This is a genomic window from Planctobacterium marinum, from assembly GCF_020687805.1.
GTDB lineage: Bacteria > Pseudomonadota > Gammaproteobacteria > Enterobacterales > Alteromonadaceae > Planctobacterium > Planctobacterium marinum.
In genome coordinates this window covers 1-115,343 of record NZ_JAJEWQ010000010.1, presented here as the reverse complement: position 1 = coordinate 115,343, position 115,343 = coordinate 1, and the positions used below count along the sequence as shown (strand labels likewise).

91 protein-coding genes and 2 tRNA genes (1 of these 93 running past the window's edge) are annotated in these 115,343 nt (G+C 45.8%); 30 read left to right on the top strand and 63 right to left on the bottom strand.

What is annotated here, in order from left to right; genetic code table 11:
* The 3 genes from fusA to rpsL form a co-directional block, all read right to left on the bottom strand.
* Positions 1-919, bottom strand: the 5' end (the start) of a protein-coding gene (gene fusA, locus LJ740_RS22260; RefSeq protein WP_229531341.1) for an elongation factor G. It extends 1,184 nt beyond the left edge of the window; the window shows 919 of its 2,103 coding nt (coding positions 1-919); it begins with the start codon at positions 917-919; its stop codon lies beyond the left edge, outside the window.
* A 242-nt stretch (positions 920-1,161) separates the two neighbouring features.
* Positions 1,162-1,632, bottom strand: a complete 471-nt coding sequence (gene rpsG, locus LJ740_RS22255; RefSeq protein WP_229531340.1) for a 30S ribosomal protein S7 — start codon at positions 1,630-1,632, stop codon at positions 1,162-1,164.
* Between the two features lie 73 nt (positions 1,633-1,705).
* Positions 1,706-2,080 (bottom strand): 30S ribosomal protein S12, encoded by a 375-nt coding sequence (gene rpsL / locus LJ740_RS22250; RefSeq protein WP_229531339.1) that lies wholly within the window; start codon positions 2,078-2,080, stop codon positions 1,706-1,708.
* A 324-nt stretch (positions 2,081-2,404) separates the two neighbouring features.
* Here rpsL and LJ740_RS22245 point away from each other — a divergent pair, with 324 nt between their 5' ends.
* The gene (locus LJ740_RS22245; RefSeq protein ID WP_229531338.1) at positions 2,405-3,142 is read left to right on the top strand and encodes a tellurite resistance TerB family protein; all 738 of its coding nucleotides are present in this window, start codon (positions 2,405-2,407) and stop codon (positions 3,140-3,142) included.
* A gap of 66 nt (positions 3,143-3,208) precedes the next feature.
* Here LJ740_RS22245 and rpoC read toward each other — a convergent pair whose 3' ends face one another.
* The 9 genes from rpoC to LJ740_RS22200 all read right to left on the bottom strand — a co-directional run bounded on the left by rpoC (position 3,209) and on the right by LJ740_RS22200 (position 15,658).
* A complete protein-coding gene (rpoC, locus tag LJ740_RS22240) occupies positions 3,209-7,393 on the bottom strand; it encodes a DNA-directed RNA polymerase subunit beta' (RefSeq protein ID WP_229531337.1) in 4,185 nt (1,394 codons plus the stop codon).
* A gap of 91 nt (positions 7,394-7,484) precedes the next feature.
* Positions 7,485-11,513 (bottom strand): DNA-directed RNA polymerase subunit beta, encoded by a 4,029-nt coding sequence (gene rpoB / locus LJ740_RS22235; RefSeq protein WP_229531345.1) that lies wholly within the window; start codon positions 11,511-11,513, stop codon positions 7,485-7,487.
* A 257-nt stretch (positions 11,514-11,770) separates the two neighbouring features.
* On the bottom strand, positions 11,771-12,145 hold the full coding sequence (gene rplL / locus LJ740_RS22230; protein WP_229531336.1) for a 50S ribosomal protein L7/L12: 375 nt from the start codon (positions 12,143-12,145) through the stop codon (positions 11,771-11,773).
* A 61-nt stretch (positions 12,146-12,206) separates the two neighbouring features.
* Positions 12,207-12,734, bottom strand: a complete 528-nt coding sequence (gene rplJ, locus LJ740_RS22225; protein ID WP_229531335.1) for a 50S ribosomal protein L10 — start codon at positions 12,732-12,734, stop codon at positions 12,207-12,209.
* A 279-nt stretch (positions 12,735-13,013) separates the two neighbouring features.
* Entirely contained in the window at positions 13,014-13,709 is a 696-nt protein-coding gene (gene rplA, locus LJ740_RS22220) for a 50S ribosomal protein L1 (RefSeq protein WP_229531334.1), read from the bottom strand.
* A gap of 3 nt (positions 13,710-13,712) precedes the next feature.
* The gene (gene rplK / locus LJ740_RS22215; protein WP_229531333.1) at positions 13,713-14,141 is read right to left on the bottom strand and encodes a 50S ribosomal protein L11; all 429 of its coding nucleotides are present in this window, start codon (positions 14,139-14,141) and stop codon (positions 13,713-13,715) included.
* Positions 14,142-14,609: 468 nt separating this feature from the next.
* Positions 14,610-15,152 carry a transcription termination/antitermination protein NusG gene (gene nusG, locus LJ740_RS22210; RefSeq protein ID WP_229531332.1) on the bottom strand — a complete coding sequence of 181 codons (543 nt, stop codon included), beginning with the start codon at positions 15,150-15,152 and terminating at the stop codon, positions 14,610-14,612.
* Between the two features lie 2 nt (positions 15,153-15,154).
* Positions 15,155-15,532 (bottom strand): preprotein translocase subunit SecE, encoded by a 378-nt coding sequence (gene secE, locus LJ740_RS22205; RefSeq protein WP_229531331.1) that lies wholly within the window; start codon positions 15,530-15,532, stop codon positions 15,155-15,157.
* 49 nt (positions 15,533-15,581) lie between these two features.
* Positions 15,582-15,658: transfer RNA gene (locus LJ740_RS22200), tRNA-Trp, on the bottom strand.
* Between the two features lie 252 nt (positions 15,659-15,910).
* On the opposite strand from LJ740_RS22200, the gene LJ740_RS22195 reads away from it, so the two are divergent.
* The gene (locus LJ740_RS22195; RefSeq protein ID WP_229531330.1) at positions 15,911-17,215 is read left to right on the top strand and encodes an inosine/guanosine kinase; all 1,305 of its coding nucleotides are present in this window, start codon (positions 15,911-15,913) and stop codon (positions 17,213-17,215) included.
* 146 nt (positions 17,216-17,361) lie between these two features.
* Positions 17,362-24,243, top strand: coding sequence for an FG-GAP-like repeat-containing protein (locus tag LJ740_RS22190; protein WP_229531329.1), 6,882 nt, complete (start codon positions 17,362-17,364; stop codon positions 24,241-24,243).
* Positions 24,244-24,283: 40 nt separating this feature from the next.
* Here LJ740_RS22190 and LJ740_RS22185 read toward each other — a convergent pair whose 3' ends face one another.
* The 8 genes from LJ740_RS22185 to LJ740_RS22150 all read right to left on the bottom strand — a co-directional run bounded on the left by LJ740_RS22185 (position 24,284) and on the right by LJ740_RS22150 (position 35,441).
* Positions 24,284-25,009 carry a hypothetical protein gene (locus LJ740_RS22185; protein WP_229531328.1) on the bottom strand — a complete coding sequence of 242 codons (726 nt, stop codon included), beginning with the start codon at positions 25,007-25,009 and terminating at the stop codon, positions 24,284-24,286.
* Entirely contained in the window at positions 24,999-25,583 is a 585-nt protein-coding gene (locus LJ740_RS22180) for a sigma-70 family RNA polymerase sigma factor (protein ID WP_229531327.1), read from the bottom strand. Before LJ740_RS22180 ends, LJ740_RS22185 begins: the two co-directional genes overlap by 11 nt.
* 70 nt (positions 25,584-25,653) lie before the next feature.
* Positions 25,654-27,426 carry a vWA domain-containing protein gene (locus LJ740_RS22175; RefSeq protein ID WP_229531326.1) on the bottom strand — a complete coding sequence of 591 codons (1,773 nt, stop codon included), beginning with the start codon at positions 27,424-27,426 and terminating at the stop codon, positions 25,654-25,656.
* A gap of 127 nt (positions 27,427-27,553) precedes the next feature.
* Complete coding sequence (locus LJ740_RS22170; RefSeq protein WP_229531325.1) at positions 27,554-31,123, bottom strand: FG-GAP-like repeat-containing protein; 3,570 nt, start codon at positions 31,121-31,123, stop codon at positions 27,554-27,556.
* Between the two features lie 170 nt (positions 31,124-31,293).
* Positions 31,294-32,634 carry an MFS transporter gene (locus tag LJ740_RS22165; protein WP_229531344.1) on the bottom strand — a complete coding sequence of 447 codons (1,341 nt, stop codon included), beginning with the start codon at positions 32,632-32,634 and terminating at the stop codon, positions 31,294-31,296.
* Between the two features lie 127 nt (positions 32,635-32,761).
* On the bottom strand, positions 32,762-34,696 hold the full coding sequence (locus LJ740_RS22160; protein ID WP_229531324.1) for a M56 family metallopeptidase: 1,935 nt from the start codon (positions 34,694-34,696) through the stop codon (positions 32,762-32,764).
* 11 nt (positions 34,697-34,707) lie between these two features.
* The gene (locus tag LJ740_RS22155) at positions 34,708-35,094 is read right to left on the bottom strand and encodes a BlaI/MecI/CopY family transcriptional regulator (protein ID WP_229531323.1); all 387 of its coding nucleotides are present in this window, start codon (positions 35,092-35,094) and stop codon (positions 34,708-34,710) included.
* Positions 35,095-35,261: 167 nt separating this feature from the next.
* A complete protein-coding gene (locus LJ740_RS22150; RefSeq protein WP_229531322.1) occupies positions 35,262-35,441 on the bottom strand; it encodes a hypothetical protein in 180 nt (59 codons plus the stop codon).
* 345 nt (positions 35,442-35,786) lie between these two features.
* Here LJ740_RS22150 and LJ740_RS22145 point away from each other — a divergent pair, with 345 nt between their 5' ends.
* Positions 35,787-37,733, top strand: coding sequence for a RecQ family ATP-dependent DNA helicase (locus LJ740_RS22145; protein ID WP_229531321.1), 1,947 nt, complete (start codon positions 35,787-35,789; stop codon positions 37,731-37,733).
* Positions 37,734-37,743: 10 nt separating this feature from the next.
* Here the strand turns inward: LJ740_RS22145 and LJ740_RS22140 are convergent, their stop codons facing one another.
* Positions 37,744-39,102 (bottom strand): amidohydrolase family protein, encoded by a 1,359-nt coding sequence (locus LJ740_RS22140; RefSeq protein WP_229531320.1) that lies wholly within the window; start codon positions 39,100-39,102, stop codon positions 37,744-37,746.
* A 65-nt stretch (positions 39,103-39,167) separates the two neighbouring features.
* Positions 39,168-40,208 (bottom strand): helix-turn-helix domain-containing protein, encoded by a 1,041-nt coding sequence (locus LJ740_RS22135; RefSeq protein ID WP_229531319.1) that lies wholly within the window; start codon positions 40,206-40,208, stop codon positions 39,168-39,170.
* Positions 40,209-40,371: 163 nt separating this feature from the next.
* Here LJ740_RS22135 and LJ740_RS22130 point away from each other — a divergent pair, with 163 nt between their 5' ends.
* From LJ740_RS22130 to LJ740_RS22120, 3 genes are all read left to right on the top strand, one after another.
* A complete protein-coding gene (locus tag LJ740_RS22130; protein ID WP_229531318.1) occupies positions 40,372-41,436 on the top strand; it encodes an efflux RND transporter periplasmic adaptor subunit in 1,065 nt (354 codons plus the stop codon).
* On the top strand, positions 41,433-44,570 hold the full coding sequence (locus LJ740_RS22125; RefSeq protein ID WP_229531317.1) for an efflux RND transporter permease subunit: 3,138 nt from the start codon (positions 41,433-41,435) through the stop codon (positions 44,568-44,570). Before LJ740_RS22130 ends, LJ740_RS22125 begins: the two co-directional genes overlap by 4 nt.
* A gap of 124 nt (positions 44,571-44,694) precedes the next feature.
* The gene (locus LJ740_RS22120; protein ID WP_229531316.1) at positions 44,695-45,030 is read left to right on the top strand and encodes a zinc ribbon domain-containing protein YjdM; all 336 of its coding nucleotides are present in this window, start codon (positions 44,695-44,697) and stop codon (positions 45,028-45,030) included.
* Positions 45,031-45,107: 77 nt separating this feature from the next.
* On the opposite strand, the gene LJ740_RS22115 is transcribed toward LJ740_RS22120, so the two are convergent.
* Positions 45,108-45,803, bottom strand: a complete 696-nt coding sequence (locus LJ740_RS22115; protein ID WP_229531315.1) for a class I SAM-dependent methyltransferase — start codon at positions 45,801-45,803, stop codon at positions 45,108-45,110.
* 109 nt (positions 45,804-45,912) lie between these two features.
* Here LJ740_RS22115 and LJ740_RS22110 point away from each other — a divergent pair, with 109 nt between their 5' ends.
* Complete coding sequence (locus LJ740_RS22110) at positions 45,913-46,362, top strand: RrF2 family transcriptional regulator (protein ID WP_229531314.1); 450 nt, start codon at positions 45,913-45,915, stop codon at positions 46,360-46,362.
* Between the two features lie 301 nt (positions 46,363-46,663).
* On the opposite strand, the gene LJ740_RS22105 is transcribed toward LJ740_RS22110, so the two are convergent.
* Both LJ740_RS22105 and LJ740_RS22100 read right to left on the bottom strand, forming a co-directional pair.
* Entirely contained in the window at positions 46,664-47,359 is a 696-nt protein-coding gene (locus LJ740_RS22105) for a DUF998 domain-containing protein (RefSeq protein WP_229531313.1), read from the bottom strand.
* Positions 47,360-47,367: 8 nt separating this feature from the next.
* A complete protein-coding gene (locus LJ740_RS22100; RefSeq protein WP_229531312.1) occupies positions 47,368-48,534 on the bottom strand; it encodes a hypothetical protein in 1,167 nt (388 codons plus the stop codon).
* Between the two features lie 397 nt (positions 48,535-48,931).
* Between LJ740_RS22100 and LJ740_RS22095 the strand changes: the two genes are divergently transcribed.
* The 5 genes from LJ740_RS22095 to LJ740_RS22075 are packed head-to-tail and all read left to right on the top strand — an operon-like array spanning position 48,932 to position 55,173.
* Positions 48,932-49,690 carry an RNA polymerase sigma factor gene (locus LJ740_RS22095; RefSeq protein WP_229531311.1) on the top strand — a complete coding sequence of 253 codons (759 nt, stop codon included), beginning with the start codon at positions 48,932-48,934 and terminating at the stop codon, positions 49,688-49,690.
* Entirely contained in the window at positions 49,680-50,312 is a 633-nt protein-coding gene (locus tag LJ740_RS22090) for an anti-sigma factor (RefSeq protein ID WP_229531310.1), read from the top strand. Before LJ740_RS22095 ends, LJ740_RS22090 begins: the two co-directional genes overlap by 11 nt.
* Before the next feature lie 17 nt (positions 50,313-50,329).
* Positions 50,330-51,718 (top strand): peroxidase family protein, encoded by a 1,389-nt coding sequence (locus LJ740_RS22085; RefSeq protein WP_229531309.1) that lies wholly within the window; start codon positions 50,330-50,332, stop codon positions 51,716-51,718.
* 31 nt (positions 51,719-51,749) lie between these two features.
* Complete coding sequence (locus tag LJ740_RS22080) at positions 51,750-52,193, top strand: hypothetical protein (RefSeq protein ID WP_229531308.1); 444 nt, start codon at positions 51,750-51,752, stop codon at positions 52,191-52,193.
* A 7-nt stretch (positions 52,194-52,200) separates the two neighbouring features.
* Positions 52,201-55,173, top strand: a complete 2,973-nt coding sequence (locus tag LJ740_RS22075; RefSeq protein WP_229531307.1) for a CHAT domain-containing protein — start codon at positions 52,201-52,203, stop codon at positions 55,171-55,173.
* Positions 55,174-55,631: 458 nt separating this feature from the next.
* Here the strand turns inward: LJ740_RS22075 and LJ740_RS22070 are convergent, their stop codons facing one another.
* Complete coding sequence (locus tag LJ740_RS22070) at positions 55,632-56,135, bottom strand: YehS family protein (protein WP_229531306.1); 504 nt, start codon at positions 56,133-56,135, stop codon at positions 55,632-55,634.
* A gap of 94 nt (positions 56,136-56,229) precedes the next feature.
* Complete coding sequence (locus LJ740_RS22065) at positions 56,230-56,562, bottom strand: DUF3392 family protein (protein WP_229531305.1); 333 nt, start codon at positions 56,560-56,562, stop codon at positions 56,230-56,232.
* A 543-nt stretch (positions 56,563-57,105) separates the two neighbouring features.
* Here LJ740_RS22065 and LJ740_RS22060 point away from each other — a divergent pair.
* Entirely contained in the window at positions 57,106-57,480 is a 375-nt protein-coding gene (locus LJ740_RS22060; RefSeq protein ID WP_229531304.1) for a hypothetical protein, read from the top strand.
* A gap of 9 nt (positions 57,481-57,489) precedes the next feature.
* Here the strand turns inward: LJ740_RS22060 and LJ740_RS22055 are convergent, their stop codons facing one another.
* From LJ740_RS22055 to mutY, 4 genes are all read right to left on the bottom strand, one after another.
* A complete protein-coding gene (locus tag LJ740_RS22055; RefSeq protein WP_229531303.1) occupies positions 57,490-57,717 on the bottom strand; it encodes a helix-turn-helix transcriptional regulator in 228 nt (75 codons plus the stop codon).
* A 1,043-nt stretch (positions 57,718-58,760) separates the two neighbouring features.
* Positions 58,761-58,836: transfer RNA gene (locus LJ740_RS22050), tRNA-Phe, on the bottom strand.
* 180 nt (positions 58,837-59,016) lie between these two features.
* On the bottom strand, positions 59,017-59,289 hold the full coding sequence (locus LJ740_RS22045; protein WP_229531302.1) for an oxidative damage protection protein: 273 nt from the start codon (positions 59,287-59,289) through the stop codon (positions 59,017-59,019).
* A 14-nt stretch (positions 59,290-59,303) separates the two neighbouring features.
* Complete coding sequence (mutY, locus tag LJ740_RS22040) at positions 59,304-60,380, bottom strand: A/G-specific adenine glycosylase (protein WP_229531301.1); 1,077 nt, start codon at positions 60,378-60,380, stop codon at positions 59,304-59,306.
* 81 nt (positions 60,381-60,461) lie between these two features.
* Here mutY and trmB point away from each other — a divergent pair, with 81 nt between their 5' ends.
* From trmB to LJ740_RS22015, 5 genes are all read left to right on the top strand, one after another.
* Positions 60,462-61,181: a tRNA (guanosine(46)-N7)-methyltransferase TrmB gene (trmB, locus tag LJ740_RS22035; protein WP_229531300.1), complete on the top strand. Its 720-nt coding sequence runs from the start codon at positions 60,462-60,464 to the stop codon at positions 61,179-61,181.
* Positions 61,181-62,206 carry a class I SAM-dependent methyltransferase gene (locus tag LJ740_RS22030; RefSeq protein ID WP_229531299.1) on the top strand — a complete coding sequence of 342 codons (1,026 nt, stop codon included), beginning with the start codon at positions 61,181-61,183 and terminating at the stop codon, positions 62,204-62,206. The genes trmB and LJ740_RS22030 overlap by 1 nt, the downstream gene beginning before the upstream one ends.
* Positions 62,207-62,664: 458 nt before the next feature.
* On the top strand, positions 62,665-63,903 hold the full coding sequence (gene glgC / locus LJ740_RS22025) for a glucose-1-phosphate adenylyltransferase (RefSeq protein WP_229531298.1): 1,239 nt from the start codon (positions 62,665-62,667) through the stop codon (positions 63,901-63,903).
* Positions 63,903-65,336 (top strand): glycogen synthase GlgA, encoded by a 1,434-nt coding sequence (glgA, locus tag LJ740_RS22020; protein ID WP_229531297.1) that lies wholly within the window; start codon positions 63,903-63,905, stop codon positions 65,334-65,336. The genes glgC and glgA overlap by 1 nt, the downstream gene beginning before the upstream one ends.
* A 38-nt stretch (positions 65,337-65,374) precedes the next feature.
* A complete protein-coding gene (locus LJ740_RS22015; protein WP_229531296.1) occupies positions 65,375-65,716 on the top strand; it encodes a hypothetical protein in 342 nt (113 codons plus the stop codon).
* Here the strand turns inward: LJ740_RS22015 and LJ740_RS22010 are convergent.
* On the bottom strand, positions 65,706-66,125 hold the full coding sequence (locus tag LJ740_RS22010; protein WP_229531295.1) for a DUF3293 domain-containing protein: 420 nt from the start codon (positions 66,123-66,125) through the stop codon (positions 65,706-65,708). The genes LJ740_RS22015 and LJ740_RS22010 overlap by 11 nt on opposite strands.
* Before the next feature lie 92 nt (positions 66,126-66,217).
* Here LJ740_RS22010 and LJ740_RS22005 point away from each other — a divergent pair, with 92 nt between their 5' ends.
* Genes LJ740_RS22005 through arcA form a run of 3 tightly spaced genes read left to right on the top strand, consistent with a single transcriptional unit; the run spans position 66,218 to position 69,152 of the window.
* Positions 66,218-67,861 (top strand): HAMP domain-containing sensor histidine kinase, encoded by a 1,644-nt coding sequence (locus LJ740_RS22005; protein ID WP_229531294.1) that lies wholly within the window; start codon positions 66,218-66,220, stop codon positions 67,859-67,861.
* A gap of 18 nt (positions 67,862-67,879) precedes the next feature.
* Entirely contained in the window at positions 67,880-68,401 is a 522-nt protein-coding gene (locus LJ740_RS22000) for a YfiR family protein (protein ID WP_229531293.1), read from the top strand.
* 43 nt (positions 68,402-68,444) lie between these two features.
* Positions 68,445-69,152 carry a two-component system response regulator ArcA gene (arcA, locus tag LJ740_RS21995; protein WP_229531292.1) on the top strand — a complete coding sequence of 236 codons (708 nt, stop codon included), beginning with the start codon at positions 68,445-68,447 and terminating at the stop codon, positions 69,150-69,152.
* Positions 69,153-69,216: 64 nt separating this feature from the next.
* On the opposite strand, the gene pmbA is transcribed toward arcA, so the two are convergent.
* Entirely contained in the window at positions 69,217-70,548 is a 1,332-nt protein-coding gene (gene pmbA, locus LJ740_RS21990) for a metalloprotease PmbA (RefSeq protein WP_229531291.1), read from the bottom strand.
* A 129-nt stretch (positions 70,549-70,677) separates the two neighbouring features.
* Between pmbA and yjgA the strand changes: the two genes are divergently transcribed.
* Positions 70,678-71,208, top strand: coding sequence for a ribosome biogenesis factor YjgA (gene yjgA / locus LJ740_RS21985; RefSeq protein ID WP_229531290.1), 531 nt, complete (start codon positions 70,678-70,680; stop codon positions 71,206-71,208).
* A gap of 5 nt (positions 71,209-71,213) precedes the next feature.
* Entirely contained in the window at positions 71,214-74,060 is a 2,847-nt protein-coding gene (locus LJ740_RS21980) for an Ig-like domain-containing protein (RefSeq protein ID WP_229531289.1), read from the top strand.
* A 74-nt stretch (positions 74,061-74,134) separates the two neighbouring features.
* Here the strand turns inward: LJ740_RS21980 and tldD are convergent, their stop codons facing one another.
* The 25 genes from tldD to LJ740_RS21855 form a co-directional block, all read right to left on the bottom strand.
* Entirely contained in the window at positions 74,135-75,577 is a 1,443-nt protein-coding gene (tldD, locus tag LJ740_RS21975) for a metalloprotease TldD (protein WP_229531288.1), read from the bottom strand.
* Positions 75,570-76,391 carry a carbon-nitrogen hydrolase family protein gene (locus LJ740_RS21970; protein ID WP_229531287.1) on the bottom strand — a complete coding sequence of 274 codons (822 nt, stop codon included), beginning with the start codon at positions 76,389-76,391 and terminating at the stop codon, positions 75,570-75,572. The genes tldD and LJ740_RS21970 overlap by 8 nt, the downstream gene beginning before the upstream one ends.
* A complete protein-coding gene (locus tag LJ740_RS21965; protein WP_229531286.1) occupies positions 76,391-80,269 on the bottom strand; it encodes a YhdP family protein in 3,879 nt (1,292 codons plus the stop codon). The genes LJ740_RS21970 and LJ740_RS21965 overlap by 1 nt, the downstream gene beginning before the upstream one ends.
* 53 nt (positions 80,270-80,322) lie before the next feature.
* On the bottom strand, positions 80,323-81,801 hold the full coding sequence (rng, locus tag LJ740_RS21960; RefSeq protein ID WP_229531285.1) for a ribonuclease G: 1,479 nt from the start codon (positions 81,799-81,801) through the stop codon (positions 80,323-80,325).
* 3 nt (positions 81,802-81,804) lie between these two features.
* The gene (locus tag LJ740_RS21955; RefSeq protein WP_229531284.1) at positions 81,805-82,380 is read right to left on the bottom strand and encodes a Maf family protein; all 576 of its coding nucleotides are present in this window, start codon (positions 82,378-82,380) and stop codon (positions 81,805-81,807) included.
* Between the two features lie 14 nt (positions 82,381-82,394).
* Positions 82,395-82,874 (bottom strand): rod shape-determining protein MreD, encoded by a 480-nt coding sequence (gene mreD / locus LJ740_RS21950; RefSeq protein ID WP_229531283.1) that lies wholly within the window; start codon positions 82,872-82,874, stop codon positions 82,395-82,397.
* Positions 82,874-83,731 carry a rod shape-determining protein MreC gene (gene mreC, locus LJ740_RS21945; RefSeq protein ID WP_229531282.1) on the bottom strand — a complete coding sequence of 286 codons (858 nt, stop codon included), beginning with the start codon at positions 83,729-83,731 and terminating at the stop codon, positions 82,874-82,876. Before mreC ends, mreD begins: the two co-directional genes overlap by 1 nt.
* A 52-nt stretch (positions 83,732-83,783) precedes the next feature.
* Positions 83,784-84,827 carry a rod shape-determining protein gene (locus tag LJ740_RS21940; RefSeq protein WP_229531281.1) on the bottom strand — a complete coding sequence of 348 codons (1,044 nt, stop codon included), beginning with the start codon at positions 84,825-84,827 and terminating at the stop codon, positions 83,784-83,786.
* 201 nt (positions 84,828-85,028) lie between these two features.
* Positions 85,029-91,832, bottom strand: coding sequence for a LamG domain-containing protein (locus LJ740_RS21935; protein WP_229531280.1), 6,804 nt, complete (start codon positions 91,830-91,832; stop codon positions 85,029-85,031).
* A complete protein-coding gene (locus tag LJ740_RS21930) occupies positions 91,829-92,230 on the bottom strand; it encodes a type II secretory pathway protein (RefSeq protein ID WP_229531279.1) in 402 nt (133 codons plus the stop codon). The genes LJ740_RS21935 and LJ740_RS21930 overlap by 4 nt, the downstream gene beginning before the upstream one ends.
* A 40-nt stretch (positions 92,231-92,270) precedes the next feature.
* Complete coding sequence (locus tag LJ740_RS21925) at positions 92,271-93,242, bottom strand: PilW family protein (RefSeq protein ID WP_229531278.1); 972 nt, start codon at positions 93,240-93,242, stop codon at positions 92,271-92,273.
* 11 nt (positions 93,243-93,253) lie between these two features.
* Complete coding sequence (locus LJ740_RS21920; RefSeq protein WP_267498397.1) at positions 93,254-93,868, bottom strand: type IV pilus modification PilV family protein; 615 nt, start codon at positions 93,866-93,868, stop codon at positions 93,254-93,256.
* Positions 93,858-94,445 carry a type II secretion system protein gene (locus LJ740_RS21915; RefSeq protein ID WP_229531277.1) on the bottom strand — a complete coding sequence of 196 codons (588 nt, stop codon included), beginning with the start codon at positions 94,443-94,445 and terminating at the stop codon, positions 93,858-93,860. Before LJ740_RS21915 ends, LJ740_RS21920 begins: the two co-directional genes overlap by 11 nt.
* A 49-nt stretch (positions 94,446-94,494) precedes the next feature.
* Positions 94,495-95,064 (bottom strand): prepilin-type N-terminal cleavage/methylation domain-containing protein, encoded by a 570-nt coding sequence (locus LJ740_RS23390; RefSeq protein ID WP_324255648.1) that lies wholly within the window; start codon positions 95,062-95,064, stop codon positions 94,495-94,497.
* 226 nt (positions 95,065-95,290) lie between these two features.
* The gene (locus LJ740_RS21905) at positions 95,291-95,884 is read right to left on the bottom strand and encodes a prepilin-type N-terminal cleavage/methylation domain-containing protein (RefSeq protein WP_324255647.1); all 594 of its coding nucleotides are present in this window, start codon (positions 95,882-95,884) and stop codon (positions 95,291-95,293) included.
* 344 nt (positions 95,885-96,228) lie between these two features.
* Positions 96,229-96,732, bottom strand: a complete 504-nt coding sequence (locus tag LJ740_RS21900; RefSeq protein ID WP_229531275.1) for a hypothetical protein — start codon at positions 96,730-96,732, stop codon at positions 96,229-96,231.
* A gap of 69 nt (positions 96,733-96,801) precedes the next feature.
* Complete coding sequence (locus LJ740_RS21895) at positions 96,802-98,055, bottom strand: type II secretion system F family protein (RefSeq protein WP_229531274.1); 1,254 nt, start codon at positions 98,053-98,055, stop codon at positions 96,802-96,804.
* 108 nt (positions 98,056-98,163) lie between these two features.
* Entirely contained in the window at positions 98,164-100,026 is a 1,863-nt protein-coding gene (locus LJ740_RS21890) for a GspE/PulE family protein (RefSeq protein WP_324255646.1), read from the bottom strand.
* 1 nt (position 100,027) lies between these two features.
* Positions 100,028-101,230, bottom strand: a complete 1,203-nt coding sequence (locus tag LJ740_RS21885) for a tetratricopeptide repeat protein (RefSeq protein ID WP_229531273.1) — start codon at positions 101,228-101,230, stop codon at positions 100,028-100,030.
* A gap of 5 nt (positions 101,231-101,235) precedes the next feature.
* Positions 101,236-102,162, bottom strand: a complete 927-nt coding sequence (locus LJ740_RS21880) for an ExeA family protein (protein WP_229531272.1) — start codon at positions 102,160-102,162, stop codon at positions 101,236-101,238.
* A 3-nt stretch (positions 102,163-102,165) separates the two neighbouring features.
* Positions 102,166-103,821: a pilus (MSHA type) biogenesis protein MshL gene (gene mshL, locus LJ740_RS21875; RefSeq protein WP_377306647.1), complete on the bottom strand. Its 1,656-nt coding sequence runs from the start codon at positions 103,819-103,821 to the stop codon at positions 102,166-102,168.
* Positions 103,811-104,209, bottom strand: coding sequence for a hypothetical protein (locus LJ740_RS21870; RefSeq protein ID WP_229531270.1), 399 nt, complete (start codon positions 104,207-104,209; stop codon positions 103,811-103,813). Before LJ740_RS21870 ends, mshL begins: the two co-directional genes overlap by 11 nt.
* A gap of 1 nt (position 104,210) precedes the next feature.
* Entirely contained in the window at positions 104,211-104,873 is a 663-nt protein-coding gene (gene gspM, locus LJ740_RS21865; RefSeq protein WP_229531269.1) for a type II secretion system protein GspM, read from the bottom strand.
* Positions 104,870-105,517, bottom strand: a complete 648-nt coding sequence (locus LJ740_RS23385) for a PilN domain-containing protein (protein WP_229531268.1) — start codon at positions 105,515-105,517, stop codon at positions 104,870-104,872. The genes gspM and LJ740_RS23385 overlap by 4 nt, the downstream gene beginning before the upstream one ends.
* Entirely contained in the window at positions 105,514-106,437 is a 924-nt protein-coding gene (locus tag LJ740_RS21855) for a type IV pilus biogenesis protein PilM (protein WP_229531267.1), read from the bottom strand. Before LJ740_RS21855 ends, LJ740_RS23385 begins: the two co-directional genes overlap by 4 nt.
* 383 nt (positions 106,438-106,820) lie before the next feature.
* Here LJ740_RS21855 and LJ740_RS21850 point away from each other — a divergent pair, with 383 nt between their 5' ends.
* Complete coding sequence (locus LJ740_RS21850; protein WP_229531266.1) at positions 106,821-108,134, top strand: hypothetical protein; 1,314 nt, start codon at positions 106,821-106,823, stop codon at positions 108,132-108,134.
* A 130-nt stretch (positions 108,135-108,264) separates the two neighbouring features.
* Positions 108,265-108,489 carry a hypothetical protein gene (locus tag LJ740_RS21845; protein WP_229531265.1) on the top strand — a complete coding sequence of 75 codons (225 nt, stop codon included), beginning with the start codon at positions 108,265-108,267 and terminating at the stop codon, positions 108,487-108,489.
* Positions 108,490-109,087: 598 nt separating this feature from the next.
* Here the strand turns inward: LJ740_RS21845 and LJ740_RS21840 are convergent.
* Positions 109,088-109,255: a hypothetical protein gene (locus LJ740_RS21840; RefSeq protein WP_229531264.1), complete on the bottom strand. Its 168-nt coding sequence runs from the start codon at positions 109,253-109,255 to the stop codon at positions 109,088-109,090.
* A 55-nt stretch (positions 109,256-109,310) separates the two neighbouring features.
* On the opposite strand from LJ740_RS21840, the gene LJ740_RS21835 reads away from it, so the two are divergent.
* On the top strand, positions 109,311-109,922 hold the full coding sequence (locus tag LJ740_RS21835; protein ID WP_229531263.1) for a hypothetical protein: 612 nt from the start codon (positions 109,311-109,313) through the stop codon (positions 109,920-109,922).
* 38 nt (positions 109,923-109,960) lie between these two features.
* Positions 109,961-110,362 carry a hypothetical protein gene (locus LJ740_RS21830; protein ID WP_229531262.1) on the top strand — a complete coding sequence of 134 codons (402 nt, stop codon included), beginning with the start codon at positions 109,961-109,963 and terminating at the stop codon, positions 110,360-110,362.
* Between the two features lie 27 nt (positions 110,363-110,389).
* Here the strand turns inward: LJ740_RS21830 and LJ740_RS21825 are convergent, their stop codons facing one another.
* Complete coding sequence (locus LJ740_RS21825; RefSeq protein ID WP_229531261.1) at positions 110,390-110,638, bottom strand: hypothetical protein; 249 nt, start codon at positions 110,636-110,638, stop codon at positions 110,390-110,392.
* 83 nt (positions 110,639-110,721) lie between these two features.
* On the opposite strand from LJ740_RS21825, the gene LJ740_RS21820 reads away from it, so the two are divergent.
* Together LJ740_RS21820 and LJ740_RS21815 are read left to right on the top strand one after the other, a co-directional pair.
* A complete protein-coding gene (locus LJ740_RS21820; RefSeq protein WP_229531260.1) occupies positions 110,722-111,510 on the top strand; it encodes an endonuclease in 789 nt (262 codons plus the stop codon).
* 133 nt (positions 111,511-111,643) lie between these two features.
* On the top strand, positions 111,644-111,982 hold the full coding sequence (locus LJ740_RS21815; protein ID WP_229531259.1) for a hypothetical protein: 339 nt from the start codon (positions 111,644-111,646) through the stop codon (positions 111,980-111,982).
* A gap of 190 nt (positions 111,983-112,172) precedes the next feature.
* Here the strand turns inward: LJ740_RS21815 and LJ740_RS21810 are convergent, their stop codons facing one another.
* From LJ740_RS21810 to dcd, 3 genes are all read right to left on the bottom strand, one after another.
* On the bottom strand, positions 112,173-112,925 hold the full coding sequence (locus LJ740_RS21810; RefSeq protein ID WP_229531258.1) for a hypothetical protein: 753 nt from the start codon (positions 112,923-112,925) through the stop codon (positions 112,173-112,175).
* Complete coding sequence (locus tag LJ740_RS21805; RefSeq protein WP_229531257.1) at positions 112,918-113,262, bottom strand: hypothetical protein; 345 nt, start codon at positions 113,260-113,262, stop codon at positions 112,918-112,920. The genes LJ740_RS21810 and LJ740_RS21805 overlap by 8 nt, the downstream gene beginning before the upstream one ends.
* 6 nt (positions 113,263-113,268) lie before the next feature.
* On the bottom strand, positions 113,269-115,343 hold a 2,075-nt coding region (gene dcd / locus LJ740_RS21800; protein WP_229531256.1), incomplete at its 5' end, for a dCTP deaminase.

The following is a 115,343-nucleotide window of genomic DNA, read 5'->3' as shown; positions in this document are numbered from 1 at the left end:
CATGAGATTCATCAGCATCATCTTTGTGGCCCTGAATAGCAGGGACATCAACCGGCGATGGTAAATACTCAATAACCGCGTCCAGAACCGCCTGTACGCCTTTATTTTTAAAAGCGGAGCCACAAGTGGCTAACACAATTTCGTTGTTCAGTGTGCGTTTGCGAAGCCCTGCGCGAATGTCCTCTTCGCTCAGGTCACCTTCTTCAAGATATTTTTCCATCAATTCGTCATTAGCTTCGGCCGCGGCTTCCACCATTTCTAAACGCATCACTTCAGCTTTGTCCTGAAGATCTGCCGGAATATCTTCGTATTCAAAGGTCATCCCCTGATCCGCTTCATTCCAGTTGATGGCTTTCATCTTGATAAGGTCGATAACACCCTTAAAGTGTTCTTCGGCACCGATATTTAACTGAATAGGTACACAGGTCGCACCAAGACGCTTGCGAATTTGCTGTACGACACGTTCAAAGTCAGCACCGGCACGATCCATTTTATTCACGAAAACCATACGAGGTACGTGATATTTGTTTGCCTGACGCCAAACCGTTTCCGATTGAGGCTCTACACCCGATGAACCACAGAACACTACCACAGCACCATCAAGTACCCGCAACGAACGCTCAACTTCGATTGTGAAGTCAACGTGTCCCGGTGTATCAATGATATTTATACGGTGCTGATCGTATTGCGCCTGCATTCCTTTCCAGAAACAGGTAGTCGCAGCGGAGGTAATGGTGATACCGCGTTCTTGCTCTTGTTCCATCCAGTCCATGGTAGCGGCACCATCGTGCACTTCACCAATTTTGTGGGACAAGCCGGTATAGAATAAAACCCGTTCGGTTGTGGTCGTTTTTCCCGCGTCCACGTGAGCAACGATACCGATATTGCGGTACAGCTCAATGGGAGTTGTACGAGCCATAGTGTCCTCTCAGTTAAAGGAAATTCTGTGTAGGTGGACCTTAAGTCCAACCGTGCCGGATATCCAGTTAAGTCAGGTTAATCCGACCGTGCTGAAAAACCCGTTCACTTTGTCGGAATACATTCCGACCTACAATCTTTTTTCAATTTAAGCACAATTTCCACATGCCTAAATTGAAGACGGAGAGGGCGACCCTCTCCGTGAATACCAAATTAATTTGGAATTTAACTACTGTCAGCAGATTACCAACGGTAGTGTGCGAACGCTTTGTTCGCTTCAGCCATACGGTGAACGTCTTCACGTTTCTTAACCGCAGAACCTTTATTGTCTGACGCATCCGCCATTTCAGCAGCAAGGCGTAACGCCATAGATTTTTCACCACGCTTACGAGCAGCTTCAACCATCCAACGCATACCTAATGCGTTGCGACGTACAGGGCGAACTTCAACCGGTACCTGGTAGGTAGAACCACCAACACGGCGAGATTTAACCTCTACGTTAGGACGGATGTTGTCCAGAGCAGCTTCGAAAATATCCAGGTGATCTTTACCTGTTTTTTCAGCAGCAGCGTCTAGTGCACCGTAAACGATTTTTTCAGCAGTTGATTTTTTGCCGTCTAGCATAACAACATTAATGAATTTAGCTAACAGCTGTGATCCGAACTTAGGATCAGGTAGGATTTTACGTTGTCCTACGACTCTTCTTCTTGGCATCTTAATTCTCCGAATTGATTCAGGATTATCCCAAAACGTTAATACTTAGTTTGGCCTTACTAACGGAGAACCGTTAAGACTTGGGCCTTTTCGTTCCGTACTTAGAACGGGCTTGCTTACGGTCGTTAACACCTGCACAGTCAAGCGTACCGCGAACTGTGTGATAACGAACACCTGGTAGATCTTTAACACGACCACCACGGATTAATACAACACTGTGTTCCTGAAGGTTGTGACCTTCACCACCGATGTATGAACTTACTTCGAAACCGTTAGTCAGACGTACACGACATACTTTACGCAACGCTGAGTTAGGCTTCTTAGGGGTAGTAGTATATACACGCGTACATACACCACGACGTTGTGGACAAGCTTCCAATGCTGCTACGTTGCTTTTCACAACTTTTTTAGCACGGGGCTTGCGCACCAGTTGGTTAACTGTTGCCATTCTAGCTCCTAAAAATTAAACAAAAAATTTGGTTCTTTCTGCCAGGCAGTCTGAACCCACTGCTGATTTTGCTGCTTTAGCCCGAAAATTCAGGCTTTTTAATGAAAAATCCGCGCCCATTAGGGAATTACCCCAAAATGAGGTCGCGGAATTCTATAGATCTGTCGCCTAAGTGTCAACTATTTAAGCAATTCGGGGGAAGTTTTACCGTACCTCGACATTAACCTGATTAGAAAGCAGAAATTCTCTGTGACACTTTTCCCACCAGTTTGCGCTATAAATAAGTTAGCCTGAGTATATCGACAGTAAAAGTGGATAGAAATCATGAAAGACTTACAGAAAATGTTGGGCGGTTTAAGCAAAAGCGGTTTTATGTCCGGAATGGCCGGTGGTGCTTTAAGTGGCGTTGTCACTAATCTGGCAATGGGTAAAAAATCCAAAAAGATGGGCAAGAGTGCCCTGAAAGTTGGCGCGCTGGCTGCCGTTGGAGGACTTGCCTGGAAGGCCTATCAAAGCTACAACCAGCAAAAGTCGTCAGGGCAAAACAGCAGGCAAGCCAACGATCCGTCCTATTACTACACGCCGCAACGACAAAGTAACTCAGAGCAACATACCTACTCTCGTCCAGAACCAAGCACCTTTGATTACGAGCGAGTATCAGAAAATCGCTTTGATGAAATCATTGAAGACGAGAGTGCCGACGGTGGACAAATGTTGCTGATGCAGGCGATGATTGCTGCTGCCTATGCGGATGGTCATATTGATAACGATGAACAGGCGCGTATTTTCAATCAGGTAGAACAGATGGAGCTATCAACGGCTGAGAAAGCCAGCTTATTTGACGAGCTGCGACGCCCCAAATCTATGGAACAAATTGTAGCCCGCGTACCCGATGCCGAGACCGGTGTGGAAGTTTATGCCGCATCCTTGTTAGCGATCGACGAGAGAATGTCAGTGTCAAAGCAGTATCTTGATAACCTGGCGAAACACCTTTGCATCCCCAGAGAACTCAAGGCAGCCATTCACCAACAGGCCCATCAGGCAAGACTACAGGCGAGCTAGCCAAAAGTCCTGATCAACAGACACAAAAAAAGCGCCATCAGGCGCTTTTTTCACATTGAGTAGAAATTACTCTTCAGAGGCTGAGCTGTCTGCACCTAACACTTCAGCGTTTAACGCTTCGGTTAATGCGGCTTCTGCTTCTTCTGCAGAAACTGACAGATCTTCCATAGCATCCATCTTGTTAGCCAGGCGCTTCTTGTGATACGCCAAACCAGTACCGGCCGGGATCAGACGACCAACGATTACGTTTTCTTTCAGACCACGTAAATCATCCGTCTTACCTTGTACCGCAGCTTCAGTCAGTACGCGGGTTGTTTCCTGGAACGAGGCCGCGGAGATGAAGGATTCAGTAGACAGTGATGCCTTAGTGATACCCAACAATTGCAGTTCGTATTTAGCAGGGAATTTGCCTGCTTTTTCCAGTTCACGGTTTGCGATATTAACGGCAGAAACTTCACACTGCTCACCTTCCAGGAACATACTGTCGCCTGGCTCGGTGATAATACATTTACGTAGCATCTGACGGATAACTACTTCAATGTGCTTATCGTTAATTTTTACACCCTGTAAGCGGTAAACTTCCTGAACCTCGTTAACGATGTAGTTAGACACCGCACTTACACCACGCAGGCGCAAGATATCGTGTGGAGACTCTGGACCGTCGGCAATAACTTCACCTTTTTCGATGTTCTCACCTTCAAATACGTTGATTTGACGCCATTTTGGAATCATCTCTTCGTAGTGATCACCGTCTTTAGGTGTAATTGTCAGACGCTTCTTACCTTTGGTTTCTTTACCAAATCCGATAGTACCGGAAATCTCAGCCAGGATCGCAGGCTCTTTAGGCTTACGAGCTTCGAACAGGTCAGCAACTCGTGGCAGACCACCCGTGATATCACGTGTCTTCGAGCTTTCCTGAGGAATACGCGCAATAGTGTCACCCACCTGAGCCGTTGCACCATCAGCAATATCGATAGTGGTAAAGCTTGGCAGACGAATTTCCTGCAGGCCCACTTCTTCAATTTCAAGAATCAGTTTAGGCTCTTTGGCGTTTGCCAAAGACAGGTCTTTAACAACGATACGTGACAGACCAGTCAGTTCGTCCTGCTGCATTTCGGTGTTGGAATCGTCAACATCAGAGAAGCTAACTTTGGCTTTACGCTCTACCACGATTGGGTGGGAATGCGGATCCCAGTTAGCAACGATTGCACCAGACTCTACCGCTGCACCGTCATCGACTGACAACTTAGCACCATAAGGCAGTTTGTAACGCTCTTTCTCGCGACCAAACTCGTCAATAACCGTCAGTTCAGTTGAACGAGAAACGATAACAATCTTACCGTCTGTGTTAGTTACATATTTAGCGTTGTGCAGTTTCAGGTGACCATTGTTTTTGATCTGAACACTGTTTTCTGCTGACGCTCTTGATGCCGCACCACCGATGTGGAAGGTACGCATCGTTAACTGTGTACCTGGCTCACCGATTGACTGTGCAGCGATAACACCCACAGATTCACCAGCACCAACCATATGACCACGAGCAAGGTCACGACCGTAACACTTAGCACAAACACCGAAGTCGTTTTCACAGGTGATTACGGAGCGAACAATAACCTGGTCAACCGAGTGAGACTCAAGGAAGTCTACCAGTTTCTCATCAAGCAATACGTTACGCTCAACCAGTACTTCATTTGTACCAGGCTTAAGCACGTCTTCTGCTACAACACGACCCAATACGCGTTCACGCAATGGTTCTACAACGTCACCACCTTCAATTAGTGGTTTCATTACGATACCGTCAAAGGTGCCACAGTCGTCATTGTTGATAACAACGTCTTGCGCAACGTCAACCAGACGACGAGTCAGGTAACCCGAGTTCGCTGTCTTCAATGCCGTATCGGCCAAACCTTTACGTGCACCGTGGGTTGAGATGAAGTACTGAAGTACGTTCAGGCCTTCACGGAAGTTAGCGGTAATTGGGGTTTCGATGATTGAGCCATCTGGCTTAGCCATCAGACCACGCATACCGGCCAACTGACGAATCTGAGCCGGGCTACCACGAGCACCGGAGTCCGCCATCATGTATACGGAGTTAAGTGAATCTTGCTTCTCCATCTCACCGTCGCGGTTTAATACCTCTTCGGTAGACAGGTTTGTCATCATGGCTTTCGCTACGCGTTCGTTAGCGGCAGACCAGATATCGATTACTTTGTTGTAACGCTCACCAGCAGTTACCAAACCAGACTGGAACTGCTCCTGGATCTCAGTCACTTCAGCTTCAGCAGCATCGATGATTTCTGATTTTTCATCCGGGATAACCATGTCGTCGATACCGATAGACACACCAGATTTCATCGCGTAATGGAAACCAGTATACATAACCTGGTCAGCGGTGATTACTGTGTCTTTCAGACCTAAACGACGGTAGCAAGCATTCAATAATTTAGAAATTTGCTTCTTGCCCATTGGCTGATTAATCAGCTCAAATGGCATACCTTCTGGCAAAATGCCAAACAGGATGGCACGACCAACAGTGGTGTCGACAACTGACGTTCTTTCGTGTCTGTTACCGTCGATATCCACTTCAACTTCGGTCAAACGCACTTTTACGCGAGCGTGCAGTTCAGCTTCACCAGTACGGTAAGCTTTTTCCGCTTCTTCTTTGTTCGCGAATACCATGCCTTCGCCTTTGGCGTTAACACGGGCGCGGGTCATGTAATACAGACCCAATACAACGTCCTGTGAAGGTACGATGATTGGTTCACCGTTTGCCGGAGACAGGATGTTGTTGGTAGACATCATCAGGGCACGTGATTCCAACTGAGCTTCGATAGTCAGTGGTACGTGTACCGCCATTTGGTCACCATCGAAGTCAGCGTTATAAGCCGCACACACCAGCGGGTGCAGTTGAATCGCTTTACCTTCGATAAGAATAGGTTCAAACGCCTGGATACCCAATCTGTGCAGTGTTGGTGCACGGTTAAGTAATACCGGGTGTTCGCGGATAACTTCGTCCAGAACGTCCCAGACTTCTGCCGCTTCGCGTTCAACCATTTTCTTAGCGGCTTTAATCGTAGTTGCTAAACCACGGCCTTCTAACTTGCCGTAGATAAAAGGTTTGAACAGCTCAAGTGCCATTTTCTTAGGCAGACCACACTGGTGCAAACGCAGAGTAGGACCAACCGTGATTACAGAACGGCCTGAGTAGTCAACACGCTTACCCAACAGGTTCTGACGGAAACGACCTTGCTTACCTTTGATCATGTCGGCCAAAGATTTCAGAGGACGCTTGTTAGAGCCAGTGATAGCACGACCGCGACGACCGTTATCTAATAAGGCGTCAACCGCTTCCTGAAGCATACGCTTTTCGTTGCGTACGATAATGTCAGGTGCAGCCAAATCTAACAGACGCTTAAGACGGTTGTTACGGTTGATTACACGACGGTATAAGTCGTTCAAATCAGACGTCGCAAAACGACCACCATCCAGCGGTACCAGAGGACGTAAATCTGGCGGCAGTACCGGCAGAACAGTCATGATCATCCACTCTGGCTTGTTGCCAGATTGCTGGAAGGATTCTAATAACTTAAGACGCTTGGTGATCTTCTTGCGCTTAGTTTCAGAGTTGATAGAAGGCAACTCTTCACGCATTGATGCGACATCGGCATCAACATCAAGTTCTTGCAACAAATCGAATACTGCTTCAGCACCCATTTTTGCTTCGAACTCATCACCGTGCTCTTCCAGCGCATCCAGGTACTCTTCTTCAGTCAGAAGCTGGCTGCGCTCTAATGTTGTCATACCAGGTTCGGTAACAACATAAGATTCAAAATAAAGTACACGCTCGATATCACGTAACGTCATATCCAGCATCAGGCCGATACGGCTCGGCAGTGATTTCAGGAACCAGATGTGTGCAACCGGGCTGGCCAATTCGATGTGACCCATGCGCTCACGACGCACTTTAGTGAGGGTAACTTCTACGCCACACTTCTCACAGATTACACCACGGTGCTTCAGACGCTTGTACTTACCGCACAAACATTCGTAGTCTTTAACCGGTCCAAAAATACGCGCACAAAACAAACCATCACGCTCTGGCTTGAAGGTACGGTAGTTAATCGTTTCGGGTTTTTTAACTTCCCCGTACGACCAGCTGCGGATCATGTCGGGCGAAGCCAGACCGATTCGAATCTGATCGAATTCTTCAGTTTTGTTTTGTTGCTTAAGAAACTTAAGTAAATCTTTCACGATTTTCTCCCAACGGAGTCACTTATTATTCGATGCCAGCGCCAATTTTAGTTGTAGCAGGCATCGCTACCTGTTCAGTCCAAAGCGGGACTTATTGCTCTTCCAGCTCGATGTTGATACCCAGAGAGCGGATTTCTTTCAACAATACGTTGAAGGATTCCGGCATACCAGGTTCCATACGGTGGTCGCCATCGACGATATTCTTATACATCTTAGTACGACCATTCACGTCATCGGACTTAACAGTCAACATTTCTTGCAGAGTATAAGCAGCACCGTATGCTTCCAGTGCCCACACTTCCATCTCACCGAAACGCTGACCACCGAACTGAGCTTTACCGCCCAACGGTTGCTGTGTAACCAGGCTGTAAGAACCAGTTGAACGAGCGTGCATTTTGTCGTCAACCAGGTGGTTCAGTTTCAGCATGTACATGTAACCCACAGTTACCGGACGCTCAAACTCCTGGCCAGTACGGCCATCTGACAGTTTAATTTGTCCGCTTTCCGGGATATCAGCCAGCGTCAATAATTCTTTGATTTCCGCTTCAGTTGCACCGTCGAATACCGGCGTTGCAATAGGTACACCTTTGCGCAGGTTGTCTGCCAAACGGATCACTTCATCATCAGTGAAAGACGCAATGTCCACTTCCTGACGATGTGTACCAGAGCTGTATACCTGAGTCAGGAATTCACGCAGTTTAGCGATTTCCTGTTGCTCTTTCAGCATGCGGTCAATCTTCACACCCAGGCCGCGAGCAGCCATACCCAGGTGAGTTTCCAGGATCTGACCCACGTTCATACGCGATGGTACCCCCAGCGGGTTCAGTACGATATCTACTGGTTCGCCGTTCTCATCATATGGCATGTCTTCAACAGGCTGGATGGACGAGATAACACCTTTGTTACCGTGACGTCCAGCCATCTTATCACCAGGCTGAATGTGACGTTTAACGGCCAGGTAAACCTTAACAATCTTAAGTACACCTGGCGCCAGGTCATCACCCTGAGTGATCTTGCGACGTTTGTTTTCGAACTTCTTATCGAAGTCGTCTTTAACGCCAGCATACTGTTCAGCAGCTTGATCCAATTCAGTCTGAGCATCGTCATCACGCAACGGTAAATCGAACCACTTCTCACGCGGAGTACCGTTGAGTTTGTCTTCTGAAATGCCATTGGCTACCAGCAGGTTGCGGGCACGGGCGAAGATGCCGTCAGCCAGAATGCTGAACTCGTCACCCAGGTCTTTCTTAACCTGACGCAACTGCATGTCTTCAATTTCTAATGCGCGCTTGTCTTTTTCGACACCGTCACGGGTAAAGATTTGAACGTCAATTACGGTACCGTGAACAGAGTTAGGTACACGCAATGAGGTATCTTTAACGTCAGAGGCTTTTTCACCGAAAATAGCTCTTAACAGTTTTTCTTCCGGGGTAAGTTGCGTTTCACCCTTAGGTGTTACCTTACCTACCAGAATATCGCCGCCTTTAACTTCAGCGCCGATGTAAACAACACCAGATTCATCCAGCTTGCTCAGTGCAGATTCACCCACGTTTGGAATGTCTGAACTGATTTCTTCTGGCCCCAGCTTAGTATCTCGAGCGATACAGCTAAGTTCCTGAATGTGGATGGTAGTGAAACGGTCTTCCTGAGCTACACGCTCAGAGATCAGGATGGAATCCTCGAAGTTATAACCGTTCCAGGGCATGAATGCGATACGCATGTTCTGGCCAAGGGCCAATTCACCCAGGTCAGTTGACGGACCGTCAGCCAATACATCACCCGCGACAACCGGCTCACCAACATTGACGGTTGGCTTCTGGTTAATACAGGTGTTCTGGTTAGAACGTGTGTATTTGGTCAGGTTGTAGATATCGATACCGGCTTCGCCTGCTACCATTTCGTTGTCGTTTACTTTTACAACGATACGCGAGGCATCTACGTATTCGATATAACCGCCGCGCTTAGCAACTACAGTTACACCTGAGTCGATAGCTACGGTTTTTTCCATACCTGTACCTACCAGCGGCTTATCAGCACGTAAAGTAGGAACAGCCTGACGTTGCATGTTTGAACCCATCAATGCACGGTTGGCGTCATCGTGCTCAAGGAACGGGATAATGCTGGCAGCCACAGATACGATCTGTTGCGCTGACACGTCCATAAATTTAATGTCTTCTTTTGCCATCAAGGTGAATTCACCCTTGTAACGGCAAGGTACCAGGTCATCTGCCAGACGGTTGTTCTCGTCCAATTCCGCACTCGCCTGAGCGATTGGATAGTGACCTTCTTCAATAGCAGACAGGTATTCGATGTCTTCAGTTACTTCGCCGTCTACGATCTTACGGTATGGGGTTTCCAGGAAACCGTAATCGTTAGTACGGGCATAGCTGGACAGCGAGTTGATCAAACCGATGTTTGGACCTTCCGGAGTTTCGATAGGACAAACACGACCGTAGTGTGTTGGGTGAACGTCTCGAACTTCGAAGCCGGCGCGCTCACGGGTCAAACCACCCGGGCCTAAGGCAGAAATACGACGCTTGTGCGTCACTTCTGACAGCGGGTTGTTTTGGTCCATGAACTGAGACAGCTGTGAAGAACCAAAGAATTCTTTAACCGCTGCAGAGATTGGCTTGGCGTTGATCAGGTCCTGTGGCATCACATTGTCCAGATCACCCAGGCTCAAACGTTCTTTAACAGCACGCTCAACACGTACCAGACCTACGCGGAACTGGTTTTCTGCCATTTCACCTACAGAACGGATACGACGGTTACCTAAGTGGTCGATATCGTCCACGTCATCTTTACCGTCACGGATAGCGATCAATTGTTGCATAACAGCAACGATATCTTCTTTATCCAGTGTGCCTGAACCGGTCAGTTCGTCACGTCCTAAACGACGGTTGAACTTCATACGACCTACTGAAGACAGATCATAACGGTCATCAGTAAAGAACAGGTTGTCAAACAGAGCTTCTGCTGCGTCTTTTGTTGGTGGCTCACCAGGACGCATCATACGGTAGATTTCAACCAGGGCTTCTAAGCGGTTGGTTGAATTGTCGATACGCAGGGTATCCGACATGTAAGAACCGTGATCTAACTCGTTGATATACAGAGTTTCAAACTCAGTGATACCTGCTTCATAGATAGCGTTCAGGTTTTCAGCAGTCGCTTCGTCGTTGGCATTAACGATAATTTCGCCAGTGCTTTCGTCGACAACGTTAGCAGCGAATACGCGGCCCAACAGGAATTCAACCGGTACTTCCAGTTCTGAAAGGCCCAGTTTTTCCATCTGACGTGTGTGACGAGCAGAAATACGACGGCTGGTTTCTACGATCACATTGCCTTCTTCATCTTTGATGTCGAAACGGGCAACTTCGCCACGCAGGCGATCAGGTACGATAGAAACTTTGAATACACCGTTATCCATGATAACAGTGTCTTTTTCGAAGAACAGACCCAGAATTTCTTCTGTGCCCATATCCATAGCGCGAAGAATGATAGACGCCGGTAGTTTACGACGACGGTCAATACGAACGAAAAGATTATCTTTTGGATCGAATTCAAAATCCAACCAGGAACCGCGGTAAGGGATAACGCGGGCGTTATACAGTACTTTACCGGAGGAGTGCGTTTTACCTTTGTCGTGATCAAAGAACACACCTGGTGAACGATGTAGCTGAGAAACAATAACACGCTCAGTACCATTGATAACAAAGGTACCTGTGTCTGTCATGAGTGGAATTTCACCCATGTATACTTCTTGCTCTTTAATATCTTTTACTGTGCCTGGAGCTGCTTCTTTATCAAATAAGACAAGACGCAACTTAACACGAAGTGGTGCGGAGAATGTCACACCACGAATTTGACATTCTTTGACGTCAAATACCGGTTCGCCCAATCGATAACTTACATACTGCAACTCTGAATTGCCCGAATAACTTTTAATCGGAAATACAGAACGAAATGCAGCTTCCAAACCGTATTGACCTTCCGGATCGATCTCGATGAACTTACGGAAAGAGTCTAATTGTATGGAAAGTAGATAAGGTATTTCGAGTACCTGGGGGCGTTTACCAAAATCCTTGCGGATACGTTTCTTTTCGCTATAAGAGTAAACCATGGATTCCTCAGCCTGCTGATCTTTAACCCTGATATCTCTTGTAAGAGACATATATGTATTCAGCACCGTTTTACTTTTTTTCAATATCAGACCAATGAACAGTGCGAATGATTTATTGGTTTGATATTGATAGCTAAGCGCTTTGAGAGGATAGACACTAAACGGAGAACCTGCACTATCCTACAGCGCAAAAAGGCTGGTGCTCAAATAAGCACCAGCCTAAGCCTTTTCAGGCAGTAATTTCGTACAAGTACGAATTACTTAATTTCAACTTCTGCACCAGCGCCTTCAAGTTCGGCTTTAAGTGCTTCAGCTTCTTCCTTAGATACACCTTCTTTGATAGCTTTAGGAGCTGATTCAACAACTTCTTTAGCTTCTTTAAGGCCAAGGCCAGTCGCGCCGCGAACTGCTTTGATAACTGCAACTTTGTTACCACCGAAAGAAGTCAGAACTACGTCGAATTCAGTTTGTTCTTCAGCAGCTTCTGCAGCAGCAGCTGGACCTGCAGCTACAGCTACAGCTGCAGTTGCTTCTACGCCGAATTTTTCTTCAGCAGCTTCGATCAGTTCAACCAGTTCCATTACTGGCATTTCAGCGATCGCGTTTAAGATATCTTCTTTAGTTAGAGCCATTTCTCTAAACTCCTGGGTTTAAAAATTTAAAACAAATCAATGAATTAAGAAACTGTTTTTTTTATTCAGCTTCTTTTTTCTCTTTAATAGCCGTCAATACGCGGGCAAACTTGCTTGGTACTTCGTTAATAGTCTGTACAAACTTGCCAACAGGCGCTTTGAAGGTAGCAAGTAATTTCGCCAACGCTTCGTCGCGTGTTGGTAACGCTGCAACTGCTTCCAGTTTTTCTGGACCCAGTAGACCACTACCGATTGATAACGCTGTTACGTTCAACTTGTCATTCTTTTTAGAGAAATCTTTGAACAAACGCGCTGCACCACCTGGCGCATCCAAAGAAAAGCCATAAATCAGAGGGCCTTTCAGTGCATCATCCATTCCTGCGAACTTGCCTTCAGCCAGAGCACGCTTTGCCAGAGTGTTACGAATAACACGCAGGTATACGCCTTGCTCACGAGCTTGAACGCGAAGTTCAGTCAGGTCTGCAACTTCCATTCCGCGATATTCAGCGACGGCAACGGATAGAGCGCGAGCTGCAACGTCAGTTACTTCCGCTACAATCTCTTTTTTTGCTTCTAAGCCTAGTGCCACTGAGATCACCTTTTAGTTGTCTGAGAATTGCTTCTCAGGTTTCACAGATTAATGGAGCATCACTTGCGCTTCTCTCCACCTTTCTACGGTGTTCTTTAGTCCCAGAGAGTCTGAGTGAACCACCGTCTGCGTAGGCATTCATTAAACGCTGTAATCAGCGTACCTACGGTCTAGGACGGGAGCCTGCCTTTCTGTTTACCAGAGCAGCAAACTCCAACCCAATTTTTTACTTCGGTGCTAATTCTGCTTAATTAACTCTCGCACCTGTCAAGGAATGTCTTATTGAGACAAAGAGCCTTGATCTAAAGTCAGACCTGCGCCCATAGTGGTGCTCAGGCTAACTTTCTTAATATAGGTACCTTTAGCAGAAGAAGGCTTAGCTTTCTTAAGCGCTTCTAACAAAGCTTCAAGGTTTTCCTGGATTTGATTAGCTTCAAAAGCAATCTTACCAATGCTGGCGTGAATGATACCATTCTTATCGTTTCTGTAACGTACCTGACCCGCTTTTGCATTCTTAACTGCAGTAGCAACATCAGGAGTAACAGTACCAGTCTTAGGGTTAGGCATCAGGCCACGTGGACCTAAGATTTGGCCTAACTGACCAACAACGCGCATTGCATCCGGAGAAGCAACCACTACGTCGAAGTTCATTTCGCCTTTTTTAACCTGCTCAGCAAGGTCGTCCATACCAACGATGTCAGCACCCGCTTCTTTAGCAGCTTCAGCGTTTGCACCTTGAGTAAATACTGCAACGCGAACTTCTTTACCAGTACCGTTAGGCAGTACAGTTGCACCGCGAACGTTTTGGTCAGATTTACGAGCATCGATACCCAGGTTAACAGCAACATCAATGCTTTCAGCAAATTTAGCTGTTGCTAATTCTTTCAACAAAGCTACCGCTTCGTTGATTTCGTATTCTTTACCGGCGTCTACTTTTTCGCGAACCAGACGAGCGCGTTTTGTTAACTTAGCCATGGATTATTCCTCTACCGTCAGACCCATACTGCGGGCAGAGCCAGCAATAGTACGTACAGCTGCGTCCATATCGGCAGCAGTCAGATCAGGTTCTTTAGTTTTAGCAATTTCTTCCAATTGAGCGCGCGTCACTTTACCCACTTTTTCAGTGTTAGGACGACCAGAACCACTCTTGATGCCAGCAGCTTTCTTCAACAAGAAAGACGCAGGTGGAGTTTTTGTTTCAAACGTGAAAGAACGGTCTTCGTATACAAAGATTTCAACCGGAACCGGAGCACCTTTTTCCATGCTCTCAGTTTTTGCGTTGAACGCTTTACAGAATTCCATGATGTTAACACCATGTTGACCTAGTGCAGGACCAACTGGTGGACTTGGGTTTGCGGCACCCGCAGCTACTTGTAGCTTGATAATGCCTGTAACTTTCTTAGCCATTACTCTCTTCTCTTATTTATGGGTTAAACGCCTCGCAAATACAGAAGAATATTCGCTTCAACGGCTCCCCGCCTACAAAAAGGCCGCAGATTATATTTTAATCTACGACCTCTGACAACCATTAATTTGGTTTTTGTTTAATTTTAGGTTCAGTTTTAACCGGACAATGTTCTTTGGTTTGAGTAACCATGGCGAACCGGAACTTCCTTCACCTAATCTAAAAAATTCACATTCCACCAGAGAGGTTTAAACCATCCCTGGTGAGGGCTTTGATTCCCGACTTTACATTGTGCACTTCATGTTTCAGCGCACGGGGACAAACGTCGACGCCCTTCACCCAATCTAAAATAACTTACATTTCACCAGAGAGGTTTAAACCATCCCTGGTGAGGGCTTCCAGCCAGACGTCCACTTGTCTGGCGTTCGGCGCTGAATTAGCTCCAGGTATTCGCTAATTCCGGGCGCGCCTCACCCCTTCTCAACCTGGCCAAATTCCAGTTCTACCGGAGTAGAACGACCAAAGATAAGAACCGATACTTTCAGGCGGCTTTTCTCGTAGTCCACTTCTTCGACAACACCGTTGAAGTCTGCGAAAGGACCATCGGTAACACGTACCACTTCGCCTGGCTCGAACAAGGTTTTTGGTTTTGGCTTGTCAACAGATTCTTGCAGTCTGTTCAGGATCGCATCCGCTTCGCGCTTAGTAATTGGCGCAGGACGATCTGAAGTACCACCGATGAAACCAAGCACACGAGGAATGCTTTTAACCAGGTGCCAGCTGTCGTCGTTCATTTCCATTTCAACTAATACATAGCCTGGGAAGAACTTACGCTCACTTTTGCGCTTTTGACCGGCACGCATCTCTACCACTTCTTCGGTAGGCACCAGAATTTCACCGAAATACTGCTCCATCTCGTGCATTTTGATATGTTCTTCAAGGGTTTTCTTGACGCGGCCTTCGTAGCCAGAAAACGCCTGAACCACATACCATCTTTTTACGCCTTCAGACATGCTTACGCTCCTATACTAGTCAGTAAGCTAACGACCCGAACGATAATTCCGTCAAGGCCCCAAAGCAGCAATGCCATAACAACAGTTGCAGCCAGTACAATCATAGTCGTTTGTGTCGCTTCCTGACGGGAAGGCCAAACCACCTTGCGTACTTCGGTTCTGGATTCTTTGGCGAAGTTTACAAAGTTACTTCCTTTTACCGTACTGGCAGCCACCAGCAAAGCAATAATAACCGCAACGACCACACCAATGGCACGGTACAATACGGAAAGTTCACCAAAGTAGTAATTACCACCTACTGCGGCAGCCAAAAGTAAAATGGCAACACCCCATTTTAGGCTGTCCATCGCACCAGACTGATTAACTGCGTTATCACTCATTGTCTAACCTGTTATCTCAAACTCAACCCACATGGATTGACATTAAATGTGGCAGGGGTGGAGGGACTCGAACCCCCAACCATCGGTTTTGGAGACCGCTGTTCTACCAATTGGAACTACACCCCTGTAGCAGCAGTGCAAACACTGCTGTTTACTCTAAAATAGTTACACTCGCCTTGATATTTTATGAAAGCTTATCGGGAGATAAAGGATTCAGAAGTAAGGCGGGAGCGGTATTATACTGATTGTCACTAGTCTTACAAGCTTTAATATAAGCAGACTTTTGGGTTGAGGCATACGATATAAAATAATTCGTCACTGCTGGCTCAGATTGATATACTGCGCGCTTGTTTAAATTTAATGTAATCTTTGTTTTCTATGAAATTCCCCGGCCGTCGCAAACACAAACACTACTTTCCGGTTCAGGACAAAAACACCTTAATTGGTCAATTTGATAAAGCACAGCCCCTAAAACACAGTTATATAGTGGGTATCGATCAGGTGCTGGTAGACATCGAAGCCAAAGTCTCTGACGAATTTTTTGCAAAGTACGATTTACACCGGGGCATGTCGCAACTGATAGACGACGAGATCACTGAAGCATTGTACCGGGAGTTAAAAGACGACAAACTGGTAAATTACGAGTTTGCCGGTGGCACCATAGGTAACACGCTTCACAACTATTCGGTGCTTGCCGATGACCGCTCAGTGTTGTTGGGCGTTATGTCAGAAAACATCAAAATTGGCAGTTATTCCTACAAGTTTATCAGTAACAATTCCAGCCGGGTGGACCTCAATTACCTGCAACCGGTTGATGGCCCTATCGGTCGCTGCTTTACCCTTATCGACAGCACAGGCGAACGTACCTTTGCTATCAGTCCGGGAAAAATTAACCAGCTACGTCCGGAAAGCATCAATCAGAATTTGATCCAAAACGCCTCAGCGCTGGTTATTTCTGCATACCTGATGCGCACTAATCCGGGCGACACCATGACAGAGGCGACACTCAAAGCCGTAGACTACGCGAATCAGGCTGGTGTTCCGGTGGTTTTAACCCTGGGCACTAAATTCCTGATAGAACAGGACCCCACCTGGTGGCAGGAATTTGTCAAGAATCACGTCGATATCCTCACCATGAACGAAGAAGAAGCGGAAGCCATCACAGGGATTAAAAATCCGTTGCTGGCGGCAGATAAAGCTCTGGACTGGGTCGATATGGTGATGTGTACCGCAGGCCCTGTGGGCCTTTATATGGCGGGACATGTTGACAAGAAATACCTTAGGGAAACAGAGCAGCAACTTATAGATGCTGAAATCGCAGAATTTAACCGTTACGAATATTCCCGTCCGATGCGTCTTCAGGATTGTGAAGAACCCGTTAAAGTATACAGCTATATCCCCCCCTACATGGGCGGCCCGGATAAAATCATGAACACCAATGGTGCCGGTGATGGAGCATTAGCGGCAGTGCTACATGACATTTGCGCCAACGAGTATCACAAACTCAATGTGGAAAGATCCAGCAAGCACGAGCAACCGGCCATCACCTATTCGTCTCTGTCTCAAATCAGCAAATACGCAAACCGCGTCAGCTACGAAGTACTGGCACAGCACTCCCCTCGCCTGAGCAAAGGCCTGCCGGAGCGTGAAGAAGTGTTAGATTTGGCCTACTGGGCAACTTAATCAGCGCAAGGTAAATCCTCTGGCATTAAGCCATGCAGTTATTCCCTGATTGAAAATTGCACACTTTGCTTTAAACTGCGCATTTATTGAATGAAACCCACTTGATGGGTTTCTTTTTTTTGCTTTATTTTTGGAATGGAGTCCCTATGCGCGTTAGTGCTAAGCTTCTTTTTACGCTGAGTATTCTTCTCAACCTATTTACCAGTCTACCTGCCTACTCTAATACATTGGTGATGGATCCATTTTTAGGTAATACTGGAGAGACAAATTTCGGAGCCTACCTCATTACAATCTCGGAGGATTCTGGCTACGCGATTTTTTCATCTACATCGAGAACTATACCTGACTATGAAGGCCCAGAAAAAACCTACTTTGCTAATCTGGTTTACATTAAGAATTTATCGTCAGAGGTCATAACGCCCCTAGTCACCATGGAGACTGGCGAGTTACCAGACTCTGGTGATGTCACTGTACTTAGTGAAATATCCGATAACAACGGCCTGTTTTTCACATACGATGGCAATAGCCCATTAAGCGGCGTGATTTATGAGGGAGACTGGAGCGACATTGAAACCAATCTCTTCAGATTAGCGTTAGATACAAAAACCATAACGCCGATCTCTAACCCGGGCGTTTCGTACGATCCAATGCACTGGTTAATCACCAAAAATGAGATTCTCTATTTTTACAATCGCAATACTGGTCAGATACAGCTAAGTAGCGATCTAGGTGAAAACTGGCAGACAATAGAAACAAACTGTCGTTACAGAGCCAACTTTAATGATTTTACAGAAAATGGCAGCATCCTGTTTAGTTGTTCAGATCATGATGGCGAATCTGCTCAATATTATGATGTAGAGTCACAAAACTTAATTCCTATAAATCGCCTGCCGGCCAACAGCCCCAGCGCAACGTACAATCGCGACGGAATTGAAATGTCGAAGGATGGCAACGCTATTACCCTCGTAGAAGATAATATCATCACAAAAATTGATAAAAGCGGTAATACAATTTTTGAGCTGCCCTTGAGTCAATTTAACTTGGTTAACGCTGAAATACTCGCTATGGACGCTGAAGCGACTTACGCTTTAATTTCTGCGGATTATCAAAACAGTATTTATTTTGTCAACGAGACGCAACGTTTCAATGTTTCAGAAAGCGCACTTTTTTACGTTGCTTTAATTCCGTCAGCCCAACCCATAAGAATCAATGTGATTCAATCGGGTGATGGTCTGACAACCTTATCTGTCCGCCTTCCGTTTATCGATGACAGTAACGGGTCAGTATACTTGCAAGAATTTGGCTCCCAAAACACCTCCATTTACAGAAAAGGGGCTTCTGATTTAGCAGAACACAGCTTTTCAAAAGAATTTACTCAATTTGCATTATCAGCAACTAACCAATCAGAACACAATAACCGAATTACAGTCTCCCATGACATACAAGACGAAACATTAATAAAAATACTTAGAACCAGTGAAAAAACAGGGCTAACAGATACTTTTTGGTTGGAAGGATCCGAGTATGATGATCAAAGATTAGGGTTGAGAACCGGTTCTAATAGATATATAGCTTACCCCTGTGATTATAATATGTTGTGTTCTGAAGACACTACATCGAGTTATGAAATAACTACGCTAGACTTCCAGGAAAATCATGACTGGACATTGAGCCTCAATCAAGATAGCAGAACTTCAGATAGAATTGAGGCCTCGATTTCCAACATCCAATGGACCTCATATGATCGGCTCAAGATCACACGCTTAAGCAATGGTTTATTTCAAGAATATACGGCAACTAGCGATTTTGTTTTCGGCATCTATGGTCACATCGATAAGATAGATGTAGCTGTACAACCATGCATGGGGTATGGAACGTATAATAGCAAGATAACTTGTTCCGATAATGCTTCCAGTAAGAGTATTTCACTCCCCCAAAAACCTGAAGTCAAATTGCTTACCGCCACAGATCACAGCTACATAGCCGTGTATTTTGAACAGAAAGAAAACCTGCAATACATAATCGAAAAAAGAATATCTGGCGAAGAATTTATCGAAGTTGCATCAGATATAAATAGTGGTTGGCAAGATGATGATATCCGACCCGGCGATCAATACACATATCGGGTAATTGCCTGCGATACCGCACTTTCCCTTTGTAGAGCAAGCAATGCTAAAAGCATTACCATAGACCGTAAAAGCGATTTCACCTTCTTCATCGGGCTAAATCAAACAGTAATGAAACTAGACTTGCGAAACTACAACGATGTGGATGAAATCTCGATTCTGCGAGCGACCGGCTCAGGGAATTATCAAGAGTTGGCCTCTGTTTCAGCAGATACGGGCGAATACATTGATGACAGTGTGATACCCGGTGTCGAATACCACTACCTTGTTCAAACAAAGATAGCTTCTGAAGTATGGCAAGAGGCGCGTCGCTCCGGCAGTACACGTGTTGCTTCCTCATTTAGTTATGATTTTGTCTCCGAATTGTCAGATATCGTTATTGATGACACATATGCACTAGGCCACCTCATCAATTGGAGCCCAACTGAAACGATCGATGAAATACGTGTAGAAGTTTTCCTTGAAGGCGATATTGAGACAACAACTCGTATTGATGCTACAGAAACATCAGAATACTTTTATAGTTTTGAAGAGCATCTCAATAGTTCAGAACCAATAATATACCGCCTCACACCAATTGTCTTGGATTGCCGTGGTGGAGTTCACGATTGCGACGAACTGTTTGGCCCCACATCTACTATCTCAAGGGGTTTCCCGGACTCAACTCTAACTTCAAAACAGCTATATCCAGCAGCATTTAAACTATCTCAAGAATCGTTGTACGAAGCACTGCTGAACATTAATACGTCTTTACTTGTCGATAGCTATAGTATTCAGCGAAAAAAAGGCGGCGAAGATAGTTGGCAAACAGTTGCATTTTATGACCAACAACAAGCGCGCGATGAGGTTTTAAGTGTGCGGGACAGTTCAGCAGATTTAATCAGTAGTGAAACCTATCTTTATCGAGTGAAAACCTGCTCGTCACTGCTAAACCAGTGTGTCGATAGTCCCGAAAGCAGTATTGTTTTTAATGGCGAACGTTACGATGGCGTAGCTGTTACTCCCTCGATTGAGGTATTGGCTGATGATTTTGAAGTAAATTTCAACTTCGATTCCGAACAATACATCGGTTTAGCCGAAGTTTTGATGACCTGGGATAATGGCCGACAAAAAACAGTAAACACTAATAATGTTCGTCAGTCTTTAAGAATTACAAAAGAAAACTCAATGGGAGTGGGTGACGTTGTTACCTTTACCACCAGGTATTGTTATCAACGCCCCTACCATCCATACAATCAAACTGATGACTGTACTGAGTATTCTGAACTGGTCGAAGTTGAAGTGCTCAATGTCACATTTGAGGCTGTACCAGAAATCAACAGACTTAGCGCTTCTCCCGACTTTGAAAATGGCCTTGTCAATCTCACAGGCCAATTCAAAGGTATCTCTGAAAATGGCAGACCTGAAAACATCGAACTATTTAAGTCCATTGATGGTGGAAATTTTCAGCTAACTGATACCTTAGAGATTGAAGATAGCGACGATACCAATTTTCAATTTGGTGATAATAGCATTACCCACGGGGAGCGATACCAGTATGTAGCAAGAGCCTGTAACCAGTCAGGATGCTATGAGAAGACAACATCCATTATTGAATATATTGAAAGCCAGCAAGTAGAAGCACCCGATAAACCTGTGCTGCTATCCGTGTCCAACCGCACCTATTTCGATAGAATCGATGTAACCTTCGAACAGCAAAATAACACCTCTTACTATGTTTTTTATAGGGCAGACGATCCGGAGGGTGAATTTGAACGTGTTGGTAGCAACAGTAGTCCAGAACTCAGACAAAATAATTTACAGTCCGATACCTCTTATTTTTATCGCGTTGATGCCTGTAACGATGCAGGTTGCACTGAGTCTGATATTGTCGAAGGTCGCACCGCAACATTAAATTTCAACGAAGCTTTGGAGATTTCAGGGGAGTCGCTGAGAAACACCGACGACGACAGTAATCTGGCCATTCGCTTGGACGGAGAAACTAATGCTATGGATGGAATATTGGACGCATTCCATGGTGAACTTAGCATAAATCAATGGCTGAACCTGCGTTCCGAATGGCGAGTTTCAACAAATGCGCGACTAGATGCAAACTGGTCGTATTGTTCTGAGCTTCTAGAGTTTAATCTGCAGCTTCCATATATGAATAATAGCAGCCGTTCACCCAACTATTTCAACAAGCCTGTTTTCAAACTTTACTACACAGGTAATGGTTGTACTGAGTCTGAATTGGCAGATTTAGCCCCTTTTACCCTGTATCTAACATCTGACTACTTAGCTTCACCTGTAATACTCGATAACGCGTTTCGTGAAACATGGCATGACTATACGCTCGAATTTGAAAACGATGGTCACTTCGCGTTCATCATCTCTGGGCAGGAAATAACCAACTCAGACAGTGCTATAGAATTATCTGCGTTTGAACTGTCCAAGCTGATGGTATCCACTGAAGGTCAATTTTCAAGCTCGACTTCAACCTATTTGAGCTCTTTAACACTTAGCTTAAATACGCCATCAGAGCTCAGTAAACAGGATGAACTTTCGTTTTATGTACCAACATTGAATAGACTTCATACCCAAAATCTTGCTATATCCAGTACTTTTGAATTTCAAGGCTCGCTACAATACCTGCAGATCATTGACGAAACGTTTGGTGATATTCAAGAATTAGCGGTCACTTCCAATGGCAGATATCGGGCATATATTGAAGCTCTTTCTCCCAATCAAGATTATGAATTTCTTGTAAGGCATTGCAGCGAAGGTGTCTGTGGTCCATTTGAGTATGAGGATACATCCACACCAGAATATCGTGAATTAACCTCTCAGCCGCGTATCTATGCCAATCTTGATGAAACAACCTTTGACATCAGGCTTCACGTAACTGAGTCATACCGGGATAGAATTGATACTTATACAATTTCTCGCCAAATTGTTAATGAAAACGACAGCCCAGAAATTCTTCTCCGGTATAGTATTAAAGATATGATGGATTTTTGGCTTGGTTCTGAAGAAGAATATGTATTTATGGATTCGCTTTTACCTGGCCAAACAGCCATATACACACTAGAAGTATGTAATCCCATAGGCTGCGCAACTCAATCGAATACGACTGAAATTACGATGCTTGTTGATTCAGATGGAGACGGCGTGCCCGACCCTTACGACACATTCCCAAATGATCCAAACGAGGCTATTGATACAGATGGTGACGGAATTGGTAACAACGCAGATGAAGACGATGATGGCGATGGAATCCCTGATTCAATAGAACTAAGTAGCGGGTTAGACCCGCTTAATCGCAATGATGCGGATGATGATTTTGACGGTGATGGCTTCCACAACATTTTCGAATATTTAGCCGGCTCGGATATGTCTGATGATACCGTGACGCCTGAAAATTTAGGTATTTTTGACTCATTTGAAACCCCAAAAAGCGAATATGTCACTATCGAAGGTGATTTTGATCGTAGCGATTACAGTGGAGATGGTAAGCAATCAATTCATTCCTATTTCCAAACTCAGGGCTCTAAAGCGCTCGTTTTCGAAATGGAAGGCAGGTTAACAGATGGGAGTTTGTTTTTTACCTATGATTTCTATCGCAGCAGAAGTCAAATACTGCGTATAAACGGAATAGAAGTCGATTTGTCTAACACAACAGTTTGGTTACCTCGTGTGATCGGAAACCAGTGGAGTATCATAGCCATTCCACTTGAGGCAACCAACGACGTGGTAAGATTAGAACTGGAATTCCACGGCATTGAAGGCAGGTACCCGGCTGAAGTCTACATCGACAGCCTCTTCATCCCCATGACCGATGCCAAGATAGTAAACCGCAGTGTCGCCGATTATGATGGCGATGGCAAAACGGATGTTGCGGTCCGCAAAGGGTCGTTGGGCATGAATTATGTATTGAATAGCTCTGATGCTAAGATTCAGCGAGTTGAATTTGGTTCGCAAGAAGAAGACATTCAGGTAGAGGGTGATTTTGATGGTGACGGCATTGCAGATATTGCAGTGCGCAGGCCCTCTAAAGGGATCTGGTATGTGCAAAACTCTTCTGATAGTAATCACGCCTCTGAGCGCCAGGATGGTATTCAGCGTGTGGTATTTGGTAAACAGGCAGAAGATATTCCGGTGCCAGCCGATTACGATGGTGACGGGATTACCGACTTTGCCGTGCGCCGTGCCAGCAACAGCATGTGGTATATCAAAAACTCCTCCGGCAGTAACTACAATTCTGCCAATGAAGATGGTATTCAGCGGGTAAAATTCGGCTTGCAGGCAAGCGATATTCCGGTGCCGGCCGATTACGATGGTGATGGTAAAGCCGATGTCGCCTTCCGCCGCCCTTCCAATTCCACCTGGTATATTCTTGAATCCAGTACTGGCGAAATACAACGTATTACGTTTGGCCTACAGGCAACCGATATTCCTGTGCCGGCCGATTACGATGGTGATGGTAAAGCCGATGTCGCCTTCCGTCGCCCTTCCAATAAAACCTGGTATGTACTACGCTCCAGCGATGAAGTGATTGAACGTATTCAGTTTGGCCTGAATACCGCGGATATTCCGGTTGTGGGTGACTACGATGGTGATGGCAAAGCCGATATCGCGGTACGCCGAGAAAGCAACAGTATGTGGTACATACTGCAATCCTCCGATGGTGAAATTGGCCGGGTTAACTTTGGTAAATCCGATGGCATGGTGCCGGTGCTGACCCCCATCTGGGAAAAACTCAACATGCTGGGCTGGCAAAAGGATTTTATCAATCCAACCTTATCAGGCAGAACAGATTCAAGCTCCTATGACGATGACGAAGCATTCTTTCTGGATAAAACCCTGCATTACAATCATGTAGAAATGCGCCACAAAGAGCGACTCAATCAGGAACCTGTACATTAACCGTATTTAAAGCGTATCAATTCAGATGCGCTTTTTTCGCTTATTCAATGGCAGGCCCGGTAGTGGCGGTACAATCCGTTACCTGACTGGCCAGATGGGTATAATGCTTTTCAAAGCCGGGCATGGCAGACACATTTTTCAGCGCCGGCGATTCAGCTAACAGTTTTTCAACTGGGGTATTGCTGTTTATAGCTGTCACTAACGCTTGTTGTGTCTGGCGAGCCAGGCCCTGAATATATTTACCTAACGACGAGTCACTCAGGGGGTTAGCGCCATCCAGTGAATACCGGCATTCAGGTTTGACTGCATGGTCGGCCATTGTTAATAAACTATTGGCGCTCATCGAAGATTGTTGCAGCGCTTCTGCTTTCCCCCTGGCTCTGGCTTTACTTTCGGGTACAGCAACAGCTTGCTCTGCGAAAACGCCAGTTAATGACTGTTGCCCATCGGCTACAGACTTTTCAGGGGTTGCCACAGGTGCCAACACCTCAGCAGTGCTATCGGGGGCGATTTCATGAACGCTTTCCGGAGTAAAGTTCTGCCATTGCGACAAGAAAATCACCGAGACCAGCATGACCGATGCAGCCACAGATAACCAACGATAATGCTGGCTCATCAATGGTCTGGGTTTACCGTTACTGGCAATACGTTGTTTAGCGAAATTCAAAATCGTCTCATCAGTGGTGTTCGAAGGCGACTTTTTGTCTAATTGCCGGTAGCGTTCAGAGATGTCCTGTTCCGGGTTGTTGTCATTTTCATTGCTCATCATCATCTCCCAGTTTTAAACTCAAACATTGGCGTAATCCGATGTAGGCTGCACGCAACCTGGATTTTGCAGCTTCCAGGGTAACCCCCGTCACCTGAGCCACATCGGCCTGAGTTAAATTAGCCTCCTCCTTGAGCAAAAACGATTCCAGCTGTGTTTTGGGTAATAGTTTCAGGCAATGTTGCAATGCCATTTTCTGACGCTTTTGTTCCAGTCCGGCCATTGCATCTGATGTCCCGACGGCCTCTTCCTGTTCGGGTTCTGCCGTAAAGACCTGAGATACAACCGCCAAATGACGGAACTTATCAATCAGCAAACGTCGGGCAATTTGGTATAGCCAGGTGGTGAATTTAGCCTCCTGCTTAAACTGCCTGATATTGCTGATCACTTTGATCCACAATTCCTGCATCAAATCTTCAGCGGTTGCAGCGTCCTTAACCTGTCGCAAAATAAACCGAAAACTGCCGCCCTTATGCCTTGCATACAAGGTTTCAAAGGCGGAAAACTCGCCACTGATATAGGCAGCGACAAGCTGACTGTCATCTTGGCTGGCGTATTGTTGTTTCAAGTTCACTCACAATCCCTTTCTGTCCCGGTGTTCACCAATGTACCCTTATCCCACAAAAACTAAGATTCGACCACTTCTACCGTTGTGGTTTTCTCCTCCTGAACTGGCTGGAATGCTGCAATAACAACCAGTTTTCCATCATGCGAATAAACTCTGCCCGGTATCCTTGTTCATCATCGCCTTTGGCCAATTTCGCCTGCTCGATCAGGGTTTGCGCATCTTCCACACTGACAAACTTTGAACCTTTCAGCAATTGCCCCAGGCCTGCAACACTATGCGCAAACTGAAAACTACTGTCGGTCTCGTGAAAGTTTAGCATTTGCTCCAGGTGTACCACCTGCTCCAACTTTTGGCTGACTTCACCGTCGGGCGCTTTATAACGCAGTTTCACCAGAGCGATTTCATCCTGCTTACTGTCTGTTGTGGACGGCGCATTGCGCTGGTCATTCTGATAACGCAATGTATCAACGTCGTATTGTCCGGCCGTTTTAAGTGTTAACTCATAGAGGGCCGTCACCTGATGCCCGGCACCAATGTCACCGGCATCCACTTTGTCATTATTGAAATCTTCTTTGTTCAACGCCCGGTTTTCATATCCGATGAGACGGTATTCATGCACGGTATTCGGGTTGAATTCCACCTGAATTTTCACATCTTTAGCAATCACCTGCAGGGTTCCGGTTAACTGTTCCACCAGCACTTTTCTGGCTTCGTTGATATTGTCAATATAGGCGGCATTGCCATTGCCTTTATCAGCCAGTTGCTCAGTAAGATGATCGTTATAGTTTCCGCGACCAAACCCCAGCACCGATAAGTTCACTCCCGTTTTTCGTTGTTTTTCGATAAGCTGCATTAATTCATCATGGTCTGTTGTGCCCACATTGAAGTCACCATCAGTGGCCAACAATACCCGGTTAACACCTTCCGCTTTAAAGGCCTTTTTCGCCATCTGATAAGCTAACTGAATGCCCCCCGAGCCATTGGTGGAGCCACCGGCCTGCAATTTATCTAGTGCCTGGCTAATAGCCAACTTATCATCGCCCGATGTTGGCTCTAACACGACACCCGATGCACCGGCATAAACCACAATCGATACACTGTCGCGGTTATCCAGTTGATTAACCAGCATTTGCAAAGCACGCTTCAACAAAGGCAATTTATCGTCCGCGGACATGGAACCCGATACATCCAGTAAAAACACCAGGTTGGCGGGAGCCCGTTGCTCAGCAGTGATTGTTTTTCCCGAAAGTGCCACACGCAGCAGGTGTTTATTTGGGTTTAACGGGCTTGCGGCAAACCGGGTATCCAGGTGAAAAGGCACGTCGCCTTGTGGTTGTGGATAGTGGTAGTCGAAGTAATTCAACATCTCTTCGATTCTAACGGCATCAGCGGGAGGAGAAATCCCCTGCTCAAGCATTCGACGAATATTGCTGTAACTGGCGGTATCTACATCAACTGAAAAGGTGGACAAGGGTTGCTCCGCTACTGTCCATACCCCATTCTCGGGATAGTGTTGGTAATTTTCCCGCTGAGGCAAAGACACGGAGGCATCGGCCATCATCCCGGACACCAAAGCGGGTCGAACAGCTGATTTTATGCGCTGATACTGCCGGGCTTGTGGCTGTTCCATTCTGACCAGTACCTGATGTTCGACCATCTCATGTGTGTTGACGGCAGCATCCTGTGACTTTTCAGTTGGCCCCGCTTTGTTTTCCAGCAAGATAACCTGCTGTGTTGTATCTTCTGATTCTTTTTCAGAACTGGAACATCCGGATAACAAGAGGGTTACGGTAATAGCCAGACAAGATAAAGCGGGAAAATTCTTTGAAGATTTTGCAGTGTATTGCATATCAGCACCTGTGTTTTGTAACGATTGATACCAGTACTGACGGATGAGTTTTTAAAAAGGGTTTTATTTTTTTGTGTTTTAATACAAAAGGCGACACCTGGTGGTGTCGCCTCACTGCAATAATGGATTATTGTACCCGCTCGGTACGAGCCTGTTCGGCGGTGATGATACTTCTTTGTATAGACGGTTCTTCCTGCACTGCCGCAGCCCCGGAGCTATCCGGTATCTGCACGGCTGTGCGGGTCATAACGGGTCCCGCCAGCGGCATATCAGCGCTGTCCCGGCCAAACTGAATACGCTCTATCTCACCGTCACTGGAGCGCAGAATGTACTGAAACTGCGTTGACGGTCGACGGACGGCCACATCAACTTTACCATCGCCGTCATAGTCCGCCGGAATAGGAATGTCTTCCGACTGCAACCCAAAACGGATACGCTGAATCTGACCGTCAGATGAATTCAAAATATACCAGTACTGGGTCGAAGGTCGACGTACGGCAATATCCGCTTTGCCATCGCCGTCATAGTCAGCCGGAACGGGAATATCCTCAGCTTGTTTACCAAAGTTGTAACGCTGAATCTCCCCATCAGAAGAATTCAAAATATACCAGAACTGATTGGAGGGGCGCCGCACAGCGACATCGGCCAGGCCATCTCCGTCGTAATCAGCAGGTACCGGTATATCTTCTGCCTGTTTGCCAAAATGGTATCGTTGAATCTCGCCATCGGACGAGTTCAAAATATACCAGTACTGATTAGAAGGACGCCTTACCGCAATATCAGTGATGCCATCACCGTCAAAGTCAGCCGGAACCGGAATATCTTCCGCCTGTTTGCCAAAATTAAAACGTTGAATCTCACCGTCCGAGGAATTGAGAATATACCAAAATTGATTTGATGCGCGGCGCACCGCCACATCGGCAATCTGATCACCATCAAAATCACCGCTGACAGAAATATCACCGGTGTCTTTACCAAACTGAATACGCTGAATAGTATCGTCTGATGAGTTCAGAATATACTGCATAAAATTGCTGGCTCTGCGCACACCGACATCGGCCATGCCATCGCCATCATAATCATAGGCCACAAAGTTAGCGCCATCGCTGATGCTCGCCAGTACCGTAATGCTGAATGAGGGTAAACTATCCGACAAGGCCCCGTCACTGACGCTGATCACGATACCGGAATAAATACCCGTATCTGAATTATCAGGTATACCCGAAAGCGTTCCGGTACTGGTGTTAAAACTCGCCCAAAGCGGCTTATTGGCAATGCTGAAAGTCAGACTGTCACCGTCGGGATCGCTGGCTTGCGGAGTGAATTGATAACTGTTGTTTGCTCTGACCAGGGTATCAGGTGAACCGGAAATCTCGGGGGCGTCATTAACATCCACAACAGTGATACTAAATGCGCTCAGAGCAGCGCTTTCAGTACCATCAGACACACTGATCATGATATTGGAGTACGTACCCACATCGTCGTTATCCGGTGTGCCTGATAAAGTACCGGTTTCCGAACTGAAACTGGCCCAGCCTGGACGATTCTCGATACTAAACGTTAAACTGTCGTCATCCGCGTCAGAAGCCGAAGGTGTAAAGCTATAGAGGCTATTTTGCTGTGCTGAACTGTCTGGCGTGCCAGAAATGGTCGGCGGATTATTTTGTCCACTGCCACAATTGCTGGATTGGGTATTGTCCAGAGGCGCACAATCCTCAGCATCCGGAACACCATCGTTATCATCATCAGAGTCCTGATTATTACCCACAGTATCACTGTCAGTGTCCAGGCTTTCGTTTTCATTGTAAGGGAAGGCGTCGCTGCTATCCGGCACGCCATCATCATCAATATCATTGGCATTGCTGGCATCTCTTGGACTGGCATCTGACACATCGTCGATACCGTCATTATCATCATCGGTATCATCGAGGTTGTTAATGCCGTCACTATCAAAATCACCGCTGTCATCTGAAAGCGACTGGCATCGACCATACGGGAAAAAACTGTCAATTCCCCAGCTTTCAACGGCATTAACATCCTGACAACTCATACTCCCCTGATTGAACTGTAGGAAAGTCAACTGATCCTGTAAATGCGCAATGGGCCGCATAGAGTTCATAAACAAGTCGCGCACATCCAGTTGCACCATAGCACGCATATTTCGGAACACTGCCAAAGAGGTGTCATTGCTGCCATCCATACTAAAGGTATTTAGGTTGGGAAAGTTCTCCAGTCCATTGATGGTCTGAATGGCATAATCCGTTGTGCAAACCAGAAACCCCACCTGAGCATTGGTGATGGCATCCGGAAAATTATCGGAAATACAGTCAGCCAGTTGCGAATCATCCAATGTTGCCAGGGCATCGGCAATCGGCAAAGTCACTTCGTCGTTGTGTATCAAGGTGACTTCTTCTTTGACCTGATTTACCGCAAATACAGCATCAGCACCATCGGATTGCGTGTGCTCTACACCGCACTGATAGCGGTTCAAACAAGTCAGATCTGGCGAAGAGAAAACAGCAACTTCAGAGGCAGAACCAAACTCGCTGGCATACGCCATTATCGTGGTGAACTCATCTACCACCCCATAACCGCGACCATAGGTAAATACCTTGCCGTCATCTCCCTGGCGCAGCGAGTGCGCCAGTCCCATATTGTGACCCAATTCATGGCCCAGGGTATCGTAACCACAAAACTGCGGATTGCCGGAAAAAGTAGTAAACGCAGCCGTCACATTCACGGCATAGTCGTAATCAAACACCTGACTGCTGTTTCCGTTAAGCCACCCCTGGCCACACAATCCTTCCGGTAAATCGTTCAACATCACCACAATAAAATCAGCGCTGTTGTTTACCCTTGCCTGCCAAATGGGGCTGATCAATGAATCCGGAATTTCACCATCTGTAGAGTCACTACCGCCATTACTGGATAAATTATCCAGTAGCTGGTCAGCGGAATATTGCTCCAGGTCCGACTGCATGATACCTGCTGACGCCATCTGAATATTAATACCACTGGCCTCGTATATGGCATTGTTGGCACTGATATATTCATTGATTTGCGCCTCAGTATCGGGATAACTATTTACAAATTCATTAGTAACCACAAACAACACATTAAATGTAAGATCGCCAGCTGCGGATTGATTACCGCCATGCCTATTCTCAGAGTGTGTCGGCGCACGCTTTTGATGATTTTCAGAGGAAACCTCGCCGTCTTTATTGAGTTTTTTAATGTTCTGAGGAAGGCGATAATCCGGAATATCTCCGCCCATTTTAAACTCTTTGATCAGCTTGCCATTGTGTAAACGAAACGTTCCCGCCATGGTGGGTATCCAGGCAGACAAGCGGCCATTATTTAGGAACAACTGCGCCTTGGGTAAATGCGGTGCATGAATATTGTCAGCCTCCCAAACTATGGTGGAGCCTTGTTGTCGCGATTGACTCAGCTTAACTTCAACGCTTTCAGAAAATACCGGCAGGCGCAGCAACATATCAGCTTTGAGTTGCAGCACCAGGGTGTTGTTTAGCGTGACTTCAGCAGAATTATTGTGTTGTGCCCGGTTTTTTAGCGCTTCCGGACCAATATTTTGCGTGAGTTGCCACAAAGCGGGGGAAGTTTGTGCGGCGGCGATGCCGGTGAATACCAGCATTGAGCTAATGAAAATGACTCTGATGAACCTATGCCTTAATTTCACGAGAGATTCCTTTTTTATTTGCTATGAAAGTAAAGTAGACGCGTAACACTGGGGTTTTATGCGTTTTACCCGTTCCAGCTTATACCGAGCCCAGGTAAACCTTGTCCAGACCGGTAGGAATTCAAAGTGTAGTGTGAAATTAAGGCATTTTCCTTACGGAGTGGCCATTTTTACCTGGAGGGCGTTTCCGAATCCCCCTGCTTTTTGCGGGAGTCGCCCCCCTCTATCTGTTGCGCTTCCTCCTGGAGTTGTTGTTCATCATCATCGACAATCAACAACTGCTCCTGTGCGGTTTCTTCATCAATACGTGGATCCAGCGTTGCAGCGAGCGGTGAATTGGTGATATCTGAGGCACTCACCACATAGTCGTCAGGCTCCATAATCTCCACCTTCTGTCTGGAATTTATGTAAGCCAGAGATACAAACATAATAATTGCCAGGCCAGACATGGCGCCATACAAGGCTTCATGCCCGAAATAAGTCATCAATTGAGCAATAACGGCAGAGCCAATACCGGCCCCGACACCAAATGCAATTAACAGTGCCGAAGACACCCCAACCCGCTCCTCATCACTTACGCGGGAGTTGGCCAGCGCAGATGCCAGTGGATACAGAGTAAAAGCAAACAAACCAAACACAAAAGTCAGTGCGAAAGCCAGGGTGGGCTCTGTGGGTAAAATAAACAGCGCCAGGGACACCAGACAGATAAACACCGCATTAGTACGCAATAATAAACTGCGTCGGATTTTGTCCGACAGGATGCCCATTGGCCACTGGGCAAGCAATCCGGCGACGACTGTTATCGACATAAAAAACGCAATATCTTCGGCGCTAAATCCTGCTTTACTGGCAAACAAAGGTGACAAACCATAAAAACTGCCATTGATCATACCGGCACATAAAATGGCAGTGAGCGATTGCGGGATCACCCTAACAAAACTAAAGATACTGACTTTGATAGGTTTTAGCGGTTTGGGGTGAATACGCCGGGTGATAGAAATTGGCACCAGCCCGATAGCCACCGCCATGCAAACCAGAAACAACACGGCTGAATCCAGTTCAGTGAAATGAGACAGGGCAAACTGTCCCGCCACCATACCCAGATAGGAGGTGATCATATAAAACGAGAACACCCGGCCCCGGTTGTCCTGGTCGGACTGTTCGTTCAACCAGCTTTCCAGCACCATGTAGTTGCTCATCATTCCAAGCCCCACCAACACCCGCAACACCAGCCAGAGATAAACATTGTCACTCACCCCATGGGCGGCGATACAGGCAATCACAACGGCCGTACTGGCGCTGAAAGTACGAATATGCCCTACGGAGCGAATAAAGTGATATGCGATCTTGGCGCCCAACATCAACCCGAGGTAATAAAACGAGGTCAGCATCCCAATCCAGAAGGTAGATACGCCCTGTTTACCCAGATACAGCGCCAGATAGGTGGTGAGCAGGCCAGTACCACCAACTAAAAAAAGATTGGTTGTATATAAGGAAAAAAAAGCCCGCATCATGTCAACAAAAACCGCCCATTATCTAAAACCGAGAGACTAGAGGAAGTCGTCAGAAAAGCCAAGGCGCCAGGCCGAATTAATTGTAATTTCGGCCTGACAATGTGCGGTATTTCACAACTCTGTACTAATTGGAAAAAATCCGGGTGCCGGTGGTCGTCAGGTTATTGTTTTCCGGTTCAATAAAGCTAAAAATGCGGGTGATCTGGCTGGTTACTGCATTGCCATTTTGCTGAGCGGGTGCAAAATGCCAGTTCTGCAGGGCACGGGTAATGGATTTTCGGAAAGAGCGATGTGCATCCCCGTTAAACGCGATGTTTTCCACCTGCCCCTGCGTATTCACCACAAATGACACTTCAACATCTTCCGTTATTTTGCGTCTCAGGGCCTGCCTTGGGTATGCCGGCGTTTCGCCCTCTAATAATACCGCCGGGATAGCATCGACCTGCTCCACCAGCGCAGCGGTTTTTTCTCCAACCGCTATTATTTTGTGGCCTTCCAGTGTGGAAGCAGCACTGACAACGGCTGATGGTTTAACCTCAGCAGAAATTGCGCCTTCTGTTGCTGCAATGTAGTCAACAGCAGAGCTTTTAGCCGACTCTTCCGGTGGCGAATCTGAAGGCACAGCAGCAGACTCACTGACTTTGGCGTGTTCATTCGGATCGCTATCATTTTGCACCGACGCCATAACTTCAACATCTGACACCTCAACATCTGACACCTCAACATCTGACGCCGGGATTTGTGTTAGCTCCTGGCTGATTTCCTGCTCGTTTTCGGCATCAGCGAGCTCTTGTTGCGCTGACACAGCTTCACTTGGGGTTGAAGCTTCCAGGGATACCTCAGGCTCAGCTTTAGTTTGTGTCTCCGGTTGCTGATCCTGGGGGGTAATGTCACCCGAGTCCTCAGCGACGCTGCTTTGCGCACTGTGCTCAGCCTCTAATTTTTCAGAGGAAAGCGCGTTATTTTTTACCACTTTAGAGTTTGCATCGTTATGGTTGGACACCAGCACAACCACAACCGAAGTCAGTGAAATCACTGCGGCCAAAACTGCGGTAAAGCGCGTTCTGTTTCGTCCTCCGGCACAATCAGCGTGACCAACAACGCGCAAAATACGCTGTTTTAAGTCACTACCAGATGCGGCCATCACCAGATCCGGAATGTGATGACTACGTGACATTTCTGCATCAGTGAGCGTAGATGCATAGGCCACAGGACTACCACTATGAGATACCGCAATATTGTCGCAGCAGCACTCTCTTTCCAGGCGTATATGCTTTGAGATCCACTTTACCCCTGGGTGAAAAAACAACATCAGTTCCACCAATGTCTGCACAAAATTCACCAGATAATCATGCCTTCTGACGTGAGCTAATTCGTGCACCAGCAGCATTTCGAGCTGCCCCGGTGTTAATCCCAGCACCATCGAAGAAGGCAACAACACCACTGGTTTTAACCAACCAATTGCCATCGGCACATCAATTTTATCTGAGATATACAATCGCGCTTTGGCCGTCACGTTCAGTTGCAGCAGCAGTCGCTCAAACACCCGTTGTAATTGCGGTTCCGGCGAGTGTGTTGCCTGGTGGGGCAATTGGCAAACGCCAACCATTTGCAACAACACCCTGCCACTTAAAACGGTGACACTGCACAGCCATGCCAGGGCAACAAAGGGCAGAATTGCCAGCATGTTCTGTAAATTAAAATAATCAAGTAACTCGGTGGTCAGCAACGACAGGCTCAGATAACCGGACTCGCTCAACGAGCCCCCTGCCTGGATCACCGTGGTTGAAACACTGCTCAACACCAGGCCGACATCTACCGATGGCGCAAGGATTTGCGGTTGATATAAAAACCAAAAGGTACTGACCGGAGCAATAACGCACAACAACAAGGCCCCCAGTGACACACTGTAGCGCAGTTCAGAGTGGCGAATATCAATCGTTTTCAACAATACAAACAAAGCAACGGCCAGTAACGTGCCCTGCCAGATAAAGTGCATCAGGGTTTGAGCTAAGGTCTGTAATATTGCGCTGTTTGCAATCAGGTTTAACCAATCCATGACATCTCCTGTTAAGCGTCTTTTTCCAGCGAGTCCAGCAGCGCTCTTATTTCAGCCAGTTCTTGTGCACTGGGGGATTTCCCCAATGCCCGCATGACCAGGTTAGATTTTGAACCGCCAAAGGCTTTGTTCAGCATATCTTTTACCATTGAGCTTTGCGTTTGCTCTTCAGAATAAATCGCCTTATAAATGTGTGCCCGACTTGATTCATCGCGCTCAACCAGGCCTTTTTCATGCATTATTTGCAACATTTTCAGCACCGTGGTGTAGCCCACTTTGTTGTGCTTATTCACTTTCTCGTGTACTTCACGCACTGTGGTGGGTTCTATCTCCCACAGTACTCTGAGTAGTTGCAGCTCGGCACTGGTAGGCACCCCTTTAAATTTGCCTCGCGTCATTTTTTAAGCCCGCTTGATTGCGTTGATTAGTGCTAAATATACGAAACTCATCGTATAATTCAAGTTTCTGAGATTAAAAAGGGGAGTACCTCTGAAGGTCTCCCCTTAAATCCAATATCAATGAAAGTGTAACTTCCCTGTTCAGATGCCTTATACTTTGCCCTGGATCAACGACATCTGTTTCCTAATCTGGACCCTGTAGAACTGCACTCTCCAGCGCGACGAGTTTGTGAAGATGACTGCTTGTTCGATTCTTTTTCCTCAGCTTTAGCAACGTCTCCCGTGGAAGAACAACCACCTAAACCCAACAAAGCCACGCTTAAACTTACCAAAATCAGCTTTTTCATGCTCACACTCCTGCTTTTTGTGAATTATTGTTTTTCGCTTTCCTGTGAGACAGCTTTTAACACTAGCGGGTTAAGCGTCTGTACAGGCTGAGCGGCAACTCAGTATTTTTTCAACACCTTAGTACGATCAACTTTTAGTACGAAAGATATCGTAGTAGTGCGCATTAAATACGAATCACATTACTGCTGTCAAGTCTAAAAACGAAAGACTTCGTAGTTAACCTGGTTTTTCCTTTGAATCCAAAAAACGGGTAACAAACCTGTACCTTTTAAGCGATTCCAGGCCTTGTACCCTTCATTCGCCAGGGTTAGAGTGTCAGCAGGTTACCAACCCACGGAAACAGCATGGAAGCAATCACTTCGTCACAGACAATTCAAAACTTACAGACACTATTTGGCTTTAGTCGTTTTCGTCCTGGCCAGGAAACCACTGTACATCAGCTATTAAATGGGGATTCTTCACTCGCAATCTTCCCGACAGGTTCCGGCAAATCTTTGTGTTACCAGTACACCGCCACGCAGTTGCCCCACCTGACATTGGTGGTTTCTCCGCTGTTGGCCTTAATGAAAGATCAATTGGATTTTCTGGCCAGTAAAAATATAGCCGCCGCCAGCATTGACTCTACCCTCACACCAGAGCAAAACAAACAGGTTATGGCCGATATTAAAGCCGGTAAGCTGCGCATTCTGATGGTGTCTGTGGAGCGATTCAAAAATGAGCGTTTCCGGCAGTTTATAGAAAATATCCCGATTTCCATGTTAGTGGTGGACGAAGCTCACTGTATTTCAGAGTGGGGCCATAATTTCAGACCGGACTACCTGAAACTACCGGCCTACAGACAGCAGCTCAATATTCCATTGGTACTGCTGCTTACCGCCACTGCAACCCGCAAGGTAAAGCAGGATATGGCAGCAAAATTCGACATTGCGCCGGAACACATTGTACAAACCGGATTTTATCGTCCGAATCTGAATTTACAGATGATGCCGGTCGCTGAAACTGAGAAAAGCCAGAAACTGATCCAGTTGCTCGCGCAACACACCGGGGCCGGTATCATTTACGTTACCTTACAGCAAAGTGCCGAACAACTGGCCTACCAGTTGAAAGCCCAGGGGTTCAATGCTGTTGCCTATCACGCCGGCTTAAGAGATGAGCAACGACAGGAAATCCAGCAGCATTTCATGTCCGGAAAAACCGATATAGTGGTGGCTACTATCGCCTTTGGTATGGGCATAGACAAGGCCAACATTCGCTTTGTGATCCATTATGACTTGCCTAAATCCATTGAGAATTACAGTCAGGAAATCGGCCGTGCCGGGCGCGACGGTCAACCTGCTGATTGCATAATCCTGGCAAACCTCAGCAGCTTAAACACATTGGAAAACTTCATCTATGGCGATACACCGGAACCGGGGAGTATCCATCGGCTTATTGACGCGATCAAAGCGGCTGAAAACGGTCATTGGGAATTACAGCTGTATTCGCTAAGTCAGGACTGCAATATTCGTCAACTACCACTTAAAACGCTGCTGGTGCAACTGGAACTTAGACAAGTGATCCGAGCAAAGTACAGTTATTTCGCCGAATATAAGCTAAGGTTACTGGCAGACGCTCAATCCGTTGTGGCGCGTTTCACCGCTGAGCGGCAACGCTTTGTGCAAGCGATATTCGATGCCACCGCGTTTAAGAAAACCTGGGGAATACTGGATATTGAGCAATTACAACAAGCCTACAGCTGTGACCGAAGCCGGGTGCTAACCGCCCTAGACTATTTACAGCAACAGGGCCTCATTGAACTGCAAAGCAGTAAAATGACCGAAGTGTATCAGGTGAACAGCGAAGCAGTGTCACAGCCAGATTTGGCTGAGCAACTGACCCACTATTTTCAACAAAATGAACAATCAGAAATTAGCCGCATTGCAGCGCTGATCCGCTTTATGGAGCTGGATACCTGCCTGAGTTACAACCTCGCCAGGTACTTTGATGATCAACAGGCCCCCAAACATTGTGGTCACTGTTCAGTCTGTCAGGGACAGGTGGCGCACCTGCCAAAATCTCAGCCTCTCCCATTTCCGGATGATGCTACCCTGCAACACAATCTGGTGGGCCTGAAAAAGCATCTGACTTTGCCACACATCTCAGAAACGCTTGCGGCCCGGTTTTTATGCGGTTTAACACAGCCGCTATTTACCCGGGGCAAAGCCAGACAATTACCGGGCTGGGGCAGTTGCGAACTGCAACGCTTTGAGGAAGTTCGGCAAAAGGCGGCAAACTTGCCGCCATTAGGTTAATGGTGCCAGGTTAAAGCGCCTGCCAGAGGGCAGAAATCTCTGCCCACAGGCTGCGATCCGCAATGGCCTGATTGCGTAGTTCGATCAGTGCCTCACTGTCATACCAGGTGCCGAGTTTGCTAACTGCATCTGGATTTTTCAGTACCGCCAGATCCTGTAGTGGATTACCTTTGGAAAAAATAAAATCAGCCTGATAACCGGCTTCGATTTTACCCATTGTGTGATTCAGGCCTAACGCGTTAGCCGGATTCACCGTTGCCGCTGCAAGCACGGCAAAACTGTCGAGCCCCGATTGATGCAGCAAGGCCATTTCAGTGTGGGTGGCCAAACCATGAGGTGAAAGCAGTACACCGGAATCAGAGCCCACCAGCAAAGGCACCTTAGCATTGTGTAGTTGCTCAGTAATATACTGTAAGAATTTTAGGGTTCTGCGATTGTGTTTTGCCATGTTGTCTGAAGCATCCAGCCAACGTGCCACCTGATTGTGCTTTGCCTCCAGAGCAATGATCTCTGACGTGTATTCTTGCGGAATACTATCCAGATAGCCCTGTTTTTGTTCACTTAACCGGGTTAACTGGTAAAAAATATTGAGGGTCGGTGTCACAGGAACCCGTGTAGCGTGCAATGCCTGAATGACTTCCGGCAGCGCGTTGGGCGCAAACTGATATTGCAGTGACCCCTGAAAAATATCTTCAACATGTTCAAAAGACTGTAATCCTGCCAATGTGCTGACCGGTAATTCCCCTGACGCATGAGGACCGTGTTTGGCCACCGGAATACCGATTTTTTTCGCTTCATCTACCAGTGCCAGCAAAGCCTCTTCGCTGAGATTGCCATAGGCTTTGATAAGGTCATAGCCTTGTTGTTGATAGTTGCGTACCGCGCTTCGGGCGGCCTGCGCAGTATGCACCGTATGATGTAACATGGCGTCATCATAAGCGGAGATTATCGGACTACTCACCGTGGAACTGGCTCCGACTAATTCACCATCCTGCACCGCATCGCGCCAGTTCAGTTGCTGAGCAATTCCGTTCATTACCCGCACATGGGTCACGCCGTGGCTCAGTGCAATGCTATAGGCGGCAGGTTCGTACATATGCACGTGCATGTCGATTAGTCCAGGTGTTACATATCCATCCTCACCATCGATTAAAGGCACGTCTTGCGGTAGCGCTTCGACATCGTTTTGCAACACCTGCGTTATTTTGCCGTCCCGAACAAACACAGCCTGATCGGCCAGTAACTTTTGGTTTGCGACATCAATAATATTGACACTGTGCAACACAAATTCATTGATCTTAGAAACTGGCGGATTACTGCTGGCACAACTGACAACAAACAGCAGCATTAAAGTGGTAATTAATCTCATAATAAACTCTTCTCGTTAAACATAACGGGAAGGTTACATGCGCGATTGTCTCAACTCGCTTAGTATCAGGATTTCAGACGTTGAGAATCACGATCCTGGACCTGTTTATACTGACTGGGAGTTTGCCCAAGCATGTCTTTGAAAACCATATTAAACGATGCTTTGGAGCTGAAACCGGCGTCGGTGGCTATCTGTAGCAACGATCCGGATGCTCCTGCCTGGATTGCCTGGCATACCACTTCAACCCGGTACTGGTTGATATAATCATTGAAGGATTTTCCTGCCAGCAAATTGATGGCTCTGGAGATGTCACGGGTCTGAAAGCCAGTCAGTTGACTCAACTCGGTTAAGGTTAGCCTGGGTTGCAGGTACCACTGGTGGCGCTGTATCAGGTCTTGTAATTCATCAAAGATAATCCGGTAATCTTCCGCATTGGACGCGTTTTCAGTGGTCGCAGCAACCGCTTCACGATTTATTGCGGGTGGTGCCTTTTGGCCATTTAACCTGACCGTAATCAACATGATCACTATCAGCCAAATCAGATTGTTAATGCCCTGCCCAAGTACGTTGATGTCGTGATTTAGCCAGTGCTGACTGTTTAATCGCAGCATATCCACAAGATTAAAAATGGCAGACACCGCAACAACCCACACCAGCCACTGAAAAGTATACTCTTGCGTATCTGAACGCTGTTCATCTAACTGACACTTGGTTTTGTACAGCAGGTGTGCAGTTAAAACCGCATAGCCCAAACGCCATAGTGTGCCCAGGGCAATCACCTGTTGCACATATTCTGTGAAAAACACCACCGGAATAACAGGCAACAGATGCAGGCCATCTGCACGACTTAATTGGCCCAACAAGAACTGCTTGATAGCCAGATAAATACATGGGCCAAACAACATAACAAACACCGGACTCACCAGGTAATAACCACGGCTAATACCCGTCTCTTCCAGAATATTGATTAAAGCGGCTATCCCCACCAGCAGCATAACTAATGCAATGGCGCGGCAAGCGGGTTTGCGATACAGCAAAATAGCGCCCAACACAGACACACCAAGTGTCGCTGACTGGATCAGGTTCACTGCATTTAGTTCAGGCATCAAGCACACCTTCTGTAACTGAACAAACCAGGTTGTTATTGAATAGATAATTCAAATACATTTTAAACTTCTTACACTATGATATCGTATGCAAATGAGAATGAGAGCTTTTCAATCTCATCTTTTTTCCCGTCAGCTGACTATACCCATGGAGATACAATTAATGTCGCGCTTACTTCCCTTACTCTGTTTGCTTGTTTCTGTCAGCAATGTGGCTCAGGTACAGGAGGTCTCGGTAGTGTATCCGGAATCAGTGGTGAATCAACAAACACTGCAACTTACCGGCACAATTGAAGCCATTCAGGACGCCAGTATTGCAGTGCAGCAAGCAGGCCTGGTGGCGTCCCTGTACAAGGATATGGGCGACAGTGTTGAAAAAGGAGAAAAACTCTTACAGTTAGACGCCAGCCTGGCAGAGTTTCAGTTACAGGAATTACAGGCAGCAGTAAAAACCGCCGAAGTCCAGCTTGCCGAAGCACAGCGCGTTTATCGTGAGGCTCTGAGACTTTCAAAAACGCAGTTTGTCCCTGAAACCTTAATTGCCGAGCGAAAGTCCAGAGTATCCGAAGTTGAAACCTCGCTATTACGCGCAAACGCCAGCCTGAGCCTGCAGCAGGAAGTGTTAAAGCGGCATACTGTTTACGCCCCTTTTTCAGGAGTGATCACAACCCGAAATGCTGATTTCGGTGAATGGGTACAACCTCAAACTGCCATATTCAATCTGGTGTCTAACACCCAATTACGACTCAAAGTTGCGGTTCCTCAGGAACACTACGGTGCCATCGCGGCGCTGTTGGCCAGTGGCAAAGCAACTGTCCGTGTTACCGCTGACAACGCTCAGGCGCAAACAATGCAATTACCGATATCTGCCATTGTACCGGTTTCGGACCCGCAAACCCGCACATTTAATATGCTTGTGGATGTCAGTGCAGATCAGCACCTTATCGCCGGTATGTCTGCCACGATGCGACTGGATTTGAGTGCCCATGCAGAGCCGTTGTTGTGGTTACCCAAATCTGCCATTAAGTCTCACCCGGATGGCGGAAACAGCGTATTTTCAGTGCAGGACAATAAAACGGTACGCCACATTGTTAAGATCAAACAGCGTGACAGAGATCGGGTGGCAGTATCCGGTGCCCCAGCCGATGTTCCTTACATAAACAAAGGTGTGCAATTGCTGCAGGAAAACACCCAGGTCAGTATGCAACAATCGGGAGATGCAGAATGATAGCGGCAGTAGCTCACCGGGGGATTCTGGTAGCGGTTTGCGTATTTATCGCCGCAATCCTGGGTCTGGTGACTTCGAGCAAGACACCAATTCAGATGATCCCTGACCTGGAAGTACGCACGATAACCGTTCAGACTGGTTGGTCAGGTGCCACACCACAGGATATCGAAAAAGAAATTCTGATTGAGCAGGAGCGCTACTTACGGGGTTTACCCAACTTACAACGAATGACCTCATACGCCGAAATGGGCGAAGCCAATATTGAACTGGATTTCCCTTTTGGTGTCGATGCAAATGACGCCTTGATCCGGGTCAACAATGCCCTTAGCCAGGTGCCTTCATACCCGGAAAATGTCGACCAGCCCAGATTATTCTCCAGTGCCTTTTCCAGCAACGCCTTTATGTATTTTGCGCTCAAGCCCTTGCCTGGAAACCCGCTACAACTGGACATGGATTTGCTCAGTGACTTTGCTCAGGATTACGTTCGTCCCCGTATGGAAAGCGTTGAAGGGGTATCTGAAATTGGTGTCAATGGCGGCGCGGCCCGCCAAATCCAGATAAGAGTGGATGCGGCGAGGCTGGCGCAACGAGGTATCAGCCTCAGTGAAATTCGCGATGCGGTACGGGATCGAAATCGGGATGCGTCTGCCGGGGATATCGAAAGCGGGCAAAATCGCTATTTATTGCGGGTAGTCGGCCGCTTTGAAGAGTTGTCCGAAATCGGTGACATTGAGATCAAACGGGTAAACGACAACAGTGTTTACCTGCGCGACATCGCCGATATCCAGCTAGACCATTTCGAAACACGTGGTTTGTCATATTTCGATGGTCAGCGCAATCTGATGTTGTCAGTTCGACGGGAAAGTGGCTCAAATGTGATTGCCATCAAGCAAGGCATCTTAGATATCGTTGAGGATCTGAACAACAATTTGCTGGCGCAAAACGGCCTTGAGATGATCCTGATGGGAGACGATGTGCAATACGTACAGGATTCTCTGAAAAATGTCTGGTTTAACCTGATTTTAGGCGCGTTGCTGGCCACCGGTGTCATGTACCTGTTTTTGCGCTCTGGCAGAGCCACCCTGGTTGGGGTTCTGGGTATTCCGGTTTGCACCATCGCGGCATTTGTCGCCCTGAATCTGATGGGCCGAACCATCAACGTAATTTCGCTTGCCGGTGTGGCTTTTGCCATTGGTATGACGGTGGACAATACGATTGTGGTGCTGGAATCCATCATAGAAGCCTGGCGTAAAAACACCTCCAAATTGCAGGCCGCGATAGACGGGGTGCAGGATGTCTGGCCGGCAGTACTGGCCTCAACGGCCACTACCATCATGGTCTTTACTCCGATCCTGTTTGTGCAGGAAGAAGCGGGTCAGCTGTATTCAGATATTGCCATCGCCATTTCAGGCGCAATTTTGGCATCGATGCTGATTGCGGTGTTTGTGGTGCCGGTCAGCCTGGCAAAACTTACCAAAAACAAAGAATTCGTGACCGTGTCACGCACCACGTCAGAGCGAAAATGGCTTAAATTCACCGCCTTATTCACCCAAAGCCGCACCTCTGCCCGGGGTTATAGTGTGGCGTTTTTCCTGATCATTCCCGCTCTGGCCTGGTGGTTTATGCCAGCGGCTGAATACCTGCCGGAAGGCGAAGAGCCCAAAGCATTCAGTATGATGATAGCCCCGCCAGGTTATAACCTTACTGAGATGCAGCAAATTGGTGATGAACTGCGGGCGTATTTTGATAACTACACCGCCCTGGCAGAAGATGACTATCAGGAAGACGATATGGTGCCATTGGAATACTACATGCTGCGGGTATCAGTTGGGCGAATCTGGCTGTTAAGCGCCCCCAAAGATCCGGCATACATTAACCAGATGATGGATCAGATCACCCAAAAGTTCAGAAGCTATGAAAACATGCGGGCGTTTTCGTCGCGCGGGTCAATTATCTCCAGCAACGATGGCGGTTCCCGGGCAGTAGCGGTGGATATCTCCGGGGCCAATATGGAAGAGTTGTATCAGGCAGCAGAAGCGGTGTATCGACAGGCAGAAGCGTCTTTTGATAATCCGCAAATCAATTCCGATCCGGGCTCCTTGTCATTAACCCAACCTCTGATTGAGATACGTCCTCGTTGGCGCAGGTTAGAAGAACTGGGCTTTAATAATCGTGATTTTGGCTACGCGGTGTCGGCACTAAGTGACGGCGCCTTTGTGGATGAGTTTATCCTCGGCGATGACAAAGTTGATATATTCTTGTACAGCGGTGCGGGGAACGCCCAAACCATCGAGCAATTAAGCCACGCCCCAATGATCACCCCGGCTGGCGGGGTACTGCCATTGAATGCCATGGCGGATCTGATCGAAACCAAAAACAGTAACAGCCTGCGCCGTATTGACGGCGACAGAACGGTTACGGTTTACATTATCCCTCCCAGAGATGTGGCACTGGAAACAGCGGAACAAATTGTGCGTACAGAACTATTGCCCACTTTATGGCAGTCAGGTGAAATTGCTCAGGGGATCCGCTTAGATGTCAGTGGTGCCGCAGATCAATTACAGGCAACACGCGCCTCGTTATCCGGAAACTTCTTAATTGCGCTGGTGATCAGTTACCTGTTACTGGTGGCGATATTCAAGCACTGGCAATACCCGCTGTTCATCCTGGCTACAGTGCCTTTGGGTATGGCCAGTGGTTTACTGGGTCTGATTTTACTCAACGGTGTTGGCAGCGTCGTCTCAGCGACAGGATTGCCCGGCTTTCATCAACCTTTCGATATGATCACTATGTTAGGTTTTTTGATTTTGCTGGGTACAGTGGTCAACAATCCCATCTTGATTGTGGAACAAACCCGCAAGAATATTCAGGAGCTTGGCATGGGCGTGCAGGAGGCTGTGCATCAGGCAGTTAAACGTCGCCTGACCCCCATATTAATGTCGACGTCCACCACGATCCTGGGGCTTGCACCATTGGTATTAATCCCCGGAGAGGGCACAGAATTGTATCGGGGCGTGGGCATCATTGTATTGTGTGGCATCCTGGGCTCCATGGTGTTGACCATGAGCTTTTTACCGGCGCTACTGGTCGCATTGTTAAAAGATACCCCCACGAAGTCGGCCCAGAACGCCTGATCTCAGGCAAGGAAAACGGACTAAGCATTTTATTATATTAATCTGTAATATTGTGCTTAATCCGCTTGCATGTGGCTAAGTTTGCTATACTCTGCGAGGTTTTTTTAGATATAGCGAAAATCCGATGTCATTTCCTCCCTGCCCGCAATGCAACTCCGAATATGTTTATCAGGATCAGGACAACCTGATTTGCCCGGAATGTGCCTTTGAGTGGAACCCCACAGAAGTAAAAGAAGACGAAGCCATTAACGTCAAAGATGCAAATGGTGCGTTACTGGTGGATGGCGACAAGGTCACGGTTATCAAAGATCTCAAGATCAAAGGCAGTTCTCAGGTGATTAAAATTGGCACCAAAGCACTGGTAAGACGGGTGCTGGATAAAAAAGATCACGAGCTGGACTGCAAAGTGGATGGTGTCGGAGAAATGATGGTCACCGCGAAGTTTGTGAAAAAGGCCTGACAGATTCGACTGGCAAATTACCTTCAGGTGGCTTCCTGCATAAAACAAGAAGCCACATAACGCTAGTTTAGCAGCTATCAGGATTTAAATGCCGTATGCGCAGTGATCATGCCCGCCTGATAGCAAGCGAGTGCCTTGTTAAATCCACCAGCTTCGATCAGTGACACAACCTTGTGTGCCGGTAAAATCGCGACATCACGCTCATAGGTTTCTCTGATTTCCTGTTTTTTGGCGGCATCCATACCTGTTTGATGTAACACCGACATCCACAAATTTAATACTGCCGGGTAGTCGGCAGACTCAGTATCGGCCATCAAATCTGCATTGAACAATATGCCACCGGGCAATAGCCGGGCAGCAATTTCGCGAAAGAACTCACTGCGGGCCGCCGGGTCCATCAGAAAATGTGACACCAATAAACTGGTGGCAGCATGATGTATGGGTGTATGCGATAAATTCTCAAGATAGCCAACGTGAAACTCACAGCGGGACGCATAACCCAGCCGGGTTAAATTGGCGCGACAAACCTGCATCATTGTCGGCGCCGGCTCCACCAGGGTGAATTGAAAAGATGGGAACGCCTGGGCCAGATACACCACTTCCTGACCGGTTCCCGAACCGACACATAAAATTCGTGCATCGTCGGGTAAATCCCTAAATGCCGCCTGTAACACCAGATGCATAGCATCTTTGATGGGTTTTACTTTTTGCCAGTTGTCATCGTAAATTGTGGCCTGTTGGTCAAACAGATCTGTAATTTCTTCCCGATTCATAGATAATTGTCCTGAATACACCTTAAGTAACATCATAAGTTACATTAAAAATTTACAACCGGCAATACTCGTAACTTTATTTGTTACATAAATAACAATTGATGAAAAAATGAGAAAAGACAGCAGACTATCCCGTCTATTACACGCCCTGATCCACATGGACATGTTAAACCGTGGTGTCACCTCCGATGAACTGGGCAAGATGCTGGGCACCAACCCGGTTGTCGTACGAAGAACCATGGCATTGTTGAAAAAGGCCGGTTATGTATCCTCGGTAAAAGGCCACAATGGCGGCTGGCACCTTGAAACTTCGCTCACCGACATCACCTTGTTTGATATCCAAGCACTGGTAGGTGACGCCTCCTTGTTTACCATTGGCTTAACCGACGAACACAATAATTGCCCCATTGAAAAAGCCGTCAACACCGCGATTTCTGGAGTACTGCATGAAGCAGAAGCGCTGGTGTTGGCCCGCTTCAGAGAAATCAAACTCAGCGCCTTGCGCTATGATGAAAAATTACTGGCTCAGTTAGAAGGCTTTATAACAAGCAAGGGCTGAAATCTGTTTAACCCAGAAGTGCCGCCCAGATAATACCAGTTAAGCATTTATAGATGTTTGTCCCACAAGGAAAATATAACTTCTCCTAAGTCATTCCAGTTACTATTGGATACTCTTCAACAATTGCCCCTGGATATGCACAATCATTGATGTAATAGCCTATTGTAGCGCAATTAAAGTAGCGAATAATTACTCTCACCCGCGTTACTGACGGACTATGTTACCAACGCTATATCAACAGAGACATTTTATGTTTGGCTAATGCAGCAATCATTGTTTCTTGCCTTTTACACTACTGCTCTTATAAATCAGAATCAGCATCCCTCAGCCAGGGTAAATATTTCGCGCTCACCAGCCACGCCCACCCAAAAGACAAGAGCGCTGTTGCTTCTGCCGCGAACAGGAAACTACTCCATTGTTCTTTTAACAGAAAATGAGCAATGACCAAAATTGCAGCAATGACAAAGCCGATACTGCTAATTTTATACATAATGTTCCGTCGTTTTCGTGCAACTGTAGTACAGCCTTCGTCATATTGAAAAATGTAAATACTAAATACGAATAAAATACCAAACAATACAAATGACGCTACACCATGTACAAACGAAATATAGCAAGCGACCTCTTTACAACGACATATATGTCTGCATTCGGTTGGAAATAGCGCTACGCAAAAGGCGCTTACACCAGCGATAGTGCTTAGCAACGATTGATTTCCCAACCAAAATTTGCCAGCTACTCGTTCATCGTACCAACCTTTGTAAGAAATTAGAAAAGATCCAACGATGAACAAAGAGCCGACAAAAATATCACGGCCATCTGTGTGATAGTAGATACTGATTGAGGTTAGCGGCCCCCATCCAGAATTTGCAATCAGATTTGCCGCCACAACAGCAAAAGGCAAGACTATAGCTATAATGCCAATGATCATTCTCTGGATTCGATAGGAAAAAACTCGAATTTTCACACCGTTGATGTTTTCTGCACTGCCGCTCATGATTTGTCTCACTCAATACCAAAAAAGGAAAGAAGATCGGTACCATTCTTGCGTATCCCTAAAGTCACACCGTAATCATCCTGACCTTCGCCAGCATTCAGACGAAATCCAAAAAAGTAAGGCTTATCCTTAACGATTCTCCAGTTGAACAAAAGCAACTTTCTTTTGGCATTTTCGATGGGTACAAGACAACTGGTATTTCCTTCCGTACAAGCTTCTGTCGAGACTCTTGCACCATACTCTTCAAATTTTGCATTGTGGAGATAGGTTATAATGACATCAGGAATTGCATTCCTACCAGCAAGAATGTCGGAACGATAGTAGCGATAATCCAGCCCCCATCCCTTATATCGATTCACCGTGTCTGAATTTTCTAATCTTTTATCCCGATTTTGAAATCCATAGCGATAGATTATGCCAAGATTAGAGCGTTTGTTTTCACTAGTCAGAACACAGGCGAGTTTCGACAAAGTAGTTTCTTTATTACAATATGACGCTGAAGCACGCAATGTAAAACTACCATCAAACGTATCTGAAACCTGATTAAAATCGGTTGGAAAACCAGTGTTGCTGGATTGGTCTGACATAGCGATTACACCGTTATCGTCGACACTCTCTGGCTCCACATTAGTACCAGAACCATAAAACGTGCCAATAAATCCAGCATTTATCAGGAGATTCAGGCCATCGTCTTTGTCAGGCGCATCAGCGAAGTCATAGCGTCCGTCAAAATAACTGTCGAAATAGGCTCTATTTTCAGAAAAGCCACCATTTGTGTCATCGCTGTAATCTGGCAACCACATTGTACCAAATTCAAAGGCAGCGATAACATGACTGTCAGCCGTGTTTTGCTCTTTTTTGATTTCTGGTTTTATCGCTTCTTTTTGTTGTGCGGTTAGTTTGACTAATTGCTCTTGATCTGTATCGCTCAATGGCGACTTATTGAGTAAACAATTAATTTGATGATTTTTTTGAATCAACTCTTTCCTGCTCAGTAACTCTTCAAGCTCCTCTCTTTTACTGTTGGTTGCAGCAAATGCAATTTCATCCTTTAAAATCAATTTCGCCTTTTCCTTAGCCAGTTGGCAATTATCATCCGTGGGCAAAACACTTTCTTCCCCAAACGCTCCCATACTAATAAATATTAGCGCACTAACTATTGTAATTTTTACCATGATGTTCTCACATATTTTAAACAACTACTCCTTGAGTGGGTCTCAAAATTGAATTCTCTCAGCAAAATTTAATTTTTTAAATATCTACCAATGACCTCGGGGTGTTCCCGCGACGTTTATATTGCCCCACCAGAACCTCACAAAAATCATTATTTCCGCTATATTGGCACCAGCATTCAGCCCAAACGAAATAGTCAAATAAACATGTCAAGCGTGAAATGAAGTGTTTTTAAGCACATGCATTATGGAGTTTGTATGGGCCATGAAACTTTATAAGCTCGAATTTTAAATGAAAATACAATTAATAAATTAATCAACATAGAACTCCGTGTTGTTTAAATAATTTTTTAGGGTTAGTATTTTTATCAATTAAAAATAACCAGAAAAAAACTCACTCATGACTCAAGCACTAGTCGAGCACGGAGACCTTTTAAACAGTATCCAACAAGGTGACCGACAAGCAGAGAAAAGGCTAGTTTCACAATATTGGAACCGACTTAAATTTATATTGGAGAGGCAAAATATCGACTCTCAGCAGGTTCTTGATTTGTGCCAAGACACCTTTGTAGTCGTAATACAAAAAGCTCGAAATAATGAAATCAATTCAGAGAGTTCTTTGGGGGCATTCATTCGCAGTGTCGGCACAAATTTACTTATTGAGAGCAAACGTAAATATAAACGCCAGGCTACATTTGATTGCGATGAGTTTGACTATATACCTGATACACACACCTCACCAGAACGCGCATATTCAAGGCAACAACTAACAGAACTCGTATTAATTGCCATAGAACAGTTCGATATTTCCAGAGATCGAGACATATTGAAATGGACTTACGTTGAACATCTCAGCAAGTCTGAAATATGTACTAAGTTAAATATCAGTCCAGCTCATTTTGATCGAGTCATATTCCGAGCCAAACAACGTTTAAAAGAGGAACTTGCCAGAAAACTGAATATTGACCTCAAGTCACATACCCTATCTGACTATTTACTCTGCATATTTATGTGCTTAATTTTGCAGTCAAATCATAGCCGTATAGAAAATTTTGTTGCAAGTGTGAGAGGTTTCGCTAACCCGAGTCACTATATAACTATTAACAGCGCTCACGGTTTAAGTAGTCTTCCAGAGCGCAAGGCCAATTATGAAGTATGACGTAAATGATGAAACATTAAAGGTCAGATATCTTAATAAAGAGCTTTCTCCTGAGGAAACAGCTTGGTTTGAAGACTTATTAATGGAAGATGAGAAGTTGTTTGAAGAATTGCAAATGACTCTGGCATTAATAGATGCGTCAAAGCATTACAGCTTTGTCACACCGACAGAAAAAAGAAAGCAACGATGGAGAGATGTATTGTCTTCCCCGGTTATCAGTTTTCCGCTGGGTGTTATAACTGGTCTGGCTGCTTCAGTATTATTGACCATAAGCTTGCTGTCTGAGCCTGAATTGCAAGTGTATAGCAGTGGCAATGTATTGTTCTTAGAAACGTCGCGGGGAGTTTCAACATCGAAAACAAAAGTTACATTAGATAACAATAATAAAGCGACGATGTTTATCCAAACTGGGGACATTAGCCCCACCAACTACCAATTGCAGTTGGTGGAGTCGGTCTCGGGCAACTTGCTCGTCAGCGAGCAGGTTTCTGCTAATGCAGCAGGTGAACTTGTAATTGTTGTGCAATTATCTGAATTAAAAGAACAACACCTGGATTTGGTTTTAACTAATCAGGAATTAAATAAGCGGGACATACTTAAGCTGTTTTTAGTGCGCCCATAACTCGCTGGAGAAGACTAATGTTGCAAGCGTGGAAAAGTGCATTCCATCAAATGGAAAATAATGTTGCCATTGTAGCAGCGAATCAGAAAACGGTTGAAACTCCCCCTCAGGCTCCTCTGCCCGCCTTTTCATCCGAGCAACTGTTAAGCCTCGGTGAAGTTTGTAATAAACAAGACCAGATAGACAGTGGTGACATGGAATTGAGGCTCTCAGCAATTTATACCTACTTTGGGCAATTCATCGCCCACGATATCGCCAAATTTTCCAATCAAAACCATCAACCCTCAGATACATTTTTCGGTATTGCCCGTGCATTCAATAACATTGCCAATCCGTTAAATCTTGAGAGTTTGTATGGTAATGACAACATTGGAATTGATAAAAGAGGTAAGTTTTGTCTCTTTAGTAAAGATGGCGTTAATCGATATGACATTCCTCGAGACAATAACGGCACCCCACTCCTTGCGGATGAGCGCAATGACCAAAATTTGTTGATTTCACAATTCACTCTAATCTGGATGCGTTACCACAATCATCTTATCCAAAGTGGCAAGTCCTTTGAGGAAGCGAAACGGCAAACAAAAAATGTTTACCATTACCTGATAAAGTGGGACTTTCTAAAAAAGATCATGTTTGAGGACTTATGGTCATTGTACTTTGGAGATGAGACTGCAGCACCTGCCATACAATTAGATGCTGCTAATTCAGATATCCCGGCGGCATTCCATTCAGCTACATTTCGGTTTGGTCACAATATGGTTCGTCATTTTTACGCCATAGGACAACAACGTGGCGTTACCCTAAGCGAAATATTGGCGAAGACGAATCACGGCGGATTTGGTCGGTCTGATCTAAGAATAGTGAGCGATGCACCAATGAATAAGTTGTATCGAGTTAATTGGCACACATTCATTAATGACCCCACAAACAAAGCGATGGAACTCTCCGCAAAAGTCAAAATCAACGTTCCTCAACTGACATCTCGCGAATTTATTTCAATGAGTACACGTAATCTGATGCGCGCACATGATTTTGGTGTAGCTGACGCACAAACTTACATAGAGCGCTATATTAGATATTATCCTCAACTGAAGCGTTATTTTAGCTATTTTACAGCGCCACAATACTGGTTGTTCTCAGGGTTTACCCATACAGACCTCATTCCTGAACGGTACACCTTATTCAACAGTACTCCACTTTGGTTTTATATCCTGCGTGAGGGTGCAAAATTGCGCTCTCTGGTTCGTTCACACAGCTCCGATTTATATGGAAAAAAGGGAATACTTGGGCCTCTGGGGAGCCTTATAGTAGGTCAGGTATTCTCAAAGTTACTGCAAGACACAAATACTTCACATAGCACTTTTACCTCCATAGAGGAGCTAGCAAAGTTTACAAAATCAGTTTGATTTCTTAAATCACCTTAAGACGGAGAAATTTATGCCAAGTGTTTTAAAGAAAAGCTGGGAATCAGTCCAGGGAAAGTCCTCTCACGGACAACCAATAGACGGTTTCAGCCCCATTCATTACTTGCCCCTGGATGGTGACTTTATTGTATCATTTGAATATAACCACGATGACCTGGGCCGAGTCATGAGTACCACCGTATTTACCCCTACCGGTGATATTCGAATTAAACAGCACCTATATAAAATTGTCGACGATGGTAAACAACGCTTTTTGTGGCAATTGCATTCCAATGCGATTCCTGTGTTGGACTTTGGCATCGAGATAGACAATGAAATACAGCAGTATGTGATTTCTGGAAACGATGACAGGTTTGCGGATTTCCCGTTGGATTTCAAAGAAGCTGATTTAGTTCAGTTTACAAAAGCAGTTGAGCATGAAAACGTAGCGAGGTGGCGCTGGAAAAGAATTGAATGAGCTAGCAATGTCTAAATACCGTTTTATTTTTCATTCGCTGCTCTTGATATTGACTGGATTTGCAGTGCCAAACGGTGCTGCAAATTCCTATTACACAGATTTTCTGCAAAATTCCTGTGAGGCGCCGACCTTAGTCAAATTGATAAATAGCCAACCAGTCAGTCAATTAGGCTTGCTCGTAATTGATGAAAAACAGCTGACAAAACTGTACGAAGAAGACTGTTTTATCTCCCCCATTCCGCTGTCTGAAACATTGACTAAATTTGTAAGTGAATATCAGATTACTGAGGCATTCACCACCTGGTACACTTTACTGCCTAAAGATAAAGAAAAAATAATAGAAGCCTTTAACAAATTTAATGCGATGGCAGCACTAACGCCCGATGAAAGGTTGTTGTTTAAATATTGGCTGTTCAGTGTCCAAAATCATAGTTTTCTTTTGAATAACGCCATAGAAACGGCCTCATCTATATTGCTATACAAGAGTATCCCCCCGAAACAAAAAATCGCTCTGAAACTAGCCACTGCGGAAGCTTTTATGCGCCTCGACAAAACACAAAGAGCACGCACCGAGTTCGATACATCATCTCGATTAATACAACAAACTAATGACGTGGGGAATTCGTTGCGCATCCGTTATCATTATCTGATGGCTGAATTATTGCTTCATCAGGATTTGGTTGAAGATGCCTACTCCAATCTCAGGAGCGCCGAGTCAATAACTCAGCAACCCGGTTATATCGATCACCGAGACAAAATAACACTACAAGACAATTGGGGATATTATTATGCCCGAAGAGCAATGCAAGGGAGTAAAATTGATTTCCCACTTTTACATATGGCATTAGATAGAGAAATGCAGGCATTGGCACTGGCTCGAGAGTTCCAGGTGGTGCACCAGCAAATAGTGATACACAGTAATATCGCGAGAATGCACTCTATGTTGGGAAAGCTAAATAGTGCAAAAAGAAATTATTTAATCGCACTACATTTGTTGCAATCTCATCCAGACAAAGATCTGCAAGCTTTTTTAACCAGTAATATTGCTCATATATATGAAGAACTTGGGGATCCACAACGAGCAAATTATTACCTGACTGCCTCAGCAGAAAGTAGCCAACATGAGGGCTCTCCACGAGCAGCCAAGTTAATCTGTAAACAAGCCGAAATCGCCATTCTCCTGAATGATATTGAAGAAGCACAGACCTTACTATTTAACTGTGAGGCTATTGCTCAATCCACTGAAAATGATCCTGATTTACAATTGCAGATCGCCAATTTACATGCCCAATTGAGTAATGGTACACAAGACACTTTCAACAAGATTCTGGCCATTATTCCTGAGGCACAAGATTTGAAGACAATCGGGCAAAGTTACTTACTAATGGCTGAGCTTTCTCAGCCAGACAAGCAATATTTCTATCTCCAAAAAGCGAGTGAAATGTTTAATAAAGCCTCAAACAAGCTCTTGTTATTTGAAGCACTCTATAAAATGAGTGCACTAAAAGCTGACAATACCGCTTTAGCGGAGCAGACGGATCGAATAGCGATTGGTGTTTTATCACAATTGGGAATAGAAGAAACAAGCATGTATTGGATTCAAAAAATACATGTGCACTTTATCAATCAGGTTAGACGTCTTATTAATAATGGCAACATCGAACGTGCCCTACAAAAAACGATTCAGATAAGACAATTGCAGTCCCAGATTCGGCGGCAACAGATATCAAACAAAAAGGATAATCACTATCGCGGAGATAACCTTAATATCTACTCTGACTTAACAGCAAATGCACTCCTTTACCAACAAACTGAGTACGATCAAAGAGAATTGAAAAAAGCCATATCGCAAGACCTGGATTGGTTGTATCAAGATATAGAACAGCAAGATTTCACGTTAGCAGAGATTATTAACCACAAAAGTCTCGAGACAGATGACACAAAAAACTTGAGGGAAACAAGCTTTGCTCTTAAATCTATACGGTTCAAAAAGGATGATGAGGCACTAATTGCCTACCTTTTTAATCCAACTATTTCTGGCGTATTTTTAAAAGATAAAAATGGTACTCAATTTGAACGGTTCGAAGATGCACAAGTAATAAAGCGCCTAATAAAAAACTCCAGTATTGCTCTGGCAACCAGAGCACCTGAGGCGCAAAGCAAAATCCTTGAAACTAAACAAGCATTGCTGCCAAATTTCAATAACCAACAAAACTACGAACGGATATATTATCTACCTGACAGTGAGCTTTATCTATTTCCTGAAAGTTTGCTTTTTTCAGAGGAGCAAGTCATATTGCGAGGGTTGCCCGATGCAGGTATCCCTCTACACAGCAATAAGGCAAATGACATGACGTTTATTGGCAGTAGTTTTAGCTTGTCCGAATTGACCGGTATCCAATTTAACGATAGCAGCTTCAACGATGAGCTTCCCATGGCGAAACAAGAGCTATCCAATATAAGGGACTTAACCCCCGGATATTTTGCCGCGTTTTTAGATAGAGATGCTACTAAGGCCCAACTACTTTCAAGTAAAAATAGTCATGTTTTGCACCTGAGCTTGCATCACTATTTTAACCCTGATAATCGTTCCGATATCGGTTTATTTCTTTCACCTGTCAACTCTGATAGACCATTTGCAACGGGTTTTCTATCTTTAAGTGAACTAAACCGAGCACACTTTAATAACCAGCTAGTTTTTTTAAATGGATGCGAAACATTTAATGGAAAATATTACCGCGGAGCTGGAGTATTAGGCATAGCTCAAGGATTTATTAATGCCGGAGCTAAGACGGTAATATCTACACTATGGAAAGTAAGTGATCGCGCATCAATGGAATTTACCCGTCATTTTTATACAAATTATTTTGACAACAATGACCCTGCCATAGCCCTCGCATACGCTCGTGAAAAAATGCGCGAAACAGTGCGCTTTAGGCATCCCTATTACTGGTCAGGGTACGTCTTAAATTCAAGATAATAAAGTTAAGTATAGTTAGGACTATAAAATCCTCTGACTTTTATATTAATCAATTTAAATCCTTTCATCAAAACGTGTATTCCTCATACACACAATGCTTTTTCAAACTCTGAATCACCATTAAAGGCTAATCTTCAACCTTTAAAATAACTCCCTTATCTGATCATTCAATTTCAACAATGGGCTAATCAGAATAAGCCTCTCTGATGTTCCCTTTATCAACTCTTCCAGGTAGTAGTTTGTTGCGCTGGTGTTTAAAAACTTGGCCATTAAAATCCCTTTCACTTATTGAGTATATTTTATACCCAACAGAATAGTATCAGCTGTTGTAGGAAAGTAAATCAAAAGGGAGCGTAATTGTAAAAAAGGGCCAATGTATGGGAATAATCAAGACAGGCATTGAGCTGTTTCTCAATATGCCAGTCTTGGTAGTTTGATTAGTTCCTTCGAAGAAACTCTCAGCGCCCATTCCCCCATGGAGTATTGGCACTCGCATCCGGGCGATGTTTCTTCACCATGCCCTGTAAAAAGTTACGCAATAACTGATCACCGCAGGCACGATAACTGCGATGTTCAGGTTTTCTGAACAGGGCACTTAACTCACTTTTGCCGATTCGAAATTCCGCCAGTTGCAAGATCTTCATCATATCTTCCTGCTGGTAAGACTGAGCGATTTTAATCTTGCGCAGAATATCATTGTTGCTGAGGCGCTGACCGCCTTCCAGCCCCGGCGGTGGCCCACCTTCCTGCTTACCGCGGTTTTTAACAATTAAACCATCCAGAAATAAACACAAGGTTTTATCCCGACAGGGTAAAAAGCCAGACTCATCTTCTTTTTTCATCATATTCATCAGATAGTCTTCATCCAGATCATGGTCCACCAGCTTAAAAATGTTGATGGTAGCCTTGTTATCCAGACTCAGGGCAAAACGAAGACGGCGTAAAATGTCATTTAACAGCATGGGAAATTGTAAAGGTGAATGTGATGTGCAAACAGTATACCTGATTAGGCCGAGTTAATGGCGTAATCAGGCACAACAATGCAAATTAACGGTATCAGGCCTGATGTTTACTTTCCGCCAAGCCGCCCAAAACAAAATAAGTGCCTATTACTATCACCGCGAACCAGCGACGCTCTGGCAATTGCAAAGTATGGTTAATCAGTACTTCACCATAATTGGCCAGAACGCCATAACCTACTGAACAGAGCACCACAAATGCTAATATTCGCACAACATAATGGTAGGGGCGCATCAGACGCTTCAGAGTCTTATTAATATTATCGCCATAAAGCACCAACAACACCGCCACCCAAGACGTCACAATGACGTTGCGATACGACCAAAACCAGTTGGATAGTTCAGAATTTAAAGACCAGAGCCAGTCCATCTATTCTCTCTTAGTTAAATGATTTATCTGCCGGGATGTTAATGGAAAAGGAGGGAAGAGGGAAACAGTGGCAGCCGATTGGTCAAGCTCGTGAGTCAAAGAATTCAGTTTCGCTGAAATTCAGGTATAAAATGAACTCATAAAGAAGCGGACAAGATTGCCGGAGCCAATCTCAAATCTCCGAAGGACGAACCAGAACGACGAGAAACAGAGAAATGGCGAGCTATTTAACGCGGCAAACCTTAAAGCTACTACAAATAACCGATTTCCGTTGGCTTGCACTTTTTCCTGTCGTTACCAGGAAAAGCCATGTGTTAAAGGAACTGTTCCCTCTTTACACACCAGGGCTGTTGTTTAGCTGATATTGGTAACCACTCATCTCAGGTGCTGTTGCAATCTTTTCCAAGACCGCCAATGCTTGCTCACCAATTTTTACAGCACACTATAAATAACACCATGATATCTAAACTAAAATCGCTCTCTGTCAGCCTTTTATTGATCTTCTGCTTTTCCGCAAATGCAACAGATTGCAATAATCCCTGTATGTTACAGGAAGCAGAAAAGTACTTTCAGGCACTGGATCGCGTAGCAAAACGGGACTCGACACAGCAAGATATTGATGACTTAATCGGTATGATGCATGACAGCGTTAAATATGAGCACATCGAATACGGCGCTAATTTCGATAAAAAGACCTGGGCAGAAGCATTTACCCGGCAACTTAAAAATGGCGCGTACCAGAACGGTCCCGAGAACGAAATTAGAATTTTAAACGTGATCTATGGCAAATCCCATGCAGCCATAGAATACTCGCACGGTTTGCTTATGGATGACGGAACATGGCAGCCCGACAAGAAAATGTTTGCCCTGTTCGGTTTCACCGAAAATAAGATTTCGCTTATCAGAGAGTATTGGTAGCGGCTCGGATTACCCAAACATTGAACGTTTGGGTAATACATCATCCGCCGTCTCGTATAAATCGTACTGCACTTGATAATGAAGCCAAGCTCCGGCGCTAATATTAGTTACGGATTCCAACTTAAGAGCAAACTCAATCGATACTCTTACATGACCATTAATAAATCTTGAAAAATGTTTAGCAGAGAATCCCATCAGCTCTGCAATTTCAGGATGCTTTTTATCAGTTATAGACAAACAACGCCTTTTAAACACGTCCGACGGTTTAGGCCGATACAAAGACTCTGGACGATCTGTAAACAAAACTTGCTGTCATGGCTAGCAAACCCTCAAATCAACGTTGTAGTAATCGCCCCGCCAAAAATCGCATATCACGGTTCCGCAGGGTTCCGATTTATAATTTGAGAATTTATGAAGGTGTGACAAAGAGCTTCCATCAGTCAAACTGAATTCTATTGATATGGTGACTTTGACTTTGCACCAATAAAAAACTTTTTTTGATTTTTGCTCCTCGCATAAGCCAATTATATGCAAAGTAAATTAGAATTGGTGAGAAGGTCAGGGAAAACTTTGTTAAAACACCATAATCAAGAGTAGGATACAATATAAGTGGAATCATTGCTGTAAAGCCTGATACAAAATACCCTGTAAAACATACAAATACGGCCAAGTACATCCTGTACTTGTTTCTAAAAGGCGGTTTCATTTCTAACTTTTGCGTACCGTCCAAAATTTCACACATATATTTTTTGCACTTTGCATACGTATCAAGGCACTTTACTGGGTTGCTCAATGTCAGTAAGAATCGCACTTCGTAAACTGACAAGCCTTCATTTCCAGATACAGCGCCATAACCTTTTTCTATACAAAATGGGTGAATACTATTATTTGATATGTCATCAAAGAACTTTTTAGCGAAGTTGTATTATTCTCTCAACTGTGATTTTTTTAAGGCTTTTGACTCCCAAACAAGTTTTGGGATTCCAATAATTGCTACTGCTAATAACCCAAGCTTAATGGCTGAATCTATGTCCATAGTTATCCTAAAGTAATTATTTTACCAGTTAGAACCTTATACGGAACAATCACAATTAGTCCACTTTTCTGCAACTCGTGGCACTTCTCCTATAGAACAAGTTTCATAGTGAGACTTTATTGCCGTAATTCACATAAATTGCAGGCTAAGAGTAATGACTCATTGTGGTTGGGATGGAATAATCAATAGAACGAGATGAATGTTGATCCCCCGTTAAGTGGGTAGATCCAAAACGTGATGGAAATGGTGCCCAGAGGCGGAATCGAACCACCGACACGGGGATTTTCAATCCCCTGCTCTACCGACTGAGCTATCTGGGCCTGCACCATCGAGAACATGAATCGTTCTCTGAGTTGCCAGCGTGTAACATGTCTGTCACTTGCTGCGGGTGCGTATTAAACGGATTTCGGCCCCCCAAGTCAACTGTTTTTTGTAAAAAAACTCAGTTTGTTGGCCGAGTGCTGATAAAAGCAGCGAAACGTTCACTTTTACAGCACACCTTACTTTTCAGGGGGTGTGTAACCGTCGATTGTGGGCTCTTTACCCTCAAATAAATAGGCTTTCATTTGCTGTTCTAAAAACGTGCGGGCGTTAGCGTCCATCATGTTAAGTTTGTGTTCGTTGATCAGCATGGTTTGCTTCTTTTGCCACTCGCTGAAGGCTTCTTTACTGATGTTGTCAAAAATCTTTTTGCCCAGTTCACCCGGGTATAACTGAAAATCCAACCCCGGCGCGTCTTTTTGCAGGCGTTGACAAAATACTGTGCGGCTCATAACAGTTTCCTTATTTAAGTTGTCACCAAGCTTAATTGATCAAACAGTTTTTTGGTAGCGGCGGCCAATCCTATCTTCGGCGGGTTGGCTAAATCAAACCAGATTTGCTTGCTCTCTTCTACCTGAAAGGTTGCACTGTCAATAAACCTGGGGGACTGCACGTCATACAAGGTAGCACTGATGTCCAGATGGAAGTGGCTGAAAGTATGTCGGAATGATTCCAGGTCCGTCCGGCTAACTATGTTTAAGCCTTGTTGTTGCGCCAGTTGTTCCGGGGTTTGCTCGTTGGCCTCTAAAAAACACCATAAGCCCCCCCAGATACCTGCCGGGGGACGCTGTTCCATTAAAATGCGATTGTGCTGTCGGAATAAAACGAACTGTGCGGTTTTTACCGGAATGGCCTTTTTAGGCTTTTTACCCGGATAAGCGGCATAGTTTTGTTGCTCATGTGCAACACATTGCTGGGCAATGGGACATTCTGTGCAATTTGGTTTACTGCGAGTGCACAGGGTCGCTCCCATATCCATCATGGCCTGATTGTAACTGGCCACCTGTTCCTGTGGTGTGTTTTGCTCTGCGTATTGCCATAACTGATTTTCAGTGGCTTTCTCACCCGGCCAGCCCGCGATAGCATAATAACGGGCCAATACCCGTTTCACGTTGCCATCTAATATCGCCAAAGGTTGATTTAAGGACAGCGATAAAATAGCCCCGGCCGTGGAGCGCCCAATTCCAGGTAAAGCAACCACATCATCAAAGTTATCTGGAAACTCACCGTTGTATTCTGCAACAACTTTTTTGGCGGCATTGTGTAAATTTCTGGCACGGGCGTAATAACCTAAACCGGTCCAGAGGTGCAGCACCTCGTCTTGTGGAGCCGCAGCTAAATCAGCGATGTCGGGAAATCGGGTCATAAATCGTTCGTAGTAGGGGATCACCGTACTAACCTGAGTTTGCTGCAACATGATCTCTGAGATCCACACCCGATAAGGCGTTTTATCCTGCTGCCAGGGAAGGTGTTTTCTGCCGTGTAGTGCGAACCAATCTAATATACGCTGCGTAATATCCGGTAAACTGGGGTTTTGAGCCATTTATCCTATGCTTGTATTTCATGCGGGAGACGGGATAATACGCCACCCGCAATTGCAAGATCAAAACAAAAGAGTACAACATTGAGTAAGTATAAATCTCAGGAAGAAGCTGAAGCCGCCGGTATTTTTGTACGTAAGGTGCAGAGCTTTGTAAAACGTGAAGGCCGTTTAACCAAGGGGCAGGCGTTAGCCATAGAAAACTACTGGGATAAATTCGGCCTGGATTTTCAGTCGGAAAATTACCAACTCGAACAGGTGTTTGGCAATACTGCTCCTGTTGTACTGGAAATTGGTTTTGGCATGGGTAAGAGCCTGGTTGAAATGGCCGCCGCTGAACCCGACAAAAACTTTATCGGTATCGAGGTACACACACCGGGTGTTGGTGCCTGTCTGGCCGATATCGCTGAGCGACAACTGCAAAATGTACGCCTGTTTGAATACGACGCTGTAGAGGTATTAAAACAGTCAATTCCCGATGCGTCTTTAGCGCGGGTTCAATTGTACTTCCCTGATCCCTGGCATAAAAAGCGTCACCATAAGCGCCGTATTGTGCAACCTGAATTTGCTCAACTTATTCGTCAAAAGCTGGCTGTTGATGGTGTTTTTCACATGGCAACAGATTGGGAAAACTATGCCGAACATATGCTGCAGGTCATGTCTTCTCAGGAAGGCTATGAAAATACTTCAGAAACGCAGGATTACGTGCCCAGGCCTGACTTCCGCCCGCTGACTAAATTCGAACAACGAGGCTATCGCTTAGGCCATGGTGTTTGGGATCTCATTTTCAGGAAGGTAAACTGATGTTATCTGCACCCAGTCAATGTCTGCTGCGTCAAAAAGACATGTTGCTAGAAGGTCGATGGTTATTGGTTAATCCCACCGACGCCTTTGTATTTGATGAGTTACCTGAAACTGTATCGGGGTTTCATCAGTACTTTGATCAATATCAGGCTGCCGCCAGAAGACAGCCCCACCGACACAGCTTTGGCATTACTCTGCCAGAGGAAACTGAAAAATTCGATGGCATAGTGCTGTACCTGCCCAAAGCTAAAAAACACACGGTGTGGTTATTAGCCCATTTAGCCACCTTGCTGAATCCCAATGGTTTTTTATGTCTGGTGGGGGAAAACAAAGGCGGCATTAAAAGTAGTGGTAAATTATTAGAGGCAGTTGGCGAACGCGCCAATAAAATTGAAAATGCCCGCCACTGCTCGGTATTAGCGACAGTAGTTGCGCAAAGCCAACCGTTTAATTTAGATGCTTATATCAGCAAACAGACCATGAGCGTTTCAAATCACAACGGTAATACTGATATTCAGGTGTATTCGCTGCCCGGTGTTTTTAGTCACGGAGAACTGGATGCGGGCACACAATTACTGCTGGAAAACATCGAAAAGGTTCCCGACGGCAATGTCCTGGATTTTGCCTGTGGTTGCGGTGTTGTGGGTGCTTATCTCGCTGCACAAAATACCCAATCATCAGTGACACTCAGTGATATCAACGCGCTGGCATTGCACTGTAGTGAAATGACCATGAGTCATTTAAATAATGAGCGTCAGATCACAGCCAGCAATGGTCTTGATTTAGTAGAAGGCCAGTTTCGGGCCATTTACACCAACCCGCCTTTTCATACCGGACTGGAAACAGACTACGGCATCACCGACATATTTATACAGGACGCCTCACGCAAGTTACAATCCGGCGGAGAGCTTTGGTTAGTCGCCAATCGCTTTCTACCTTATGCCGAACAGTTAAAGCGCAGTTTTAACAATTGCAAGACTGTAGCGCAAACCACTAAATTCACGCTGTATCGGTGTATCAAATAGCTTGCTGAGCCTTCGGGCTTAGCACAATTGTAAATTTTTTGTTGCAAAACAAAATGTAACCGCTTACATTTATAATCTGAATGCTTCTTGTTGTGTTTTGTAGTGTCTCAGGCTCAATCGTTGACAGCTATTTAGTTGTCCGTTGAGCCTGTTTTTTCCTTAATTCAAAAAAACACGAAAAAAATTGCAGTGGTCGGTCCAAATTTGGAGCGAAACAGCGTAGGATTTATCTATATTTTCTTCCGCGTGACGGAGGAACAAACTGAGATGTTGAAAATCGACAGTGTAATCCGAGAGAGGACTCTCCAGGTGCAGATGGACACTTCTGCTTCACAACCTCAAAACGACTGATTTTTATACAGTTATTTGTCATTTTTGTGAATTTTCTTTTCCTCACTAACTCGGTACATATCTTGGTGCTATGATTTTGTTAATGAAATCCTAAGGAAGAAGCCATAATGTCTCGAAATATTGCGATGATCCTGGCTGGCGGTGCCGGTACCAGACTTTTCCCACTAACCCAAACCAGAACTAAGCCAGCAGTACCCTTTGCAGGCGGACTGCGTCTGATTGATTTTGTACTCAATAACTTTGTTAACTCAGACATTCTCAAGTTATACGTGCTTACCCAGTTTAAATCGCAATCACTGAATATTCACCTGAGACAGGCCTGGCATATCACCGGCCTTACCGGCAACTTTATCGACGCCATTCCAGCTCAAATGCGCATGGGCAAACGCTGGTACGAAGGTACTGCCGACGCCATTTATCAAAACCTACGTCTGATTGAAATCCACGAACCGGACAATGTATTTATTTTCGGAAGTGATCACATTTACAAGATTGATATTCGTCAGGTCCAGCGTTACCACGAAAAAATGAATGCCTCTTTAACCGTTTGTGCGATACCGGTCCTGGCCTCAGAAGCCGCCGGGCGCTTCGGTGTTATCGAGGTGGATGAAGATTTCCGCATGGTGGGCTTTGAAGAGAAACCCGCTAACCCGAAAACCATGCCGGGCCGACCGGATCTCGCTCTGGTATCCATGGGTAACTATGTCTTCAAGAAAGATAAATTGTTCGACTATCTTACCGCTGATGCCGAGGATAAAATGTCCTCTCATGATTTTGGTCACGATATTCTGCCCAAAATGGTCGCCGATGGTGAGCCAGTTTACGTTTATGATTTCAATCGCAATGTGATCCCCGGCGAATCAGAAACTGCCAATCACAGCTACTGGCGCGATGTCGGTACTGTCTATTCCTTCTGGGAAGCGCACATGGATCTGCTGGTTGCCGAGCCAGAATTCGACTTGTACAACAACAAATGGCCCCTGCGCAGCTACCACCCGCCTGTACCGCCCGCCAACATCATGGCCGATGACGAGGGCAATCACTGTACTGTACTCAACTCTATGATTTCATCCGGTAGTGAAGTAACCGGCGCCCATATTGAACGCAGTGTGTTGGGCTTTAATGCCAAAATCCACAAAGGCACCAAACTGGTAGAAAGCATCATGTTGGGTAAATGTGATGTGGGTGAAAATTGCGTACTTAACCGGGTTATTGCTGATAAAAGCGTTAAAATCGCCCCGAACACGCAAATCGGTGTGGATCTCGAACTAGACCGTTCTCGTGGCTTAACCGTTTCTGATGAAGGCATCGTGGTTATACCTAAGAATATGGAGATTGGTTACTAGTGGAAATCCTTTTTGTCGTTTCGGAAGTAGAAGGGTTAGTTAAAACAGGCGGGTTGGCAGACGTTGGCCGTGCCTTGCCTGTTGCCCTTAAAAACATGGGGCACGATGTTCGCATCGTGCTGCCCTACTATCGAGCTATTGCTGAAAAGTTTGAATCACACGCTGTTTCAGAAACACAAACCCTGTATGCCAACGACCGGCAATATGCCTATCAGGTGCGCCAGATGGACCTTGAAGGCTTGTGTGTGTACCTGATTGATTACCCACCATTTTTTGACCGAAAAGGAATCTACACAGATAGTTATCACGCTTTCCCCGATAACCCGGAGCGTTATGCGTTTTTCTCAATGGCGGCGCTACATGCCAGCACCTGCGTTAATTTTAAACCGCAAATTGTGCATTGCCACGACTGGCACACCGCCCTGGTACCCTATTTTATGCGCCGAGATCCCACCGGGTTTTATGCCCACAGTCGCTCAGTGCTGACGGTACACAACGGAGCTTATCAGTGCCAGCACTCCTATGATGACATCCCCTTTTTGCAGCCTTATGAAGATATCGCAGCGCAAAAAGACAGTATGGGGGCCATTAATTTTTTAAAGATCGGTGTAATGAATGCCAACAAGATCAATGCGGTGAGTCCGCACTATGGCTACGAGTTAAAAACACCATTGGGCTCTCATCACATGTACCACGAGTTTATGACTCGCCAGCACGATCTGACCGGGATTTTAAATGGTTGTGATTACAGCCAATGGGACCCGGCTACCGATCCGGAGTTACCGGTAAACTTCAATACTGATGATATGTCAGGTAAAAAGTTGTGCAAAAAGGCGCTGCAAAACGCCGTAGGATTACCTGAGCGCTCCGATGTTCCGTTATTCGGTATGGTGTGCCGCTTAACCGAGCAAAAAGGTTTTGGCTATTTGGTGCCGATACTGGGTAACCTGATGCAACACAATGTACAGGTACTCATCATTGGTACGGGTGATCCCTCTATCTGTGAAGAGTTACATCATTTCGCACACCAGGAGCCTGAAAAGTTTGTGTTTCGCGAGGAATTCAGCAATCACATGGCGCATCTGTTAGAAGCGGGCAGTGATTACTTCCTGATGCCTTCGCTATTCGAGCCTTGCGGTCTGAATCAAATGTACAGTCTGGCCTATGGTACCTTGCCGGTAGTTCGTGCAGTGGGAGGGTTACGGGATACCGTAATCGATCTGGAAGAAAATCCGATGGCTGCGACTGGCTTTGTGTTTCATAGTGCCGACAGTTCTGATTTATTAAACTGCCTGCGCCGGGCGATTTTATTCTATTATGAATATCCGGAGCAATTTAGCGCCATGCAACATCGTGCGATGAAAACTAAGTTCACCTGGCATGACTCCGCTGTGACCTATTTGGGTCTTTACGAAGACGCGCTCAGGCAATAATATCTGTGGCAACCTGTAGACATTAACAAGGACCGACAGTGATCAGTCTGCGCCATTGCATTTCGACTTTCACATTGCCGATAGCGTTTTTGCTGTCGGCTCTGAGTTTTTCCGGTTACGCCCTGCCTGAAACCTGTATTCAGGACCCGCAAAGAAGCACTGAATGCCCAAGGTTAATCTACAAGTCAGCCAGTCTGCCCGATCCACAAACCGGCAGGGAGAACAGACAGCTCGTTTGTATTTGCCTGACCGACTTTGAAGACTTATTAACCGAAGAAAACAATGACGTGTCCCGGAAAATGAAAGAAATGCGCATTAATTCATGGACAGCACAATTGGGTATCAGTGAAGAAAAGTTAAAAGAACTCATTAAATACTGAAGCGCGACAACATCCCGAGAGACGTGGTTGTCAACCCCTTTAATAAAACCGGAACCAACAACAGTTCACTCTGTTGAATTTGATAAATGGCATTTTGCCGATACAAAGCAGCCAGGTTAATGGCTTGCTTTTCGTTAATATCTGCCCAGAAACTGGGTTCCACCCAGTCGAAGTCAGCATCCCCTACAAGCAGCGACTGATGCACCAGGGAATGAGATGCGAAATAGCGTTGCAGTTTTTCACTTTTGATGCGATTTTGTTGCGCACTGCACACTTTGCTTTCAGGGTTGCAAGCTGAAATGATAAATCCGTCGGGTAAATCGGGTTTGCAGCCATCGGAATTGCAGATTTTTATACTTTGATACGCCTTCCAAAGCCTTAAAACTTGCGCATATGCGTTTTTTTTCATAAGTTTTTAGGGTTGTAGTTTCAATTGTGGCCACTTTATATCAATATGGTGACTGTCTGAACGTCAGTTCGCCAAATACAAGAAAGCGCTGAATGGGCTCTGAATCTAAATTTTTATCAATAAAACGTTTGTTTGTCTGGGTAGTAATGGGCGTAGCCACCCTCGCGCTTTTTTTAGCCAGCAGCATCTCCTTTTACACCCAGGTAACCACCTATAAAACCGAACTTATCGAGCAGGTTGAAATCTTCGGAGAGCTTATCGCACGTAATGCCCAAAGCGGCATTGCCTTCGACGACAACATCACCGAAGAAGAAAACTTACTGGTTCTGTCTGCTGCAGACTTTATCACCAATGTCCATATCTACAAAGTGACCCCGGATGGTGAATTGTCGTTTTTTGCCAGTTACAACAAAAAGGGCCAGGCTCCTATCCAGGCCATGTACGACAGAGTCAATGAACTCAAGGTGCCGTTAATCGATGAAAGCCTGGTGGAGTACATTAAACCGGTAAACATTGACGAATCCATCATAGGCTATGTGTATGTGTGGGCATCAGCCAAATCTTTGCAAGACCTGACCGTTAACAGCATTATGATCAACCTGATGGTGTTGCTGGTCACGCTGACCGTCTGCTTTGTTATCACTCTTCGCCTGCAGCGCAGTATTACTGATCCGATAGACGGGTTGGTTAACCTGGTGACAGACATCGCACAAAAGAAAGATTACTCCAAGCGGGCTGAGCTGGCCAACGTCAAAGAGCTTAATTTGCTGTCTACCTCTTTTAACCAGATGCTGGACAGAGTTCAGGACCACATGCAGGCCCAAAAAGAAGCCGAAGCCGAGCATTTACGCCTGGCGCAAAGTCTCGAAGAAAAGGTTAATCAACGTACTCAGGCGCTGAAAGAAGCGAATCAGGAACTTATCCAGACACTGGAAAAACTCCACCAGTTCCAACGCCAGATGGTGCAAAACGAAAAAATGGCTTCACTTGGCGATATGGTGGCCGGTGTTGCTCATGAGGTTAACACCCCAATTGGATTAGGCGTAACGGCATCCACCATGATGCTGGACCGATTAGGCGAACTCAAAAAAGCCTTCGATGCAAAAACACTGAAAGCCAGTATGCTGTCTAAGTTCATGAATGAAGGGGAAGAAAACCTCAATATTATTTACCGCAACCTGAATCGGGCTGCCGAGCTGATTTCCAGCTTCAAACAGGTGGCAGTAGATCAATCCAGCGAACAGGACAGAGCCTTCAGTTTTAAACAGTTGATGGATGAAATTCTGTTGTCTATGCGCCCCAGATTGAAGAACCTGTCGCACCAGATACAGATAGATTGTGATCCTGAGCTGTGTATCGAAACCAAAGCCGGGCCCATTAATCAAATCATGATTAACCTTATCATGAACTCCATTATCCACGGCTTTGAGGACAAAGCGCAGGGCCTGATCATCATTCACGCTGAGTTAATCGACAGCAACAAGCTGAATATTACCTACACCGACGATGGCAAAGGCATTCCCGAGCATATGCGCAAACGCATCTTCGACCCATTTGTAACCACCAAACGCGGCCAGGGCGGTAGTGGCCTGGGAATGCATCTGGTGTTCAATCTGGTTACTCAGGCATTGAATGGCTCAATATCACTGTCGAGTGAACCAGGCAACGGTGTAGAGTTCAATATTGTATTTCCGGTTAAACGTGTTGAACCTGAAAAATTATTACAGAGTTCTTAAATGGCAACAGGGACTAACATGCGTAATATCACTTTTTTGGCATTGCTTTTGGTGCAATGGCAAAGTGTGCATGCGCAGTCCTTTAAACCAGAAGAACTCAGGGCGTCATTCCTGTATCATATCGCCCATTACACCAGTTATCCCGATGAGAGCTTTACCCAGGATACCTTTAATTTCTGCTTTTTAGAGGACGAAAAGCAATCCCATACACGGGTTTTTGACAAATTGCCCAAAAAACGCTTAAAAGAGAAAGAAATTAAATTACTTAGCCTGAAAGAACCGGGCGAACTGAATAAAGATAGTTGCCAGGTGGTATTTATCGGGAAACAGGCGGAAAGTCGGGAACTTTTTGCCAAACTGGAAGAACTAAATAAAACCATAGTTTCTGTCGGAGAAACGCGAGATTTCATTGAAAATGGTGGAATGATCACCATAGTACCATTGCAATCTAAGATGAGGATATTTTTCAGTCAGGAACAATATGAAAATACTTCGCTTAAATTCAGCTCGCTATTGTTGAAACGGGCTAATTTCCGATAAACTTTCAGGCAGTAAAAAAATTACAACAAGCTCAGGTGACATCATGCAAACACCAAACATATTAATAGTAGAAGATGAAGTAGTAACCAGGACCACTTTAAAAAGCCTTTTTGAAGCAGAAGGCTATGGCGTTTTCGAAGCAGAAAATGGCGAAGAGATGCATGATCACTTTGAGAATCAGTCTATTGATTTAGTGATCATGGATATTAATCTGCCGGGTAAAAACGGTTTGATCCTGGCGAGAGAAGTAAGAGACAAAAAAAATGTCGGCCTGATATTCCTTACCGGCAGAGATAACGATGTGGATCGTATTCTTGGTTTAGAAATTGGCGCAGATGACTATCTGACCAAGCCCTTTAATCCGCGCGAACTTACCATCAGAGCCAGAAACCTGTTGGCCCGTACCAGCAATGCCAATGAAGACGAAGATTTGCCCAGCAAGGTTAACTTCAATGGTTGGGTTCTGGATGGCGACAGTCGCAGCCTGATTTCTCCGTCCGGAAACGAATTCCGCTTGCCCCGCAGTGAATTCAGAGCCTTACACCTGTTTTTAAATAATCCAGGGAAAATTCTGACCCGCGAGCAACTGATCCTGGAAATGACAGGTCGGGAACTGCGTACTAACGACAGAACAGTGGACGTAACGATCCGTCGCATCAGAAAACACTTTGAAAGTGAGCCGGATGCCGAAGATTTGATTGTCACCATTCACGGTGAAGGCTACCGCTTTTGCGGTGCCGTTGATGGTTAACAGGTAACCAGTGAATGATATAAAAACGGCCGCTGATGCGGCCGTTGTTGTTTTTCGCAGCGGGTTATTCCCCGGCCACAGCCATTGACTCCAGCAACAAACTACCGGTAAAGATACTGCCACGTAGTTCAGTGTCTGTACCCACTGCAACAATATTGCGCAAGATATCTTTCAGGTTTCCGGCGATGGTTAGCTCGTGGACGGGATACTGAATCACCCCATTTTCTACCCAATAACCGGCTGCGCCACGGGAATAATCGCCGGTGACTATGTTCACCCCCTGGCCCATTAATTCTGTAACCAGCAGGCCCGTGCCCATATCCTTAAGCAACTGCGCCTGGCTATGTCCGGTATCTTTTACCAACCAGTTGTGAATTCCACCGGCATGGCCATTGGTTTTAGTACCCATTTTGCGCGCCGAATAACTGGTGAACAAATAATGATTTAAAATACCATTGGTTACGATATCCATATCGTGCGTCGCCACACCTTCGTTATCAAAGAAACTACTGGCCAGGGCGCGTTTGATATGAGGTCGCTCCTGAATTTCAAACCATTCCGGGAATACCTGCTGGCCTTTGCTGTCTAACAGAAAGCTGGACTTGCGATACAGGCTACCGCCACTAATGGCGCTGACAAAGTGGCCAATAAAACTGGGAGCCAGTTCTTTATCAATAATAACCGGCACATTACAGGTTTGCACTTTGCGCGCACCCAACCTGTTGAGTGTATTCTGAGCCGCCTGTTGGCCTACTTCTTTAGCACTTTGCAGCTTGTCCGCTTCGCGGGAAACGGTGTAGGCATAGTCGCGCTGCATATCATCGCCGTCTCCGGCAATCATCACACAACTCAGACTGTAGCGGGAACTGGGGTAACCCACATTAATGCCATGGCTATTGCCATACACCTTCATTCCGATATTTGCATTGTAACTGGCACCGTCTGAATTGTTGATTCGGGGGTCGCTGTCCAATGCTGCCGTTTCGGCTTCCAGAGCTAACTTTAGTCCTGCGTCGGTATCCAGATCGACTGGGTGATACAACTCAAGGTCCATACTGTCCTGCACCATCAGCTCTTTTTCCGCAAGGCCTGCACAGGGGTCTTCTCCTGTGTAACGAGCAATCTGAATGGCTTTTTCCACGGTTAAGGCCAGTGCCTGCTTGCTCAGATCAGCAGTTGATGCACTGCCTTTACAGCCTTCCACATAAACAGAAATACCCAGTCCGCCGTCATTGGTAAATTCAACCGTTTCAACTTCCTTTAAGCGTGTTGCCACGGCAATGCCCTGTACTTTACTGATACTGGCTTCTGCGCTGTCTGCACCTTTGGCTTTGGCCATGGTGAGTATATCTGCTACGACTTCCTGAATATCAGCGAGTTGTTGCTCTACGTGCATTAATGTCTGGATCCTTTTTATTCCATCTCAACCAAATAGCCACTGATTCGCGATAAGTTTAACTACTAGTTGGTATTAGACGGGGCAATGGTTACAATCTTGCTTAAGTGTAACATCAAAGTAATCAGTATGGGTGAAGATCTATTTTCAGATTCCGATTCGGAATTTGATGACTATAAAAGTAAAACTCAGGTCAAAAAGGAAATGCTGGCCTTAGTTAAGTTGGGTGAACAGGTGGTTGAATTAGGGGCGACAGCGCTGAAGCGCATCCCTCTTGATGAAGAAGTGGCAGAGGCCATTGATATTGCCCGGAATATGAATCGCAAAAAACCTTCGTTCAAACGCCAGTTACAATTTATTGGTAAACTATTGCGCAATCGTGACGATGAAGACATAGATGCCATTGAACAGGCATTGGTGAATTTGCAAGGTCAGCAGTACCAGTTAAAAGTACATTTTCATAAATTGGAAACACTACGCGATACACTGGTTGAACAGGGTGATGACGCTCTGCAAGGTTTATTGCAAGATTATCCGGATTTAGACAGACAACGTTTAAGGCAATGGATTCGCCAGGCGAAAAAAGAAAAAGAGCAGAATAAGCCTCCTAAAGCTTATCGTGAGATTTTCCAATACTTAAAACAAGAAATACAAGAGTAAAGCTAATGCGCGCTAACATATTTGTAGTTTTTCTGATTTTCCTTCTCAGTGCTTGTGGTGGTGGCTCATCCGGGGCAAACGGGCCAGACCCTTTTAACCCGGGTACCGATCCGGTGCTGTCGCTGAGTATTGCCATTATGGACAGCAACTGCGAAGCTGTTAGCGACAATAGTTTTACCACCGATGAAGATATTTGCGTGCAGGCCACCCTAACCCAAAATGGCAGCGCGGTGAGTGGTGAGATTATTGATTTTGCATTAGGTTCAGCCATCGCCGAATTAAATAGTGAAACCGCGTTAACTAACAGCGCTGGTGTTGCACAGGTGTTTATCAGTAGCACATCTTCAACGTCAGGCGCTACCAGCGTAACAGCGACTTACGATACCGAAACCGCTACGGCCAACTTCCAGTATGACGCAGCGGTGTCCAGCGAACCACAACTGACCATGACGTCCTACCGCGAAGACTGCGAAACTCCCGCACAGAGCTTTGGTACCAACGAAACCATCTGTGTTCAGGTCATGCTGACCCAGGGCGACGCACCGTTGCCGCAGGAAATTGTCAACTTCACACTTTCCAGTGGCCTGGGCTCTCTGGACAGAGCCACTGCACTCACCAGCCCGGAAGGTATTGCAGAAGTTCAAATTACTAACAATAACGAAACCATTGGTGCCGCCTCGGTGACGGCCACTTTTGGTAGTTTATCGGACGCCAGAAATTACGAATATGTGTCGGTTAGTCAAACCGTAACAACTTCCCCTTCTATCTCTGTGGCGCTGTATCAAAACGGAGAACAGGTCAATGGCTTCCAGGCAGATCAGGAAGTGATTGCCCGAGCCACTGTAAGAGATTCTGACGGCAATCCGGTTCCAGAAGTGATTGTAAGCTTTGCGGTTCAGGGCAGTGGCCCCGTACTTACGCCCTCTTCAGCACTGAGCAGTAATTCTGGTGTCGCGGAAGTGGAGTTATCCGCCACCGAGAATGATTTAGGAGCCTATGCGTTACAGGCTGAAACAACAGTGAATGCCATTCAAATCAGTGGCGCGCGGAATTTTGAAGTTCGCTCAGCCGGTGCAGTGATCGAAGGAGAGACCCGTTTTGGTCACTTTGACAGCGAAGGCAGCTTTGTTGAGGGCATTATCGGCTCCTCCATCGCTGATGATAATGGCGACGTTATCATCAGCGCCGGGGCCACCACCGGATTTGATGTGGCACTGGTAGATGAAAACGGTAATCGCATCACCACCCCCACACCAGTCACCTTTACCTCTACCTGTGTCAGTAACAATCAAGCCACCATTGATGAATCCGTCACCACCATAAACGGTATTGCATCAGCAACATTTGAAGATTTAAGCTGTGCCGGCGCCACCGGAAATACCGACCAGATTGTGGCATCGGTAGTGATAAATAACGAAACCACCACCATTACCCGCGAACTCAACATAGAGCCTGAGGGAATCGGTTCGATTTCCTTTATCTCAGCGACGCCGGATGCCATTGTATTAACCGGTACGGGCGGTCAAAACACCAGCTCAGTGTCAACACTCGTTTTCCAGGTAAATGGTGAACTGGGCAATCCTATCGCTCAACAGCAGGTCGCCTTCTCATTAAATACCACCGCAGGCGGCTTAAAACTGGACCCGGCGGTAGGATTAACCAACAGTGCTGGTCAGGTGAGCACCAGAGTAACAGCCGGCACCGTACCCACACCAGTGCGGGTAACGGCAGCGGTACCTACCCAGGACAATGGAACCATTCGCACCCAGTCAGACCTGTTAACCGTAAATACCGGCCTGCCGGATCAAAACAGCTTCACCCTCAGTGCAGAAACCTTAAATCCGGAAGCTTTTAGCATTAGCGGACAAACCGTCAACATCAGAGTGCGACTGGCTGATATTTTTAATAACCCGGTGCCCAACGGTACTACGGTAAACTTTACCACCGAATACGGCAGCATAGATGGTAGCTGTGAAACTGGCGAAGACGCCAATGGCAATATTGATCCGGATCTGGCGCCTACCGGTACCTGTTCAGTCAACTGGACCAGTCAAAACCCAAGAGATCCAGACGATCACAGAAATACCATTTTAGCCACAGCCATAGGCCATGAAACCTTGTTTGACAGCAATGGTAACAACGCCTACGACGATGTGGATGGCGGTGCCATTATTGACAATACGGATGATGGGTTTGGTGTAAGTCGCTATGGTAGCAATGGCTTTGTAGATTACTCTGAAGCCTGGGTGGATTATAATGAAGACGGTACGCGTCAGTCATCAGAGCCTTTCCTGGACTTTAATGGTGATGAAACCTTTAACAGTGCGGATGGGCTGTTTAATGGCCCGCAGTGTAATTCCGCCACACTGTGCAGTGACAGTGCCCGTTCGATACATATTCGCAGAGCATTAACCTTGATATTGTCATCCTCTCAAGCTTATTGGCGTGTCTATGCAGGCGCACTGAATAACGTTGACAATATCATTGCCAGTAATGACCCCAATGTCAGTATCTCCAATTTAAACGTCTCAGGCAGTACTTACACGTTGCCTGATGGAGCCTCTGCAACTTTCACTCTGGTCTACTATGACACAAATGAGCAGGTATTAGCGTCGGGGACGGAACTGGGTACAATCAACGCCGATGGTGACATATCGGTTATTATTGACAGGGTCAATAACACCAACCAATCCGAATCACCTCTGGTGCCGGGCAGTATCGAAGTTTTAACCACTATCACTAACAACGTCGGTGCAGAGGATAGCGGTACTTCGACCTTTTCCTATGCAATAGACAGCCCCTCTGGCATCAGAACCAATGTCGAGTTTTCAGTGAGACGCGAAGACCCTTAGGTAAGACAGGCATAACAGCAAAAAGCCCCAACATTGGGGCTTTTTTGTATCAGGAACCATTCAGATAGCGCTTGTCAGGCAGTGCCGCCTACTGTCAGCGCATCCACTTTCAGTGTCGGTTGCCCCACCCCGACGGGTACACTTTGTCCGTCTTTACCACATACACCAACACCGCGATCCAGCTCCAGGTCGTTACCGATCATGGAGATCTTTTGCATCACATCAGGACCATTACCAATAAGCGTGGCCCCTTTCACCGGTGAGGTGATTTTACCCTTTTCAATCAGGTATGCTTCTGAGGTGGAAAATACAAACTTACCGGAAGTAATATCCACCTGGCCACCACCAAAATTCGGTGCCCAGATGCCTTTATCCACCGTAGAAATGATCTCTTCCGGGGTACTGTTACCAGCCAGCATATAGGTATTGGTCATGCGCGGCATGGGCAGGTGTGCGTAAGACTCGCGACGTCCATTCCCGGTAGGCGCTACGCCCATCAGCTCGGCGTTGACTTTATCCTGCATGTATTTTTTCAATACACCATCTTCGATAAGTACATTGTATTGTCCGGGTGTCCCTTCATCATCATAGCTTAAGGAGCCGCGGCGATCGGGCATTGTGCCATCATCCACGACCGTTACTCCCTTAGCGGCTACCTGTTCGCCAATGCGCCCGGAAAAGGTGGAAGCTCCCTTGCGATTAAAGTCTCCTTCCAGGCCATGACCGACAGCTTCGTGCAATAACACACCGGGCCAGCCAGCACCCAGTACCACCGGCATAACGCCCGCCGGTGCCGCAATGGCTTTCATGTTGATTCTGGCCATATGCAACGCTTCGTCTGCAACCGATTGATAACGCGGCTGTCCTTTGTATAATTCTCTGAAATACTGATAACCCAGGCGTCCACCCGCACCTGAACTACCCCGCTCACGACGTCCGTCTTGCTCTAAAATCACAGAGCAGTTTAAGCGAATAAGCGGGCGTAAATCGGTGACCCAGGTACCATCTGAAGCGGCCACTAATATTTCTTCGTAGACTCCGGAAATACTTACCACTACCTGAGAAACGTCTGGCTCCTGCTGACGAATATAGCTGTCTGTTACCCGCAACAGGTCAATCTTTTCTGACTCGGTCATCTGTGCCAGTGGGTTATCAGCCATGTACAGGGCTTTCTGGGCTACTGGATTAAAAGACTTAACAGCGTGTGTGCCTCCAACAGCAGCGATGCTTCTTGCCGCTTTTGCGGCATCCAGTAAGGCTTCACGGGTAATTTCGTCGGAATAGGCAAAACCGGTTTTTTCTCCCGAAACAGCGCGCACACCGACACCGCGCTCGATGTTATAGCTACCGTCTTTAATAATGCCATCTTCCAGTACCCAGCTTTCGTGCTGACTGGCCTGAAAATAAACATCTGAGAAGTTATTGTGGTGCTGCAGTATCAGACTGATGGTTTCCTGCACATCGGCACGGGTCAATCCCGACCCTTCAATTAGATGCTGTTCAACTAAATTAGACAAGCTTGCTCCTGAATCTGTTTTGCTGCTTTACCGGCATTGTAGCGCGGATCTGTTCCAGGTACGAAGAATTAACCTGGCTATATACGATACCCGGCGATTCCAGGCTTTCCATTAATAACTCGCCCCAGGGGGAATAAATACAGGTATGGCCCCAGGTTTCCCGGCCATTGACATGGGTACCCGACTGATTTGCCGCAACCACGTAACACTGATTTTCAATACTGCGGGCCTGTAATAAAGGATGCCAGTGAGCACTGCCGGTTTTATAGGTAAAGGCCGCAGGCAATGCCAATACATCCAGTTGCTCCATCGCCATAAACAAGCCAGGAAAGCGGATATCATAACAAACCGCAACACCCAGGCGTCCGAACGGCGTATTTGGGATCACGCACACATGTTCGCCGGCTTTGGTATAGCGGGACTCCTGGTAGCTTCGGGTATTGTCTGCCACTTCGACGTCAAACAGATGTATTTTCTGATAGTCCGCTACCCGTTCGCCATTATCATCATAAACCAGACTGGTAGCAGTAAACCTGGCTTCGTCTTGTACCTTTATGGGAATTGTGCCGGCCACCAGCCAGATATTAAATTCCCGGGCAAGGCGTTGTAGTTCCGATTGAATGGGTCCTTCTCCCAAAGTCTCAGCCTGTTGCAGCATGGACTTGTCTGTCGCGCCGAACCAGGCGAAACACTCCGGCAAGACTACCAGTGTCGGTTCATCAAACTGCATACCGGCCAAAGCTTGGCGGATCTGTTTAAAATTCTCTGCCACGTCGGGCATTGATGTCATCTGAATTGCTACGATGTTTGCCATTATTTTCCGCTTTCTGTATCGCTATCAGTATTGTTAACCTCATCTGGCAAAGTATCATCCCGGCCTTGTGATTGCGGCACGTTAGGTTGAGTTTCAGCCGGATTATTTCGCGTTGGCGCATTGTTGTTTTTAGCAGGCAATTCCACCACTTTACTGGTTTGCTCCAGAAGCGTAATTTGCGGCTCTTTAATTGAACCCGTTAAAGAATACTGGATACCTGATACCACATTGGCTGAGGTAAATACTTCATCAAAGGCCAGCGCCGCCACCGCAGTGGCTGGGTTTACCATCCAGGCCACCAGAACCGGTAAGCTGGAGGTAATATTGGGCTTCACATCCACCACATAGTTAAGGCTGCTATCCACCAGGTTGGCGTACCCTTTAATATCAACACCGGCGGCCGCACCGTCAATATGGGTGTCCTGAGTACGTACCTTGCCCTGTTCAATTGCAAAAGTACCCGACATATTGTCGTAGAAAAAGCCTTTGGCGAATACATCGCGAAAGTCCAGGGTCAGCTTTCTCAGTAGCGATTCCAGACTAAAGATACTCAGTAAGCGCGCACCTTTGTCGGATATTTCTGTGATATAGCCATCCCCCAGACGAAAATCCAGATTGCCGTTCAGGTCAGCCGCAGAAAACGCATAAGGCGCATTGCCCCAGCTAAAATCAAAATCTATTGCCGCATCTGAATCACGAATCCCGGAATCAAAATCCAGTCGTTTTAAAAAGCTACCAAAGTCTTCGCTGTTAAAAGAGCCGATAAGTCGGGTGCTGTCGTTCTGCTTCGCAAAATACCAGTCTCCGGTCGCCATTAACGACCCGTCCCGGCTGGAAATGTTGAGCTTATCAATTTTCATCCCGGACTGGCTTCGACTCATTTCAGCTTCAACTCTGCCAAGTTCGATACCTTTAAAATTGCAGGATTTACAAAGGAGTTTTAACGGTGGCACCTGACCATCGCTGAAGCTTACCGTTTGCGCTTCACTGTCTTGCCACTCGGTCAGATTGATATAGTCCGCCTCAATCTCGACGCCATCGCGCAACCAGTTTTTGTGTAAGGTAATGTCTGCACGAGCCTGTTCAGAACTGACTTCCAGCTCCCACAAATTTTCACGATTTTTTGCCAGCACTTCTGCCCCGGTGAGCACCTGCCCGGCCAGCAGAAGTTCCTGAGCCTCGACAAACACCCTTTGCGGTGCAGAAATAAAAGGGGTTTCGTTGTCGGGTAGGCCATCCACTAAATCGCCAATAAACGCGTGCCAGCCTGAATAATCCAACCTTGGTAGATCTGCAGATACACTGAAACCCAGTCCCATCCCCACAAAATTATCACCACCGACAGACAGGTGGGCGCGCGAAAATTGCAGGGTATCGTGGGGTAAGATACCGTTAAATTTTACGTTGCGCCCCAACAGAATGCGCACCGTTGACACCTGTTCATCACCTTCACTATCAAAAAACAACGGCAAACTGGTATTGGCTTCTTTAGCCAAAGGCTGTGGCGCGTTGAGATCAACCCCCGCCAGTTGCGAGTGCAGTTGTAAATTGTATTGGTAGCCTTGCTCCGGTAAAACCAGATTTAACTTGCCATCCCATTGCGTATTCCCATGAACGTATTTCGCCAGTTGCGGGTGAGCCTGCAACACGGCCTTTGGTACATCCCAGTCGCCTGAAAAGTTAACGTCAGCTGTATAGCCTTGTTCCTGTTGGCGGGCTTTTACGTCCAGTGCGATTGATTGTCCGAGAAAACTCGCGGTAATACCGCTGGCATCCAGGTTTTCATTAGCGATACTCAAAGCGCCGTTGAGATCGTTTAAGGTCAAATTCAGATCCGGGATATGTAGCTGATTGTCTTGAAAATTCACCTGAGCCTGAGCCATAACCTCACCCTCATTAAATGGAATGTGCAGGTTTAACTTGGCCTGCATGTCGCCTTTTACCTGCAGAAAATTCAGGGCCTGCCCGACAGAGTCTTTTAAGCTGCTGGCATTAAACAAATCTGTAATTTGCACTCCGCTACCCTGGCCATCTGCATCAATGGCCACATAAGAACTGCCGCTTAACTGTGGAATAACCGCTTGTACCTGTTGCACATCCAGCCCGGAAATGCGGCCTTCTTTGCCCGATATTGTCAGGCTGTCATTTTCAAACAGCAAACTGACGTAAGCCTCTTCAAGAGCTGGCCAGTCTGGTTGGAATTTCAATTGCAGTTGTGCAATATCGACACTGGCCTGAAAAATACCCTGTCCTTGCTCGAAAGGAAAATCAGCAGGGTTGCCACGCCACAGAATGTTGGCGTTGCGGGTTTGGCCTTTTTCCAATGCGCGAATTAGCCAACTCCGGGTGTCCTGACCCATTAAGTCCGGAAAATAGCCTTTCACGACAGACAAATCTGTGTCCTGTACATTGGCCGATAAGGTCAAATTGCCGGTTTGCAGGTCATACTCAGCCTGCTGTTGAATATGTAAATCCTGACTTTGCAGTTCAAAATCAGGGATCAGAATTCGGCTTTCTCCGGCTTTGGTATTCACAAAAGCCGACAGAGTTAGTGTTTGATAAGGCACCACAAAACCCAGCAACTGCTCTCCGGCGAGATAACTGTCTTCGGATTGCAGATTTAATACGCCGTTATCATTGAGCCAAAATAGTTCTCCGAAAACATCATTGATACCCGGTATATGGGGTTGCTCCTGAATACTCAGATCGTCAAAGGCCAGGTAACTGCCTAAATAATCTTCCGACAGATAGAAGTCAGCACGGTTAACCTGAACATTAGGGTCAAATGCTGCCAATTGATGTTGGAAAGACTCTCCCAACAATACGCTGCTCAGAGGCAACAAGGGTGACAGGTTAAAGCTTTCTGCGGCACTTAGGGTTACTACTCCATTGGTGAACAAAGAGCCGTGCCAGTCGCTGGTAAAGAGTCGCTCGTTCACAACCAAAGAGAAATCATCGAGATTAAAATCCCAACCATTGCTGTTCGGCATGGCATAAAACTGCCCTTTCAGGACCTCTGCAGAGACAGCGTTTTCCTTGTCTTCACCCTGCCAGACAAATTCACTTTGAGACAAATCAGCCTGGACAAACGAGATCTGAGTATTTTGCATGCCTGCCCAGAGTTTAAAGTTGCCGCGACTATGCTGAATATTGTATTCGGTAGGCAGTAACGCTTTAATCCAGGGGGATAAATCCAAATCTTCAGCTTCGGCATAAAACGTACCATCGAAACTGTCTTTGGAACCGTGCAAATCCAGCACAAACCGGGCGGAGTTGCGCGCCAGTTCAGCCACCCGCATCTGACCAACTCCCTGGTGTCGTTGTTCTTTATTGAGCCAGCTTAACTGCTGGATCTGAATTTTTTGCTCATCCAGACGGGTTTTCAGCAGTACTTCACTGTTGCTCACTGAAAATCGCGCTAATTGTTCCAGAAACAGCGTTTGTAGCGCATCGAGAATGGGATACTGCTCACCGCTACTCTCAATCTTTGGCAGATCTACCTGTAACTGCAATCCGATCAGGTTAAAGCGCTGCGACTGAATTTGACGCTGCTGCACTGAACTCCAGAAATCCAGTTCAATTTGGGTTTCGTCAATGGAAAAGGAAATAGGAGAATCCTGTTCCTGCTTTAACACCACATCTTTAAGTACAATCGCCGGCCCTTTACCTTTCCACATGGCACTGATGTAACCAATCTGAATGTCACTGTTGTACTGTTCTTGTAGAAAAGACTCCAGATGGTGCTTGTGGGAGTCCATGTAAGGCAGGGAATATCGCACCAGCGAGATCAATACCGCCAGCGTTACCAGCAAGACAGCCGCAGACATCCAGATTTTTCTGGTTATCCAGGCGGCATAAAAACGCCAATCTTTGATCACTTTCACCTCGCTATGGCATGCCTGAGCTGAAAGCCTGTTTGTTTTGTTTTGGGTCACATCATAACCACGTCATATTTGTCCTGGTTATACAACATCTCCGTTTGTACTTTAATTTGCTTACTGATAAATACTTCCAGTTCCGCCAACACATGGGATTCCTGATCCATCAGCGCTTCAGCCACTGTTGGAGAGGCATACACCACAAATTTGTCGGCATCATAAGCCCGGTTCACGCGCACAATTTCGCGCATAATTTCAAAACAAATTGTTTCGACTGTTTTAATAGAGCCACGTCCTTTGCACACCGGGCATTCACCACACAAAATATGCTCAAGACTTTCTCTGGTGCGCTTGCGGGTCATTTCCACCAGTCCCAGCGCAGTAAAGCCATGGATCTTGCTTTTCGCCCGGTCTTTACTGACCGCCACTTCCAGACTGTGCAAAACCCGTTTTTGATGGCTGCTGTCCACCATATCAATAAAATCAATGATGATGATACCCCCCAGGTTGCGCAGACGCAGTTGGCGGGCAATCGCCTGAGTGGCTTCGATGTTGGTGTTAAAGATCGTTTCTTCCAGATTGCGATGTCCAACAAAGGCACCGGTATTGATGTCGATGGTGGTCATGGCTTCAGTTTGATCAATAATCAGATATCCCCCTGATTTTAAATCAACCCGCCGTTCCAGTGCCCGTTGCGCTTCGTTCTCAACATCATAAAGATCGAATATCGGTCGCTCGCCAGGATAATGCTCCAGCAGGCGATGAAATTCAGGCGCATATTCTTTAGTAAAATGCTGCAGCTCCTGAAAGGCCAGCTTGGCATCAATTCGGATGCGATCCAATTCAGTACCGACAAAATCCCTCAACACTCGCCGTGCCAGGGGAAGATCTTCGTATAAGACATTGGATTTTCGCTTCTTTTGCCTTACCTGTATTTTAGACCACAATCTTTGTAAAAATTCCGCATCGGCCACAAGTTCTTTTTCAGCCACCCCTTCTGCTGCCGTGCGCAGGATAAAACCGCCTTTGCCGCCCACGCTTTCCATCATGGTTTTAAGCCGCTCGCGCTCCTGCTCATCTTCTATGCGTTGCGAAACACCTAAATGAGTTACCCCCGGCATAAACACCAGATATCGGGAGGGAATGGTGATATCTGTGGTAAGTCGCGCCCCTTTGGTGCCGATAGGATCTTTGACTACCTGCACTACGATATCCTGGCCATCGCGCACTAATTCGCGAATATCCTGGGTTTGATTATGGGTTTTCTTAATCTCGGATTCGTTAACCTCTTCCAAAATTTCATTGTGTACCACAATATCCGATGCATGCAAAAATGCGGCTTTTTCTAAACCAATATCCACAAACGCGGCCTGCATACCAGGTAGCACACGGCTAACCTTGCCGCGATAGATGTTGCCTACCAGTCCTTTTTTGGTATGCCGCTCTACATGGATTTCTTGCAGCAGACCATTTTCTATCAGCGCTACGCGTGATTCAGACGGTGTTACGTTGATTAATAACTCACCACTCATGGTTCAATCCTTCATTCTGTTCAGCATCGCTACGGTTTCGCATAGCGGTAATCCCACTATCGCACTGTAACTTCCCGCAATGTGGGTCACGAATTGCCCGGCATAGCCCTGAATCGCATAACCTCCGGCTTTATCCGCCGGTTCGCCGGTGGACCAGTAATGCGCTATTTCCTGCTCAGAGAGTATTTTAAACGTCACCTCTGAACTAACCTGGCCACTTTCTACCTGACATTGCTGTGTTTGTGAGCACCACTTTGCCACGGCAATTGCCGTAATAACTTTATGGGTTTGACCGGACATACGCCGCATCATTCCCCGAAAATCTGTAACATTTTTTGGCTTTACCAAAATATCATCATTCAACAAGCCAATCGTATCCGCACCCAGCACTAATAGTCCGTCGCGTCGACTGCCAGCAACCGCCTCAGCTTTTTCACGAGCTAATCGCTCCACGAGTGCTGTTGCGGATTCACCAGCGTGTGGTGTCTCATCTATGTCGGCACTTTGACGTTCAAATTCGATAGCAACTTGCTGCAATAATTGCGCCCGGCGGGGCGAAGCGGAGGCTAATACAATCATCTGAAGGTAATAAACTAAGTGATGCGAAACTGGCGGCGTAATTTGCGCAACAGTGAAAATACCCAGGGCCAGATCAGCATCGAGGTTAAAACCGGCCACATATAGGCAAAAATAAAATCTATTTCATTGAGCAAGCGCAGCAACCAAAAAATAAGCAGGTGATACAAAGCCGCAATCAACCCAATAATAAGAGCTTGTTGCCAAACAGAATAATTGCGCAAGCGCTGGTAGTTCATCGCCAACACATAAGTTACTGCCGTCAACGCCAGACTATGCACCCCTAAGGTGGTGCCCAGTAAAATATCCAGTATCAGGCCGTTTAAAAACGCCACACCAATACTGACTCTGTGGGGTAGTGCCAGGGTCCAGTAAGCAATCACCAACATGAGCCAGTCAGGTCGGTAAGGGTCTACCATTGGCGGCATAGGCATCACCTGCAACAACAGCGCTGCCAGAATACTCAACCCTATGATGTAATGTTTAATTGCGAACATCAGTCCTGTACTTCCTCGCTGTTTGTCGCATCGGGCTGCGCTTCAGGCCATAGCAGCAACAAATACTTAAGACGGTCCAGTTTCGCAATCGGTGAGGCTTTGACATATGCGAAAGGCCGGGACTCATCGCGTATCACTTCGGTAATTCTGGCCACCGGATAGCCTTCCGGAAAAACATTGCCCAGACCGGAAGAAATCAATAAATCACCACCGGAAATATCCGTGCTGTGGGCCACGTGTTCAAGGGTTAATTCGGTGAGATTCCCGGTGCCGGAAACGATCAATTGCACATTATTTTTGAGCACTCTGGTGGGCACCGCATGGGTAATATCCGAAATCAGCAATATCCGACTGTTGGTGGTAGCGACATGTAACACCTGGCCGACAATTCCGTGTTCATCCAGCACAGCCTGCCCTTCGTAAACGCCGTTGATGGAGCCTTTATTAATGACCAACTGATGGCTATAGGGATTGTTATCAATCGCCATTACTTCAGCGATCATTTTGCGCACTCCCTGCTCAGAAACGGAACCCAATAATGCACGCAGGTGATCGTTTTCCTGACGTAAAAAATCATTTTGTTGGATCTTTTCGCTCAACAATACATTGTCGCGTTTCAGCCGTTCGTTTTCTTCTAACAATTGCTGCTGGGTGGTGAGATTAGTCGACGTCCAGTTCAACATGGCACCGGGCAGGTTCGCAGCGTATTGAATAGGGGAAACCATACTGTTGAGAAACAGCCGTGCGCTACCAAAGCTATCGAGTCGATGATCCAACACCATCAGCGTACCCGATAAGATAATCGCTATAACCAGTCTGATGTTAAGAGATGGACCTCTTAAGAAGATAGTTTCCATTAAGGGTCTCGGAGCCTTAAAAAGGAGAAGAGGACCGGAGGTCCTCTAGTACTTATTCATAAGTGAACAGGTCACCGCCGTGCATATCGATCATTTCGAATGCTTTACCACCACCGCGTGCAACACAGGTGAGTGGATCATCGGCAATAACAACTGGAATGCCGGTTTCTTCCATTAACAGGCGATCTAAATCTTTTAACAAAGCGCCACCACCGGTAAGCACCATGCCGCGCTCAGAAATATCGGAAGCCAGTTCTGGCGGAGATTGTTCCAATGCCACCATTACCGCTGACACAATCCCGGTGAGTGGCTCCTGAAGTGCTTCCAGAATTTCATTGCTGTTCAGCGTAAAGCCTCTTGGTACACCTTCGGCAAGGTTGCGACCGCGTACTTCAATTTCGCGTACTTCCTCACCTGGATAGGCAGCACCGATTTCGTGTTTGATTCGCTCGGCTGTGGCTTCACCAATCAAAGACCCGAAGTTACGACGGATATAGCTGATGATAGCTTCGTCGAACTTATCACCACCGATACGTACCGAAGAAGAATATACCACACCATTTAAGGAGATAATGGCAACCTCAGTGGTTCCGCCACCAATATCAACGACCATAGAGCCGGTGGCTTCAGATACCGGCAAGCCAGCACCAATTGCTGCCGCCATGGGTTCGTCAATCAGATAAACTTCGCGGGCACCGGCACCCAGTGCTGACTCGCGAATGGCCCGGCGCTCGACCTGAGTTGAGCCACAAGGTACGCAAACTAAAACCCGCGGACTGGGGCGCAGAAAATTATTGTCATGTACTTGCTTGATGAAATGCTGCAGCATTTTTTCGGTGACGTAAAAATCTGCAATTACCCCGTCTTTCATAGGACGTATTGCTTTGATGTTACCGGGCGTTCGGCCTAACATTCGCTTCGCAGCAGCACCCACAGATGCCACGCTTTTAGGTCCGCCAGCACGTTCTTGTCGAATTGCTACTACAGAGGGTTCATTGAGCACAATGCCGCGATCTTTTACGTAGATCAGCGTATTGGCAGTACCGAGGTCGATGGAAAGATCGTTGGAGAACATTCCGCGGAGTTTCTTAAACATGGAAGGTCCGGTTCCTTTTTAGCAAGTATTGTTAGGGCATGTTATTGCGCTAACTTTACCAATGCGCTGCCCATTCAGCAACAAATAAGACGAAGATGCCCGCGTTATTAGAGTATTTATTTTAATACGCACAAAAAAAGCGCGAATTTTCCGCAAAATTCACGCTTTCTTGTCGGTAAATTGCATCTGGCGAAGCCGAACTTAAAGCACTTCTCGCCAGTGGATAACCCGGTCATTGCCACGGATCAGGCCAAACACAAATTCTGCCGCTGGATGTGTACATGCCAGTGTTTCCAGGTTGGAATTATATTGCTCTGCATCACACCATTGATACTGCATAAAGTCGAACTCTGCTTCGATCTCATAACCCAGGAATACGGCACCGTTGGGGTTTTCATCATCGGCAAAATTGACATTGAGCTCCATCGCAAGTGCACCATCAGCAACACCGGCATTCAACGTGCCACTTCCAGTTATGGATGGTGTACCAGCGATGCCATTACTGACATTCAGTATTTTGATTTGCGTTGCATCAAAGCTGCTGCAACTATCCAGTAAGTTGGTTTTCCATGCGCCTGCATTGCTGCCCTGAATTGTGCCAAAGAACTGGGCCTCAAAGACCACATCCAGAGACTGCTCCGTTGATACCGAATTGACGATACGGAAACGGCCTTCGCGAATTTCAATACCTTGCATCACGCCTTCGATATTCAGTTGCGACCAACCCGCATCAGCATAAGCGACTTTAACCCCTACGCCGTCTTCATCCTTAAGTGCATCAGCTGACAATGAAAACGCGATATTGGTACTACCTTCACCCGAACCGGTAGAGACTGGTAACGTCGGTGAACTTCGCTTGTTAAATACGATGTTATCGCTTCTCATCAGGAAGCTGAATTTGCCATCCGATAAATCACCGGCATCAAACTCTACCGATCCCAGAGAACTACTGACACTGGTGTCGTCGGTTTCGTATAGACGGGACGCAAACTGATTGCCGTCATCGTACCTGAAATCGCTGTTCAGGTTTGCGTCGTAATAGGTGGTGACTCCATTTTTGGCGTTTTTAGCGGTAAATTCCAGAATATGCGGTGTGCTGTCATTTATCTCATCATAGGAAGGAATGACATCACCCCGATAGGTGAAACTACCGCAGTAAGGCGCATAATCAAACGTGGTATCCAGAGCAAAATAGCCCGGAATAAAGCGGGTATGGACATAATCGGCTAAATTAGTATTTCCGGCAGCCGCCAGTACACTGTTGATTACCCCGACGTTGAGATAATCATTGTCTCGCACGTCAAGTGCAAACTGCCCCACTTCATCCATGCTGGCTACCATGGACACGGACACCCCCTGGGAGAAGTTCGGCTGTGCAGCGGAAAACCCATTGTTGGAGAATTGATTAAGCAACGAATCGTCAAGTATGTTGATCACATCCTGCGAGTCATTGGGATTGCGGATCATCAGATTAGCACGCGCCTCTAGCACCTCTTCCGGCGTATAGCGCTGCATTGAAAACATCAGATCGCCGGGCACATAACTGGGAACAACGCCACCTTCAGCACCATAAGCCGTTACCGTAAGATTAAAATCCTCACCGGCCACGTGAGTTTCTCCCACATCTGCGTTTAGCTGTAACCATGCGGGTTTTACTGTAAATTGCTTAGAAGCCGTAGCCCCTGCCGCTCTGACATGCAGCTTTATTTCACCTACATCGTGATATTTTAAATCCGACAACTGCATTTCTACACCATTGAAGAAATTCGACACTGTAGTGTAGTTAAGGGTTGACCCACTGTTGCTGGGACTTAACGACAACGTTGTGTTACCACTGGTGATTTCAAATGGCAACCCGGAACAGGTAGAAGGATTGATACATTCAACAGCAACCTGTAACGGTACCGGATTCTCCAGCGCCGGGCAGGTATCCGGTGATTTGACAATAACCGCATTGTTGCCTGACGAAAATGCCTGTTGTGCCACCTGTGTGGGGATGGTTTCAGAATCTCCGGTCGCATCACGGAAGATCATATCCAGGATATAATCAAAACTAATCTCACAGTTGGCCTGCGTACAGGTGTAACCATTGCTGGGCATGGGGGAAGCCATATGGATATGGAATACACCGGTTTCAACATTATCTCGACGCCAGTTACTGACAGTTCCTTCGCCATTGGTGAGCACTAACTCATCTTCAACAACGCGTGTTACCCCATCACTGGTATACTGCAGGAATACCGACTGATTACCCGGCACAAGACTGCTACAGGCCTCATCCTGACAGGCTCTGACAGTGATATCTGAAACAGAACAAATCGATGCCGGGCTGTCGTAATCAATTTCATAATGGTGCACTGTGATTGCACAGGGCGACAGGTCGTTCATATCTTGCTGTATGTTGGCAGCACTTTGCGCAAACCGGTAGATCCGCACATCATCAAACTGACCATCGGCTGAATTCCCCGTTGCATCAGGGAAGTAGGAGGGATGACGATTATCCCCGATAAACAAAGAGTTCATATTGCCCAGCACACTACTCATATTGGAGGGCACACTGCCTGAGTAAGATTGCGCATTGCCATTGACATAAATATTCATTTGTCGGTTTTCTAAATCCCAGCTAAACGCCAGATGTACCCAGGTGCCGGCAGGGAAATTCAACGGATACGACGTGGTAATACGGGCATCACGGTCAGACTCATCTTCCATACCGAACAACAATTTGCCATCGTTTGTAATGGTACCGTAGAAGTATATCGAGGCATTAGAAGCATCGAACAGTTGTCTGGCTCGGCCATTCACCCAGGCCTCATTAGCCTGATACCAAAAGGAAATTGTGCCCCGTGCGCCAATGTCGGTCTTCGGATTAATGGTAGTATCCACCGCATTTTGCGCAGAACCACTGTTATTGCGAGGAATAGAAACCACCTGACATGAGCCTAACTGACTTCCGCCATTACCATGCAGGAAGCTCAGATTAGTACCGTTGTTAATGTAGGCAGTCCCATTGAAGGCGTTATTCTCATCATTTAGTGCAACATTGCTGGCCCCTTCAAACTTATAATGGGCCAGGCTGTTATCACAGGCTGTACAGGCATAATCGTCCTGGTAGAGGGCAACAACAAATTCATCGTCGGGTTGTGCCGTACCATAAATGCGCAGATCATCGATACTTCCTTTGTACCAATTATCTAATTTAGACGGCTCGGATACGCCATTACCGGTGGTGGACGCATTGGCGCCAAGTACGATAGGTTCGGGGTTTGTATCAATACCTTGCGAAGGACTACTGTCACTGTCTTTTAACACTCCGTCAATGTACAAACGCTTGCCACTGGCTCCCCATGAATAAACGATATGGTGCCATTGGCCTTCCTGGATAACATTGGACGGCGAAACAATTTCGTTATCTCCCGTTGTTTGATGTCTGACCCTAATCGCACCGTTCGCTTTCACAAACATAGTAAGGTGTTTACCACCGTAATCAGTGCCCTGAGAATCTTTGGAAAAGATCGCCTGACCGTCATGGGTGCTGTCATCGATATTGGCATAGTCCAGCTCTGGTACATTGATCCACAGAGAAATTGCTCCCTGTGCAATCTCAAAAGCTTCACGATGCGGAATATTAATGTGCTCATCGATACCGGCGAAGCCCACAGCATTACAGAACTTACCTGAGGTGGTGGTTACCCCGTCCAGATAGTAGCCATTGTAGCCATTAACGATATCCACATAGCTTCCACCATCTCCGTTGATAGCGCACACATCTGCGCCATAATGCGCCACCAGCACAGGATCTGGTACTTCACATTCTTCACAGGTATCCGGGTTTTCCGCTTCATATAATTCAGCCACACCTGCGCTGCTTAACTGACCATCATATAAACGCAGGTCGTCCATTTCACCTTTGAACTTGTCTTTCAGATATTGGCTGGAAGAGCCATAATTTTCAGTCACCCAGGCGTTAGCCCCCAAAACAATAGGTTCAGGGTTACCACTCAACCCTCGGGTGCTACTGTCAGAATCGACCTCATTGCCGTTGAGGTATAGCTTCATGCCTTTATTACCCCAGGTATACACCAGGTGATACCATTGGTTGGCAGTCACCGCACCCGAAGATGCGTATACATTGCGATCCTGATTACTGTCATTGTAAATCTGATGCCTGGCCCGGATAGAACCGTTGCTGTTTAACCAGATTGTTAAATGGTCGCCACCGGCGTCCCAGCCACTGGAATCTTTGGAAAACAGGCCCTGCCCACCATGCCCATAATCGGAGCTATGTCCAAGGTCTTCGGCCTTAAACCAGAAGGACAAAGAGCCGCTGGCAAGGGAGAAATCATCTGCATGAGGGATCAGTACATTGGCATCCTCACCATCAAAACTCAGTCCCTGGCAATATTTTCCGTCAAACTCGATACTTGCGCCGTCTACAGCGCGACCGTGATTCTCGCCTACCGCATCAATAACTTCATCTTCGGAACCATTCAGACTACAAACGTTATTCTTCCAGTGACCAACCAATACCGGTTCTGGTTCAACACACTCTTCACAGGTATCTGCATTTTCTTCGGCATACAATACAGCAACAGCAGCATTATCCAGCTGCCCTTCGTACAGCCTGAGGTCGTCCATTTCACCAAGGAACTTGTCTTTTAAATACTGGCTACTTGAGCCATTATTTTCTGTCACCCAGGCGTTGGCGCCCAGGGTAATAGGTTCAGGATTGCCGCCAATACCACGGCTATCAGAATTGCTATCCACCAATGTCCCGTTAAGGTACATCTTCATGCCATAGCTACCCCAGCTATACACCAGGTGATACCACTGATTCTCATTAATGGCACCGGTATTGGTGTACAGGTTTTTATCATCGTTGGAGTTCGTTGTCTGGTGTCTGGCCCGTATCTGGCCATTGCTTTGCAACCATATTGTTAAATGGTGGCCGCCACTGTCCCAGCCACTGGAATCTTTCGAAAACAGTCCTTGTCCACCTTGTCCTGAATCACTACTGTGATCCAAGTCTTCAGCCTTAAACCAGAAAGATACCGTTCCTGAATCTAAATCAAATTCGGCGGCATTAGGAATATTAACGTGAGCGTCATCACCATTAAACTTCAGGCTTTGGCAGAACCGCCCTTCATTCTCAATGCTGGTTCCGTCCAGTGCCTGACCGTGATTCCCACTGATTGAATCTATCACTTCGTCGGCTGCACCGGTCAGCGAACAGAGATTATTTTTCCAGTGTCCCACCAGTACAGGTTCAGGCTCAGGATCAGGGTCCTGGCACTCACTGCAGGAATAGGCTGACAATGCCAGCAATTCATCCACCTGATTTTGGGCTAGTTGCTCGTCGAAAATGCGCACGTCATCCATGCTGCCTGAGAAGAAATCGTATAAATCATCCGGATCTGAGCCGTCATTTCCTGAGCGGTGAGCACTGGCTCCCAGTATGATAGGCTCGGGGTTACTTTCAATACCATAGGTTTCTTCACGGGTATCTTCCAGCACACCATTAACATACAGCTGCATTCCCTCGTCGCCCCAGGTGTACAGCACATGATACCAGGTGTTATCGCTTATTCTGGTTGATGAGAACAGGTTATAGCTATAGTCCTCAGACTGATAGCGAACCCGTATACGGGTATCATTGGGTTCGTAAATCCAGAATGTCAGGCTACCACCATCATCCCGTCCACTGGAGTCTTTGGAGAAAATGGCCTGGCCACGACTGGAAGAATCTCCTGGCAAGCTGGCGTCGGTGGTATTGAACCAAAACGAAATAGCGCCTTGCTCCAGAGCGAAATCGTTGTCATGAGGAATATTGACATGGCCTGTGTCCCCGTCAAACGTTACCCCCTGACAGTAAACGGCGCTTTGATTTGCACTGGCACTACCAATCGTCGTGCCATCATTGCCTCCGATAATATCGGGGACAGCCATGCTATTGCCATTTACCGGGCACACATCTAAAGGCCAATGACTAATGGGGTCGGGTAAAGGCTCTACCGGGTCAGGATCATCACCACCATTACATCCGGTAATATTGCCCACCTGATCTTCATCATAATAGACAACGGAACCTTCTTTCATATGGATGTCATCAGCGGTTAACCCACCTCTGACCGCAGACTGACGCTCCATTTGAATTTTTTTTCTGGAGTAAAGAAAGCCTTTATATTGAGCATTTTCTTTGATGTGCACGTCTTTATTGGCATAGATAAAAAACTTACTGGCAGATGACCACAAATTAACAGCCACATTGCGCTCAAAGTTTATATTGTTATCCGCATAAATAATGGTGGAATCGCCGCCAGCGTGCCAGATTTGCGCCCCTTCTTTTACTGTCAGGTCATCGATGTAATAAATGCCGCTGGAAAAACCTGCGTAGCTATTGCGTTCCAATTCCAGCTTTTTGATGCGGTAAACACCGTTTGCAGAAGTGAAATTGATTTGACCATTTTCTTTAACGATGACGTTTTTATAGTCGCCTTCTGGCAGTGACCCGGAACGGTCTCTTTCAATGGTGACATTATCCCCATCGGATTCCTGAAAATCCCCTATATCCAGACTTAAAGCGAGATTTCCCGAAGAGCGACAGGCTTTGTTGCCACAGCTGTAGCCATTGGTTTTGTCGTCGATGTCATTAAAGTCGATGAAACCATCAGCATAATACAAAGAATCATTTTTAATGAGATAGATTACCGCATCCCGCTCAAACACCATCTTGCCATTGTTATCATAGCTGGCCACCGCGTCGGTGAATACCTGAGACAGATTTGCGTTACAAACGCCTAACTCGCCATTATTTCGATCATCGTCGTCGTCATCGTCATCGTCATCATCGTCATCGTCATCGTCGTGATGGCGACTCGCCTGATCATCAGATAACAGAAAATTAACGATAAAAGGATTATTTGAAAACCCTACTACAGAAGCATAGGCGACCCGATGCGAAACAAAAATCAACACACTAAGAATCAATAACTGGATGAATCTCATGACTGCACATCCCGACCATCAATTGCCAATGTACGGCTGACCACGATCCCTTCACCTTCCAACTCGCAGGTTCCCTGGCTTTCGAAGCGGTAGTAGTTGGTACTATCCACCTCGGTGACCGTGCACAAAGCCACGACACTGCAATTTTCCATACCGGGAATGTCGTTAAAATTTTCCTGTACCCATAAGCTCGAATCAGAACCATCTGCATCGCAACGACTGGCATCACTGGTTTGTCCGGCAAATACATCCAACACTTTTTGATCAAGGCCGCTGCGCGCGGCATTCAGTGCCCGCAAGCCGTAGACCTCGTAAACAATGGTGGCAGAGCTGGTTCCCAGCAAACGCGACATAGACAAGCCCAGAAACGCCAGTACCAAAATGGCAAAAATGCTCATGATCAGCATATTGCCTGATTGTTGACCCAGCCCCTTGAGGCTATGGTGAGTTTTGCATATGTATTTCATTGTTAAATACTACCACTTCATCATTGCGCTCAAACATCAGGAGTGTGTGAACAATCGCGTTGCGTTGTAATCGAGAATCTTCAACCCGAAACGGTGCTTCGTCAAATGGTCGGTTATTATTCAACTGACCATTAGTAATTTTACTTATATCATTCGTCAGATTTTGTGCCATTAAGACTTTAGTGGCACCGTAAGTAATTTGCAGCTCGTCCACGTCAGCCACCTGGGTGGGTAAAATGCCGTAATCTGAAAGCAGGTACAGGTTATAACTGCCACTTTCCAGCACCAGGCAATAACTGATTGGGTCGCTGACAATATAAAAACGTTCAACTGTGGATTCTTCATCAAAGCTGATGGCATTTTGAAACTCTACTTCTTTTAGGCCATCGCGAGACGCATCCCTAACATCCTGAACCCGCACAATGCGCCCGTCATCATCTATCAGTTCGGCCTCATCGACATATACCTGTGAAGGGTCAGTTGGGTAAACCACAACATAGTGCGCCAACTCATTTGTGTCATCATAGCCAGAAGCAACGGCATCCAGGGCGCTCACCATATCGGGTCCTTCAATGGTGGTAATGGGGGAATCTGCACCGGTGGCGATAGATAAATAGAAGGTACTCCACTCAATCGGGAAAAACTCCAGACAGTGGGCATTGACGTCCTGTCCGGGCGGCTTATTCGCAGCCACCCGAATACTATTAGGCAGAGCATAACGAATGGCACGATTTAACCGCTCAACGGTATAGCGACTTTTGGCCAGAATATCGTCCCGTTCTGCAGTATCCACATACATCTGGGTACTGTTACCCATAAAATTGGTAACCCCCAGCGATACAATGCCAAGGATAACAATAACCGCTATCAGCTCTACCAGGGTAAAGCCGGCGTGTTGCTGACGAAATATGCCTGTTATTTGGGTGGTGTTACTTCGCTTCATCAAACAACACCTCAATAATTATGCTTGTAGGATGAAAACGTCATGTCTTCACCGTCTGGCATGGTCACAGTGATCTGAATAAACTTGATATTTCCGGTGGCTTCCTGTTGCGGGGTTTCTAAATGATTGGGAACACCATTCATGTCACTGTCATAACTGACAGAGACGGCAACCGCAAATCCTTCGTATAACTCTTTGCCATCTATCTCAAGGTCTAAGCCGAGAGAATTTTGCAACACTTCATCTTCGTAATAACCGTTAAAGTCATCAATATCATCAAAGTTTTCCCGTCCATTTTCACCATTTTCTGGGCCCAAAATAAGTGAACATGCTCTTTCATCATCTTGTTTGCGTATTTGTCCGTCGCCATTAACATCCTCATCACAACGAACACGACCACCGTTGCGATCAGAATTATCATCGTAAAACTTGCCGAGAATTTCATTGAACATGGATTGCGCCAGTTCAGTGGCACGTACCTGATAGATGGGAGTAACGCTTTTAGAGATTTGCGGAGAAACAACGCCAGTAACAACGGTCAATGCAATAGCAAACACGGTTATACCGATAACCATTTCGATCAAAGAAAATCCTGATTGTAAGCTTTTATTAGCACTAACAGGCATAAATATACCCTTCTGACTCTACACAAACATATGCAGAAGATTTACCAATAAACTCAATTCGACAACCATTGTATCCATTGACCGAATTTCCAACACATGTTAATTCATTTTGATTGGCTCTTCCTAAGGTGTCAAATTCGATAGCCGAGATTTCGTTTCCATCATTGCCACGCAATACCAAATCAATACCGTCCTTTTGCAGGGCACTGGCAGGCACGTAAAAGTACTCAGCAATGTCGCTGGTATCTATAGTATCGGCACAGGTGGCTTCAATTTGAGCGGTTATTGCAGTTACTGAGTAATCATTGGACGGAATACCAAACTGATCATTGGCATTATCAAAATAGACTTTATAGCAATAACCGTCGTTGCGCGTATCCTGCATAGCGCGGGTTTGCATATTGCGCAGTATAGAGATAGCACGGTTTTGATAAACCGTAGCGGCTATATCGGATGTGTTAAGTAACCGTGGAGCTACGTAAACAGAAAGAATCGCCAAAATTAAGACGACTAAAATAAGCTCAACCAGGGTAAAGCCCTGTGTGGTTTTTGAACATTGATGATTATCGCTTTTCATACAGTAAAAGCCGACACACAGTGTCGGCTTAAATGAGATGCTCTACTTTTTAGGCAGCACCAACATCATCACAGGTTAGAGTTTGAGTAATTACAGGTGTAGTAACAGAGTCACTTGGTGTCGTAGTGGCATTATCTGCGTCAGTATACTGAACAAAACAATTACCCGGTGTAGTTGCATTTGGACCGTTATAATTGCTGGGATAAATTGTAGTTCTGCCTTCATCATCAGAACCCGCATCAGCTTCGTATTCACAAATATACTGACCATCGCTAGAAGTTGTTACCCCTGCTGCTAACACGCTATCTGTCAGACCAATAATTCTGCAAATCTCGTCAGCTACCAGATAAGTATCAACCACATCATATGTTGCACCTTCAAGTGATATCGTTGCACCTGAGTTTACAAGATTCGCAGAATGCGCGATCTGACTTGCGGATCGCAGAGCACCGTTGATACCGCTAATCGCAGATTGTTGTGCATCATCCTGAATATCCAAAAACTTAGGTGCTGCGGTTACCGCCAGGATACCTAAGATAATAATGACAATAATCAGCTCAATTAAGGTAAAACCTTTTTGCTGTTTAAAGTTTGCTGTTTTCATATTTACTACTCTCATCGTTTTAACCTCAAATTATTAATTCTTTTGTGTTAGCAATTTTTCATCCTTAATCATAGTGTTCGGCATTCCCCTTATTGCCGTTATGATTCAGGTCAAAATCCCGGTTATCATTTGGTTGCGCTTACCACTTATTGCTAACCCACCAATTTTTTGACTCTGCCCGAGCTTATTCAATTAAGGTGCCAACATTTCCAGATTTCAGAAAAAAGGCAGCTTAGTCCTGTTAGTTATTGCTAAAAGTCGTTACCTGACCAAAACGAGGGTCGTAAACAAAACCGTTACCTACAGTGTCATCTGAGGGTTGGGCAACTTCGTTTTTAACCGTCTGCGTCAGGTAGTAATAACATAAATCATTGTTTTCTTCGGCAGCGCCATCCGCTACCGTGGTGTAATAACGCACGCCTTCAAACGCGTTTTCCTGGCCACCTTCCCATTCAGTCGTAATGGTGGGTGAACTTTGAATAATGCGCTTGAACACCTGCATACAATCTTCTTCATCAATATCCACGTCTTCAGAGTTAGTTTGTGCCAGACCAGTGGGATAACCCGTATCTTTATCCACCGCAATCTCGACACCGCCTAAGGTGACTGCCGTGACATTGGCGCTGATGTTTTCAGAAGGCCGACCTTCAATTTCCCACTGCGCCCGGATAAGACCAACACCAGTTGCAAAACCGCCACCTACACCTTCAACGGTTGCGTCTTCGGCGTCATCGGTGACATCCAAAAAGCGCGGCAACGCCGTTGCCGCCAGCAATCCGAGTACCACGACCACGATTACCAGTTCAATCAATGAGAAACCACTTTGCTTTGTCATATTGCTTTTCTCGACGCTTTTGTTACTCACGAATCGAAACATCTTTTTACTAACTCCGTATGTTGTATATGGTGACGCTAATTGGGTAGGAATAACATCCTACTTTAGTCTTAAACAACCCGTTTCATGCAAACCAATCCACATTAGTTGCACTGACAGCTATCCTTATATCGGCATTATTTGGGGATCTCTTAAGACTCGACGTGAAAAAAGGAGAGAATCTTAAGGACACCGAGCTAAAATTTAACCAGTATCCTTACTACAGTCAGATTTTTGTGTCTGGCGAACCGCCTTTTACCTCTAACTATTAATTTTTAAAGGTATTTATGAATAGTGTAGCTGCTTTATTCAAATTTTTGAACCCTGCCGGTGTAGATATAATAATCGAACCAGGCCCCGGCTGTAATACTGAAACGACACTTTGAGTCCAGTATTTTACCCCCCGTATTAATACCGTCAAAAAACTCAGCTCTGACCCTGAAAGTATCTAATTGCAATGGCATATCTAAAATCATATCCCAGACTTTTTTGCAGCCATCCATATTGGGTTCCACGCGAGGCCAACCCAGATCACTCATGTTCACTGGCAATCGGTTGGTTTCCTTTTGGGTTTCAATGTTGTAATCCACCAACATAATGCGCTCTGGTTGCCCTTTGGCACGCCATTGCCAATGCGCTGCAATCACCAAATTATTAAATTTGTCAGCAGCGTTCATCAACGCCGTTTTTTGAACATTTGGCTCGTTCTTATCGAAATACCATACAAACGTGGCTATGAGCACGAAAAAAAAGACGACAATTATAAAATTAATTAGTACGGTTCTGTGACTGCTATCAGACCTACTCATCAGCGTATCCTGTCTGGTTGAATTTGAAGGTTATTACAGCTAACACGTTTGCACATCTGCGATTATTCCTTACTTATGCGCATTCATCATATCCCACATGGGGGTAAATATGCCTAATGCTAATACAAGTACCATGGCAGATACTATAGAAATTAAGATAGGCTCAATTTTTGCGGTCAGTGTTTTCAGGTCATAATCCACTTCCCGTTCATAATATTCGGCCACTTCTTCTAAAAGCTCGTCAATCCGTCCCGTTTCCTCGCCGACATTAATCATCTGCATCACCAGCGGAGTAAACAGGCCGCTACTGGCAGCAACCCGGGCCATGCTCTCGCCGCGTTCAATATTTTGACGCATCCCTACGATGCGTTCAGACACAAAGGCATTGTCTACCGCATCGGCTGTCAGATTTAAGGCATGAGTTAGCGGTACACCGGCTTTTAACATCATCGAAAAGCTACGACAAAATCGGGCCAGCAGAGATCTCTCCAGAATATCTCCAACAGCAGGCATACGCAGTTTGTATCTGTCCCAACGATAACGGCCGTCTTTGGTATTCATGTAGCGCTTTAGTGTAAACAAGCCGCCCACAATACCGGCGATCAGTAACTCCCACTTGGTCATGAAAAAGTCAGACATTCCCAACAAAAATTGAGTCATTGGTGGCAGGTCGGCCCCCAGCTTTTCAAACATACCTTTGAAGGTGGGGATAACGAAAATGTTCATAATGACCAACGCGGCGACTATGGCTATCAGTACAAACATTGGATAACGGGTCGCTGATTTGATTTGTTTACGGGTTTCCTGTTCTCGTTCCAGATATTCAGCTAACTGCAAAAACGCCATATCCAGTTGCCCGGTGTTTTCACCAACGTGCACGATACTGACAAACAGTTGATCAAATATTTTAGGGTGATTGTGTAAAGCAGAAGACAGATTGCGCCCGCGCTCTAACTGGTCCGCCACGTCTTCCAGGGCGGTGGTCATTTTCACAGAATTTGAGGTTTCGGCCAGACCATTTACGGCCCGTAAAATGGGAATGCCGGCTTTCATTAATGAGTTCATCTGGCGCGAAAAGATAACCAGATCGGCCAGTGTTACCTCCGGCACTAACAATTCGATATTCAGACCGGTCTTTTTCTTAGCAGCGCCCTTCGATTTGGGTTGGCTTTTGGTCGGAGCGTTTTTGGCTGCGGTTATCTTCACCGGGATCAGTTTGCGCCCTAACAATGCCTGCGCAGCCGCCCCCTGATTGGCCGCGTCAATGGTGCCTTTAACCAAAGCACCCGTTGCATCTCGCGCTGAATAGCTAAAATTAGCCAAGCTGATCACCTTTATCCTAACAATTAGGGTTATTTATACACTAACTCCCGAGGCAACAACAGAGAGAAAAACGAGCGCCAGCTCTCATTTACAGCGGTATAACAGCGCCTAAGAGGGTTTATCGCCCTTGCCCCAATCCGGTTGTCTGGGTTGATTCAAATCCTGTTTAGGTTTTGCTGCGGGCTTCTGAGGCGCCTCAGATGAAGCTGCGGTTGTGGACTTATCAGTGCCGGGATTATCTGCACCGGGTTTGGTCTTGGCAGATTGCGACACGTCAGCCACCATCTCCACCAACTTAAGCACTTCTTCTATCGAAGTCAGTCCCACCTTGGCATACTGTAACGCGCTTTTTGCCAACGGCACATAGCCCGGCGCACGCTTTGCCATTCTTCCAAACAAACCCGTGTCCGCGTCTTTCAGCGCGTTCATCATATCTTCGGTCATTTCCAGTAGTTCAAACACCCCGATTCGACCGCGATAACCGGTTTGGTTACAAGTCTGGCAGCCGGCGCCTTTGTGGTATTTATAGCGCCTGGCGCCTGCTTCGATGTTATCTATCCAGAACAGTTCATCCTCTTCGGGACGGCTCTCGGTACGACAGTTTTTGCAAATACGACGTACCAGTCGTTGCGCGATAATGGCCCGCAATGAACTGGCAGCCAGATAACCAGGTGCCCCCATATCCAGTAAGCGAATGGCGCTACTTATTGAATCGTTGGTATGCAAGGTAGATAACACAAGGTGACCGGTTAATGCGCCTCGCAAACCGATTTCTACGGTTTCATGGTCCCGCATCTCACCCACCATGATGATATCGGGATCCTGACGCAATGTGGTTCTCAATACGTTTTTAAAATCCAGACCAATTTTGCTGTTTACCTGCACCTGATTAATCCGGGGTAAACGGTATTCCACCGGATCTTCAACCGTAATAATCTTTTTGGCCGGCAAATTCAGTTCCGACAAGGCCCCGTACAAGGTAGTGGTTTTCCCGGAACCGGTTGGTCCGGTCACCAGTATCATTCCGTGAGGGCGATGTAAAAGTTGTCGAAAGCGCTTTAACAACCTTTCCGGCATCCCGGTTTGTTCTAAAGTTAACAAGCCGGCCGATTGATCCAACAAACGCATAACCACGGATTCGCCATTTTGTACCGGCATGGTGGAAACCCGGACATCAATAGAACGGCCTTTAATGCGAATGTTGGTGCGGCCGTCCTGCGGCAAACGCTTCTCTGAAATATCCAGTCCGGACATCAGTTTTAAACGCAAAACCAGCGCAGACGCGATGTTTTTTTCATTAATGACGCTTTCCAGCAGAACGCCATCGACCCGTTGCCGGATGCGTAACTTGCCTTCATCCGGCTCGATATGAATATCTGACGCTGACATTTGTACGGCATCTTCAAAGATAGACTGCAGCAATTTGGCCACAGTGGTGTCTTCTTCTTCATCACCAGCGGTATCAGTTAAATCAAAATCGTCGTCATCTTCGTATTCTGATGCCAGCGCCTGAGCAAAAGAGGCGATTTCTTCAGTGCGTCGATAGTAGGTATCAAAGGCATGGTACAACTGGGATTCAGGCACAATAGCCAGTTCCAGCGGTTTGGGCAGTATGTTTGACAGGGTATCCACAATAGACAAGTCAGCCGGATCACTCATGGCAATCAGAATGCTGTCGTCCCGCTCTTCCAATGGCAGTGCTTTTAAGCGACGTGCCTGCACTTCCGGCACCAGTTTCACGACATTGGGATCAATCTTTTTGCGGGAAATATCCAGCAGCGGAATATTCAGTTGCTGCGCCAGAAAAGTCAGTAAGCCCTGTTCAGTGACAAAGCCCAAATCCTGTAGCGCCTGGCCGAGTTTGCGCCCCGTTTCCCGCTGCGCAGTAAGCGCCTGCTGAAGTTGTTCATCAGTGATAACCGACTCGTGAACCAACAGATCCCCGAGTCGCATCTTTAACTTTGGCTTCAATCTAGCCCCCCAGCTCGAGAATTCTCTGTTTTATAAAATCATTGGCTGAGGCTGACAACTGCCGCAAATCAGCGGCGTTTTCGTAGGCTTTTAGCGCACCATCTCGTTGCGACATACGATCCAGCGATACCGCTAAACCTAACCACCATTGCGCTCTGTTGGGTTCAAAGATCACCAGTCTTCCGTACAGATGTGAAGATTCGGCGTTGAGTTCCAACTCCTGCGCCACGGTGGCCTTTAAACCATAAAAATCAATATTGCGCTGCACATCAGGATCAACACCTTCAAGCACTGTGTATGCTGCGCGTAACTTTTTCTCGCGATAAAACAACCGGGCCAACATCAGACGAAAATCCACCCGTTGCGGCGCGATATCGATGCCATCAGACAACACCACACTGGCGGCACCATTGTTTCCGTTGGAATAGAGCAAGACGGCTAACTTTTTGCGAATATCATGCTGTTTAAAGTCGACATTGAGAATTTGACGATACAGGGTTATGGCCCTTTCTACATTGTTTTCGGCCACTGCCTGAGAAGCCAGGCTGGATAATTCAGTGATTTGCGCGGTAGCGCCTTCCACACCACTTACCTGAACAAAGCTCCCTCTGCCGGGTGCCACAGGTACCAATGTCTGCCCTACGGTTACCACCGGCTCTGCCGTGTTTTGGCTACCGGCCTCTTTGGCCTGGGGTTGGCTATCTGCGCTTTGTGTAGCAGCAAAGTCGGCTTCGGCGAAATCGTCTTCGGCATCACCAGCTGTTTGTCGATTTTGCTCATCGTCTGCGCTGGCCGTGGCCGTTGTTGCTTGCACAGCACTTTCAGAAGGCTGGCTTTTCGCAAGCAACTCCTGTTCATTTTGCATGTTTGTAACTTGCGGGGGTTTCACCGGCTCGTCGATAACCGGAACGCCGCCCCGGGTCGGCATCATCTGATCCAGCGCGCTGTTGACCGACACCTTTTTACTTTGTTGCTGTTTTGGCTCTTCGCCTGAAATAAATTGCATGGTCTGGGTGTACAGATCGACAAAATACTCGGGACCCATAGCCCGATAACTGAAATATCCGGCAGCTGAGACCCCAATAAAAGCAATAAAGAAAATCATATAGCGAATGCGCTTTGATTCTGGCGGCTCCTGATAATCGCTTCCGTCCCCATGCTCATGGGCACCACGATCATCGAGATCCTTTAGCATCTTATTCACGACACTCACAGTAATTCAGCTCCAGTCAAAAAATTGGTCAGTTCGCTTCGGAACATAAACAAAAGCAATAATAACGCCAAAATTAATACAAAAATCGATACCCGGCTATTCGACCTTGGTTGTATACAGGCATCTGTATCTTTGACGGCAAGTTTTACGTGATCTTTAGTCACGCGATGCTTTCCTTCGCCATAGGCCAACATCAATGCTTTGTGAGCAACAACGTTGACTATTCTTGGGGTTCCTCTGCAGGCCTTGTGCAGCAAGCCACACACCTGACGACTAAAAATTTCTTCGGAGCGATTGCCCGCTACACTGAGACGATGTTTCAGATAAAAATAAAGTTGATCCCTGTCCATGGTTTGCAACGCATAGCTAAATGTAATGCGTTGCTTTAATTGTCTGAGCTCGCCCTTGCTGATTTTGGTATCCAGTTCTGGCTGCCCGAACAAAACCACCTGCAACAATTTACGCGATTCGGTTTCCAGATTGGTAAACAGGCGCAACACCTCAAGGCTTTCACTGGGTAACGCCTGCGCTTCATCAATGATCAACACCACGGAATTGCCGCCCTGATGGATCTCAATCAGCTTTTCCTGTATTCGCTGAGTAAACTCCTGTTGATCAGTTTGAGTGCTCAGATTGACTTTAAGTTCAGCCGCCACTGCCCGTCTCAATTCTTCCGGTGACAGATAAGGGTTGGGAATATAAGCCGTGACGAAGTGATCAGGTAACTCATTGAGAATTTTTCGGCATATCAGGGTTTTGCCGGTCCCCACTTCGCCGGTAACTTTGATAAACCCTTCACCGGCTTTAAGCGCGTGCAAAATTACATCTAACGCTTCTTTATGGCAGGGTAAACCGTAAAAATAGCTGGTGTTGGGGGTTAGTGTGAAAGGTAACTCCCGCAAACCAAAATGATACAGGTACATAACTTAATCCACATACAACCAGTCAGCTATGTAATCCTGACTTTGTTTCAACTGTTGTTGCCAGGTACCTTGTTTCACCACCGTGGGTTTGATCAGGATCACCAGTTCGCGTTTCACTACAGCTTCGCGCTTATTGCGAAACAGATTACCCAGAACCGGGATATCGCCGACAAAGGGCGTTTTGGAAATATTGTCTGTGGTACTGGTGGACATCAGGCCACCAATCACCACTATTTCGCCGGAGCGCGCCTGAATAACCGTATCAGATTCACGAATGTTACTTTGCGCCAGTGGCAATACCAGTTCTTCCTGATTAATGGTAACCACCTTTTGCTGCTCTTCAGTCTCAATAACAGAAGGATGAACATGCAGCAGAACACTGCCGCGCTCGTCAATTTGCGGAGTGACATCCAGGGCGATGCCGGAAAAGAAAGGGGTTAATTCTACATCTGGTGTCGTTGACGTGGTACTGGCATTGGTGGTGCTTTGATTGGATACATCGGTAACGAAGTATTCATCACTGCCCACTTTGATGACTGCTTTTTGATTATTGAGCGCCGTTACCCTTGGGCTGGACAACACCTGCACATTTCCCTGAGTAGACAACAAAGACAGTACCCCGGAGAAATCCTGATTGATAAACGACAGGCTGGAAATTCCCCCCAGGGCACCGGTTATTTCGTTCCCGGAGGTAGTGGCTCCGGCTGCAAAGCGAAAATCGGTAGAGCCGGAATGCGACAGAATCTGGGTCCAGTTGATACCCTGCTGGTACTCGTCACTTAATGTCAGTTCAATCACCCGGGCTTCCAGAATCACCTGACGCTGCACGCTTTCCTGAGAAGCCTGCAAAAACTTGCGCACCTGACGCAATTCATCAGGCATAGCCCTTACAGAAACCAGGCCCGCCTGAGGCGACACCACGACACTGCGCCCCTGCTCTGCGCCCACCATAGAAATCAATGCGGCCTGTAATTGCGCCCAGAAGTTAGTTTGAGTTGTGGTTGAGATTGTGGTGCCGTTGCCGCCGCCACTTAACCCGGTAAGATTATTGCTGTTATTGTTGCCGCGATTACCGCCCCCAAGGCCGCTGTTATTATTACCGCTGCTGCCACCAAATTGCGATACACCGCCGGTGCTGACGCTACTGGATGTGCTGCCATCGCGTTGCATAAGCAAATAGTTGACGGCGAATGTTTCGGTGCGGATCCCGGAGGGGTAAACCCGATATACATTGCCGGTTTGCTGTACATCGTAGCCATAGATTTCCTGCACAATTTCAAACACGTCCTGCAGGCGTACCTGCTTCAGATCCAGAGTAATACTGCCCTGTACTTCAGGATGTATGGCGATACTGTAGTGGCTGTTTTTAACTAATCCGGAAAAGAAAGTACGGGCATCCACCTGGTTTGCCTGAATGTCCAGGCGAGGTTCGCCGAATAGCTCCCGCTCTTTTTGTACGGGAAGCTCGGGGCGCAGCGCTTCTGCCACCGACTGGGGTACGGTCTGTAGTGGCTGAGTGGCACCCTGTTCGTCGTCGTCCTCAGAGATTGCCTGGCCCAGTGCAGACCTTGCGGGTTGTGTCATTTCTGGACGGCTGGAACTCTGACACGCGGCCAGAATTACCGACAAGAAAACCAGAATAGCGCATCTAATGATCATAATTTGATTCGGTAATAAAATCTGTTTTACTTATTGTTATTTCTTTTTCGAGGTCGTTTAATTTTAAAATGATACTGTAGGGTTTCACCTGGCTGAGTATTACATTGCGCCAGTGAGCCCCTTCATAAACCACCTCATTGTTAATTATTGCATATTTCACAGGATCCGTAACCACAATTGCGGATAACTTTGCGTTTGGGAAAGCGGCATTATTGCCCTGCCCGGACGCACTCCCCAGCGCCGCACCGTCCTGCGTTGCCGCGCCGCCCTCTTCGTCCACGGCCAAAACCGCTTTATTTGCCGGACGCGTAGGATCTTTCAATATCTGTCGTGCCAGTACATTCCCGGATGCCATCAATAAACACAATATCATCACAAACATTCGCATATCAGACTCCAATAAAGGCTTTACTGGTGCTGAGGGTATACAATTCAATTTCCGCCCTGGCTTTGGGGTGCTCCTCCACAATGTAATCAAATCGCTTCCAGTAAAAGCGCCACTCAAGCGACTCAATTTCATTGAGATACTCCCAAATATGGCCATATTCACCTTCCAGGACCAGTAACACGCCATGCTGAAATAAATTAACCCGGGCACCGCTGTCTGCATTGATGTCCATCATCCTCACCGGCGGAATAGACTCCATCTGCAGCACTTTGAGCTTTCTGGACTGGCTTAAAATCTTTTCCAATACCTCCGGCATTTTGTTTGCCGGGATCAAATCCACCGTTTGTTCACGCAGCTTTTCATCTATCTCTGTAATTTGCTGTGCAAACTTTTCGCGGTTTTTGCGCAAGGGTTCGTTGGGATCTTCCGCGAGCTCTAATTCTACGGCCTGAATTTGAGTGTCTAACTGACCCGATTGAGACTTCTGCCTCTCCACAGTCCGGGTTAGCTTTTCAATTTCAATTTGTACCGGCTCAACTAACCACACATAGCCACCGAACAACACGGCCACCAAACCGCTAAACAGCGCCAGCGTTTTTTCACGGGTCGACAATTCCGCGAACTTATCTTCCACATCAGACCAGCGTTTTATATCAATATTCATGGTTGCCCGGCTCCCGCAACGCCCGCCGCTTTTTTCAGGACTTCTTTTTCAACTGCCAGTTCTACCAAATCAGAGCTGATAACAAAATTCAGATTGTCCTGGTCATCTCTGAACATTCTGGCACCGGCAAAACTGCGGCCGGTAAAATAGTTGGATTGGCGCAACTGGCTCACCCAAAACGGTACTTTGGCAGACTCAATGGTGGCGCCTTCCATGCGAATTTTTTGTTCGTGAATGCTGATACGCGTTAACCAAACGCCATCCACATGATTAAGCGCCAGATCTTCCATCAGCATAGAAAAGCCCTGATTTTTCAGTTGCTCACGTCCGCGAAGTTCATCCAGCAGCAGTCCTTTATCACGTGCTTCATTTTGTAGTTTTTGCACCTGAGAGACCAGGGCCGGATCCTGCGCCCGGGTATCACGGGCATTGGTGAGCATTTTCAACATCTTAGTCTGCTGTGTGTATTTTTGCTGAATATCCCGGGTAGCAACCTGCATGTCGCGATATTCCTGATGGTAATGCTCACTGATGGCAAACAACACAACCCCACTAAACAACCACATCAGCAGGACAAATCCTGCAGTAAACAAATTTAGTTTCGGTTTCAGTTCATCCGGAAAGAGGTTAACGCGGTACTTCACGCGGCATCTCCTTCTTCGACATCAACCGGTAAGGCTTTGTCTGTGGTGGCAAACGCGCCCCCCAATGCGGCTAATGAGGCATCGGTAAAACTCAATGATTCAAACTTGGGACAATCGGGGATAAAGGCCTCAGCTTCAACCTGCATCGCATCAGTGATCAACTTCGCCAGCACAGCCTGATGCTGGGTATCCAGATTCAGATAAATGCGTTTAACCGGGGCTTGCCGCAACTGGCTCTCAAAAAAGTCCATAGAACGCTGTAACTCAACACTGAGTGTTTCTGATACCCCCATTTGCAATTCCATTTCAGTGAAGGTACTGATTTGTTCATAACCTTTAATGCGTCGCGAGAAGTACATTCTTCCGCCTTTGACGATATTCAGACAAACCTCTGCGCCCGGAGCCTGAAACATGGTGACATAACCATCCTGGTCTTTGGGTAATAACTCACAGGTAGCCAGTTCTTCCACCGTCACACTTTCCACAAACAATCCGGCTTCCAGCACGCCTTTACATACTTCAAATAACTCGGCTTTGGGAATCGCAACCACATTGACCTTATTGGCCCCGGTGGTTTGTGCTGGTAAATCAAAATAATCAATGACCACTTCATCTTGCGTCATGAGCAGGTCTTTTATGGACCATTGCAATGCGGAAGCGATTTCTTCCTCAGGAACGGCGGGTTTATCGGTTTGCACCAGTTTGTATTTTTTGGTGGCAAATACGAGGGTGGTTTTTGTGTTGTTTAGCCCCTGCTCAGACACCAGTTCTTTTAACTGAGTTTGCCAGTCCTGCAGTGGAAGCGTTTGATCAAGCACCCAGGTTTTCTGACCATCAATATCCTGAGTGGCACACACATGCAGGCCGTTGACATCATACTCGATCCCCAACGACGCGAAACCGGACGGCTTGCGATTCATGTAGGAAATCAGTTTTCTCCAACCTATGCGCATATGTTACTTTTTATTCTTGTATTTTTTGGTATTAGAACAAACTCTGGGCAAAATCACCATATCTCGTCTCTCTCTTATCATATTATTTATCTGCAACTTTGTCGGTTTCTTAGACTTTTTCTGACTATTAGCACCTGACGCTACTGCATTAACTGATGTTTATTGTCCCAGAGTCTTTTCATTGAGCAATCCGACAAAAGTATAAAATACTATGTAATTCAATACGTTTTGTGGATTGTACCGGCTTTTGGCAGGGTCTGTTTTATTCTCATTGAATTGCGGATATAGTAGGGCCAGTTGACTATAACCCCGCGACCTCAATGCCTTTTTGCTAAATGGAATTCACCACCATGAAAATGGATTTTATCAAAAAATATCTGCACAGCCTCAGCCGCTATGATGGCTATATAATTCTGTTGGTGGTCACGCTCGGGTTCGGCAGTTTTATGAGCGAATTTTATCACCAGCACAAGCATGTTGACTGGCTCATATTGCCCAAGGTTTCAGACTTTTTCAGCCCCGGAAACGCATACCGAAGCTGCGTCTATACGGTGATATTACTGATACTGTCAACGGTGTTGCGCCATGCCACCAACAACAGTAAAGACAAATCCTGGCGCTATATGGCGGTTATGGCCTTTTCTATTGTGGGTTCGGTCATTGTTGCTCTGATTACCAGTAATCAGCCCTCTGATATGCCCTTCATCTGGGCACTGGCTTTCTCTCTGGTTCACATGGGTTATTGGTGTTGGAAGCGAGAACACATTGAAACCTCCAACTATCAAACCAGGATAAGAGAAACAACCACCCGGCTAGATAAGATACTGAACACCATGCCAAAAGATGAAGCATTCACGGCAATGGGAGTGGGCACAGCCACGACATTTGGCATGTTATCCGTTATCACCGATATGGCCAGGGAAGCCCAAAGTGACGACGAAAAGCGACTGGTCGCCGAAAGTGCCAGAGAGCAAATCAAAAAAGCACTGGCTTCAATGTGTCGCATAGCGTCTTTGTGGACCATATCGAATGCGAGATTATTTGAGGCCAATATAATGGTGGTTACATCAGCTGAAGACGCCGTTAATATTCCTGACGCCGGTGATGCTTTTGAGAGGGGAAGGTACTTTTTTCCTGACCCCTGTACCTTAGAGACACTGAATCTGGGCTGTGCAAAATGCCTGTATTTGCTGCCTGAATTGGCAATCAACAGCAAAGATGGTGGCGAGGTGTTGTTGCAACCGATTATGTTACCGGTGGAATTAACCTCTGAAACTCACCCCGGCGTCATAAAAGGCGCACCGGAGGCGATTGAAACAGGGCGGGTCGTATCAATTCACGATGTAAAAGAAATCATAGACAATCTGCCCGCTAACTACGTCGCCAGACAAAAAGAAGCGATTCAGTCCTATTATGACAGCCAGGAAAACTGTGGTTCTATTCTATCTGTGCCATTAGAGATATCCTCTGGCCCGCTGAAAAACAAAGGACAGATAGTTGATGCCGTCATCAACCTGTATCGCCCGGAAGATGGCCTGATAAAGTCTCCTGAATTGTTTCAGGAGTTTACCCGTCCGCTTGTACTCATGATCGCGAATCTGCTATATTTATACATGAAAAACAAAGAGTTCTGCCATTCCCAGGACACAGATGCAGAAGCTTAGGCAAGAATCAAAATGCAATTTTGAGACAAGTCATTAATGCCTTTAGGCAAAAAAAGTGGTAACTTGCCGATATAGAGTCAAATGACAGTGTTAGCCCCATAGTTTAATTTGAGCAATGGCTCGGAGATAAATGATGAAAGAACAGAAGATTGTCAAAACAGTAAAAGAGCACAAAAAGCCGAGAACAGCTTCCCCTGCAACTTACTATGTTGTTGCCCCTTCTGGTACGTCTAAAGAAGAGCGTTTTGAAAACCTTAAACAGCAATACCAATCCATGTTAGCCGCACAAAATGAAATGCTGCTCGAAAGCGAAATGTTGGTTAAGGCAGTTTACGGTGAGGTAGCTTGCGGCTAACTCGTCCGGATAAATATTTGTAACAAAGGCACCTATCCGGTGCCTTTGTTATTTTTAGGAACCTCGATTGCTCTGAATACGGCTTTGCTGCAATAAAAAACCCCGCGATGGCGGGGTTTTTGTTCATTGAAACTTTACATTGCAAAAGTTGGAAAACTAAAACGGTTAACCACCCGTTTAAAATGTAAAACTTCAGTGTGTGTGTGAGTAGTCCCGATAAAATCCTTTATTTGCTTTGTTATATTATTGTATAAAACAAAAATCATTAGCTATTTCACTTCATTTCGACACCTACAACGTCACATTGTAAAAATACAAATTGAAGTAATGCTATTTTTTACACCTCAATCCAACAACATAACCAAGCATTTGATTTAATTGTATTTTTTCAATGTACAACAAAGCAATTAATGGATTTATCATAACAAATAATGAGGAAAAACTAAACCAGTCATGTAATTTTGAACATGATTTACTCAATTAAACATATGACCTTAGTCACGCAAAGAATAAGGTTACCCTGCATCTGACTGCCTTAAGGCTCCTAATTAGATAACGTTATTGACGTGGGTGCCCATTTTTAACGAGGCAAAGTATTCTATTTGTAGTGAAATGGATATCCGAAAATCACTTCTGCTCTTTTACTAAATAGTGACGATTCCAGACCATCATGCCCGCGCAAAACAAATTTACCCAAAAACCAATTCTTCAGCATAGTAAAGCCCATGGTTTTTTGATAGAACTGAGGTATATGTAGTGAAGACATACTCTTTCAGAATGTAAGGGGAAAATGCATGATTAAATCGACAGGTATGTAACCGATGATGGAAAAGGTTGTTATTGTCATTCTTGGCGGCTTTTTTGGTTTCGCTTTATCAATGTTCAAAGATTACTTTTTTGCCATTAAAAGGCAAAAAACAGAGCGTTATTACCTGGCGATCATTGTATCGGCTTCACTGGAGACGTTTATATCAAAATGCATAGAGGTAGTTTGCGATGATGGGAAATATGGAGAAAGAGACTATCTGGAACCTCAGGTACGCACACCAGATTTCGAACCGATGAAACTGGACGTTGCATGGCAATCCCTTGACAAGGAGTTACTCTATGAATTGTTGACATTGCCTGAAAAAATAAATGACGCCAACGCGCATATTTCCGATGTGTCCGAACATATAGCCAGCGGCCCAGATTTCGAAGAATTTTTTGATATGAGAAAACTGAAGTACTCCGAACTGGGTTTATTGGCATGCTCAATAACTGAAAAGTTAAGAACTGCGGCGAAACTGCCACCTTACGTACAAGGTGAGTGGTCACCCGAAACAATCTTTAATGAACAAAAGGAAATCGCACGCAAAGCAATTGCGGCAACTGAAAAACGCAATAGAGAAGCTTACACAAATCTATATTCGACCTCTAACCCATCAACCTAACCAACAAAGTACAATCTATTTAGCAAAAGGATTTATTGATGTCAGTCCGTGATATAAAAATTAAGGCCCATTCGCAATCAGTTAATAAAGTAGTATCAAGATTCGAAAATGAATTCCAACTGAAAGCAAATGGCGGCAAACCAACCGAGAAGTTGCAAAGCATTATTGAGCAAATTAAGGAAAAAATGCCGGGTATCAATAATGAAATCGACGACCTGATATTGGAGGCGTATGCTATTGGTGCTCAATCTGGATTCGATCGCGCGCTGAGCAGGTTTCAGGATGGTAAGATCAGAGCCAGAAAAGTAGCAAATGAAAGTGAATGGACATTATTCTCAAGTTCTAAAAAGTATCAAATTACTGATGAGTTACCATCGGCCAAAGACGAGACAATTAAAGCTACAGTCCATTTATATTTAGCCGACAGTGGTTTTGAATAACAACCAGCCCATCGCCAGATCAAGAACTCAGCGACCAGAGACGCTTGTATAGAATAGCTTGGCGGCAATAAAAGCTTCTCTGGTATCGCCTGAGTCCCATTGAATAAAACTAGCAATTTTTTCAATTTGACTGTCATCAGGAAATTTCCCTGTCTCTCGCCAATTTGACCAGTCTTTCAATTCTTCTATTCGGATCTTCAACCCACCTGCTGCACCAGCCAGCGTCCCATCTGTGCCAGCCATTTTTATGTAATCGAATATACTGTCTACATACATGTTGTTTACTGACGCTATTGATTCTTTCGTGACAAGAGTCTATTTTTAACCCTTCGAAGCGCAAAAGTACAGGGAACATGGATATGAAAACGTTACTCTTAATTGCACTCGCTCTGCCTCTTATTACTCAAGCACAAAGTTGGCCATCTAGTTTCAGTCAGGCCAAAAGCCGGGCCGAAAAAGATGTATATTTTGACAGGCTCGTTACATTTTACTGTGGTTGCGACTATGTCTTTGATGATACCGAAGACAAAGATGGTGACGGTAACATCACTGAAACGATGATATATCCGCAAAATTGTGGTTATGTTCCCCGAAAGCCTGTTACAAGTTCAGGTAAAGCGAATGCCAGGGCTTCACGGATAGAATGGGAGCATATAATGCCTGCGTCATATTTTGGTAACCACCTCGACCAATGGAAGAATCACCAAAACTATGAGGAGTGTGAGACCAGCAGTGGCAAATCAATTGGCGGGCGACAGTGCGCGGAGAAACTTGTTCCGTGGTTTAAAAAAGCGCATGACGATATGCATAACCTCACTCCGGCTGTCGGTGAGCTCAACGGTGATCGCTCTAATTACCCTTTCGGTGAAATCATAGGTGAGAAACGTGATTACGGAGCCTGTGATTTTGAGGTCAATTTTGATAAGAACTTGGCTGAGCCGCCAGACAATGTAAAAGGGAATATCGCGAGAGTTTATCTTTACATGTCTCAACAACACCCGGAAATTAAGCTCGAACCAGAGGTTTTTCAAATGATGCAACATTGGAATCATCACGATCCTGTAGACCCCTGGGAGTGTGAGAGAGATAAAAGGATCGAGGCGAGTCAGGGGAACAGTAATCCTTTTGTTAGTGCTAAATGCGATTAACCGAATTGGTGGTGAACTTACATTACTTTGGCACGCTTTTAATTGACCATTAGTCGAATTTAGCTTTTTAGGACAAAAATATTTGAATGTTTCATTCAAATTCAGAATGTCAGTATTAAGGGATACAACTCGCATGGACCCGGAAATTTTAAATTTAATCACTACATCGATAGCACTGTTTACTGAAGTATTTGCAGTTGTTGGCATTATCTCAAAAAGAAACGCGAACCGTTCAGGGTTCTCTCATTCTTACCTCAATGCTATAGACATCAAGATATACAAGGTCCTGTTCATTTCAGCAAGTTGGGCACTTATGGTTATGGTTTGGGCGTTAACAACGAATTATTTTGGCTCAGCCGTTATGAAGAGTGAGCTCAGAACTTTTTACGGAATTTTGCTTTCAGTACCAGCCGCGATTATTTCTGTATATGCACTCAAATGGCTTTTTTCTGACAATACTAAAAAGTTTTAAATCCACCAGTTTTACAACAAAAGTAAATGAAAATGGATTTTCAAATCGGAATTAGCAGCGAGATAGCGCTTTTCGTGGAGTATGCACTAAATACTGTGCTACTTGTGAGCTAATCCAAGATAAGGATTTAAGGTTAGCTATAGAATATTCATATCATTTCTAATTTAACAATAAATCGTAAGTGGGGTAGTTAATTTTCGAGGTCGTTAATGAAATCTTCATTTATATCAAGTTCATTGGCAATTGTTTCAGCAACTTCATCATCACTTCCTCGGCACATTTTCGTAGCTTTTTTTAATACATCAACCCCTACAATTGAACTTAGCGAGCATGCTATTGCTATTTTTTTGGTTGTTTCAGACAACTGAGTATTGTCTCTTATTCTAGCCATTTTCATTCTAAATAGTTCTATTTCCTCGTTATCTAGGTTAGACATCAATGACAAAGCAATAGTTGGCAAATCATTTGAAATAAGATCGAGAGATAAAGATTTAATCTCTTTTGGAATGGCATCTGCTTTTTTTTCCGCATTTTTCCTATCAACTTCTCGATCAACCGTCCTTAGTATTATTTGAAGAATTGCGTTAGGCCCCACATTTACCTCCGATTCACCGATCTTTAAATTGAAGAGCGACGATCTAAAGAGCGTCATTGAGGCCATTCCTGCAACCAGAATTTTCACCAACACTAATTTCGCATCATCATTATTTGCCTGGATACCAAAGGTAAATTCGTTAATTTGTATAATGTAAAGTGCCAAAACTGATGCAGCAGCATTAATCATCATGTAAATGATCGAGTGCGAACCTAAAAGTATCTGAAAAGGTTTTTCCTTATAGCGCGAAATTAACTCTGTCGCCCCAAAAACAACACCGATAAAACCTGTAATTAAGTAGAAAAAAAATTCGCTGTTAATAAAAACCTCTTTTATTAATTCAGTCATTTGCTAGTATTTTCGTTTTGAAACGATTGTAGAACTCTCTACCTTCCGTTGTGGGTTCAATTCGCTCATCATTTATTGTTACAAGCTTCTTCTTTTCGAGCAAAGCTAAGTATTTGGCCAACACATTGACCTTCAATTGCACAATTTTTGAGAGTACTTGTAAAGTCAACTTCTTGTCGCCTGGATAATCTATCACTTCGCTCAACACCCTGAATGCGACTTTTCCATGTATCTTACGATTACTTTCTTTGTTGCTCGTTGACCGGGTGTCGGATTTCATGAACTTCAGTCCGTCAACAAAAGATGTGATTGCATTAATGTCAGAAAACTTTCTCATCAGTCTTTACCTGTCAATTAGAATATCCCAATCGTTGTCCAGATGAATTTTTGGAATTTCTGGACCTACAGGTCCGATGTATTTATTAGCGCCATACGCGTATCCAGGACCATAATCTTGAATGACCAGAGGCACAAGGCAGAGTTGGGCGATTCGGGAACCTACTGTGAGTGGTAACGGTGTTTCGCCCAAATTACGCAGTTCTAGTGTTAGACAACCCCGAAATCCTGCTTGTACAGACGTTGCCGTGGCGATATTCAAGCCCAGTCTTCCCCAAGATGAGCGTCCCAGAACCAAGGCGTAGTATTCATGTGGTAAGGTTATATATTCCAACGTTGCTGCCAAAACAAACTGGTGTGGGTGTAGTATAAAATCTCCTTTTGGTGGAACGTAGTATTTTCGGTAAAAAGACTCAACAGATTGAGACATTACGCTTTCAGTTTTTTCAAATCCTTGGAGACACTTTTGTTTTTCGTCAGAGTTAGCAGTCCAATTCGTTGGTTTTGGATTTAAATGGGTATATTTTGAAGTACTATGGACATAAAATGTCGGGCCAAGCCTTAAGTCAACCGATGTCGATGAGTATTGTTTTGACGGATTAATTGTGGGGGTGACATTGAACGGAACTGTACTCCGAATATCTTTTTTAAAGCCTCGTAGCTGCCACAGCGTTTCATCTAATTTTTTAACGGATGCATCAAAGTCCACTCGCTTACGGCTAGAAATAATAAAATCATATAGGCTAATGGAGTATTTTAAGTGTTCAAAAAGTTTGTTTCTGATCAATTCGACTTTGCTGTCACTCTCTTCGGAAAACTCTTTGTTTTCCCAAATCAAATGATCGTTATTTTCATAACATTTTCCATAGTAGTAGATTACACCACCAACTAAAGCCTCCACTGGGCCAATAACTCGAACAAGCTCATCATTACTGTCTTCGAATGCAGGTCGAAAATTATTCATTTCCTGCCGAACTGCATTCCATTGATTGAAATTGGCAACATCGAACTTTTCAACCGGTTTTAATTCCTCTTTCAAGATGTCAATACATTTTAAAAGTTTAAGATGAAGACCGTCGGTTTCGTCACTTTTTTCAACTTCACATGTTTCAACGCCATCCTTGGAAAGCTTCACCATTGTATCCAACGGAGTCTTTAAACCCGATTTTTCCGAGACCATGGTTCGATACCCTTCCATTCTTTTTAAGGCAGTGTGTATCCTTTCATCAGAGGGAGGGTGTGTTCCGGTAGACTCAATAACATGGGAGTCTAAAGGAAGTAAAAACTTTATACAGTAGAAATCAAACGCGGGACCAAATAAAAACGCACCAATTGTATCTGCAATGAACTCTTCAATTTGGCTGGTGAGATCTTTCAGCATTTTGCTGCGCTTGCTTTCCTTTTCATTCCCTAAATTATCAATATAGTTAAAAAGTTCGATTTGTCTTTCGTTAACTGATGCAGATTCGCCCCCCTTTAATTTATCTTGTTCAACAGATAATTCATTCAAAAATACGGTCTTTAATTTAGTCGAGACTTGATGTGATTCGTAAACCCGACAGAATACGTGACCAATCTCATGCCCTATCAAAGACATTAGTGCAAATTCGTCTTCTATTTCATAGGGTATAGTGATCAGGTCGATGCAAGGAAGCTTGCCGTCGTACCCGTCAAAATTGTCGCTATCCAATTGTGAAAAAAGATCAACAACGACATTGAAGTTTAACGAATCTTGCTCATGATAGAGAATAATTATTCTATTCTCGTGATCTATATTGAGTCGTTTGTAGCATTCTTTAATGAGCGGGAGTGTCCACTGAAATGGGGAGCTGTCATAGGCGCTTTTCAGCATCCTTACAAATTGGGAATAAACTTCAACTTTTGAAAGTAACGTAATTGTTGAAAAAAGGCAGGAATCTTGCCTCTCCGCATCATTTATCTCTTTTGAAATAAACTCGAATACAGGATTAAACCGAGGATCTACTTGGTGTTCCTTTAATGAAACGAGCAGTGTATTTAAAGACTTAACTCGTTGACCTTTTATTTCAGACAGCAGCTCCCGCGACATGTATAAATCCTTGC

Bases quoted from the DNA above. Each gene is read 5' to 3' on its own strand.
- rpsG (WP_229531340.1), bottom strand. From the start codon at position 1,632: ATGCCAAGAAGAAGAGTCGTAGGACAACGTAAAATCCTACCTGATCCT.
- rpsL (WP_229531339.1), bottom strand. From the start codon at position 2,080: ATGGCAACAGTTAACCAACTGGTGCGCAAGCCCCGTGCTAAAAAAGTT.
- LJ740_RS22245 (WP_229531338.1), top strand. From the start codon at position 2,405: ATGAAAGACTTACAGAAAATGTTGGGCGGTTTAAGCAAAAGCGGTTTT.
- rpoB (WP_229531345.1), bottom strand. From the start codon at position 11,513: ATGGTTTACTCTTATAGCGAAAAGAAACGTATCCGCAAGGATTTTGGT.
- rplL (WP_229531336.1), bottom strand. From the start codon at position 12,145: ATGGCTCTAACTAAAGAAGATATCTTAAACGCGATCGCTGAAATGCCA.
- rplA (WP_229531334.1), bottom strand. From the start codon at position 13,709: ATGGCTAAGTTAACAAAACGCGCTCGTCTGGTTCGCGAAAAAGTAGAC.
- rplK (WP_229531333.1), bottom strand. From the start codon at position 14,141: ATGGCTAAGAAAGTTACAGGCATTATCAAGCTACAAGTAGCTGCGGGT.
- nusG (WP_229531332.1), bottom strand. From the start codon at position 15,152: ATGTCTGAAGGCGTAAAAAGATGGTATGTGGTTCAGGCGTTTTCTGGC.
- secE (WP_229531331.1), bottom strand. From the start codon at position 15,532: ATGAGTGATAACGCAGTTAATCAGTCTGGTGCGATGGACAGCCTAAAA.
- LJ740_RS22195 (WP_229531330.1), top strand. From the start codon at position 15,911: ATGAAATTCCCCGGCCGTCGCAAACACAAACACTACTTTCCGGTTCAG.
- LJ740_RS22190 (WP_229531329.1), top strand. From the start codon at position 17,362: ATGCGCGTTAGTGCTAAGCTTCTTTTTACGCTGAGTATTCTTCTCAAC.
- LJ740_RS22185 (WP_229531328.1), bottom strand. From the start codon at position 25,009: ATGAGCAATGAAAATGACAACAACCCGGAACAGGACATCTCTGAACGC.
- LJ740_RS22175 (WP_229531326.1), bottom strand. From the start codon at position 27,426: ATGCAATACACTGCAAAATCTTCAAAGAATTTTCCCGCTTTATCTTGT.
- LJ740_RS22165 (WP_229531344.1), bottom strand. From the start codon at position 32,634: ATGCGGGCTTTTTTTTCCTTATATACAACCAATCTTTTTTTAGTTGGT.
- LJ740_RS22160 (WP_229531324.1), bottom strand. From the start codon at position 34,696: ATGGATTGGTTAAACCTGATTGCAAACAGCGCAATATTACAGACCTTA.
- LJ740_RS22155 (WP_229531323.1), bottom strand. From the start codon at position 35,094: ATGACGCGAGGCAAATTTAAAGGGGTGCCTACCAGTGCCGAGCTGCAA.
- LJ740_RS22150 (WP_229531322.1), bottom strand. From the start codon at position 35,441: ATGAAAAAGCTGATTTTGGTAAGTTTAAGCGTGGCTTTGTTGGGTTTA.
- LJ740_RS22145 (WP_229531321.1), top strand. From the start codon at position 35,787: ATGGAAGCAATCACTTCGTCACAGACAATTCAAAACTTACAGACACTA.
- LJ740_RS22140 (WP_229531320.1), bottom strand. From the start codon at position 39,102: ATGAGATTAATTACCACTTTAATGCTGCTGTTTGTTGTCAGTTGTGCC.
- LJ740_RS22135 (WP_229531319.1), bottom strand. From the start codon at position 40,208: ATGCCTGAACTAAATGCAGTGAACCTGATCCAGTCAGCGACACTTGGT.
- LJ740_RS22130 (WP_229531318.1), top strand. From the start codon at position 40,372: ATGTCGCGCTTACTTCCCTTACTCTGTTTGCTTGTTTCTGTCAGCAAT.
- LJ740_RS22125 (WP_229531317.1), top strand. From the start codon at position 41,433: ATGATAGCGGCAGTAGCTCACCGGGGGATTCTGGTAGCGGTTTGCGTA.
- LJ740_RS22120 (WP_229531316.1), top strand. From the start codon at position 44,695: ATGTCATTTCCTCCCTGCCCGCAATGCAACTCCGAATATGTTTATCAG.
- LJ740_RS22115 (WP_229531315.1), bottom strand. From the start codon at position 45,803: ATGAATCGGGAAGAAATTACAGATCTGTTTGACCAACAGGCCACAATT.
- LJ740_RS22110 (WP_229531314.1), top strand. From the start codon at position 45,913: ATGAGAAAAGACAGCAGACTATCCCGTCTATTACACGCCCTGATCCAC.
- LJ740_RS22105 (WP_229531313.1), bottom strand. From the start codon at position 47,359: ATGAGCGGCAGTGCAGAAAACATCAACGGTGTGAAAATTCGAGTTTTT.
- LJ740_RS22100 (WP_229531312.1), bottom strand. From the start codon at position 48,534: ATGGTAAAAATTACAATAGTTAGTGCGCTAATATTTATTAGTATGGGA.
- LJ740_RS22095 (WP_229531311.1), top strand. From the start codon at position 48,932: ATGACTCAAGCACTAGTCGAGCACGGAGACCTTTTAAACAGTATCCAA.
- LJ740_RS22090 (WP_229531310.1), top strand. From the start codon at position 49,680: ATGAAGTATGACGTAAATGATGAAACATTAAAGGTCAGATATCTTAAT.
- LJ740_RS22085 (WP_229531309.1), top strand. From the start codon at position 50,330: ATGTTGCAAGCGTGGAAAAGTGCATTCCATCAAATGGAAAATAATGTT.
- LJ740_RS22080 (WP_229531308.1), top strand. From the start codon at position 51,750: ATGCCAAGTGTTTTAAAGAAAAGCTGGGAATCAGTCCAGGGAAAGTCC.
- LJ740_RS22075 (WP_229531307.1), top strand. From the start codon at position 52,201: ATGTCTAAATACCGTTTTATTTTTCATTCGCTGCTCTTGATATTGACT.
- LJ740_RS22070 (WP_229531306.1), bottom strand. From the start codon at position 56,135: ATGCTGTTAAATGACATTTTACGCCGTCTTCGTTTTGCCCTGAGTCTG.
- LJ740_RS22065 (WP_229531305.1), bottom strand. From the start codon at position 56,562: ATGGACTGGCTCTGGTCTTTAAATTCTGAACTATCCAACTGGTTTTGG.
- LJ740_RS22060 (WP_229531304.1), top strand. From the start codon at position 57,106: ATGTTACAGGAAGCAGAAAAGTACTTTCAGGCACTGGATCGCGTAGCA.
- LJ740_RS22045 (WP_229531302.1), bottom strand. From the start codon at position 59,289: ATGAGCCGCACAGTATTTTGTCAACGCCTGCAAAAAGACGCGCCGGGG.
- mutY (WP_229531301.1), bottom strand. From the start codon at position 60,380: ATGGCTCAAAACCCCAGTTTACCGGATATTACGCAGCGTATATTAGAT.
- LJ740_RS22030 (WP_229531299.1), top strand. From the start codon at position 61,181: ATGTTATCTGCACCCAGTCAATGTCTGCTGCGTCAAAAAGACATGTTG.
- glgC (WP_229531298.1), top strand. From the start codon at position 62,665: ATGTCTCGAAATATTGCGATGATCCTGGCTGGCGGTGCCGGTACCAGA.
- LJ740_RS22010 (WP_229531295.1), bottom strand. From the start codon at position 66,125: ATGAAAAAAAACGCATATGCGCAAGTTTTAAGGCTTTGGAAGGCGTAT.
- LJ740_RS22005 (WP_229531294.1), top strand. From the start codon at position 66,218: ATGGGCTCTGAATCTAAATTTTTATCAATAAAACGTTTGTTTGTCTGG.
- LJ740_RS22000 (WP_229531293.1), top strand. From the start codon at position 67,880: ATGCGTAATATCACTTTTTTGGCATTGCTTTTGGTGCAATGGCAAAGT.
- arcA (WP_229531292.1), top strand. From the start codon at position 68,445: ATGCAAACACCAAACATATTAATAGTAGAAGATGAAGTAGTAACCAGG.
- pmbA (WP_229531291.1), bottom strand. From the start codon at position 70,548: ATGCACGTAGAGCAACAACTCGCTGATATTCAGGAAGTCGTAGCAGAT.
- yjgA (WP_229531290.1), top strand. From the start codon at position 70,678: ATGGGTGAAGATCTATTTTCAGATTCCGATTCGGAATTTGATGACTAT.
- LJ740_RS21980 (WP_229531289.1), top strand. From the start codon at position 71,214: ATGCGCGCTAACATATTTGTAGTTTTTCTGATTTTCCTTCTCAGTGCT.
- LJ740_RS21970 (WP_229531287.1), bottom strand. From the start codon at position 76,391: ATGGCAAACATCGTAGCAATTCAGATGACATCAATGCCCGACGTGGCA.
- rng (WP_229531285.1), bottom strand. From the start codon at position 81,801: ATGAGTGGTGAGTTATTAATCAACGTAACACCGTCTGAATCACGCGTA.
- LJ740_RS21955 (WP_229531284.1), bottom strand. From the start codon at position 82,380: ATGATTGTATTAGCCTCCGCTTCGCCCCGCCGGGCGCAATTATTGCAG.
- mreD (WP_229531283.1), bottom strand. From the start codon at position 82,874: ATGTTCGCAATTAAACATTACATCATAGGGTTGAGTATTCTGGCAGCG.
- mreC (WP_229531282.1), bottom strand. From the start codon at position 83,731: ATGGAAACTATCTTCTTAAGAGGTCCATCTCTTAACATCAGACTGGTT.
- LJ740_RS21940 (WP_229531281.1), bottom strand. From the start codon at position 84,827: ATGTTTAAGAAACTCCGCGGAATGTTCTCCAACGATCTTTCCATCGAC.
- LJ740_RS21935 (WP_229531280.1), bottom strand. From the start codon at position 91,832: ATGAGATTCATCCAGTTATTGATTCTTAGTGTGTTGATTTTTGTTTCG.
- LJ740_RS21930 (WP_229531279.1), bottom strand. From the start codon at position 92,230: ATGAGCATTTTTGCCATTTTGGTACTGGCGTTTCTGGGCTTGTCTATG.
- LJ740_RS21925 (WP_229531278.1), bottom strand. From the start codon at position 93,242: ATGAAGCGAAGTAACACCACCCAAATAACAGGCATATTTCGTCAGCAA.
- LJ740_RS21920 (WP_267498397.1), bottom strand. From the start codon at position 93,868: ATGCCTGTTAGTGCTAATAAAAGCTTACAATCAGGATTTTCTTTGATC.
- LJ740_RS21915 (WP_229531277.1), bottom strand. From the start codon at position 94,445: ATGAAAAGCGATAATCATCAATGTTCAAAAACCACACAGGGCTTTACC.
- LJ740_RS23390 (WP_324255648.1), bottom strand. From the start codon at position 95,064: ATGAGAGTAGTAAATATGAAAACAGCAAACTTTAAACAGCAAAAAGGT.
- LJ740_RS21905 (WP_324255647.1), bottom strand. From the start codon at position 95,884: ATGACAAAGCAAAGTGGTTTCTCATTGATTGAACTGGTAATCGTGGTC.
- LJ740_RS21900 (WP_229531275.1), bottom strand. From the start codon at position 96,732: ATGAGTAGGTCTGATAGCAGTCACAGAACCGTACTAATTAATTTTATA.
- LJ740_RS21880 (WP_229531272.1), bottom strand. From the start codon at position 102,162: ATGTACCTGTATCATTTTGGTTTGCGGGAGTTACCTTTCACACTAACC.
- mshL (WP_377306647.1), bottom strand. From the start codon at position 103,821: ATGATCATTAGATGCGCTATTCTGGTTTTCTTGTCGGTAATTCTGGCC.
- LJ740_RS21870 (WP_229531270.1), bottom strand. From the start codon at position 104,209: ATGCGAATGTTTGTGATGATATTGTGTTTATTGATGGCATCCGGGAAT.
- gspM (WP_229531269.1), bottom strand. From the start codon at position 104,873: ATGAATATTGATATAAAACGCTGGTCTGATGTGGAAGATAAGTTCGCG.
- LJ740_RS21855 (WP_229531267.1), bottom strand. From the start codon at position 106,437: ATGAATCGCAAGCCGTCCGGTTTCGCGTCGTTGGGGATCGAGTATGAT.
- LJ740_RS21850 (WP_229531266.1), top strand. From the start codon at position 106,821: ATGAAAATGGATTTTATCAAAAAATATCTGCACAGCCTCAGCCGCTAT.
- LJ740_RS21845 (WP_229531265.1), top strand. From the start codon at position 108,265: ATGATGAAAGAACAGAAGATTGTCAAAACAGTAAAAGAGCACAAAAAG.
- LJ740_RS21840 (WP_229531264.1), bottom strand. From the start codon at position 109,255: ATGTCTTCACTACATATACCTCAGTTCTATCAAAAAACCATGGGCTTT.
- LJ740_RS21835 (WP_229531263.1), top strand. From the start codon at position 109,311: ATGATGGAAAAGGTTGTTATTGTCATTCTTGGCGGCTTTTTTGGTTTC.
- LJ740_RS21830 (WP_229531262.1), top strand. From the start codon at position 109,961: ATGTCAGTCCGTGATATAAAAATTAAGGCCCATTCGCAATCAGTTAAT.
- LJ740_RS21825 (WP_229531261.1), bottom strand. From the start codon at position 110,638: ATGTATGTAGACAGTATATTCGATTACATAAAAATGGCTGGCACAGAT.
- LJ740_RS21820 (WP_229531260.1), top strand. From the start codon at position 110,722: ATGAAAACGTTACTCTTAATTGCACTCGCTCTGCCTCTTATTACTCAA.
- LJ740_RS21815 (WP_229531259.1), top strand. From the start codon at position 111,644: ATGGACCCGGAAATTTTAAATTTAATCACTACATCGATAGCACTGTTT.
- LJ740_RS21810 (WP_229531258.1), bottom strand. From the start codon at position 112,925: ATGACTGAATTAATAAAAGAGGTTTTTATTAACAGCGAATTTTTTTTC.
- LJ740_RS21805 (WP_229531257.1), bottom strand. From the start codon at position 113,262: ATGAGAAAGTTTTCTGACATTAATGCAATCACATCTTTTGTTGACGGA.